96 protein-coding genes and 2 other annotated features (2 of these 98 running past the window's edge) are annotated in these 115,343 nt (G+C 42.6%); of the genes, 87 read left to right on the forward strand and 9 right to left on the reverse strand.

Annotated elements, in window-relative coordinates; all coding sequences use genetic code 11:
* From BMX69_RS21760 to BMX69_RS21800, 9 genes are all read left to right on the forward strand, one after another.
* Positions 1-557: the final stretch of a saccharopine dehydrogenase family protein gene (locus tag BMX69_RS21760; protein ID WP_054791880.1), read on the forward strand. 712 nt of this gene lie to the left of the window's left edge; the window shows 557 of its 1,269 coding nt (coding positions 713-1,269); the start codon falls outside the window, past its left edge; its stop codon occupies positions 555-557.
* 6 nt (positions 558-563) lie between these two features.
* Positions 564-1,685: a carboxynorspermidine decarboxylase gene (nspC, locus tag BMX69_RS21765; protein WP_100043502.1), complete on the forward strand. Its 1,122-nt coding sequence runs from the start codon at positions 564-566 to the stop codon at positions 1,683-1,685.
* Between the two features lie 41 nt (positions 1,686-1,726).
* Positions 1,727-2,821, forward strand: coding sequence for an agmatine deiminase (gene aguA / locus BMX69_RS21770; protein ID WP_054791881.1), 1,095 nt, complete (start codon positions 1,727-1,729; stop codon positions 2,819-2,821).
* Between the two features lie 96 nt (positions 2,822-2,917).
* Positions 2,918-3,799 (forward strand): N-carbamoylputrescine amidase, encoded by an 882-nt coding sequence (gene aguB / locus BMX69_RS21775; RefSeq protein WP_100043503.1) that lies wholly within the window; start codon positions 2,918-2,920, stop codon positions 3,797-3,799.
* Between the two features lie 86 nt (positions 3,800-3,885).
* Positions 3,886-4,746: an AraC family transcriptional regulator gene (locus BMX69_RS21780; RefSeq protein ID WP_160117895.1), complete on the forward strand. Its 861-nt coding sequence runs from the start codon at positions 3,886-3,888 to the stop codon at positions 4,744-4,746.
* A gap of 93 nt (positions 4,747-4,839) precedes the next feature.
* Positions 4,840-5,244, forward strand: coding sequence for a protease complex subunit PrcB family protein (locus BMX69_RS21785; RefSeq protein ID WP_242941449.1), 405 nt, complete (start codon positions 4,840-4,842; stop codon positions 5,242-5,244).
* A 149-nt stretch (positions 5,245-5,393) separates the two neighbouring features.
* On the forward strand, positions 5,394-6,092 hold the full coding sequence (gene cysE, locus BMX69_RS21790; protein ID WP_054791885.1) for a serine O-acetyltransferase: 699 nt from the start codon (positions 5,394-5,396) through the stop codon (positions 6,090-6,092).
* A 121-nt stretch (positions 6,093-6,213) separates the two neighbouring features.
* Positions 6,214-7,785: a DUF3794 and LysM peptidoglycan-binding domain-containing protein gene (locus BMX69_RS21795; protein WP_054791886.1), complete on the forward strand. Its 1,572-nt coding sequence runs from the start codon at positions 6,214-6,216 to the stop codon at positions 7,783-7,785.
* Positions 7,786-8,078: 293 nt separating this feature from the next.
* The gene (locus BMX69_RS21800) at positions 8,079-8,324 is read left to right on the forward strand and encodes a GIY-YIG nuclease family protein (RefSeq protein ID WP_025231128.1); all 246 of its coding nucleotides are present in this window, start codon (positions 8,079-8,081) and stop codon (positions 8,322-8,324) included.
* A 49-nt stretch (positions 8,325-8,373) separates the two neighbouring features.
* On the opposite strand, the gene trhA is transcribed toward BMX69_RS21800, so the two are convergent.
* Positions 8,374-9,021 (reverse strand): PAQR family membrane homeostasis protein TrhA, encoded by a 648-nt coding sequence (trhA, locus tag BMX69_RS21805; RefSeq protein WP_054791888.1) that lies wholly within the window; start codon positions 9,019-9,021, stop codon positions 8,374-8,376.
* Positions 9,022-9,225: 204 nt separating this feature from the next.
* On the opposite strand from trhA, the gene BMX69_RS21810 reads away from it, so the two are divergent.
* From BMX69_RS21810 to BMX69_RS21840, 7 genes are all read left to right on the forward strand, one after another.
* Positions 9,226-9,963 (forward strand): nitroreductase family protein, encoded by a 738-nt coding sequence (locus BMX69_RS21810; protein WP_100043506.1) that lies wholly within the window; start codon positions 9,226-9,228, stop codon positions 9,961-9,963.
* A 9-nt stretch (positions 9,964-9,972) separates the two neighbouring features.
* Entirely contained in the window at positions 9,973-10,674 is a 702-nt protein-coding gene (locus BMX69_RS21815; protein WP_054791889.1) for an RluA family pseudouridine synthase, read from the forward strand.
* A gap of 100 nt (positions 10,675-10,774) precedes the next feature.
* Positions 10,775-11,878 (forward strand): AI-2E family transporter, encoded by a 1,104-nt coding sequence (locus BMX69_RS21820; RefSeq protein ID WP_100043919.1) that lies wholly within the window; start codon positions 10,775-10,777, stop codon positions 11,876-11,878.
* Positions 11,879-11,970: 92 nt separating this feature from the next.
* Positions 11,971-12,179, forward strand: a binding site (T-box leader).
* 53 nt (positions 12,180-12,232) lie between these two features.
* Positions 12,233-13,666, forward strand: coding sequence for a proline--tRNA ligase (gene proS / locus BMX69_RS21825; protein ID WP_100043507.1), 1,434 nt, complete (start codon positions 12,233-12,235; stop codon positions 13,664-13,666).
* A gap of 38 nt (positions 13,667-13,704) precedes the next feature.
* On the forward strand, positions 13,705-14,922 hold the full coding sequence (locus tag BMX69_RS21830) for a CCA tRNA nucleotidyltransferase (RefSeq protein ID WP_100043920.1): 1,218 nt from the start codon (positions 13,705-13,707) through the stop codon (positions 14,920-14,922).
* A 93-nt stretch (positions 14,923-15,015) separates the two neighbouring features.
* Positions 15,016-15,996 (forward strand): protein kinase family protein, encoded by a 981-nt coding sequence (locus tag BMX69_RS21835; protein WP_100043508.1) that lies wholly within the window; start codon positions 15,016-15,018, stop codon positions 15,994-15,996.
* Positions 15,997-16,111: 115 nt separating this feature from the next.
* The gene (locus BMX69_RS21840; protein ID WP_054791890.1) at positions 16,112-17,848 is read left to right on the forward strand and encodes a phospho-sugar mutase; all 1,737 of its coding nucleotides are present in this window, start codon (positions 16,112-16,114) and stop codon (positions 17,846-17,848) included.
* Positions 17,849-17,917: 69 nt separating this feature from the next.
* Here the strand turns inward: BMX69_RS21840 and BMX69_RS21845 are convergent, their stop codons facing one another.
* On the reverse strand, positions 17,918-18,805 hold the full coding sequence (locus BMX69_RS21845) for a putative ABC transporter permease (protein WP_100043509.1): 888 nt from the start codon (positions 18,803-18,805) through the stop codon (positions 17,918-17,920).
* A 177-nt stretch (positions 18,806-18,982) separates the two neighbouring features.
* Here BMX69_RS21845 and BMX69_RS21850 point away from each other — a divergent pair, with 177 nt between their 5' ends.
* The 5 genes from BMX69_RS21850 to BMX69_RS21870 all read left to right on the forward strand — a co-directional run bounded on the left by BMX69_RS21850 (position 18,983) and on the right by BMX69_RS21870 (position 26,345).
* Positions 18,983-20,539: an ABC-F family ATP-binding cassette domain-containing protein gene (locus BMX69_RS21850; RefSeq protein ID WP_100043510.1), complete on the forward strand. Its 1,557-nt coding sequence runs from the start codon at positions 18,983-18,985 to the stop codon at positions 20,537-20,539.
* A 698-nt stretch (positions 20,540-21,237) separates the two neighbouring features.
* Positions 21,238-22,248, forward strand: coding sequence for a rod shape-determining protein (gene mreB / locus BMX69_RS21855; RefSeq protein WP_100043511.1), 1,011 nt, complete (start codon positions 21,238-21,240; stop codon positions 22,246-22,248).
* A gap of 227 nt (positions 22,249-22,475) precedes the next feature.
* Positions 22,476-24,701, forward strand: coding sequence for an SF1B family DNA helicase RecD2 (gene recD2 / locus BMX69_RS21860; protein ID WP_054791891.1), 2,226 nt, complete (start codon positions 22,476-22,478; stop codon positions 24,699-24,701).
* Between the two features lie 390 nt (positions 24,702-25,091).
* Positions 25,092-25,802 (forward strand): ComF family protein, encoded by a 711-nt coding sequence (locus BMX69_RS21865; protein WP_100043512.1) that lies wholly within the window; start codon positions 25,092-25,094, stop codon positions 25,800-25,802.
* 51 nt (positions 25,803-25,853) lie between these two features.
* Complete coding sequence (locus tag BMX69_RS21870) at positions 25,854-26,345, forward strand: GNAT family N-acetyltransferase (protein WP_100043513.1); 492 nt, start codon at positions 25,854-25,856, stop codon at positions 26,343-26,345.
* Between the two features lie 80 nt (positions 26,346-26,425).
* On the opposite strand, the gene BMX69_RS21875 is transcribed toward BMX69_RS21870, so the two are convergent.
* Both BMX69_RS21875 and BMX69_RS21880 read right to left on the reverse strand, forming a co-directional pair.
* Positions 26,426-26,776: a helix-turn-helix domain-containing protein gene (locus BMX69_RS21875; protein ID WP_054791892.1), complete on the reverse strand. Its 351-nt coding sequence runs from the start codon at positions 26,774-26,776 to the stop codon at positions 26,426-26,428.
* Positions 26,777-27,079: 303 nt separating this feature from the next.
* Entirely contained in the window at positions 27,080-28,510 is a 1,431-nt protein-coding gene (locus BMX69_RS21880; protein ID WP_100043514.1) for a sugar transferase, read from the reverse strand.
* Between the two features lie 851 nt (positions 28,511-29,361).
* Here BMX69_RS21880 and pssD point away from each other — a divergent pair.
* From pssD to BMX69_RS21925, 9 genes are read left to right on the forward strand one after another with little or no spacing between them, the layout of a single operon-like run.
* Entirely contained in the window at positions 29,362-29,826 is a 465-nt protein-coding gene (gene pssD, locus BMX69_RS21885; RefSeq protein ID WP_100043515.1) for a PssD/Cps14F family polysaccharide biosynthesis glycosyltransferase, read from the forward strand.
* A 16-nt stretch (positions 29,827-29,842) separates the two neighbouring features.
* Positions 29,843-30,340, forward strand: a complete 498-nt coding sequence (locus tag BMX69_RS21890) for a glycosyltransferase (protein ID WP_100043516.1) — start codon at positions 29,843-29,845, stop codon at positions 30,338-30,340.
* Positions 30,337-31,071 (forward strand): glycosyltransferase family 32 protein, encoded by a 735-nt coding sequence (locus BMX69_RS21895; protein WP_100043517.1) that lies wholly within the window; start codon positions 30,337-30,339, stop codon positions 31,069-31,071. Before BMX69_RS21890 ends, BMX69_RS21895 begins: the two co-directional genes overlap by 4 nt.
* A gap of 9 nt (positions 31,072-31,080) precedes the next feature.
* Positions 31,081-32,031, forward strand: coding sequence for a glycosyltransferase family 2 protein (locus tag BMX69_RS21900; protein WP_100043518.1), 951 nt, complete (start codon positions 31,081-31,083; stop codon positions 32,029-32,031).
* Between the two features lie 18 nt (positions 32,032-32,049).
* Positions 32,050-33,237 (forward strand): O-antigen ligase family protein, encoded by a 1,188-nt coding sequence (locus BMX69_RS21905; protein ID WP_100043519.1) that lies wholly within the window; start codon positions 32,050-32,052, stop codon positions 33,235-33,237.
* A gap of 22 nt (positions 33,238-33,259) precedes the next feature.
* Positions 33,260-34,324, forward strand: a complete 1,065-nt coding sequence (locus BMX69_RS21910) for a polysaccharide pyruvyl transferase family protein (protein ID WP_147297043.1) — start codon at positions 33,260-33,262, stop codon at positions 34,322-34,324.
* 2 nt (positions 34,325-34,326) lie between these two features.
* On the forward strand, positions 34,327-35,736 hold the full coding sequence (locus tag BMX69_RS21915) for an oligosaccharide flippase family protein (protein WP_100043521.1): 1,410 nt from the start codon (positions 34,327-34,329) through the stop codon (positions 35,734-35,736).
* A complete protein-coding gene (locus BMX69_RS21920; protein WP_100043522.1) occupies positions 35,733-36,725 on the forward strand; it encodes a glycosyltransferase family 2 protein in 993 nt (330 codons plus the stop codon). Before BMX69_RS21915 ends, BMX69_RS21920 begins: the two co-directional genes overlap by 4 nt.
* A gap of 6 nt (positions 36,726-36,731) precedes the next feature.
* Entirely contained in the window at positions 36,732-37,523 is a 792-nt protein-coding gene (locus BMX69_RS21925) for an SDR family NAD(P)-dependent oxidoreductase (protein ID WP_100043523.1), read from the forward strand.
* Between the two features lie 801 nt (positions 37,524-38,324).
* Here the strand turns inward: BMX69_RS21925 and istB are convergent.
* Both istB and istA read right to left on the reverse strand, forming a co-directional pair.
* Entirely contained in the window at positions 38,325-39,101 is a 777-nt protein-coding gene (gene istB / locus BMX69_RS21930; RefSeq protein WP_054792194.1) for an IS21-like element helper ATPase IstB, read from the reverse strand.
* Positions 39,098-40,576, reverse strand: a complete 1,479-nt coding sequence (gene istA, locus BMX69_RS21935; RefSeq protein ID WP_100041379.1) for an IS21 family transposase — start codon at positions 40,574-40,576, stop codon at positions 39,098-39,100. The genes istB and istA overlap by 4 nt, the downstream gene beginning before the upstream one ends.
* 395 nt (positions 40,577-40,971) lie before the next feature.
* On the opposite strand from istA, the gene BMX69_RS24850 reads away from it, so the two are divergent.
* The 51 genes from BMX69_RS24850 to BMX69_RS22175 all read left to right on the forward strand — a co-directional run bounded on the left by BMX69_RS24850 (position 40,972) and on the right by BMX69_RS22175 (position 104,399).
* Positions 40,972-41,127 (forward strand): hypothetical protein, encoded by a 156-nt coding sequence (locus BMX69_RS24850; RefSeq protein WP_242941316.1) that lies wholly within the window; start codon positions 40,972-40,974, stop codon positions 41,125-41,127.
* Positions 41,128-41,150: 23 nt separating this feature from the next.
* Positions 41,151-42,038 (forward strand): IS3 family transposase, encoded by an 888-nt coding sequence (locus BMX69_RS21945; protein ID WP_242941450.1) that lies wholly within the window; start codon positions 41,151-41,153, stop codon positions 42,036-42,038.
* 56 nt (positions 42,039-42,094) lie between these two features.
* Positions 42,095-42,226, forward strand: coding sequence for a 4Fe-4S dicluster domain-containing protein (locus BMX69_RS25160; protein WP_278280742.1), 132 nt, complete (start codon positions 42,095-42,097; stop codon positions 42,224-42,226).
* A gap of 459 nt (positions 42,227-42,685) precedes the next feature.
* Entirely contained in the window at positions 42,686-43,312 is a 627-nt protein-coding gene (locus BMX69_RS21955) for a VanZ family protein (protein WP_100043526.1), read from the forward strand.
* Positions 43,313-43,664: 352 nt separating this feature from the next.
* Positions 43,665-44,546 (forward strand): N-acetylmuramoyl-L-alanine amidase family protein, encoded by an 882-nt coding sequence (locus BMX69_RS21960; RefSeq protein ID WP_100043527.1) that lies wholly within the window; start codon positions 43,665-43,667, stop codon positions 44,544-44,546.
* Between the two features lie 70 nt (positions 44,547-44,616).
* Entirely contained in the window at positions 44,617-46,176 is a 1,560-nt protein-coding gene (locus tag BMX69_RS21965) for a hypothetical protein (protein ID WP_100043528.1), read from the forward strand.
* A gap of 1 nt (position 46,177) precedes the next feature.
* Positions 46,178-46,915 (forward strand): CpsB/CapC family capsule biosynthesis tyrosine phosphatase, encoded by a 738-nt coding sequence (locus BMX69_RS21970; RefSeq protein WP_100043529.1) that lies wholly within the window; start codon positions 46,178-46,180, stop codon positions 46,913-46,915.
* A 14-nt stretch (positions 46,916-46,929) separates the two neighbouring features.
* On the forward strand, positions 46,930-47,673 hold the full coding sequence (locus BMX69_RS21975; protein ID WP_100043530.1) for a YveK family protein: 744 nt from the start codon (positions 46,930-46,932) through the stop codon (positions 47,671-47,673).
* Positions 47,670-48,368, forward strand: coding sequence for a polysaccharide biosynthesis tyrosine autokinase (locus BMX69_RS21980; protein ID WP_025231159.1), 699 nt, complete (start codon positions 47,670-47,672; stop codon positions 48,366-48,368). The genes BMX69_RS21975 and BMX69_RS21980 overlap by 4 nt, the downstream gene beginning before the upstream one ends.
* Positions 48,369-48,569: 201 nt before the next feature.
* Positions 48,570-49,757: a MerR family transcriptional regulator gene (locus BMX69_RS21985; RefSeq protein ID WP_100043531.1), complete on the forward strand. Its 1,188-nt coding sequence runs from the start codon at positions 48,570-48,572 to the stop codon at positions 49,755-49,757.
* Positions 49,758-49,841: 84 nt separating this feature from the next.
* Positions 49,842-50,732: a glucose-1-phosphate thymidylyltransferase RfbA gene (gene rfbA / locus BMX69_RS21990; protein WP_054790765.1), complete on the forward strand. Its 891-nt coding sequence runs from the start codon at positions 49,842-49,844 to the stop codon at positions 50,730-50,732.
* Positions 50,733-50,798: 66 nt separating this feature from the next.
* The gene (rfbB, locus tag BMX69_RS21995) at positions 50,799-51,821 is read left to right on the forward strand and encodes a dTDP-glucose 4,6-dehydratase (RefSeq protein ID WP_054790766.1); all 1,023 of its coding nucleotides are present in this window, start codon (positions 50,799-50,801) and stop codon (positions 51,819-51,821) included.
* Between the two features lie 110 nt (positions 51,822-51,931).
* A complete protein-coding gene (gene rfbD / locus BMX69_RS22000) occupies positions 51,932-52,780 on the forward strand; it encodes a dTDP-4-dehydrorhamnose reductase (RefSeq protein ID WP_054790767.1) in 849 nt (282 codons plus the stop codon).
* An 18-nt stretch (positions 52,781-52,798) separates the two neighbouring features.
* Entirely contained in the window at positions 52,799-53,704 is a 906-nt protein-coding gene (locus tag BMX69_RS22005; protein ID WP_100043532.1) for a helix-turn-helix transcriptional regulator, read from the forward strand.
* Positions 53,705-53,873: 169 nt separating this feature from the next.
* A complete protein-coding gene (locus BMX69_RS22010) occupies positions 53,874-55,232 on the forward strand; it encodes an ABC transporter substrate-binding protein (RefSeq protein WP_100043533.1) in 1,359 nt (452 codons plus the stop codon).
* Positions 55,233-55,288: 56 nt separating this feature from the next.
* Positions 55,289-56,188, forward strand: coding sequence for a carbohydrate ABC transporter permease (locus tag BMX69_RS22015; RefSeq protein WP_174715192.1), 900 nt, complete (start codon positions 55,289-55,291; stop codon positions 56,186-56,188).
* The gene (locus BMX69_RS22020) at positions 56,181-57,020 is read left to right on the forward strand and encodes a carbohydrate ABC transporter permease (RefSeq protein ID WP_100043534.1); all 840 of its coding nucleotides are present in this window, start codon (positions 56,181-56,183) and stop codon (positions 57,018-57,020) included. Before BMX69_RS22015 ends, BMX69_RS22020 begins: the two co-directional genes overlap by 8 nt.
* Positions 57,021-57,054: 34 nt before the next feature.
* Positions 57,055-58,269 carry an enolase C-terminal domain-like protein gene (locus BMX69_RS22025; RefSeq protein ID WP_054790770.1) on the forward strand — a complete coding sequence of 405 codons (1,215 nt, stop codon included), beginning with the start codon at positions 57,055-57,057 and terminating at the stop codon, positions 58,267-58,269.
* Positions 58,270-58,560: 291 nt separating this feature from the next.
* Positions 58,561-58,710, forward strand: coding sequence for a 50S ribosomal protein L33 (rpmG, locus tag BMX69_RS22030; RefSeq protein ID WP_013271142.1), 150 nt, complete (start codon positions 58,561-58,563; stop codon positions 58,708-58,710).
* Positions 58,711-58,734: 24 nt separating this feature from the next.
* Positions 58,735-58,938, forward strand: a complete 204-nt coding sequence (gene secE / locus BMX69_RS22035) for a preprotein translocase subunit SecE (RefSeq protein WP_025231169.1) — start codon at positions 58,735-58,737, stop codon at positions 58,936-58,938.
* 23 nt (positions 58,939-58,961) lie between these two features.
* Positions 58,962-59,477 carry a transcription termination/antitermination protein NusG gene (nusG, locus tag BMX69_RS22040; protein ID WP_054790771.1) on the forward strand — a complete coding sequence of 172 codons (516 nt, stop codon included), beginning with the start codon at positions 58,962-58,964 and terminating at the stop codon, positions 59,475-59,477.
* Positions 59,478-59,561: 84 nt separating this feature from the next.
* Positions 59,562-59,990, forward strand: coding sequence for a 50S ribosomal protein L11 (rplK, locus tag BMX69_RS22045; RefSeq protein WP_025231171.1), 429 nt, complete (start codon positions 59,562-59,564; stop codon positions 59,988-59,990).
* Between the two features lie 174 nt (positions 59,991-60,164).
* Positions 60,165-60,860 (forward strand): 50S ribosomal protein L1, encoded by a 696-nt coding sequence (gene rplA, locus BMX69_RS22050; RefSeq protein ID WP_025231172.1) that lies wholly within the window; start codon positions 60,165-60,167, stop codon positions 60,858-60,860.
* A 40-nt stretch (positions 60,861-60,900) separates the two neighbouring features.
* Positions 60,901-61,044 (forward strand) — a sequence feature (ribosomal protein L10 leader region).
* A 59-nt stretch (positions 61,045-61,103) separates the two neighbouring features.
* The gene (rplJ, locus tag BMX69_RS22055; RefSeq protein WP_054790773.1) at positions 61,104-61,607 is read left to right on the forward strand and encodes a 50S ribosomal protein L10; all 504 of its coding nucleotides are present in this window, start codon (positions 61,104-61,106) and stop codon (positions 61,605-61,607) included.
* 115 nt (positions 61,608-61,722) lie between these two features.
* A complete protein-coding gene (gene rplL / locus BMX69_RS22060) occupies positions 61,723-62,094 on the forward strand; it encodes a 50S ribosomal protein L7/L12 (protein ID WP_025231174.1) in 372 nt (123 codons plus the stop codon).
* A gap of 258 nt (positions 62,095-62,352) precedes the next feature.
* Positions 62,353-62,556 (forward strand): cold-shock protein, encoded by a 204-nt coding sequence (locus BMX69_RS22065; RefSeq protein ID WP_013271149.1) that lies wholly within the window; start codon positions 62,353-62,355, stop codon positions 62,554-62,556.
* Between the two features lie 312 nt (positions 62,557-62,868).
* On the forward strand, positions 62,869-63,588 hold the full coding sequence (locus BMX69_RS22070; RefSeq protein WP_054790845.1) for a polysaccharide deacetylase family protein: 720 nt from the start codon (positions 62,869-62,871) through the stop codon (positions 63,586-63,588).
* 1,483 nt (positions 63,589-65,071) lie between these two features.
* Positions 65,072-67,390, forward strand: a complete 2,319-nt coding sequence (locus BMX69_RS22075) for a DUF6273 domain-containing protein (protein WP_160117896.1) — start codon at positions 65,072-65,074, stop codon at positions 67,388-67,390.
* 8 nt (positions 67,391-67,398) lie between these two features.
* On the forward strand, positions 67,399-67,557 hold the full coding sequence (locus BMX69_RS24260; RefSeq protein ID WP_157724447.1) for a hypothetical protein: 159 nt from the start codon (positions 67,399-67,401) through the stop codon (positions 67,555-67,557).
* Between the two features lie 26 nt (positions 67,558-67,583).
* Positions 67,584-71,759 carry an Ig-like domain-containing protein gene (locus BMX69_RS22080; protein WP_100043536.1) on the forward strand — a complete coding sequence of 1,392 codons (4,176 nt, stop codon included), beginning with the start codon at positions 67,584-67,586 and terminating at the stop codon, positions 71,757-71,759.
* Between the two features lie 60 nt (positions 71,760-71,819).
* A complete protein-coding gene (locus BMX69_RS22085) occupies positions 71,820-72,251 on the forward strand; it encodes a single-stranded DNA-binding protein (protein WP_100043537.1) in 432 nt (143 codons plus the stop codon).
* A gap of 166 nt (positions 72,252-72,417) precedes the next feature.
* On the forward strand, positions 72,418-72,615 hold the full coding sequence (locus tag BMX69_RS22090; RefSeq protein WP_100043538.1) for a type II toxin-antitoxin system HicA family toxin: 198 nt from the start codon (positions 72,418-72,420) through the stop codon (positions 72,613-72,615).
* 127 nt (positions 72,616-72,742) lie between these two features.
* Entirely contained in the window at positions 72,743-73,069 is a 327-nt protein-coding gene (locus BMX69_RS22095) for a type II toxin-antitoxin system HicB family antitoxin (RefSeq protein WP_408610318.1), read from the forward strand.
* Positions 73,070-73,218: 149 nt separating this feature from the next.
* Positions 73,219-74,286 (forward strand): transglutaminase-like domain-containing protein, encoded by a 1,068-nt coding sequence (locus BMX69_RS22100; RefSeq protein ID WP_054790781.1) that lies wholly within the window; start codon positions 73,219-73,221, stop codon positions 74,284-74,286.
* A 312-nt stretch (positions 74,287-74,598) separates the two neighbouring features.
* Complete coding sequence (locus tag BMX69_RS22105) at positions 74,599-88,545, forward strand: SpaA isopeptide-forming pilin-related protein (RefSeq protein ID WP_242941317.1); 13,947 nt, start codon at positions 74,599-74,601, stop codon at positions 88,543-88,545.
* Positions 88,535-89,608 (forward strand): hypothetical protein, encoded by a 1,074-nt coding sequence (locus BMX69_RS22110; RefSeq protein ID WP_100043540.1) that lies wholly within the window; start codon positions 88,535-88,537, stop codon positions 89,606-89,608. The genes BMX69_RS22105 and BMX69_RS22110 overlap by 11 nt, the downstream gene beginning before the upstream one ends.
* A 261-nt stretch (positions 89,609-89,869) precedes the next feature.
* Positions 89,870-90,844 (forward strand): Gfo/Idh/MocA family protein, encoded by a 975-nt coding sequence (locus tag BMX69_RS22115; protein WP_100043541.1) that lies wholly within the window; start codon positions 89,870-89,872, stop codon positions 90,842-90,844.
* A gap of 147 nt (positions 90,845-90,991) precedes the next feature.
* On the forward strand, positions 90,992-92,311 hold the full coding sequence (locus BMX69_RS22120) for a replication-associated recombination protein A (protein WP_100043542.1): 1,320 nt from the start codon (positions 90,992-90,994) through the stop codon (positions 92,309-92,311).
* 164 nt (positions 92,312-92,475) lie between these two features.
* Positions 92,476-94,092 (forward strand): transcription termination factor Rho, encoded by a 1,617-nt coding sequence (gene rho, locus BMX69_RS22125; protein ID WP_100043543.1) that lies wholly within the window; start codon positions 92,476-92,478, stop codon positions 94,090-94,092.
* Between the two features lie 135 nt (positions 94,093-94,227).
* Positions 94,228-94,437: a 50S ribosomal protein L31 gene (gene rpmE / locus BMX69_RS22130; protein ID WP_013271164.1), complete on the forward strand. Its 210-nt coding sequence runs from the start codon at positions 94,228-94,230 to the stop codon at positions 94,435-94,437.
* Positions 94,438-94,520: 83 nt separating this feature from the next.
* Entirely contained in the window at positions 94,521-94,646 is a 126-nt protein-coding gene (locus BMX69_RS24980; RefSeq protein ID WP_278245557.1) for a hypothetical protein, read from the forward strand.
* A 45-nt stretch (positions 94,647-94,691) separates the two neighbouring features.
* Entirely contained in the window at positions 94,692-95,636 is a 945-nt protein-coding gene (locus tag BMX69_RS22135; protein ID WP_100043544.1) for a DUF1385 domain-containing protein, read from the forward strand.
* Positions 95,633-96,508 (forward strand): peptide chain release factor N(5)-glutamine methyltransferase, encoded by an 876-nt coding sequence (gene prmC / locus BMX69_RS22140; RefSeq protein ID WP_100043545.1) that lies wholly within the window; start codon positions 95,633-95,635, stop codon positions 96,506-96,508. Before BMX69_RS22135 ends, prmC begins: the two co-directional genes overlap by 4 nt.
* An 82-nt stretch (positions 96,509-96,590) precedes the next feature.
* Positions 96,591-97,667, forward strand: a complete 1,077-nt coding sequence (gene prfA, locus BMX69_RS22145) for a peptide chain release factor 1 (RefSeq protein WP_054790796.1) — start codon at positions 96,591-96,593, stop codon at positions 97,665-97,667.
* 243 nt (positions 97,668-97,910) lie between these two features.
* Positions 97,911-99,818, forward strand: coding sequence for a BglG family transcription antiterminator (locus BMX69_RS22150; RefSeq protein WP_100043546.1), 1,908 nt, complete (start codon positions 97,911-97,913; stop codon positions 99,816-99,818).
* A 31-nt stretch (positions 99,819-99,849) separates the two neighbouring features.
* Positions 99,850-100,125, forward strand: a complete 276-nt coding sequence (locus BMX69_RS24555) for a hypothetical protein (RefSeq protein ID WP_054790800.1) — start codon at positions 99,850-99,852, stop codon at positions 100,123-100,125.
* 122 nt (positions 100,126-100,247) lie between these two features.
* Complete coding sequence (locus tag BMX69_RS22155) at positions 100,248-100,550, forward strand: PTS sugar transporter subunit IIA (protein ID WP_025231194.1); 303 nt, start codon at positions 100,248-100,250, stop codon at positions 100,548-100,550.
* Between the two features lie 25 nt (positions 100,551-100,575).
* A complete protein-coding gene (locus BMX69_RS22160; RefSeq protein WP_038278151.1) occupies positions 100,576-100,878 on the forward strand; it encodes a PTS sugar transporter subunit IIB in 303 nt (100 codons plus the stop codon).
* A gap of 30 nt (positions 100,879-100,908) precedes the next feature.
* Positions 100,909-102,183: a PTS sugar transporter subunit IIC gene (locus BMX69_RS22165; protein ID WP_100043547.1), complete on the forward strand. Its 1,275-nt coding sequence runs from the start codon at positions 100,909-100,911 to the stop codon at positions 102,181-102,183.
* A 17-nt stretch (positions 102,184-102,200) separates the two neighbouring features.
* On the forward strand, positions 102,201-103,520 hold the full coding sequence (locus BMX69_RS22170) for a 6-phospho-beta-glucosidase (protein WP_054790802.1): 1,320 nt from the start codon (positions 102,201-102,203) through the stop codon (positions 103,518-103,520).
* 42 nt (positions 103,521-103,562) lie between these two features.
* Positions 103,563-104,399 carry a chitosanase gene (locus tag BMX69_RS22175; protein ID WP_054790803.1) on the forward strand — a complete coding sequence of 279 codons (837 nt, stop codon included), beginning with the start codon at positions 103,563-103,565 and terminating at the stop codon, positions 104,397-104,399.
* A gap of 64 nt (positions 104,400-104,463) precedes the next feature.
* Here the strand turns inward: BMX69_RS22175 and BMX69_RS22180 are convergent, their stop codons facing one another.
* Positions 104,464-105,738 (reverse strand): L-cysteine desulfidase family protein, encoded by a 1,275-nt coding sequence (locus tag BMX69_RS22180; protein ID WP_100043548.1) that lies wholly within the window; start codon positions 105,736-105,738, stop codon positions 104,464-104,466.
* Between the two features lie 168 nt (positions 105,739-105,906).
* On the opposite strand from BMX69_RS22180, the gene BMX69_RS22185 reads away from it, so the two are divergent.
* The 3 genes from BMX69_RS22185 (at position 105,907) to BMX69_RS22195 (ending at position 109,219) form a co-directional block, all read left to right on the forward strand.
* Positions 105,907-106,830 carry a LysR family transcriptional regulator gene (locus tag BMX69_RS22185; RefSeq protein ID WP_100043549.1) on the forward strand — a complete coding sequence of 308 codons (924 nt, stop codon included), beginning with the start codon at positions 105,907-105,909 and terminating at the stop codon, positions 106,828-106,830.
* A 71-nt stretch (positions 106,831-106,901) separates the two neighbouring features.
* Positions 106,902-107,882 (forward strand): Gfo/Idh/MocA family protein, encoded by a 981-nt coding sequence (locus tag BMX69_RS22190; protein WP_054790804.1) that lies wholly within the window; start codon positions 106,902-106,904, stop codon positions 107,880-107,882.
* Between the two features lie 14 nt (positions 107,883-107,896).
* The gene (locus tag BMX69_RS22195; protein ID WP_100043550.1) at positions 107,897-109,219 is read left to right on the forward strand and encodes an MATE family efflux transporter; all 1,323 of its coding nucleotides are present in this window, start codon (positions 107,897-107,899) and stop codon (positions 109,217-109,219) included.
* A 22-nt stretch (positions 109,220-109,241) separates the two neighbouring features.
* Here BMX69_RS22195 and BMX69_RS22200 read toward each other — a convergent pair whose 3' ends face one another.
* On the reverse strand, positions 109,242-109,778 hold the full coding sequence (locus BMX69_RS22200) for a glucan-binding protein (protein ID WP_100043551.1): 537 nt from the start codon (positions 109,776-109,778) through the stop codon (positions 109,242-109,244).
* A 220-nt stretch (positions 109,779-109,998) separates the two neighbouring features.
* Between BMX69_RS22200 and clpB the strand changes: the two genes are divergently transcribed.
* Entirely contained in the window at positions 109,999-112,587 is a 2,589-nt protein-coding gene (gene clpB / locus BMX69_RS22205; protein ID WP_100043552.1) for an ATP-dependent chaperone ClpB, read from the forward strand.
* Between the two features lie 76 nt (positions 112,588-112,663).
* Here clpB and BMX69_RS22210 read toward each other — a convergent pair whose 3' ends face one another.
* Entirely contained in the window at positions 112,664-113,668 is a 1,005-nt protein-coding gene (locus BMX69_RS22210; protein WP_100043553.1) for an asparaginase, read from the reverse strand.
* A 164-nt stretch (positions 113,669-113,832) separates the two neighbouring features.
* Here BMX69_RS22210 and BMX69_RS22215 point away from each other — a divergent pair, with 164 nt between their 5' ends.
* Together BMX69_RS22215 and cls are read left to right on the forward strand one after the other, a co-directional pair.
* On the forward strand, positions 113,833-114,012 hold the full coding sequence (locus tag BMX69_RS22215) for a DUF4250 domain-containing protein (protein ID WP_025231206.1): 180 nt from the start codon (positions 113,833-113,835) through the stop codon (positions 114,010-114,012).
* 120 nt (positions 114,013-114,132) lie between these two features.
* A protein-coding gene (gene cls, locus BMX69_RS22220) for a cardiolipin synthase (protein ID WP_054790808.1) crosses the window boundary here: on the forward strand, positions 114,133-115,343 show its 5' portion. 301 nt of this gene lie beyond the right edge of the window; only the first 1,211 of its 1,512 coding nucleotides appear in the window; it begins with the start codon at positions 114,133-114,135; its stop codon lies beyond the right edge, outside the window.

A 115,343-nucleotide genomic window follows, 5' to 3' on the forward strand; every position in this document is an offset into this window, starting at 1 on the left:
CTGAGGTTGGGGAAAAGGACATGTACCTGCTTCACCATGAGGAGATCGAATCCCTGGCAAAGAACATTCCCGGGGTAAAGAGGATCCGTTTCTTCATGACCTTTGGACAGAGCTATTTAACTCATATGAAGTGCCTGGAAAACGTAGGTATGCTTTCCACCTCTCCTGTGGAGTTTAACGGACAGGAGATCGTGCCCATTCAGTTTTTGAAAGCCCTGCTTCCGGATCCGGCTTCCCTTGGCCCCAGAACCAAAGGAAAGACCAATATTGGATGCATCTTTACGGGTGTAAAGGATGGAAAGGAAAAGACCATTTACATCTACAACGTATGCGATCATGAGGAATGCTATAAAGAGGTGGAATCCCAGGCGATTTCCTATACCACCGGAGTTCCGGCCATGATCGGAAGCCTGATGGTGTTAACCGGCCAGTGGAAGAAGCCGGGAGTATTTAATGTGGAAGAGTTTGACCCGGATCCCTATATGGAGGCTTTAAACAAATGGGGGCTTCCGTGGGTGGTATGTGAGGACCCGGAAACTGTTACGGTATGGAGATAGGAAAAAATGAGGATCGAAGAGCTTAAAACCCCATGTTATGTGATCGATGAGGGAAGACTGGAGAAAAATTTAAAAATCCTAAGCCAGGTAAAAGAAAATACCGGGTGCAGGATCCTGTTGGCACAGAAGGCATTTTCCTGCTTTGCGGAGTACCCTCTTATCGGCAAGTATCTTGACGGAACTACGGCCAGCGGGCTTTATGAAGCCAGGCTGGGCAAAGAGGAGATGGGGCTTGAAAACCATGTTTTTGCCCCCGCGTATAAGGAAGAGGACTTTAAAGAGCTGGTGAAGATCTGCGATCACATTGTATTTAACTCGTTTTCCCAGCTGGAGAAGTATAAAAATGCTTTAGAGGGAGTAAGTGCCGGTATCAGGATCAATCCCCAGTGCTCCACCCAGGAAGGCCATGAAATCTATGACCCCTGTGCGCCCGGATCAAGGCTTGGCGTATCCATTGACAATTTTAAAGAGGAGTGGCTGCCCTGGATATCAGGGCTCCATTTCCACACCTTATGTGAGCAGAATTCAGAAGACTTAAAAAAGACCCTGGATGCCGTGGAGGAAAAATTCGGAAAGTATTTATCCCGACTCTCCTGGCTGAACATGGGCGGTGGGCATCATATTACCAGAGAGGATTACGACATCGGGCTGTTGGAAGCCTGCATTAAGAGAATGCAGGAAAAGTATGGCCTTCAGATTTATCTGGAACCTGGAGAGGCAGTGGCACTTAATGCCGGATATCTGGTGACAGAGGTTATGGATGTGGTGGAAAACGGGATAAAGACTTTGATTCTTGATGCTTCCGCAGCCTGCCATATGCCTGATGTGCTGGAGATGCCGTACCGGCCGCCTTTAAAGGACAGCGGAGAAACGGGGGAAAAGGCTTTTACCTACCGGCTCTCCTCCTGCACCTGTCTGGCAGGGGACGTGATCGGTGACTATTCCTTTGACAGGGAAATAAAGCCCGGAGATAAGCTGTATTTTATGGATATGGCCATCTATTCTATGGTGAAGAACAACACCTTTAACGGGATGCCCCTTCCTGACATCGCTATCATGGATCAGGAAGGAGACTGTCGTGTCATAAAACGGTTCGGCTATGAGGATTTTAAGAACAGGCTGGCCTAGGGGTTACAAGCATATCCCCATGATTCATTAGGAGACATACTATGGAAAAATTAAAGAGCCTCCCAATTGCAGATGGATTTTACATGCCGGGAGAATTTGAGCCTCATCGGGGCTGTATTATGATCTGGCCCAAGCGGCCCGGTTCCTGGCCCTTTGGGGCCGGGAAGGCAAGAAAAGCCTTTGCCGAAATTGCGGAGGCCATTGCAGACAGCGAGCAGGTGGTCGTGCTGGCGGAGCCTGATGTGAAGGAATGTGCCAGGGAAATGCTGTCGGACCGGATCCAGGTGGTTGTAATGGAATCTGACGACGCATGGGCAAGAGATGTGGGGCCTACGTTTGTGATCAATAAGGAACGTAAGGTCAGGGGCATCGACTGGCAGTTTAATGCCTGGGGAGGAACTTTTGACGGGTTGTATCCGGACTGGCAAAAGGATGACCTTCTTGCAGGGCGTTTCTGTGAGCATTTTGGCTATCCGGTTTATGATGCAGGGCATTTCGTACTGGAGGGAGGTTCCATCCATTCGGACGGGGAAGGTACGCTTTTGGTGACGGAAGCCTGTCTTCTGAGCGCCGGACGGAATCCCTCTCTTTCCAAGCTTCAGATTGAAGAACAGCTGAAAAATTATCTGGGGGCTTCTAAGGTCATCTGGTTAAAAGCAGGCATCTATCAGGATGAAACCAATGAGCACGTGGATAATGTCTGTACGTTTATCCGGCCGGGGGAAGTGGTGTTAGCCTGGACGGATGATGAGGATGATCCTCAGTATGACATGTCCCTTGCCGATTTAAGGATACTGGAACAGGAAACAGATGCAGCAGGAAGGCATTTTAAGATTCACAAGCTCCCCATACCTAAGGAACCGGTCTGCATTACGAAAGAGGAGCTTTCAGGCTTTTCCTTTGAACCTGGAGAGGATGAGAGGGAGGCCGGAGAGCGCCTGGCTGCCAGCTATGTAAATTTTTATATATCCAATGGAGGGGTGATTGTTCCCCAATTTGGGGATGTTCATGATTTAAAGGCAGTACGGATATTAGAGGAGTGCTTCCCTGAGAGAAGAATCTATCCGGTGTATGCAAGAGATATTATTGTAGGAGGCGGAAATATTCACTGCATTACACAACAAATTCCGCTGTAGTCCGGCCATGCCATTCATAGATCGGCGGACCTGGCTCCGCCGGATTATTCATGTCGGGCGTCCCCGCGATAGAAACCATACCGGAAGGAGAATTTCATGAGAGAGGTAACAGTAGCGGCAGTTCAGATGAGATGCTGCGATGACATTAAAAAGAATATTGCAAATGCGGAAAGACTGGTAAGGAAGGCAGCAGGGGAAGGGGCTAAGGTCATTCTCCTTCCGGAGCTGTTTGAACGGCAATACTTCTGCCAGGAGAGACGGTATGACTTTTATGAATATGCAGAACCGGCAGAGGAGAACCAGGCGGTTAAGCATTTCGCCGGGATTGCGGCTGAGCTTCAGGTGGTGCTTCCCATCAGCTTTTATGAGCGGTCAGGAAATACCATGTTTAATTCAGTGGCAGTTCTTGACGGCGATGGGACAAATCTTGGAATATACCGGAAGACCCATATTCCCGATGATCATTACTACCAGGAAAAATTTTATTTCACTCCCGGGGACACTGGCTTTCAGGTATTTAGCACCATATACGGGAAAATCGGCGTAGGGATCTGCTGGGATCAGTGGTTTCCTGAGACAGCAAGGTGCTTAGGCTTACAGGGAGCGGAGCTGATCTTATATCCTACTGCCATTGGAAGCGAACCTATCCTGGAATGCGACAGCATGGAGCACTGGAGGCGCTGCATGCAGGGACACGCTGCTTCCAATATCATTCCGGTCATAGCAGCTAACCGGATCGGAGTGGAATCCGTTGTTCCCTGTATGTCAAACGGGAATCAAAGCTCCTCTCTTAAATTTTATGGATCCTCCTTTATTACGGATAATACCGGGGCTGTCATAGCCTCTATGGGCCGGGAGGAAGAAGGCGTCATATGCGCTTCCTTTGATCTGGATCAGATGATGACTGACAGGAGAAACTGGGGGCTTTTCCGCGATCGCAGGCCGGAAATGTACGGGAAAACCACAGGAAAATCTTAAACTCACCTTTTTGTGCAGGAAAAGTTGCGATAATATTCTGAAACTATATTATGCTGAAGCTATCAAAGAGAGCGGGAGGTAAAAGAGTGGATTGGCTGGATAAAATGAACGGGGCTCTGAACTATATTGAAGATAATTTAAGCGGAGAGATTCATCTGGAGGAAGTGGCAAGACGTGCCTCCTGTTCCAGCTTTAATTTCCAGCGGATGTTTTCTTTTATGGCAGATGTTTCCCTCGCGGACTACATCAGAAGACGGCGGCTCTCCCAGGCCGCTATGGAGCTTCTGACCACAGGGGAAAAAGTCATTGACGTTGCCTTAACGTATGGATACGAGTCGCCGGTTTCCTTTGCCAGGGCATTTTATGCTGTGCACGGTATGAATCCCAGCGAGGTGAGAAAATCCGGAAGGAAGATCAAAGCTTATCCCCGCATCTCCTTTGAAATAACCATTAAAGGAGTGGAGGCTATGAATTATTACGTAAAAGAGCTGGGAGAATTCCGGCTGGTAGGAATTAAGGAAAGAATGTCCCTGGACAATGGAGAGAATTTAAAAAGGATCCCGAAATTCTGGAATGAGTTCTACAGTCAGGACAGGTGCGAGGAAATACTGAAATTTAATGACAATAAGGATCTGCTTTTCATGGGAGCATGTGCCAATCCTGATGATAATGGATTCGATTATTACATTGCGACCGGATCAGACAAGGAGATACCGGAAGATATGGCTGAATTGGTGGTACCAGCCGGCCAATATGTGATTTTTGAATGCGTGGGCAAATTGCCGGAAGGACAGCAGAATATTTGGAAACGGATCTTTACGGAGTGGTTTCCGTCAGCCGGTTATGAGATGATAGACGGACCACAGCTGGAATGGTATCCCGAGGGAGATATCACTTCAGAGGAATATAGGAGCGAAATTTGGATCCCAGTCCGTAAAAAAGAGTAAATCCCTTCATAAAATCCGTTTCTTCCCCATATATATAGTAATAATTAATAAGTTGGGGAGTGTGCTATGAAGAGACTGTTTAGCAGAAGATGGATGATTTTTTTCGGTCTGGCCATGTGGGTACTGGTAGTACGTACCTTAAGCGGGTGTACTTTAAACAAGGATAGTGGTGATAAGGTGCGGGATCTGGAATTTACCGTGGTAGCTGACGCAGATATTCCGCAGGAACTTAGTAAGATCATTGCTGAGAAGCAGCAGTCACCTTTTAAGCTGACCTACAGCGATGATCAGAACCTTTACATAGTGGTTGGTTTCGGAAAGCAGGCTGGTGGAGGATATAGCATCGCAGTCAATGATCTTTATCTGACAGATAATTCCATTGTCCTGGATACGGAGCTGATCGGCCCGGAAAAGGGAGAGAACACGGGGACGGAACCCTCTTATCCCTTCATCGTCATTAAAACGGAGATGTCAGAGCTTCCGGTAGTGTTTCAGTAGAAAAGAAGTTGAAATAGCCGTTCCGCAGATGGCAAAAGCGGGACGGCTGTTTTTGTGGCAGATAAAACGTAAATTCCCCTTTTTTCTTAAGCCGTCATATGATATACTACTTCAAATAAGAGAAGGTAGTAAGGAGAAGGAAGGGGAATATGATATTAAAGGATATATGGCTTGATGTTACGGCAGTAAAAGAGCGGGATCCGGCGGCCAGAAGCAAGCTTGAAGTGCTTTTGCTCTATCAGGGAGTTCATGCTTTGATCTGGCATCGATTTGCCCACTGGTTTTACCAGCACAAGATGTTTTTTATAGCCAGGTTTATTTCCCAGCTGGCAAGATTTTTTACACTGATCGAGATTCATCCCGGCGCGCAGCTGGGGCATGGGATTTTAATTGACCATGGCAGCGGAGTGGTGATCGGAGAAACTACGGTGGTAGGAGACAATTGTACGATATACCAGGGAGTTACTTTAGGCGGCGTGGGACTTAATAAGGGAAAGCGCCATCCAACCCTTGGTAATAATGTGACCGTAGGAGCAGGGGCTAAGATTCTAGGCTCCTTTGACGTAGGAGATAATTGTACCATAGCGGCAAATGCCGTGCTTTTAAAGCCTTTGGAGAGCAACGTAACAGCGGTCGGAATTCCCGCCCGCCCGATTAAGATCGATGGTGTGCCCCTTCCCAAGGAGGAAAGCAATCTGGTGACCATGGATCATTACTGCAAGATGGAAGAGCGGGTCAGGGAATTGGAAGATACGCTGTCTAAACTGCAGACAGAGTTGTCTTCCTATCAGGAAAAAGAGCACTCCGATCAGGCGGAGGCATCTTTGGAGGGGAAAATTGAGGAATAGAAGGGCTAAAACTCTCTTGTATTTCAGGAAGTCCGGGAATGATAACAAAAAAAGTATAATGAAACATGCACCTGCATAAACTTTCTTAAAGGAATAAAGAAGGTAAGGCAGGTGCTTTTTTATGTTGGAGCTGGTGAAGAAAAACATACATATGAATCGTTGGAAAGGATATGCCGCGTCCCAGATTACTCTTGACGATGACTTCATCGTCCCAGACAGTATGGATGATGTGGATCAGATTATTTTAAGTTCCGGCGATATTACCATTGATTCCGTAAAGGTTCAGACAGAACGGGTCGTGGTCCGGGGCAAGCTGGATTTTATGAATCTCTTCCGAGGAGTGGATGGAGGGCTTCAGACCCTTTCAGGAAGCATTAACTTTGAGGAACCCATCAATGTCCCCGGACTGGAGGAGAAGGATTACGTCCAGCTGGGGTGGGAGCTTGAGGATTTAAACGCTGGGCTCATTAATTCCAGGAAGCTGAGCGTAAAGTCGATCGTATCACTTAAGGTGAAGGTGGAAACTGCCAGCGATATAAACGCTGCTGTGGAAGTGGACACGGGAGGCCCGGTAACAGATGTGCCAATGGTGGAAACCCTTCGCCGCAATCTGGATATTGCATCCATTGCTCTCCGCCACAAGGATACGTTCCGCATCAAGGATACGGTTACTCTTTCAGGAAACAAGCCAAACATTGATCACGTTTTATGGACCGAAATGAAGTTAAGAGGCGTTTCCTTAAGGCCCATGGATGGAAAGATGATGCTTGACGGGGAACTGTTAGTCTTTGTTATTTACCAGGGAGAAGGGGAAGGCGCGCCCATCCAGTGGGTAGAGGAGAGCATTCCGTTTTCAGGGGAGCTGGCTGTTCCGGATATGACTGAGGATATGGTTCCATTGGTTACAGTCCACATAATCCATAAGGATATTGAGGCAAAACCGGATTCAGACGGTGAGATGCGGGAAATGGATATGGATTCAGTTCTTGAGCTGGATATGAAGCTTTACAAGGAAGAGAATATGGAGCTGCTCAGCGATATATATTCCACCAACAGGGAATTGACGCTGCAGACGGAGGAAGCTCTTTTTGATAAGATCCTGACGAAAAATATGAGCAGATGCAAGGTGGTAGAAAAGCTCAGCCTGGATCAGGCGGACCGGATCCTCCAGATATGCCACAGTGAAGGGACTGTTAAAATCGATGACACGGAAATCAAAGAGGACGGACTTCATGTGGAAGGCGTTTTAGAGGTTCGTATCCTTTATATGACTTCTGACGATGACCAGCCGATCCAGTCAACCGTGGAAGATATTCCATTCCATTTCCTGATTGAGGCACCGGGGATCAATGAGCAGACGGTTTGCCAGCTGAATCCGGGCTTAGAGCAGCTTAGCGCGGTTATGATGGGCGGAGGAACCGTTGAAGTGAAGTCGACCATTTCCCTTGACTTACTGGCCTTGCAGCCGATCCGCGAGCAGATCATCACAAACGCATTGGAATCGCCCATGGATTTAAACAACTTGCAGAAGCTTCCCGGAATCGTGGGATATATTGTGCAGCCTGAGGATTCCCTCTGGAATATCGCTAAAAAGTTCCATACAACCATTGATACCATTATAGCGACCAATGGATTGACGGATAAATCCGTAAGACCGGGTGACCGGCTGATTCTTGTGAAGGAATTGGCATAATTTTATTCAATAAAGTGCCAGGCAGAAGGGATCGCTTTTGCCTGGCATAATTGATTATTCCTCTGAATGATTTTTTTAAAAAAGGGTATGATAAAGATTGCTATTCACATATCAGCTTGCCCTGTTATATAATATACTATAGCTGAGCTATAGCTTCAACCATCGATGGCGCCAAAACGCATCCAGCTGGTGCTTAAGATAGATGACAGGTTACCCTGGACGGTAGTGACGTATTGCAAGGCGTTATTACCGTTTACATACCCTGAATTTCCTGATACCGGAGAAGAAAAAACATGAACTATACCTATATTTTAAGATGTGCAGATGATACCCTGTATTGCGGCTGGACAAACCACTTAGAAAAACGTTTAATAGCCCATAACCAGGGAAAAGGGGCCAAATATACAAAAGCCCGCAGACCTGTGGTCCTGGCTTACTGGGAGGAGTTTTCTACAAAAGAAGAAGCCATGCGGAGGGAAGCCGCAATTAAAAAACTTACCAGGAAGGACAAGCTAAAACTGATGGGGGAAATTGTATAAGAAAAACCGTCAAGGCCGCGAGTATGCGGGACTGACGGTTTTTCCGGTATTATGCAACAAAATGGTACATCAAAATATAATGACATAAGCTTCCGCCCATGACGAATAGGTGAAAGATCTCATGGGATCCAAAGCTTTTATGCTTCGCGTTAAAAAGAGGAAGCTTAAGAGCATAGATAATGCCGCCTATGGTATAAATGATGCCTCCTGCAAGCAGCCAGAGAAAACCGGCAGAAGAAAGGGTAGCCGTAATCTTTGAAAATGCCAGAATGCAAACCCAGCCCATGGCAATGTAGAGGCATGACGAAAACCATTTGGGGCACATTATAAAACAGGCTTTTATGATAATTCCTGAAATGGCAATGCCCCAAACCAGAGCAAGCAGGCTCCAGCCGGTCTTATCTCCAAGAACGATCAGGCAGATTGGTGTGTACGTTCCTGCTATCAGGATGAAAATCATCATATGATCTAATTTTTTCAGCAGACGGTTGATTTTCGGTGAGATATCAAGAGTATGGTAGATGGTGCTGGCTGCGTAAAGAAAAACCATACTGATGATAAAAACCGTTAAGGCGGCCAGATGGAGCCCCCCGTCGGAAGAAGCCTTAATAAGCAGTGGTGCTGCGGCTATAAGCGCCAGTATCATAGCGATAAAATGTGTGAGGGCACTGACCGGATCTTTAATTTTAAATTCCATGGAAATCCTCCTTGTAGAATACAAAAACTTTTAACGTAGTAATCAATACTATGTATTGCATTTTTATATACTATACACTTTGCGTGAGAAAAATGCAATAGTTTTTTAAAGATAAAATATAAAAATGGGTTTGCTATAATTGGAACAATAAAATATAATGAATAGATAAAATGAAAATTATAAAAAGGAAGGTATGACCGCCCTATGAATCAGACGATAAAAGAACTTATGGAAAGAAAATCTGTCCGTGTATATGAGGACCGGGCCATTGAACCGGAGAAAAAAGCGGCTATTATAGAGGCGGCCCTTCAGGCACCTACGGCAGGAAACATGACCCTGTATTCCATTATTGATGTGACGGATCAGGAGCGAAAGGAAACCCTGGCAGTAACCTGCGATAACCAGCCATTTATTGCAAAGGCACCTCTGGTGCTGGTTTTTGTAGCAGATTATCAGAGGTGGTACGAGCTGTTCTGCCACTATGAAGAAGAGGTCCGCCAGCCTGGACTCGGAGATCTTTTGCTGGCTTGTGATGATGCCCTTATAGCCGCTCAGAATGCGGTTGTGGCGGCAGAATCCATGGGCATTGGCTCTTGTTACATTGGGGATATTATGGAGCAGTATGAAACCCACAGGGATTTGTTCGGCCTTCCTAAGTATGCGGTTCCGGCGGCTATGGTGGTCTTTGGATATCCCTCCAGGCAGCAGCAGGAGAGAAAAAAGCCGGAGCGGCTTAAGCCTGAGGCTGTGGTGTCCACGAATTCCTACCGCCGTTTAAGCCCGGAGGAATTTTCCCTGGAGCTTAAAAAGACCCAGGGCAGGGAAGAGGACTTTGAGCGATGGATAAAGGCTTTTTGCAAACGCAAATGGAATTCTGATTTCAGTGCAGAGATGAGCCGGTCTGTGGAAGCTATGATGGCTGCATGGAAGAAAGAGGAGTAAAACATAGACATGGATCTTAACATACTGTACGAAGATGAAGAGATACTGGTGGTAGAAAAACCAGTGGGAATAGAATCCCAGACTGCAAGGTCCTTTGAACCGGATATGGTCAGTGAGGTGAAGAAACATATCAACACGTTATCCCCAAAGCAAGGGGAGCCTTATGTGGGAGTTATCCACAGGCTGGATAAGCCGGTTGGAGGCGTCATGGTGTATGCAAAGACCAAAGGAGCTGCAGAGTCCTTAAGCAGTCAGGTTTCTAAGCATCAAATGGAGAAAATTTATTATGCTGTGGTTTGTGGAAAACCTGTGGAAAACTTTGGAGCTTACGTGGATTATTTGTGGAAGGACGGAAAAACCAATTGTTCTAAAATTGTGGATAAGGGGATAAAAGGTGCAAAACTCGCAGAGCTCCATTATCAGGTTGTGGAAAACAAGAACATCGGGAGCGAAGAGTGCTGTCTCACAAAGGTCACATTAAAAACCGGCCGCCATCATCAGATCCGGGTACAGATGGCGGGCCACGGCACACCCCTGTGGGGCGACCGGAAGTATAATCCCAAGGTTCAAAAGAATACTGCCGCCGGTAACGTGGCATTATTTGCTTACAGCTTATCATTTTTCCATCCAGTCACAAAGAAAAGGCTGAGCTTTTCAGTGAAACCAAAGGGAGAAGTCTTTGAGATGTTTTCATTATCGGGAATTGCATAAAGAAGGAATTTTTTACTAATCAGATTTCGCATATTTTCTTACCAGACGGCTCATAATAATGATTGTACAAAAGAAGTACAAATCAGAAACAGGTGAGTCCATGGTGAAACCGAGCAGGAAACTGAAGAAAACATTATTAATATTGGGAGTTACAGGGGCAGTGTATCTGTGTTTTCGATATCTGCTGCCCCTTGTGATTCCCTTTTTGATTGCTTATGTATTTGCCCTTTCCCTACGGCCCTCTGCCCTTTGGGTTGAGAAAAAGACCCGCTTCATTGTAAAGGGGAAGGTGATTTCCATTCCCCTGGCGGTTATTGGCGGAGTAGAGATCATACTTCTTATGATCGCTTTTGGGATCCTTCTTTACGTGGGTGGAAGAAAGCTGCTTTTGGAAGCCAAGCTTTTGCTTCAAAGTCTTCCTGCAATCCTGGAAGGCGTGGATCACTGGCTCATGGATAACTGTTCCTTTGCAGAGCGTTTTTTAAAGCTGCCTGACGGATATGCGGTAGAAATAGTAAGGGATATCATAACAGGAGGGCAGACTGCCATTAAAAGCAGGATCATGCCTTTTCTCATGGTGAACTCCATGACCATTATGAAATGGATCGTTCAGGCAACCGTTATTATCATCATACTGCTTATTGCCACGGTCCTGTCCCTTCAGGAAATGGATGAGATCCGGGAAAGACGGGACAATTCCATATTCCGCTTTGAATATGCCATGCTGGGAAGACGGCTTACAACGGTGGGAAGTGCCTGGTTAAAGACCCAGGGAGCTATCATGCTGTTTACCATGGTGGTTTGTTCGTCAGGACTGTTTTTGCTGGGAAATCCCTACTTTATATTATTCGGGATCGGGATCGGGCTATTGGATGCGCTTCCAATTTTCGGGACAGGGACGGTGCTCATTCCCTGGGCCCTGTTTTCCATGATCAATAAAAACTGGAAGTACGGAATCGGACTGATCATCATTTATGTGATCTGCTATTTCCTAAGAGAGATCATGGAAGCAAAAATCATGGGAGGACAAGTTGGCCTTACGCCTTTGGAAACCCTTGCTTCCATGTACGTGGGACTTCAGCTCTTCGGGCTTTTGGGATTTATTCTTGGCCCTATCGGTTTATTGATTGTGGAAGATATTGTGGAGGTGTATGAGTGCTGGTGCTGTCATGATGGAAAGGAAAGATTGGATCCGGAGGAATGAATAAAATACTTTGGCAGACAAGTCCGGACCCACTTGACAAACATTTGCAAATAACGTAAAATCAACCATACAATCTTTTATTATAATGTAGTAATAAGACGTTGAAGAGGACCAGTAGGTGATGATGTATCCCAGAGAGAAGGCCGTTTGCTGGAAAGCCTTTATACCTCTCATAACCCAACCTACCTCGGAGTCCCGCAGCAAACTGCGGCGCAGTTCCTGCGTTAACGGATAAAAAAGTGAGTCATGGCATTGTTCATGGCTAAATTGGGTGGCACCGCCGAGCTGTTCGGTCCCTTTTTAGGGAACGGATGGCTCTTTTTATTTTTATGAGGATAGGAAAGGAGAATTGTTATGGCAAAGGAAAAGAAATTAGTAGAGGCGATTACATCCATGGAGGTGGATTTTGCGCAGTGGTATACGGATGTTGTAAAGAAAGCAGAATTAATCGACTATTCCAGCGTAAAAGGCTGTATGGCTATTAAGCCGGCGGGTTACGCCATTTGGGAAAACATCCAAAGTGAGCTTGACAGAAGGTTTAAGGAAGTAGGGGTTGAAAATGTCTACATGCCTATGTTTATTCCGGAGAGTCTTCTTCAAAAGGAAAAAGATCATGTAGAGGGCTTCGCTCCTGAGGTCGCCTGGGTAACCCATGGAGGCTTAGAACCATTACAGGAAAGGCTTTGTGTCAGACCTACTTCTGAAACCCTGTTCTGTGATTTTTATTCCAGAGAGATCCAGTCCTATCGGGACTTACCAAAGCTTTATAACCAGTGGTGTTCCGTGGTACGCTGGGAAAAGACTACCAGACCGTTTTTACGTTCCAGAGAATTCTTATGGCAGGAAGGTCACACCGCTCATGCAACAGCGGAGGAGGCTGAGGAGAGGACAGAGCAGATGCTTCATCTATATGCAGATTTCTGTGAAGAAGTTCTTGCAATGCCTGTGATCAGGGGCCAGAAGACCGACAAGGAGAAATTTGCAGGTGCAGAAGCAACCTATACCATTGAGGCTTTGATGCATGACGGCAAAGCCCTTCAGTCGGGAACCAGCCATAACTTTGGAAGCGGCTTTGCAAAGGCCTTCGATATCCAGTATTCTGATAAGGAAAATAAACTCCAGTATGTTCATCAGACCTCATGGGGCATGACTACCAGGATGATAGGTGCCATCATCATGGTTCATGGCGATGACAGCGGTCTTGTGCTTCCGCCCAGAATTGCTCCGGTCCAGGTGATCATCGTTCCGGTTCAGCAGCAGAAGGAAGGCGTTCTTGATAAGGCATATGAGTTAAAAGAAGTTCTTTCTAATTATAAAGTAAAAGTTGACGATTCCGATAAGAGCCCGGGCTGGAAATTCAGCGAATCAGAGATGCGTGGTATTCCGATTCGTGTAGAAATCGGTCCAAGAGATATTTCAGAGAACCAGGCGGTCTTGGTACGCCGTGATACCCATGAGAAGATTACCGTATCCTTAGATGAGATAAATAATAAGGTAGGAGAGCTTCTGGAGACAATCCAAAAGGATATGCTGGAACGCGCCAGAATTCACCGGGATGTTCATACCTATGAGGCAACGGATATGGAAACCTTTGTTAAAACTGTGGAGGAAAAACCGGGCTTTGTAAAGGCTATGTGGTGCGGCTCCCAGGAATGCGAGGATAAGATCAAGGAGATTACAGGAGCAACATCCCGCTGTATGCCATTTAAGCAGGAAACGCTTGCCGATACCTGTGTATGCTGCGGAAAGCCTGCAGGTAAGATGGTTTACTGGGGCAGAGCGTATTAAAAACGGCAGGGTAGGAAAATCAGGAGGTAAAAAAAGTGATAAAGATTCAGGTTCCGGAGGCGGCGAGGAAGATCATCGAACAACTGAATACCAGCGGCTTTGAAGCCTATGTGGTGGGAGGCTGCGTGAGAGACAGCCTGTTAGGCCGGTCGCCGGAAGACTGGGACATCACAACCTCAGCAAAGCCGGAACAGGTAAAGGAAATTTTTAATAGAACGGTTGATACGGGAATCCAGCACGGTACTGTTACGGTACTTATTGACCATGAAGGTTATGAAGTGACCACATACCGCATAGACGGAGAGTATGAGGATGGACGCCACCCAAAATCCGTGGAATTTACGGGAAACCTGCTGGAGGATTTGAAACGCCGGGATTTTACCATCAATGCCATGGCATACAGCGACCGTGAGGGGTTAGTGGATGCATTTGACGGAGTAAAGGATTTGGAGGGCCGGGTCATCCGCTGCGTGGGAAACCCTCTTGACAGGTTTAACGAAGATGCCTTAAGGATCCTTAGGGCCATCCGTTTTTCTGCCCAGCTGGGTTTTGACATGGAAGCTAAGACAAGGGCGGCAATTTCTGTTATAGCCCCCAACATGGCTAAGGTCAGCAAGGAACGGATCCAGGTGGAGCTTACAAAGCTCCTCCTTTCCGATCATCCAGGAAGGCTTATGGATGTATATGAAAACGGGATCGGCCCTTATATCTCAGAGCATTTTGAAGATGCGGGAAAGAAGCTTTTTGAAGCAGAGAGGCTTACCGAACTGCCACCTGAAAAGCACATGCGCTGGACCGGTTTTTTAAGGCTTGAGGAACCTGAGGATGCGGTAAGGATCCTTAAGGAACTGAAGCTTGATAATGATACCATCTATCAGACAAAGACCCTGGTCAGTCTGTGGAAAACGGAGATCCCGGCTCATAAGCCGGCTATCCGGCAGGTTATGAGCACCCTTTCCCCGGAGCTTTTTAAGGACCTGCTGTACTTTCAGAAGGTATTCTGCCATACATCCTATGAAACAAGGTTAAAAATAGTGGAGCAGTATTCAGAGGAAATCTTAAAGGATGGGGAGTGTATCCGCCTGAAGGACATGGCCGTTACCGGCAGGGAATTGATCAATGCAGGCATGAAGCCGGGGCCTGGGATGGGAATGGTGCTTAACCGTTTGTTCCAGCTGGTACTTGAAAAGCCGGAATGCAATAACAGGGAATATTTGATGAAATCAGCAGAACAATTTATTAAGGAACAAGGCTAAGGCACGTATAACTTTCTACCGTATTTTGCATATTTTTTTCCACCTCTTCATACCCTAGAAGTAGCTGATAAGCTAAGAGTTGGAGGGGTGGTTGTGAACGAGAAATACACAGAGGTGCTTTCGCAGTATGAGCTTGAAATTCTGGATGTGAAACGCGGCCGGGGCGCCTGGCTGTGTGAGTCGAATCAGGGGCTTAAACTGCTTCGGGAATATAAAGGAACCTTAAAGCGCCTGGAATTTGAAGATCAGGTATTTTCACAGATGAAAGAATCCTGCCGCTTGAAAGTGGACCGTTACGTCAGGAATAAAGATGGTGAACTCCTCTCCAGTGCCGAGGATGGATCCCGGTGGATTGTAAAAGACTGGTATGCGGATCGGGAATGCAATTTGAAGGATAGCAAAGAGGTATTATGTGCCATCGAACAAATTGCTTCTTTACATAAAGTGCTGCGGCGGATTGATTTTAAAGAGGAATGGAATTTAGGGTCCATTTTGGTACAGCAGCCGGCTGAGGAAATGGAACGCCATAACAGGGAGCTGGTACGCGCCCGCACGTTCATCCGGAATAAACGAAAAAAGTCTGAGTTTGAATTATGTGTCATGGGTAATTATGATATATTTTTCGAACAGGCCATGGAAGCCTGTAAGGGGATGGCAGGCTTTTATGAAACCCGGAGGGACAGTGAGGAGTATTTGTGTCATGGGGACTTAAACCAGCACCACGTCCTGATGTGCTTTCATGATGTGGCTATCGTGGAATTCAATCGCATGCATAAGGGCATGCAGATGGAGGACTTATATCATTTCATGCGGAAAGCCATGGAAAAGCATGACTGGAATTTGAAGCTTGGTATGGCCATGCTGGAAACTTATACTAAGGTTCTCCCTCTTTCGGATGCAGACAGGATATGCTTATACTATTTATTTTTATATCCTGAAAAATACTGGAAGCAGATTAACTTTTATTATAATGCCAATAAAGCCTGGATTCCCGCACGGAATATTGAAAAGCTAAAGGATTTAGAGATTCAGCAGCCCCTGCGGAATCTTTTCCTGTCAAGAATTCAAAATTGAATGAAACTTCCCTTGATTCAGCTTGGATACAAAATAATGGAAATACACTTTTCTTTTACCATGTTATGATTTATAATATCCATAACAGTGAAGGAGGGAAAGGAGTATTTTGCTTATGAACGATTACAGGAGTATATATAAGGAATGGCTTTTAAATCCATATTTTGACGAGGCGACAAAGGAAGAACTCCGGGGGATCGGTGACGATGAAAATGAGATTAAAGAGCGGTTCTATCAGGATTTGGAATTTGGCACCGCCGGCTTAAGAGGTATTATCGGCGCTGGAATCAACCGGATGAATATCTATGTAGTAAGAAAAGCGACCCAGGGTCTTGCTAATTATATAATAAGCCAGGGCGGCGCCGAAAAGGGTGTGGCCATTGCATATGACTCCAGGCACATGTCTCCGGAGTTTGCAGAGGAAGCTGCACTTACGCTGGCAGCCAATGGGATCAAAGCCTATAAATTCGAATCATTGCGTCCAACACCGGAGCTTTCTTTTGCTGTAAGGGAGTTAGGCTGTATTGCTGGTATCAACATTACGGCCAGCCACAACCCACCGGAATATAATGGATACAAGGTATACTGGGAGGATGGCGCCCAGTTTACTCCTCCTCATGACAAAGGGGTGACTGCAGAAGTCCTGAATATCACGGATATATCAACGGTTAAGACGACGACTGTGGAAGCTGCAAAGGAATCAGGTAAATATGAAATCATCGGAGCTGATCTGGATGATAAATATATTGCTCACGTAAAGGCTCAGGTAGTAAACCAGGATGCCATTGACCAGATGCAGAATGATATTAAAATTGTCTATTCTCCTCTTCATGGTACAGGCAATCTTCCAGCAAGAAGAGCGTTAAAGGAAATCGGCTTTACCCATGTGTATGTAGTTCCTGAACAGGAGCTGCCAGATGGTGACTTCCCCACGGTCAGCTACCCCAATCCGGAGGCAGAGGAAGCCTTTTTACTGGGCCTTGCCCTTGCAAAGGAAAAGGATGCGGATCTGGTTCTGGCAACCGATCCGGATGCTGACCGTCTTGGGGTGTATGTAAAGGATGAGAAATCCGGCGGGTACATCCCCTTGACCGGCAACATGTCCGGTTCTCTTCTGTGTGAGTATGTACTTAGCCAGAAGAAGGAAAGAGGAGCGATCCCAGCAGATGGACAGGTAGTCAAATCCATTGTTACCACCAATCTGGTGGATGCGGTAGCGAAGGCTTACAGCTGTGAGCTTATTGAGGTTTTAACCGGTTTTAAATACATCGGCCAGCAGATTTTAAAGGAAGAAGCTACCGGATACGGAACCTACATGTTTGGCCTGGAGGAAAGTTATGGTTGTCTGATCGGAACCTATGCCCGTGATAAAGATGCCATTTCCGCTACGGTCGCTTTGTGTGAGGCTGCAGCCTATTATAAGACAAAGGGCATGACCCTGTGGGATGCCATGATTGCCATGTATGAAAAATACGGCTATTATAAAGATGCGGTGAAGGCCATCGGCTTAAAAGGCATTGAGGGTCAGGAAAAGATCCGGGCGATCATGGAGACCATGCGCAGGGAAACGCCAACAGAAGTTGGCGGATATCACGTTCTTTCTGCCAGGGATTATAAGCTTGATACCGTTAAGGATATGAATACCGGAGAAACCAGACCAACCGGACTACCCCAGTCGGATGTACTTTATTACGATCTGACAGAGGATGCATGGCTATGTGTAAGGCCTTCGGGAACGGAACCCAAGATTAAATTTTACTATGGCGTTAAGGGTGATTCTATGGCGGATGCGGATGAGCGGTCTGCAAAGCTTGGAGAGGCTGTTATGGCTATGGTAGATAAGATGATGTAGGATTTTGACAGAATAAAGACGGAGCCTGGCTAAAAGCCAGACTCCGTCTTTATTCTTATGTTTTTTTTATTATGACTTTTTATATTTTTTGGAATATTCTTTTAATTCCCTTAAGGCCTCACCGAACAGCCGGGATGAAGCGGTAGGGTTCCGGCGAAGGATTCCCTTTCGATAAGAGGTCAGTCGTCCGGTCAATTTCTCTTTGGTTTCCGTTAGTGACTGAAGGCGTTCCATTAAGGCGGATTCTTTTAATGCACTGGCAGTTTCGGCCTTTAAAGAGGAAATCTTTCCCATGGTTTCTCCCTTTAAACTGGCAGCCTTCATAATAGTCTCGGTTTTTATGTCGGATACCTTTTGGGCGGTTTCCGCCTTTAACAAGGCCATCTGCACCTGCACCTCATCCAGCTCGGACTTTAGCTTTGTCATGGTTTCCAGGATGCGGCCAAGGTCTAAGGCTTCCTTGGTGGAGCGTATGGCATCAGTGACAAAAAGGAGGTCAACCATAATCACAAGGATGATGCACGCTGTCCCGTTTAAGCGAAGGACCAGCCATTCTAAGGGACGGTGAATAACTTCCGTCAGCAAAAGAGTAAGAAATCCCCAGGCGATGGAGTTGGTAAGACAGACATAACCGTTTAAATTAAAGGGATTGCTGCTGTAATCCCAATATTTCATCTTAAACAGGCGCTCCATGACATATCCGGTCATGTATTCCAGAGCGGAAGCACCCAGCATACCAAAGAGAAACACCAGGAATAAGTTGCCCTGGACAGGAATGGACAGCCACAGCATGATAATAGCCCCGCTTCCGTAGAGAGGAAGAAGGGGAAGTCTGAGAAAACCGCGGTTTACAAAATGAAGGCTTCTTACGGAAACATAAGTGGATTCGATGATCCAGCCAATAAAGCAATAGATGAAGAAAAACAGCAGCCATTGATACCAAGTATATAAATACATAAACTTAACCCTTCCATGGAAAATTCTTTTGGGTTTATCATAAACGTTTTTGACTTTTTTTGCAACCTTTGCTTGCCTTAATTGCTTCTGTCATGTAGAATTATGATGTTTCGTATTTAGAATAGTGAAAAGCCGGCGAAAAGCCAAAGTAAACCGTAATAATAAAGGAGTTTTTCAATGAGCATATTAAACGTAGAACATCTGACCCATGGATTCGGGGACCGTGCCATCTTTCAGGATGTATCCTTCCGTCTTTTAAAGGGAGAGCATATCGGCCTGATCGGAGCCAACGGGGAAGGTAAATCCACATTTATGAATATAATAACCGGAACATTACAGCCGGATGAAGGTAAGGTTGAGTGGGCGAAACGGGTCCGCGTGGGTTATCTGGACCAGCATACGGTGCTGGATAAGGGGATGACCATCCGGGATGTATTAAAAGGCGCTTTTGCGTTCCTGTTTCAGATGGAAGAACAGATGAATGAGATCTGTGACAAAATGGGAGAGGCAGATGAGGAAACCATGGCCTCCATGATGGAGGAACTTGGAACCATTCAGGACCTTCTCATGGCCCATGACTTTTATATTATTGATTCAAAGGTGGAGGAAGTGGCCAGGGCCTTGGGATTAAGCGACATGGGCCTGGATAAGGACGTGACGGAATTAAGCGGAGGCCAGAGGACTAAAATCCTTTTAGGAAAGCTTTTACTTGAGAAGCCGGATATCCTTCTCCTTGATGAGCCTACGAATTATCTGGACGTACAGCATATTGAATGGCTGAAGCGGTATCTCCAGGAGTATGAAAATGCATTTATCCTCATATCCCATGATATCCCATTCTTAAACAGCGTGGTAAACATCATCTATCATATGGAGAACCAAAGCCTGGATCGTTATGTGGGCGACTATGAAAAGTTTCAGGAAGTATATGCGGTGAAGCGGGCGCAATTAGAGGCGGCTTATAAGCGGCAGCAGCAGGAGATTGCGGAGCTGGAGGATTTTGTAGCCCGTAATAAGGCCCGGGTGTCCACCAGGAACATGGCCATGTCCAGACAAAAAAAGCTGGATAAGATGGATGTCATTGAGCTTTCAAGAGTTAAGCCAAAGCCGGAGTTTCATTTTATGGAAGCCCGCACAGCCGGAAAATATATCATTGAGACTACGGATATGGTCATAGGTTATGAGGAGCCTTTGTCAAGCCCCTTAAATCTTTCCATGGAGCGCGGGGAAAAGGTGGTGCTGGTAGGTGCAAACGGTATTGGAAAGACCACCCTGTTAAAGAGCATCCTGGGGCTTATACCGTCCTTAGGTGGAAGTGTGGAGCTTGGAGATTACCTTTCCATTGGATACTTTGAACAGGAGATGACTCCTGGCAATACCACCACCTGCATCGAAGAGATCTGGAAAGAGTTTCCTTCCTATACCCAGTACCAGGTCCGGTCGGCTCTTGCCAAATGCGGTCTGACTACTAAGCACATTGAGAGTCAGGTGCGGGTGCTGAGCGGCGGAGAGCAGGCAAAGGTAAGGTTATGCAAGCTCATTAACCGGGAAACCAATGTACTTCTTTTGGATGAGCCTACCAACCATCTGGATGTGGAGGCAAAGGAAGAACTTAAGAGAGCTTTAAAGGAGTATAAGGGAAGTATTCTCCTGATATGCCATGAACCGGAATTCTACGATGGAATTGCCACCAGAATACTGGACTGCAGGGAATGGGCGCTTAAATTATCTTAATATTATCTTAATTAAGAAAAAGTTGGGCTAGATGGCACATATTATTATTTGGATTGAATGATAAGAATGACAGTAAGAGAGGATACTGGATGGTGTCCTCTTTTGACTTTTTAGCAAGTTTATCAGTTCTTGAAAGTGATAAAATCTAAAATTTCAGAATTTTGACAGATATAGATGCGCTTGGGCCTCGCAGAGTGCTTCTTGGCTCAGATGAGTTAAAAAGAACCTAACCAAAAAGAATCTAACCAAAAAAAATCTACCAAAAAGAATCTAACCAAAAAGAATCTAACCAAAAAAACTAACCAAAATAAATCTAACCAGAATAAATCGAAATGTTGGAACATAATTGGAATAAAAAAAACGCTTCCAGTAAGAAGCGGGTAATGAATTCTTTAGGGGGGCCGGACGGCTCTCGCCGTCCGGTATGAGTATGAAAAAGCTTTGTGATTTCAAGTAAGTTACTTGAAACAAAAGGCCCGTTATCCTTTCAGATAACGTAATACTATTATACGTAGAAAATGTGACTAAAATGTGTACCATATATTAAAAAAAAATAAACATAATAAAAATTAAAAAAAACCTTTAAAATCCTAGGGTTATTGTATATAATAAGATAGAAACTGTGACTTCATTTACGAATTAGGCATAATTTTGAAGATAAAAGTAACCCTGGGAACAGGATTCAGCGAACAGGAGGAATCATAATGATGATGTCCAATGATATTGGAATTGATTTAGGTACAGCAAGCATACTGGTCTATATCAAGGGAAAGGGAGTTGTATTAAAAGAACCTTCCGTTGTAGCCATTGACCGTGATACTAATAAAATCAAAGCAATTGGAGAGGAAGCCAGACTGATGATCGGAAGAACGCCAGGCAACATTGTGGCAGTAAGGCCTCTTCGTCAAGGCGTTATTTCTGATTATACCGTAACAGAAAAGATGCTTAAATATTTTATCAACAAGGCGGTTGGTAAAAGAACGCTGAGAAAACCAAGAATCAGTGTGTGCATTCCAAGCGGAGCCACTGAGGTGGAGAAAAAAGCGGTAGAGGATGCCACCTATCAGGCAGGAGCCAGAGAGGTAGCAATCATAGAGGAGCCGGTTGCAGCAGCGATTGGTGCTGGAATCGACATTGCAAAGGCCTGCGGCAATATGATCGTTGATATAGGAGGGGGAACCTCTGATATTGCAGTTATTTCTCTTGGAGGTACGGTAGTTAGCACCTCCATAAAGGTAGCAGGAGATGATTTTGATGAAGCCCTTGTCCGTTACATGCGTAAGAAACATAACCTTTTGATCGGTGAGAGAACGGCTGAGGAAATCAAAATCAACATCGGTGCAGCATACAGAAGGCCGGAGGTCTTAACCATGGAGGTTCGCGGGCGTAACCTTGTTACCGGTCTGCCAAAGACCATTGTGGTAACTTCGGACGAGACTCTGGATGCCTTAAAAGAACCGGCCATGCAGATCGTAGACGCGGTACACAACGTGTTGGAGCGTACTCCACCGGAACTGGCAGCCGATATTTTTGACAGGGGAATCGTGCTTACCGGAGGCGGCTCTCTCTTAAGCGGTCTGGATGCCTTAATTGAGGAGAAGACCGGAATCACAACGATGATAGCAGAGGACCCGCTCACTGCTGTAGCCATTGGAACAGGAAAATTTATTGAATTCATGCATGGCGGAGATAATAAAACAGAATTTTAACCAGAAGACAGGCTGATAGAAATATCGGTCCTGCCTATGGTTGACAGGACTGCTTTAGAACGACCCTGGCGGCATCGCAAGATTCCGGCGGGGCTGGTTTTGCGGCAGTCCGCTTGTATTTGTGCGTACAACGAGCCGGGTGGAGATGTTTATTCTTCATTCGGCGTCTGACGCGATAACGATAAGAAACCTGTAAAGCGCGTTTCTTATCGTTTACGGGAGGAGCCATGGCAACAGTCTGCGGATTTGTAGAGAAAATTAAATACAGGAACGAGGACAACGGCTACACTGTACTGAGTCTTGTGGATGCTGGAGAAGAGTATACCCTTGTGGGAAGTTTCCATTACATAAGCGAGGGCGAAATGATTGAAGCCGTAGGATCCATGACCGAGCATCCGGTTTATGGGGAACAGATGACCGTAGAGAGCTATGAGATCAAGGCCCCGGAGGATACTGCGGCTATGGAACGGTACCTGGGATCAGGAGCCATCAAGGGTATCGGGGCAGCTCTGGCCTCCAGGATCGTCCGCCGCTTTAAAGCTGATACATTCCGTGTCATGGAAGAGGAGCCGGAACGGCTTTCTGAAGTAAAAGGAGTCAGCGAAAAGATGGCGATGTCTATTTCTCAGCAGGTAGAGGAGAAAAAGGAGATGCGCCAGGCCATGATGTTCCTTCAGGAGTATGGAATTACCATGAATCTGGCGGTAAAGATCTATCAGGAGTATGGACCCAGGCTTTACAGCGTGTTAAAGGAGAACCCTTACCAGCTGGCGGATGACATTCCTGGCGTAGGATTTAAAATGGCGGATGAAATTGCCAGAAAAGCAGGGATTTTCACAGATTCGGATTTCCGTATCAAATGCGGCGTGCTGTACATCCTTTTACAGGCTACGGCAAACGGTCATACCTATCTGCCAGAGGAAGAGCTTTTGTCCCAGGCCTCGGAGCTTCTTAAAATAGAGCCTTCTTTTATAGAAAAGCATCTGATGGATATGCAGCTGGATAAACGGCTTGTCATCCGGGAGCTGGAAGGAAAACGGATTGTTTACGCTTCCCTGTATTATTACATGGAACTGAATGTGGCAAAGATGCTTCATGACTTAAATATCAGGGGGCGGATGCCGGAAGAGGAGATCCAGACCCAGCTTCTTAAGCTTCAAAAGGAAGAGCAGATTGAGCTGGACGAAAAACAGGTTCAGGCAGTGGTGGAAGCAGTAAACAGCGGACTTCTTATCATCACCGGTGGTCCGGGTACCGGTAAGACGACCACCATCAACACGATCATACGGTTCTTTGAAAGCCAGGAGATGGAAATTCTCCTGGCGGCTCCTACCGGCAGGGCAGCAAAGAGGATGACGGAAGCCACCGGATATGAGGCGAGGACCATCCATCGGCTCCTGGAGCTGACTGGGGTCCCGGGAGATGACCGGTCTCTGGGGATGCATTTTGAAAGAAATGAGGAAAATCCTCTGGATGCCGACGCAGTGATCATTGATGAGACCTCCATGGTGGATATCCATTTGATGCAGTCTCTGCTAAAAGCAATTAATCCGGGGACAAGGCTAATCCTTGTAGGGGATGTGAATCAGCTTCCCAGCGTTGGCCCTGGTAACGTACTTCGGGATATGATTGATTCCGGAAGCTTTAACGTAGTTATGCTCACTAAGATTTTCCGTCAGGCAACCCAAAGCGATATTGTGGTCAATGCCCATAAGATCAACAGGGGAGAGCAGGTCCCTCTGGGAAAAAAGAGCAATGATTTTCTCTTCATAAAGAGAGAGGACCCCAATTCGATCATCAATGCCATGATCACCTTGGTTCAGGACAAACTGCCCGGTTATGTTCATGCTAAGACCTATGATATTCAGATCATGACGCCAATGAGAAAAGGCGCCATCGGTGTGGAACGGTTAAATACCATTTTACAGGAATATTTAAATCCCCCTGGAGAAGGAAAAGCTGAAAAGGAAACGACCGGAGTCACTTACCGGGTAGGCGATAAGGTCATGCAGATCAAGAATAATTATAACATTGAGTGGGAGGTCCGTAACAAGTATGGGATTCCTATGGACAAGGGCACCGGTGTTTACAATGGGGATATGGGAATTGTCCGGGAAATCAATGCCTTTGCAGAGCTGGTAACCGTGGAATTCGACGAAAGGCGCATGGTGGAATACAGCTTTAAACAGCTGGAAGAACTGGAGCTTGCCTATGCCATTACCATTCACAAGTCTCAGGGAAGCGAATACCCGGCAGTGGTCATTCCCGTTTTTTCCGGTCCAAGGATGTTAATGACCAGGAACTTAATTTACACAGCGGTGACTCGTGCAAAATCTTGTGTCTGCCTGGTGGGAATGCCGGAAATCTTCGGAGATATGGTGAATAATGAAATGGAGCAGAGGAGATATTCGGGATTAAAGGACCGGATCTGCGAAATCAGTAAGTTAAATTAAATGAGAGAAAGATGCTATGTGTGTTTTTCTCTTTATCGCAGTGGCTGCCGGGGGAATATGTATGCATGTTTGTTCGGCCTGCCACTTGCGTAAATTCTTTGGTCAGACAGGCTTTGTGCGAGGCGTCTATCTTATGATCTTTTATTTTTTTAAATTTCTGTTTTAAAATTCTGTATTTCTGTTTTTAATTTCTGTATTTCTGTTCTTAATTTTAGTTTCCAATTACTGTTTTTAATTACTGTTTTCAATTACTGTTTCCAATTGATGTTTTCAATTTCTATTTTAATTACTGTTTTCAATTTTTATTTATTTTCTAGCTTAATTTTACTTTTTAATTCTTTTCTTTAATTCAATCTTTAATTCTATTCTTTTTAAGGAGAATCTTATAATATGTACCCTTCATATTTTGTTGATCTGCTATTTCCCAGACGATGCCCAGTCTGTGACGAAATCGTTATGCCAAAAGGCGGGCTGATTTGCCCGGAATGTGTGAAAAAACTATCATTTGTCAAGAATCCAGTCTGTAAAAGATGTGGGAAGGAGGTCATAAGTACTGATATAGAGTACTGCTTTGACTGTGTCAGGCATAAGCGTACCTTTGAGTATGGCAGGGCCCTTTTGAATTATGATGAAACTGCCGGAAGCTCAATGGCGAAAATAAAATATAAGAATAAGCGGGAATACCTGGATTTTTATGAGGAAGCCATCTATGCTCGGTATGGGAAACTGATCCGCCGCATGGAGGCAGACGTCCTTGTTCCTGTTCCCGTCCATCCTTCCAGGAAAAAGGAGAGGGGGTTTAATCAAGCGGAGATTTTGGCTCGTAGGATTGGAGAACATCTTGGACTCGCTGTTTGTCCCTCAATGCTGGTAAGAAATAAAAAAACCATGCCCCAAAAGGGGCTTGATCCTGCGGGGAGGCTTAAGAATCTGGAGGAGGCATTTTCAGCAGGAAATATGATAGAAGGGGTGGAGGGGGTCATTTTAGTGGATGATATTTATACCACGGGGAGCACCATAGAAGCCTGTACACGAGCTCTGAAAAAGGCTGGAATAAAAAGGGTTTATTTTCTTGCAATTTGTATTGGACGAGGACAGTAGTTTGATGTATGATACATTTGTTAAGTCCAATCATACCCAGGAGGAAATAATATGGTGATCAGAACCGCAGAAGAAAAGGATATGCCGGAGCTTTTAAAGATTTATAATTATGAAGTGGAACATGGACTGGCTACATTTGATTTGAATCCTAAAACAATGGAGGAGCGGCTGGTCTGGTTTCGGGAACATAACGTGGGGAATCATCCATTGATCGTGGCAGAAGAAGATGGTAAAGCATTGGGGTATGCCAGCCTTTCCTCTTACCGTCCAAAAGAAGCTTATGCAGCCACAGTAGAACTGTCCGTATATATTGATAGGGATTACCGTCGCAGAGGCATAGCCGGGGAATTAGCTTATGCAATTATTGAGATGGCTAAGGAACGGGATGATATTCATACGGTTATTTCTGTAATAACCGGAGGGAACGAAGCGAGCATCCGGCTTCATGAGAGATTGGGATTTATTCATTGCGGGACTATAAGGGAAGTGGGAGTAAAGTTTGGGAAGATGTTGGATATTGAGAATTATCAGATGCTGGTTTAGAAATTATGCAATCAGATATAAAAGGAACATATTGCAATTCACCTGTAAAAGCGGGGACTGGAATATGTTCCTTTTTATCTTTATCTATTATCACTGGCTTTCATAAATAATTTTAATAAATCCAGCGCATAACGTCGTTTCTGATCACTACATTGCCCAAGGAGGCTAATAACGGCCTGCTGTTCGCCCATAAGTGCGTCGGTTTCTTTTTCTGATTCCGTTGTTCCGTAAATCAGATAATCTAAAGAAACATTCAAACTTGATGCGATGCTTAACATAGTCTCAACAGACATCCCGCATGTTCCTCGCTCAATATCCTGACAATATTTATAAGCACGACCAATTTTTTTTGCTAGTTCCTCTTGCGTCCAACCGATTAGAATTCGCCGATAACGTATTCTTTGACCTACTTCAATCTTGTTGTACTTCATTTATGACCTCTAAACTTTCCACAATTTCTTTTTTATTATTCGAATATTAAAGTGAATAAAGATATAGGTAACACCTGTTTTAAAAGTATATCACCAATGTAAATTTAAATAACTGGAAAATTTATGAAGAAGTAGAAGAATGAATTTGAGATGGTCTGCGGTGAAAGATAATGGATGCTGGTGATTATAAAAGCTATTGAAGATATAATAAGATATTATTGAAATTATGCAAATAGTAAAAGTTAAAAAAATTAGGTTATACCAGCGGTTTATTAAACCACTGGTATAACCTAATTATATAATCTATAAAGCGCCTTCCCTGTAAGCAACTACACCTACTGTCTTCAGCAATATTTTAATATCTAGCTTAAAATTCCATTCGGTTATGTATTTCTTATCCAATTTGACTACTTCCTCAAAGTCCGTAATGCTGCTTCTGCCACTGACCTGCCATAATCCGGTCAGCCCGGGTTTGATTGACAGCCTTGCCCGGTGATGCAGTTCGTATTTATTCCACTCATCTATTGTGGGAGGACGGGTTCCGACTAGGCTCATATCACCTTTTAATACGTTCCACATCTGAGGCCATTCATCAAGGGAATAATTACGCATAAAGCTTCCGATTCCCTTCTCTCCCCCTATAATACGCGGATCGTTGTCCATCTTAAACATCATGCCGTCTTTTATGCGATTCTGCTCCATCAGTTCCTTTTTGCGCTTTTCTGCGTCCATGTACATACTGCGGAACTTATATATTTTAAATCTTTTTCCATTCTTGCCGACACGGACCTGTGAAAATAGAATAGGCCCAGGTGAATGGATATAAATACAAGGAGCGAGAACCAGATACAGAAAGGCGGCTATGATACAGCCAATGGTACCGCCTGCAATGTCCATAACTCTTTTCACAAAAAGTTGCTTTGAACTTGCCATGTTAATGCTGATGGTCAATACCGTATAATCTCCTATACGCTCTACTCGCTGCTTTTGATCACTTAAAGCAGTGATATCGATAAGATTCTGATGAACTGTTATCCCCATTTCGATAAAACTATCGACAGTATTTTCTAATGGAGAAAAATCTCTTGGTAGATTTATAAACACTTCATCCACCCATTTACGGCGTACATAATTTACCACATTCCCGATATCGGAGACTACAGGTATGCCGTCTATTTCATTACCTGTCAAATCGGCATCCGCAATAACGATTCCACTAATTTGAAAACCTTCATAATTGTGATTGCATACATTATTCAAAACCGGTATAGCCATATCCTTGCTTGTGATGATCAGCAGGGAACGTTTCCCGTTATTGCCTAGTCCAGAATTTTTCAGGTGATCTTTCCAGAATATTCTGATTAGGTATGTGGAAAATGCGTAGAACATTCCGGTAAGAAGCAATATGATACGGGAATATAGTTCTCCTGTTTGTGTTAGGAAAAAATATGAGACGGTAAAAAGGATCACCATACTGGTATGCTTCAGCGTTTCAATAAGTTCTTTGTAATATCCTCTTTTTAAGACATCCTTAAAACTATCAAAGAAAAATGTAACGATTATTTGAATCATAAAAAGAAGAATAGCCATATTACGATAAAGAAAAGTCCGGTACGGTCTGAAATTTTCTTGCCGAATAAAATAGGCCAGAATAAATGATATCTGCAGACATAATGCATCTAGAATTATGAAATCGAGATATTTAAACCAGCCTTCATTTGCTTTTTTGTACATCATCTCACCCCATTTACCCATTATTAGTTGATTTGAAACTGGCGTTAATAACAGGTTGTAAACGTATGTTAAGAACCTGTATTAATTATACCTTTTATAGGGGGATTGTCAATGTTTGAACGGGAATTAGTGAGGTTTTTGGCTGATTTTCGTAGTTTTTTAATGAAGGAGTGTTACAAGGAAGTTACTGGTTACAAGATTAAAGTGAAACTTTTTATAATATGAGATTTGTAAGATAAAGTGAGATTTTAATTATTTTGATTTAATAGAATAGATTGACAACACCTTTTATCCAGGTATAATAAAAGTATGTTTTTAACAGTTATTTAATGAAAAGTATCCATTTTTATAAGAGAGTGATTCTATTCTAATTATGTTTCTCGATTTATGATAGGAATTTTGTATGAAGCGTATACGGTTATTAGTCCTATATTAGTTAATTAAAAATTTTATAATAAAAACTGACCGAATTTGTGTATGGATAAAAGAAATGATCAAGAGGTAACATTATTGTCATAAAAAGTATATGTGATATGAAATCTTACAGTATAATATGGATATGCCATAATATGAGTGCCACAGAATATGCTTATGCCATATTAAGCATGTATCATAATATGAATGCGGCATAATATGCATGCGAAATAATAGGAACAACTCCGTATTATGCTCGTTCATTGGAATTACAAATGAATAGAGTGGAAAATTAGAAAAACAGCACATAGAAAATTGTGAGAGCGATTAGGAGTGCTTGGTAAGGGCACTCCTAAAATTATATGGTTAAAATATTCAGTGATGAAAGAATATGAAAGAATTGTAATATGATATTCATTAGAAGGGTAGGGGGGACTATGAAAAACGATAAATTAAAGGTCTGTTTGGTTGGATCGTCAGGTGGGCATTTGACACACTTATATATGCTGAAACCATTTTGGGAAAATAAAGATCGGTTTTGGGTTACCTTTGACAAAGAAGATGCACGTTCTTTACTTCAGGGGGAAATATTTTATCCGGCATATTATCCTTCAAACCGATCAATTAAGGCACTTCTAATTAATACATGGCGTGCTCTAAGGATACTTAGAAAAGAAAAGCCAGATTTAATTATTTCATCTGGAGCAGCAGCTGCTGTTCCTTTTTTTTGGATAGGAAAAATATTTGGGTCAAAGACAATATATATAGAAGTGTTTGATAGAATTGATGCTTCAACACTTGCAGGTAAACTCTGTTATCCAGTCACAGATAGATTTATTGTAGAATGGGATGAGATGAAGGCAGTATATCCTAAAGCAATTAATCTAGGCAGTATATTCTAAGGATGGTGAAAATAATATGATTTTTGTTACAGTTGGAACACATGAACAGCAGTTTAATCGTTTGGTTGAGTACATGGATAAATGGGCTGAGAGACATGATGAGAAAGTGATTATTCAGTCTGGTTACAGCACATATGAGCCTAAGATTGCAACATGGTCGATACTGTTTCCATACTCAAAGATGGTAGAAATGGTTGAAGAAGCAAGAATTGTAATTACGCATGGTGGACCATCAAGCTTTATAATGCCATTGCAAATTGGTAAAACGCCAGTAGTTGTTCCGAGAAAACATAGTTTTAATGAGCATGTTAATGATCACCAAGTGAAGTTTTGTAAAGAAGTAGAAAGTAGAATGGGAACTATTTTGGTTGTTGAAGATGTGGAGAATCTGGGGACGATTCTTGAGAATTATGATAAAATTAAAAAAGATGGGAAAAATACCAGTAATAATGCCAAGTTCAATGCGGACTTAAGTGAAATTGTAAATGAGATGTTTGAGGAGAAGATATCATGATACCCAAAACGATACACTATTGTTGGTTTGGCGACAATCCTAAGAGTGAGTTAATAAAAAAATGTATTGAAAGTTGGAAAGAATTTGCACCAGATTTTGATATTGTAGAATGGAATGAAACGAATTTTGATATTAGCAAATACAAATACGCCAAACAAGCATATGAAAAAAAGAACTATGCATTTGTATCTGATGTTGCAAGGTTTGATGTGTTAAATACATATGGTGGAATATATTTAGACACGGATGTAGAACTGATAAAACCGATAGAAAGGTTATTGAATAATAACCTTTTTATGGGCTATGATCAAAAAGGTTTAATTGCAACTGGATTGATAATGGGGAGCGAGCCTAAAAAAGAAATGCTTGAAGAAATTTTGGAATATTATTCAAAAAATTCCTTTCTTTTACAAAATGGGCTTCCTGATAATACTACTGTTGTAACAATTGTAAGTGACATCTTAAAAGGTAATGGATTTATCTTAAATGGTGACTATTATGAAGATCCTTCAACATTAACACTATATCCAAGTGAGGTATTTGATCCATTTGACTATGAAAATGACAGGATGAAAATAACAGATTCAACAATTTCTATTCATCATTATGCTGCTTCTTGGAAAAGTGAAAATGATAAAAGGATTTATCGAATAGGGAAATTAATTAAAAAAATCGTGGGCAATCATGCCTACGATAAAATTGCTAGAATTAAACACAAAATTATAGGATGAGTAAATAGAATGATTTTTTCAATTATCATACCAATTTATAATGTTGAGAAATATTTAAAAAAGTGCATTACAAGTATTACCAATCAGAAATTTAATGATTATGAAATAATTATGATAGACGATTACAGTACAGATAATTCTCTTAAGATTGCTGAGGAGTATACCAACGATAAAAATATTAGATTAATAAAAAAGAAAAAGAATATGGGATTGTCTGATACTAGAAATGTGGGCATAGATAATAGCTCAGGAGACTATTTAATTTTTTTGGATTCTGATGATTATATTGAAGATGGGGCATTAGACTTATTAAGTAATGTAATAATTGACCAGGGATTTCCTGATATTATTTATACAGGATTTGTAGAAGAAAGAGAGAATGTAGCGGAGACAAAATTTGGATATGTTAGTAAAAGAGAGAGTTTGTATGATAGAGAGGGGTTTTTGAAAAGTGAACTTTCAAATAGAACGCTGTATGCGCCTGCATGTTTTGGCGTGTATAAAAGAAGTCTAATAGTTGAAAATCGTGTTTATTTTAAGATTGGATTACTTCATGAGGATGAGTTATGGACGCCAAGCATATTAATGAGGGCTCATACAATATATACAAGTGGTATTGCATTCTATCATTATGTTCGTAGAGATAATTCCATAACGAAAACTAAAGATAAAACACAAAACGGAATCGATTTGATATGTACCTGCTATGAATTGATTAGAGTATCTAATATGATTCATAATAAGCATATAAGAAAATTATTTAGAAATCATATAGCTATGCTTTATATGAAAGGTACCGCTATTGGGAAGCTGTATAAAAAAAATGATGGCGTTTGTATAGATCGATTTCTGCCATTTAAACTATCTTGTATGAAAAAAGATATAACAAAGGCTTTGCTATTTATGGTTAGTACAAGAGCTTACTGTATTTTAGACGAAAGATTAGGTGAGAAAAACTGAAATTAGAGGAGTACTTTTATGGGTAGTAAAACAATAAATAAGATGGATATGGCGATATATTGTTTATATATAGCTTTATTTAAACCGTATTTTTTACCAGAAACAATTAGAACCTTACTTAAGATAGTTCTTGTTTCAATAGTGATGATTTATTTATTCAATCATATGAAAGTAAAGGAACTAAAAAATGAGTCAGTTGTGTTCTGTGCATATGTGAGTATTTTAGGAGTTATACTATATGTATTACAAATGGCGAATATTAAAGCTGCTTTGGACGGAATATTATATGGAGTATGTTTTTTTGAGGTTTTTGCACTCATTAAGCATTGCTGTAATAGGGGCAAGAGTAGTCGTTTGCTAAAGTGCTTACTAAACATAACGTTTGTTTATTGCTTATTAACCATTGTATCTGTAGCAATATATGGAATTGAGAATAATTCAAATGATGCTTTGTATTTTTTTGGGTCTAAATTTAGCTCTAGCTACTTTTTTATATTTTATTTAGCGCTGTTTTATTCACTTTATTATGAAAAAATAAAGAAAAATTTATTGTGGAAAGCTGTTTTTGTTTCACTTATTCTAATAAGTGTAATTTTCTCGGCATACGTCATCTGTGCCACGGCTTTAGTATCAACATTTGTATTTGTTGTTTTCTTATTTTTGCCAGAGAAATTAAAGAGATTTTTGACTTCCCCAAGAATAGCAACTGTTTTTTTATTGCTGTCTGCTATTATTGTTCCTTTCTTGGGAGTACTATTAAATCTACCATTTGTAGAAAATTTTGTTGTAAATGTGCTGCATAAGACGAGCAATTTAACAAACAGGTTAAATCTGTATAATATTTATCTATTTCCTGTAATAAAGGAAAAATTGTGGTTTGGGCATGGGTATAGTAATGATGCATTGGAACTTGCGAGTGGAGTTATGTGGAATTCAAAACTTACATATTATGCCAATGCACAAAATGGTTTATTAGATTTTGTAGTTAAATTTGGTGTTGTTGGTGTTACAATTTTTTTGATATTGTTTTATAAATGTTTTCAAAAGGCAAAGAAGACTAGAAAAGTAGTAGGAATACAAACAGTAATATATGCTTTGATTTTAGCATCTATTGTCGAAGTGACAATAAATTGGATTTTTATTATAGGCATAGCATTAGTTTGTTGGCTTGATAATGATAATTTAGTAACACCAAAAAGTGTGTAAAAATAGCAAGGAGTATTATAAAGTGAAGATATGTATATTATCAATGCAAAGTATAGTAAATTATGGTTCGGTTCTACAGGCATATGCTCTCAGACGTTTACTGCAAAATCTGGGACATGAAGTTGATTTTATTGATATACAAGGAGATGGTGATAGCATACCAGAAATAGATTATAGTAACGATAATATGAGATGCAATTTGATGTATTTGTATCATAGACTTGCTAACCATTTACAACGAAAAAAGATAAAAGAATTTCAGATTGATGTGCTTGAACTTAATGAGACTAATAATTTGAAGGAGTATGATGTTTGTGTCATTGGTAGCGATGAAGTATTTAACTGTAATCAAAAATCTAGTTGGGGTTTTTCAATGCAATTGTTTGGTAAGGTTACAAATGCAAAAAAAGTCATTACATATGCTGCTTCTTGTGGGCAGACATCTTTTGAACAATTGACAGATGATAAGAAAGAAAAGATTAAATGTGCACTAAGAAATCTTAATGCAATTTCTGTACGAGATAAAAACACAATGGATTTCGTTAATGCTTTTGGATATCGACAGTGTAACTATAGTCTCGATCCAACACTAGTATATGATTTTTCGAAGGATTTATCTATTAGTTCTACTTCTAAAGGTAAATATAATAATATATGCTTGATTTATGCATATCAGGATAGAATTTCAGATCCGAGGGAGATTTCTTATATCAAAGAATTCTGCAAGAAAAAAGGATTGAGAATTGTAGCAGCAGGTGCATATCAATCATGGTTAAAGGAACAGTTGTATTTGAAGCCGTTTAAACTTTTAGAAGCATTTAGTCAAGCCGATTTTGTTATTACTGATACTTTTCATGGAGCAATTTTTTCTATAAAGTATACTGAAAGATTTGCAATACTTGTCCGAGATGGTAATAGAAATAAACTTCAAGATTTAGTTGAAAGATTAGGTGTAAAGAATCATCGGGCACAAGATATAAGTGATTTGGATAAGATTTATGGCTTAAAAAAAGAAACTGATACTATAGAAAGTGTTATTGCCATGGAAAAGGAAAAATCATACAAATACCTGAAAGAGCAAATTTAGTTATGAAAGAGAGTAGATCAAAATACTTATTGAAGAATACTGCAATTTTTACCATAGGTAATTTTGCGACGAAAATTATTTCTTTTTTTCTTATCCCATTATATACAAGTTCATTATGTACAGCTGAATATGGAATTGTCGATTTAGTTGCTACAATTCCAACTGTCACAATTCCTATCATTACACTTAATATTATAGAATCCGTGATGAGATTCAATATGGATAAAGATGCTGATAAAGATAAAATTACTAAAATAGGCATGGTAATTCTATTAGTTAGTATGGTTGTAGGATTAATTCTAATTCCCATCTGTAGATTATGGGATAAAGTTGATGGGCTTGAGACGATTATTTACCTTTATGTGATAAGTTTAGCTGCAAGTCAATTGTTTTTATGTGATTTAAGAGGGAAAGAGGAATTAGTTAAGTATTGTATTGGGAATATTGCAAATACAGCCCTTATTGCACTGTTTAATATTTGTTTTCTTGTCATTTTTAAATTGGGGATTACTGGTTATCTTCTAGCATACACATTGGCAAATACATTAATAGCGGTATATGCTTTTATAATCGGAAAAGGATACAAAGCTATTTTTGCAAAAATAGATAAAGTAAAGATGATAGAGATGATCAAGTATTCAGTTGTCCTTATACCGAATTCGTTTATGTGGTGGATAATAAATTCTTCAGATCACATTATGGTTACAAGCATGATAGGCGTGGCGGCAAATGGAGTGTACGCAATTTCGTATAAGGTGCCGACACTTATTAACACATTTACCGGTATTTTTAATCAAGCATGGGGCTATTCCGCAATCAAAGAAGAAGGATCTAAAGATGAAACGGAGTATAGCAATAAAGTGTTTGCTAACCTTATATCAGCCATTATGATTATTGGAATATGCATGATGTCGATAATTAAACCTTTTTTAAATGTATATGTTGCAGATGAGTATTTTGAAGCTTGGAAATATACTCCGTTTTTAATCGTTGGTATAGTATATATAACACTTGGCACATTTTTATCAACAAGTTATATGATACATAAAGATAGTATGGGGTTTTTGTTATCAGGCTCTTTTGGCGCAATGCTTAATATAATATTGAATTTCCTGCTAATACCATTAATCGGAGTATATGGTGCAGCGATAGCAACATGTGTAAGTTATATTGGTATATTCTCATTTAGGGTTTTCCACACAAGGAAATATTTGAAGTATAAAGTTCTTACAAGGGATTTTTGTATTGGAACAGTTGCGCTTTGGCTTTCTGGTGCTCTTATGTTTGTAGACAATTTAGTTGGGCAGATTTGTCAGATATTGATTGCATTTGTAATAATTGTACTGTTCCAAAAGACATGGAAGCCATTGCTATTTAGAATTATAGATAAAGTAAAGAAGGTAAAAAAATGAAGAAAGTATCAATTGTAATTCCATTATATAAATCAGAAAAATTTTTAACAAAACTATTGGATTCTATTATGAATCAGACATACAAAAATATTGAAATAATTCTAGTGGATGATGGTTCACCTGATACTAGCGGTGAAATAGCGGATAATTATGCAAAAAAAGATAATAGATTTTTGGTCATTCATAAAGAAAATGGTGGCTGTTGCGATGCTAGAAATAAGGGGTTAGAAAAAGCTTCTGGTGAATATTTAATGTTTGCAGATGGGGATGACTGGATGGAATTAGACTGTATTGAATATTTGGTTAGGATTGCAGAAGACAATGGATGTGAAATGTCAACAACAGATGCAATATTCACTACGAGAAATAGAGAACAGAATAATTTTGATAGTATTAGAGTGATGAATAAGTCAGATGCAGTAGCCAGTATAATTAATACTTTTTATATTCCAGTTGGTCCATGGAATAAATTATATAGTATGAAAATAGTAAAGGAAAATAATCTTTCATTTTCTGTTCCTTGGTTTGGCGAAGGACTTTATTTTTCCGCTATGGCGGCACAATATTCCAATAAGATGGCGGTTGGGCATCGAAAAGTATATAATTATAGGCTAAATAATCCTAATAGTGGATGTACACTTAAAGAAGTACAAAATGGTATTAATTCAATGAATAATATTCTCTATATCAAAAAGAGCTTGAAAGTAAACTCGAAATCAATTGAAGATGCATTAAATTGGCATATATGGACCAATTATTTTCATTTAGCTGATTATATTTATTCTGCATCTGCAGTGAAAGAATATAAAAATGAATACATAGAAGCTAAAAGTGAAATGAGAGTTTATATGCCAAAAGTAATGAAAAATAGTACTATTTCAGTTTCTGATAAAATCAAAATTTTATTAAAGACGATATTCCCTGTATTTTTCATTAAGTATGGAGATTATAAAGCAAAAAGAGCATTTCAAAACGATACAATGGAGTAAAATATTATGGGAATAAAATTGAGATTAAAAAAAATATTTTTACGAAGAGAATATCTGCCAATTTCACATCTGGTTCAAGAGAATAAAGAATTCGATGGTAAAGTAGCTTTAATCTCTGGCGGTTCTGGTGGAATTGGACTTGCAATTGCAAAGTCATTACAGGAAGCGGGGGGGACTGTTGTAATTGCAGGAACAAACGAAAAGAAACTTGAGTCTCTTAAAATGGAAACAGGATTAGATGCCATTGTTATGAATTACTATAAAACGGAATCCTTTGATACTGTTATTAAGGAAGTAGTTGCTCGACATGGGAAATTAGATGTATTTATCAGTTCGGCAGGAGTCCATACTGAAAAGGTGGATTTCTGGACAATGAATTCCGATGAATTCAATAGGGTAATGGATATTAATCTTAAAGGAGTATTTTTTGCATGCCAGTCAGTTGGTAAGTATATGAAGTCGAATAAGATAAGAGGAAGTATTTTACTAGTTTCTTCTTCAAGAGGTTCTGAACCAGCATGGTCTCCTTATGGCATTTCGAAATGGGGATTAAAAGGGTTGACAGAGGGGCTTGCAAAAATGTTTGTACCTTATGGTATTAATGTAAATTCTATTGCACCGGGATCTACAGCTACTAGTTTGATTGGTGTAAAAGAAGGAGATAGTATATCTTCAAGTGAAAATGAATTAGGTAGATTAGTCATGCCTGATGAGGTAGCTACTCTTGCTAAATTACTGGTAAGTGATGCAGGTAAGATGATAGATGGTGAGGTTGTTCATATCGCAGGTGGAAGGTGAACTTTTGACATTAGGTGATAAAATATAGTTAGTGTGATAAAGGAGAAGATACAAAGATGATGAAAATTAAATCATTTTATGAAAAGATGAGAAAAGTTCGATTAAGCAAAAAATGTAAATCGCTTAGGAATACAAATCTATCTTTGGTTTCAAATAATTGCACGGGGGGGGAATTCTTCATGATTTTGGAATGAAATTTAATACCCCGTTACACAAAAGTTTGACGAGCACAATCTTTTGATTGGTGGAATCAATAAAGTTCTTAATAAAAACATTTCATGGAAGAAATAAGAAACAAGAAACCAGCTAGCGATTGTGAACTTACAAAGTAACGTTGGTTAACAGGTAGAAAGCACAGAAGCAGCAAAAAATAAGGGGCGCTTCCAATGTAGTCAACATAGAAGATAAAAAAATGTGTCTGTCAGTGCGTCCAGATTAAGGACATATCATTGTGAATGTCAATGAAAATATTTACCACCTGACATTTTGAAAGTTTACCAGGTTGATACCGAATTAGTTTACCATTCCAACGATTTTGACATTCAAAAAGTTTACCACTCGTGACACTGAAAAAGTTTACCATTTGACAGTGAAAGAGTTTACCACTTTGCTTCTGATAAAGGGGAATACCCTGGAGCATTCCCCATATGTTATTACATTGTAACAACGACATCTGTCAATTCATCAAGTGCCTGGCAGTAATCATCGATTTCCTGTTACAGTTCTTTGATCTCCATCTGCTGATCAAAAATGGTTTCAAGCGCCTCTTGGTATTTGATATACAACTGGTTGTATGGTAGGTTATTCATGAACAGATTCCTCCTTCCCGTTTTCTGATACCACAGCGGCATGTTCTGCACGGTAAGGATTATCCGAATTCATATTTAATACATGTGACCGAAAAGTAAGCCTGTCAATTAATGCAGTTACCATGGTCTGGTTTTCAAACATGGTAGTCCATTCGGAGAACCGTAGATTTGTTGAAACGATGACACTTTTCCGCTCTGCACGGTCTGCCACGACTTTGAATAGTAGCTCTGACTGATGCCGGTTAAAGGTCAGATAGCTCAGCTCATCAATAATAAGTAATTCAGCTTTGGATATCTGTTTTTCCAATCGAACCAACCGATGATTGTCCTGAGCTTCAATGAGCTCATTGGAAAGATTAGCTGCTGTATAGAACTTTACATTCATGCCCTGCATACAGGCCTTCACGCCAAGCCCTATGGACAGGTGGGTCTTGCCGGTTCCAGGATTGCCTATCATTACGATATTCTGTTTCTTTGTAACAAAGTCGCAGGAGGCAAGTTCTTTTAAAAATGCTTCGTCCATGTGTTCGAAGCGGGAAAGATCCAGTTCATCCATGGTCTTTATATAAGGGAAAGAAGCCACTTTTATTTTTCGTTTGCGAGTGCTTTCCTGTCTGGAATCCAGTTCCAGTTTCATCAACTGTATGAGGAAATACTCATAGCCCTGATTCTTATCTAACTGTCGTATAACATCGGCGTAATTGTTGAACATCGGTGTCCGCAACTGCTTAGAATACATTTCAATGGTTTGTACCTGCAATTCTTTCAATGTATAGCCACCCCACATTTCTCATCGTATTTGGTGAGATCCATCTGAGTAACCGGAATTTCATTACTTAGATATACGATATTTGATTCTGGGTTCTCATGGAGCTGGCTCCGTATCATATCCACGGACGGCACGATGTTTTTTGGAAGCTGTTCCCTGATGGAAAGGATTCTTTCTTCGCCATAGTCAACGCATAGACGCAGGAGCTTTACCATCTCCTTATTGCCGCCCGGAAGCAGTCTTCCCCAGTCGAGCAGTTCCTTGGTCACATTTCGTCTGACAGGCTTTGCCTGAAATACAGCGCGTGGCTTTCTTTCCAGAAGGTCGATGTAATGCTCCAAACGGTATTCTATTTTACCGGATCCATAGAGCCGACAAAAGGTTGAAGCCAACTCCCCCTCATGGAAGATACATACCTCATTGGCATAGCCTTTTACAGTCATCTGTTTACGTAGATAGCGGACAGGGACCGAGTAATCATTCTTATCAAACCGGAGGGTTGAATAATCTCCAACTGTTGGAGTAGCAATACGGCTGGTATCGTAGCGGTAAGCTGGGATCTGCTTTAAATAGTACCATTCTTCCTCATAAGCTTCCTTTACGGTGCAGGAGCGTGAATCTACCTTGTGAGCGTTCCGATAATTCAGACAATCCTTGATAAGATGTTCATTCAACTCTGCAAGGTTAGCGACTCTTGGAACCGGCACCATGAAATTTCGGCGGGCATAACCCACCAGATTTTCTACCAGACCTTTTTCATTACCACTGGCAATGTTACAGAAATCTGTTTGGAAAGCATAGTGGGCGGCAAATGACCTATACCCTTTCGTAGCTCTGGCATGCAGACCAAAACCGTCACTTACAGCTACCTTGGCATTGTCAAAGATGAGCCTTTTAGGAATGCCCTTGAAATAATCAAACATTCTCTGCTGGGCTTCCAGAAAGGACTCCAGATTCTGTGAATAAAATGCCTGTACAAAAATGTCGCAGCTGTAGCAGAGCCTTCCGCAGAAGAAGTTGATTTTTGTTTTCTTACCATCCAGATAGATGGTGGCTTCACCCCAGTCGATTTGAATGGCATCGCCTGCATCGTATTCCAATGGGATATCGGCCTGGGGAGGGACAAGATGTTCAGCCCGTAGATTTCGTACTACTTCCCGAACTGTAGAGTAGGAACCAGTAAAGTTTTTTTCTACAACAAGCCGGTCATATATTCGTTTGGCAGTATGCTGTTGTTTGGACAGCTTTTCTTCCATGTCCTGCTTTATGCAGGCAATGATAAAGCTTTTGATGTCATTTGTAATGACGTTGTTTGTGCGGGTGTAAGATTTGCGCACATTTGGATGTGTACTGCCTTCGCAATACTTTTTGACGGTCTGTCTGGAAATGCCTAGACGTTTGGCAATAGACCGCTGGGATTCACCCTCCGTATGGAGAGTGCGGATTTGGGAGTATAAATCCACTTCAATAATCACCTTTCTTTCATCTCCTTGTAAGATTTTTGTACTTCTCAATCTTACAGGAATTTATTTCAAGGTGGTAAACTAATTCAGTGTCAAATAGTGTTGAAGTGGTACACTTTTATAATATCATTTACATATCATTTAGTGGGTGTGAATCCCACCCGATAAGATACTAACCAAAGTGGTGTTAGAATATAAATAGTACAAGTCAAAATGAGAAATTCCTAAATAAATAATTCGTGGTACAATAGGGGCACCAGATGAAGGAGGATCTCATTATGGCAGAACAGTACGACAAACAATTCAAACTCGATGCAGTCCAGTAATATCAGGATCATAAAGACCTTGGGCTGGTTGGCTGTGCCAGCAACTTAGGAATCAGCCAGCAGAGCTTGTCCCGTTGGAAAATGGAGCTGAAAGATTCTGGTGATATCGAATTCCGTGGTTCGGGCAATTACTCTTCTGATGAAGAAAAAGAAATCGCCAGATTAAAACGGGAACTCAGCGATACCAGGGATGCGCTTGATATCTTAAAAAAAGCCATCGGCATTCTGGGAAATTAACGGAGGCTATCTACATCGAAGTTATTCAAAAGGCAGAGAAATCAGAAGAAGATATGCGCCCTGTCTCTGTCTCCGGAATGCTCAAAATCTTAGGCATATCAAGGTCGGGATATCATGCATGGCTAAAACGTTTGCCATCGTACCAGAAAAAACGTAAGGAAGCAATTCAGGATAAAATACAAATAATCCATGATGAATCGAAGCAGAATTATGGAGCTCCTAAAATAACCATGGAACTTCGCAAAAGCGGTGAAATCATCTCCGAAAGAACCATGAGCAAGTATATGAAGGAAATGGGGATAAAAGCCAAATGGGTAAAGCCCTATACGATCACAACCAAAGATTCTGACTTTAGTCATTCCTTGAAAAATATCCTTGATGAAAACTTCAATCCTGACAGGCCCAATGCCGTATGGTGCAGCGATATCACTTATATATTGACGATAGATGGATTTGTCAATCTGACCAGCATGATAGATTTATTTTCCAGGAAAATCATTGTCTGGACGTTATCAAAAACACTGGAAGTATCCTATGTAATTGAAACTATAAATAGAGCAAAAGCAAGAAGAAGCATGGATTTACCATTGATCATGCATAGCGACCATGGAAGTCAGTATGTTTCTAAACAGTACAGGAAAGCAACTGAAAAAATGCAGTGTAGTTATTCTAAAAAGGCTTTTCTATGGGACAATGCCTGCATTGAGTCTTTCCATTCAATGATAAAAAGAGAATGGCTGAACCGGTTTGAAATACAAAGTTTCAGGCATGCCTATCAACTCGTATTCGAATATTTGGAAGCTTTCTACAATACTAAAAGGATTCACAGTCACTGTGACGACATGCCGCCAAATGACTTTGAAAGGCTGTATCAAAAGAGCCTGGCTGATGGAATTTTACTTGTAGGTTGAGATGAGAGATTAATTTCTCATTTTAACTTGTACTTAATCTTGACAGAGGACCAGACATCTGCCCAAAATCTGCTATATCTATGGTAGAAGATGAGGAGGGATTTGAGTATCCTCAGGTGGATGAAGCAAAATGCATAAGGTGTTATATGTGCTTGAAAGTATGTCCAATTAAGGCGGTAAAAAGATAAGTGCAATTTTACGCAGGTGTGATGGTCCATGAAAAGTGAGAATTGGCTGACCCGTTGAGAAAAGAATGCCCCAGCGGGGTTGAAAGCTCTGGTTCCTAGACCTCTGCCAGTAAATGAGAATTCCGAGCTGAATGAGGCGGCTGCGTAAAACTTTGCTACTCAGCTTACCATCTTATTTCCATTAATGAAAACACCCCGAAAGAATTACTGGCAATGGTCTGTAAGGTAATAAACCATGCTTAGGGAATCTACAGGATTTAAACATTTCTGTGCCTGGTGTGACTATACCGATCTCCGTAAGGAGATTGACAACTTGGCAGCTATTATAAAGAACGATTTTAAAGAAAACTGTAGTTTAGATAAATAGTACACATCCAGATTCTGAATGGACTGTCTTGATTATTAAGTTTTCCAGATTGTCAGAAGGCTGCTCTTCTTGACATACCTAGAATCTGCATTATGATACAAACAAAGGGGAAAGACCATAAAAGAACATACTTGACGGTTACGAATAAAACAATGATAAATAAAATATTATATAAAATTATAGCACAAGATATAATAGAACCGCTTTTATACTTACCAAAAGGGCTGTTATATGGTGCAATACTGATTGTGGTTCTTATACTAATAAACGAATTATGGTACCAGTTCAGAAAAAGTCTGCTCATATTTCCAATAAAGGTAATTTGCTTGGGGTTATTTATAGCATACATATATACATTGCTTCAACAGTCCTATTTTTCCCGCCTTCCAGGCTCAAGAAATACGGTTAGCTTGATTTTGGGAGAAACGTGGCAAGGTAGTGTTCGTAGTAAGGCTTATGTTATTGAAAATATTTTGATGATGATCCCATTCGGAGTTCTTCTTCCAAGCGTTCTTAAACCTGCGGAAAATATTTTTTGCTGTATTCCGTTAGGATTTTTCTTTTCGGTTAGCCTAGAGTATGCTCAATTTCTTTCCCAACGTGGTCATATGCAGGTAGACGATGTTTTAATGAATGTAATAGGAACGGTTATAGGATATCTATTCTTTGTTTCTGTGAAACTTTTACGCAGATTCAGTAAATATCTTAAAGAGAAATAGCGATGTTTATTATGAAAATAAAAGTTACAAAAAAACACATAATATATTAAAATATAAAGAAGTGTAAGGGAAAGTATAGTAAATAGTGGATTTTTTACAGATTGTTCCTTTATTTTCATTTTTAAATTGAACCTTTATTCATATTCTAGGGGTTTTTTATATAAATATACACCGAAAAAATGCAAATATAATTATATAAAATCAGCATTATCGATAAAAAATGCTTAAAACATACATTGAACAGATGTTATAGACGTATAAACCTTGCATTTTTACATAAATAGAGTTAAAATATACACATCAATTTAATTTGTAACAAAATTGAAGGTAGGATAGTGAAAGGAGAAACATTATGAAGATGAAAAAGCTAGTGGTAGCAGCATTAGCCGCAGCAATCACTGTTGGCAGTGCATTGCCAGCATCTGCTGCATGGGTTCAGTCTGGTTCCGAATGGAGATATCAGAACCAGGACGGAAGCTGGCAGGCAAACAAGTGGTTTCAGGAGGATGGCAAGTGGTATCATTTTGATGCCAATGGCAATGCACAGAAGGGCTGGTTAAAGGATACTGATGGTAAGTGGTATTTCTTTGCATACAATGGTATTATGCAGACAGGTCTGATCAAAGTTAATGACAATGTGTATTACATGAATGCTGACGGCTCACTTTTTTCTGGTAGTATGAAGATTGGGAAAGTGGAATATAACTTTACCGAGAATGGAACTACAAACGGAAAACCGTCCGTAGGTGCATCTCAGACCTTTGGAAGTAATGGAAACCAGACTAATGTAATTGTTGGTGGGGGTGGATATTCCCGTTCAGGTGGCAGCAGTAATAGTGGACCAGTCGTTGATAATGTAAAAGATAACGTACAGAAGGCTGTTGAAGATGCAGTAGCAGCTAATAAGCAGAATGAATTCGTTTCTACTACAATAACTGGACAAAAAGTTAATATTACAGTTAAAGCTGATCAAACAGAGACCACATTAAAAGAAGTATTAGGCGAAGCAGAAGACGTATTATCAGGAATTCTTGCTACAGATGGTGTGGAAGGTGTTACATTTGGAGGAACCGCAATTACCGCTAACGACAACATCAAGGATAAAATTAAGGCAGCAGCTATAAGTGCAGGCCTTACCCCTGATACTTTACTGAGTGGAGTTGAAAAATCTTACAAAGTAACAGTTACGTTAAGTGGCGGACAGCAGACAGATTACACTATTTCTGTTAAATAATAAAAAAAGTTTTATTCCTTTTTAGGGTGGCTCTCATAGGAACCGCCCTATTTTAAATATGGAGAGCGGCATGAGATTATATAAAAGATGGATAATTGGTGGAATAGCATTTATCATTAGTGCCGGCATAGCCCAGACTGCGTATGCAGGATCCGTTAATGCAAACGAGCAGTCTGTCATATCCGCAGTAAGTGGACAATTTGAGAAAGACGGAATTATTTATGCGGTCAAACCGGAATACATTAATTCGGTAACAAACTATCTGGCTCAGGATGATGTAGAATTATCTGCGGAACAAGCCCAGGCAGCAATTTCAGAAATATATGCCAATGTACAGACCGGAGTGGAAAGCGGTTATTTAGTAGAGGTAGGAAGAACTACCGCTCCGGAAGCAGAACCTTCGCAGCCTCCTTCTGAAGGTAAAGCAGGACAGCAGGAAAGCATTACGCCTACAAAGAAAGCTGAAAAACAAAAATCAGAAGAAAGTCAAAAGGAACCAGAAACTGCAGGAATACAAGAAAGCGAAGGCTCAAAGGCCGAATCGGAAGGCGAATCTGGCACATTACAACAAGAGAATAAAAAGGAGCCGGAAACGGAGAAGTCCTCCTCTGTAATATCAATTCTTGAACTTGTAGACAAGGCACCTCCCCAGACTTATGAATACTTAAATAAAGATACAGATGCAAGGATGCAGCAACTTAAGGTCCGATACGGAATCATGTGGGGCTGCGTAGCAGCAGCTGCATTTGCAATCGCGCTGGTACTTGTTGTATCATTACATAAGAAATTATTAATCAGCCACAGTCATCGTAAGCTGCGCAGGATTTTAAAATATATTCTGACAGCTGCCATTGCGGCTCTGTCTTTAATATTATGCCTAATAGGCGGAGCCTGGTTTGGAGCATTTCAGAAAAATGCCATTCTCAGTAAATTAGCGGATACAGGGTATTATACGTTTGTCCATAATGAACTTAAGAAGGATACTTCCATTTCATTTTCACTACTAAATATTCCGAATAGCGTCATGGACCAATCTCTGACCTACGAAAAGGTGGTTATAGCAGCCAGGCAGCAGGTGGAAAATGATTTGAATAAGGGAATCTATAAAGCTGATACGTCTATTTTGATTGAACCTTTGAAGGCTGATATTGAGGAATATTTAAAAGGGCAGTCTGTGACTATGACAAAAGAAGCGGAAGCTGGGCTTGTTCTTCTAATGGATCGCCTTGACGAGAAATACACGGCTTTATTGAAATGGCCGTTTGTCTCGTGGTGGTCACAGCTGAAGGTAGATTATACAAAAACAGCTGTTCTTATTTTGCCCATCTCATTACTTTTAATGGCAGCGGCACAGGGAATCCTTGTTTTTCTTCATCATTACAAATACCGGGGCTTTTCTCTGGGAGCAAAGGGGTTGATGCTCGGAAGTATTCTTGGGTTTTTGGTGTTTACTGGAAGCAATATGGTTATTTCAGCCCGTTGGGGAGAAGTCAATCCTCCCTATATGAATTCATTTTTTGAAATTTACAAAAGTGGAATATGGAGGGCCGGTGCAGTTACTTGTGGGATTGGAGTACTGTTGGCCTGGATGGTTCTAGCTGCTGTAAGAGCATGGAAGGAAGGCAGATAGCTTGGAGCAGAATTATTATTTTGATATACATTGTCATTTGATACCTGGAGTGGACGACGGTGCAAAGAATATAGAGGAAAGCCTGGCTGCTTTGAAGGAAGAGTACGATCAGAATGTCAGACGGATAATCTGTACCCCTCATGTGACGGCGAATATTACTTCGCTGAAAGCAGAAAGCATAAAAGCTACTTTTGATGAATTGAAAAGCCGATTAAAAAATACAGAATTTGGCCATGAAATGGAGCTCTATTTAGGGTGTGAGCTCATGTATTCAGAGAGCCTCGCAGAACGGCTGGAAGCTGGAGAAATTTGGACTATGTCTGGATCAAGTTATATTCTGGTCGAATTTTTGCCTACTGTTCCATATGAGGAACTATACCGTGCAGTGAGAAAATTATCTGCAAAGGGATATATTCCGATTCTGGCTCACATTGAGCGCTATCTTTGCCTGTACAAAAGGATGGAGCGGATTCGTGACCTGCAGGAATCAGGAGCATACTTCCAGGTTAATGCTTCCAGTTTAAAGGGAGACATATTAAATAAAAAAACAGCTTATATAAAGAAGCTATGCAAGTCAGGTCTGGTTCATTTCCTTGCTACAGACAGTCATGGCATGGTGTACCGGCAGCCGGATATAAAAAAGGGTGCCGAATGGGTGATACACAATTGCGATTCCCAGGTAGGGCAAAAGATATTGTACCAGAATGGAATTGCCGTGTTGAATGATATCATTATTTAACTGAGGAGAAAGTTATGGGAACCAATCAGGACGATGAGATTGAGATAGATTTAATAGAGTTATTTTATGTTTTAAAACGGAAAATATGGATTGTTCTATTGACAGGCATTTTAGGAGCAGTTTCCTTCGGCTTATTTACAGCAATGGTTTTGGAACCGGTTTTTACCTCTTCCACCATGCTCTATATAGTTAATAAAACCACTACACTGACTTCTCTGACGGATCTGCAGCTGGGGACTCAGCTTACAAAGGATTATAAGGTGCTGGTGACCAGCAGGCCGGTTACGAACCAGGTCATTTCAGATCTGGATTTAAATATGTCTCATGAACAGCTTGTGAAAAAAATTAAGGTAGAAAACCCTACAGATACCAGGATTCTTACTATATCAGTAGAGGATTCAGACCCTTATATGGCTAAAAGCATTGCGGATGATGTAGCAAAGGTAGCATCTGCCAGAATGGCACAAATCATGGATTCTGTTCCGCCGAATATCGTGGAGGAAGGATATCTGCCGACAGAAAAAACCAGGCCAAGTGTTACAAAAAGTTCTTTATTGGGCGGCTTTGCAGGTGTATTTCTGTCTGCATTAATCATACTGGTGTTATTTATTATGAATGATACGGTTAAAACTCCCGAGGATGTAGAAAAGTACCTGGGGCTGAACACGCTGGCTGCTATTCCATTGTTTGAAGAGAATGGTTCCATGCAGAAGAAAAGACGAAAGAGGAACTCTGGGAGAGGAGGTATGGTGAAATGAGAAAAGTTTCATTCCGCAGAAAGGATAAGCTTGATTTTAAAGCAAATGAAGCATTTAAAACATTAAGAACAAATATTCTTTTTTCAGGTAAGGATATAAAAGTATTGACCCTTACCAGTTCCACTCCCAATGAAGGAAAAACCTCTATTTCATTTCAGCTTGCCAGTTCTTTTGCGGCGGCGGATAACCGGGTATTATTTGTAGATGCAGATATCAGAAAATCTGTTATTGCAGGCCGCTATAAGGTAGATGGTAATACATATGGACTGACCCATTATATGACAGGCCAGAGATCGATGGAAGAGGTAATCTGCCAGACAGATATCAAGAACATGGATATAATCCTTGCAGGACCTGTTTCTCCTAACCCTACGGAACTTCTTGGAGGGCCCTTGTTTGCAAAACTTCTGGAAGAACAACGGGATAATTATGACTACATCATTGTCGATGCTCCTCCTCTTGGGAGTGTAATCGATGCGGCCCTGATTGCAAGATATGTGGATGGTGCAATCATTGTCGTGGAAAGCGCGGTGATAAGTTATAAAATGCTGCAAAGAGTAAAAGAACAGCTGGAAAAAAGTGAATGCCGTATTTTAGGAGTGGTATTAAATAAGATAGATATGGAGCATGATGCTTATTACGGAAATTATTACGGGAAATATTATGGGAAGTATTACGGAAACTATGGAGAATAATAATAGACGGGATTAATACAGAACGTGTGTAGGTCAGATTATAAGACTTACACACGTTCTGTATTTATATGTAATCAACCGCAGCAGTAGGAATTGGACAGGTTTTGAGTATTTTTACACGATCTTTAAAAATCCCCTTGACCATGACCATACGTCACCCTATATAATACATATATGATAATTTAGGAAAAAGGAGGTGGCATGCCGGTGAACCCATATTATACCTCGGGTCAGTTCGCCAAAAAGGCCAATGTTTCCATTCGCACCGTCCGGTATTACGATAAGCAGGGACTATTAAAACCTTCCGGAATGAGTGAGGGAGGATACCGGCTCTATACGGATTCTGATTTTGCTAAGCTTCAAAAAATTCTTTCCTTAAAGTACCTGGGCTTTTCCTTAGATGAAATCCGCTCCATTACCATCAATGACAATGACAATGATTATGTGGAAGGTTCTCTTCGGCTTCAATTAAATCTAATCAGAAAGAGGATCGAACACTTAAAGCTTGTGGAGCAGACCCTAACGGAGACGTCAAAACTGGTGACGGATAATCAGTCTGTGGACTGGAATAAAATTCTTCACTTAATCCATATTACCAATATGGAACGGTCCCTTGTGGAGCAATATAAGGATGCGGCCAACATAAACATTCGGATCGGGCTTCACAAAAAGTATACGAAGAATCCTACTGGGTGGTTTCAGTGGCTGTATGATCTAATGGAACCTTTGGATGGAAAAAGTGTTCTGGAGCTGGGATGCGGCAATGGGGAACTGTGGCGTGCAAACTGGAACAGGCTGCCGGCGGATACGAAGATCTGCCTGTCTGACCTTTCAGAAGGGATGATCCGGGATGTGGAAGAAAGTTTAAAAAACGTTCCCGGCTCCTTTTCCTTTGAAGTGTTTGACTGCCGTCAGATCCCAAAGCCTGATAGTAGCTTTCATATTGTGACCGCCAATCATGTACTGTTTTATTTAACGAATTTAGAGGGGGCATTGGATCAGGTGCAGAGAGTCCTAAAACCTGAGGGCGTTTTTTACTGCAGCACTTACGGCTCGGATCATATGAAGGAGATCAGCCAGCTGGTTAAAGAATTCGATTCCAGAATTGCTCTATCCGAAGTGAATCTGTATGATGTCTTTGGGCTTGAGAATGGGGAAGAGATTTTAAAAGGTCATTTTCATTCTGTGGAAAAGAGGGAGTATATGGATTATCTGGAAGTCAGTGACCCGGGCGCTCTTATGGAGTATATACTTTCCTGTCATGGAAACCAACAAGAATATTTAAGTGACCGATATGAGGAATTCCGGGAATTTTTAAAGAAAAAGATGGAAAAGAAGGGTTTTATCCATATTACAAAACGGGCCGGGGCATTTATCTGCAGAAAGTAAAGAAATATTAATGGAAAAGGACTTGACAGTAACCTTACGTCACCCTGTATGATGGTATCACAAATAGATACGGAGGAGAAAGAAATGAAGGGAATTATACTTGCCGGAGGCTCCGGCACCAGACTTTACCCGCTGACCATGGTAACTTCCAAACAGTTACTGCCTATTTATGACAAGCCGATGATATATTATCCCCTGTCCGTTCTAATGAACGCAGGTATCAGGGATATCCTGATCATCTCAACGCCTGATGACACGCCGCGTTTTGAAGCACTTTTAGGAGATGGAGGACAATTTGGCATCCGCTTATCTTATGCGGTCCAGCCTTCCCCAGATGGTCTTGCACAGGCATTTATCATTGGAGAGGAATTCATTGGAGACGACAGCGTGGCCATGATCCTTGGAGATAATATTTTCGCAGGACATGGACTTAACAAACGACTGTTAAATGCGGCTAACAAAAAGGATGGGGCTACTGTATTCGGCTATTATGTAGATGATCCGGAGCGATTTGGAATCGTGGAATTCGATTCTGACGGAAAGGCAATATCAATTGAAGAAAAGCCGGCAAAGCCAAAGAGCAATTACTGTGTGACCGGACTTTATTTCTATGATAATAAGGTTGTGGAATATGCAAAGAACTTGAAGCCATCGGCCAGGGGTGAACTGGAAATCACGGATTTAAACCGTATTTACCTGGAAGAAGGAATGCTTGATGTGGAGCTTTTAGGCCAGGGCTTTACCTGGCTTGATACAGGGACTCATGAATCTCTGGCAGATGCCACGGATTTTGTACGCACCATGGAGACACACCAGCACAGGAAGATCGCATGTCTGGAGGAAATCGCTTATTTAAATCATTGGATTACAAAGGATCAGCTGTTGGAGAACATTGAACCTTTGAAAAAGAACCAGTACGGACAATATCTGATGGATGTCCTTGCCGGTAAATACATTGACAAGTTACACGGTTAAGGAAATTTGATTTACCTGGCGACGGCTTTAGGCTGCGCTGTGCCAATAAAAAGGAGGAGCATATAAATGAAAATTATCGTTACCGGAGGAGCCGGTTTTATCGGTGGAAATTTTGTACATCACATGGTGAATAAGTACCCGGATTATCAGATCATCAATCTGGACCTTTTGACCTATGCAGGAAATTTAGAGACCTTGAAGCCTGTTGAGGATAAACCTAATTATAAATTTGTAAAAGGGGATATTGCAGACAGAAGTTTTATTTTTGATCTCTTTGAGAAGGAAAAACCCGATGTAGTGGTAAACTTTGCGGCAGAGAGCCATGTGGACCGTTCCATTACAGACCCGGAGGCATTTGTAAGAACGAATGTAATGGGAACCACGACTCTTCTTGATGCCTGCCGCACTTATGGAATCAAGCGTTATCATCAGGTTTCTACTGATGAAGTATACGGTGATCTGCCTCTTGACCGCCCGGACTTATTCTTCACAGAGGAAACCCCGCTTCATACCTCAAGCCCTTATTCCTCCTCAAAAGCCAGCGCAGACCTTTTTGTTCAGGCATACCAGAGGACGTTTGGTCTTCCAGTGACCATTTCCAGATGCTCCAATAACTATGGACCGTATCATTTCCCGGAAAAGCTGATTCCTCTTATTATCAGCCGTGCCCTGGCAGATGAAGAGCTTCCGGTATATGGAACAGGGGAAAATGTAAGAGACTGGCTCCATGTTTCCGATCACTGCGAAGCCATTGATCTGATCATTCACAAGGGAAAAGCAGGTGAGGTCTACAATGTAGGCGGACACAACGAGCGCACCAACTTAGAAGTGGTTAAGACCATACTTAAGGCTCTTGATAAACCGGAGAGCTTAATCAAGTTCGTAACCGACCGTCCTGGCCATGACAGACGTTATGCCATTGACCCGAAGAAGCTGGAAAACGAGCTTAGCTGGAAGCCTCAATATAACTTTGATTCCGGAATCCGTCAGACCATTCAGTGGTACTTAGACAATGAGGACTGGTGGAAGCATATCATCAATGGGGAATATCAGAATTATTTTGATAATATGTACGGTAAGCGTTTATAATTTCCTGAATGATTTCCTGATGGAAGGCGGATTGTGCCGCCTTCCATCAGGAAATCTATCCATTGGGAGCCGTCAGGTAAACCAAATTTCCGTTTAGAAAAGAGGCATCTATGAAAGTATTTGTTACTGGCGTAAAGGGCCAGCTTGGATTTGATGTAGTAAATGAACTGAATAAACGGGGGCATGAGGCGGTCGGTGTGGACATCGATGAGATGGACATCACAGATAAGGACAGCGTAAACCGGGTCATTAAGGCAGCCGCTCCTGATGCGGTCATCCACTGTGCCGCCTATACGGCTGTGGATGCGGCGGAAGATAATGAGGAGTTGTGCCGGAATGTAAACGCAAAGGGAACGGAGTACATTGCCGGGGTGTGCCGGGAACTGGATATTAAGATGATGTACATCAGCACGGATTATGTGTTTAACGGCCAGGGTACCCGTCCCTGGGAGCCTGATGACGAGAGGGCGCCGTTAAATGTCTACGGACAGACGAAATATGAAGGAGAACTGGCAGTAGAAGAAAACCTCGCTAAATATTTTATCGTAAGGATTGCCTGGGTATTTGGAGTGAATGGAAAGAATTTTATTAAGACCATGCTGAACCTGGGAAAGACTCATGATAAATTAACGGTGGTAGCTGACCAGACAGGTTCTCCTACCTATACTTATGATCTGGCCCGCCTTTTGGCAGACATGATAGAAACGGAGAAATACGGCCGTTATCATGCTACTAACGAAGGAGAGTGCACCTGGTATGAGTTTGCCTGTGAAATCTTTAGACAGGCAGGTATGGATGTAAAAGTGGAGCCTGTCGGCTCGGATCAGTATCCGGCAAAGGCAAAACGGCCGGCCAACAGCCGTATGAATAAGGATAAGCTGGAAGAAAACGGCTTTCTGCCCCTGCCTTCCTGGCAGGATGCCCTAAAACGGTATCTGGAGGTTGTTTTTCCCGGTTAAGCATCAGCAGGAGGGGATATGGAAATCAAGATCAATGACTACTGGGAACCGGATCATTTCCGGGCCTTAAGTGAAGATAATTATAATGTCTCCAGATCCTGTGAATACGAAAAGAATGGGATGCACCATATTCATACAGCTAGTGAGCTTTTGTTTGTGGAAGAGGGATCTGCGGAATATTACGTAGTCGGAAAGAAATATCTTCTGGAAAAGGGTGACATCATGGTCATCGGAGGACAGGAGCATCATCAGAGAAGGCTTTTGGGCCTTCCCTTCCTGCGGTATGGACTTTCGGTCCGTCCCTCCTATTATGAAAGCTTAAACCTTGGGGAAGACTTAAAAAAGGTGTTTTTTACTCCTAGCCAACAGGCGTTCCAGGAGCATTATAAGCATGTGGATGAACAGATATTCAACCGTGTGACCGGCCTTATAAAGGAATTGTATGAGGAACAGGAGATCCATCAGCCGTTCCGGTCCATGATAGAGAGGTCGATCATCACAGAAATTACTGTATTGCTGTTTCGGGCATTTGGATTGGAGCGGACGGAAAGCGAACGATCCGAAATGAATCTGAGAATGATTGCAATTAAGGAATATATCGACAGGCATTATCAGGAGAATCTGGACTTAAAGATTTTAAGTGAACTTTTTTATCTCCATCCGGCTACCATCAGCAGGGAGTTTAATAAGTATTTTGGAAAGACGCTGATAAAATATATCAACATTGTCAGGGTATGTGAGGCTGCAAAGCTGCTTGAAAACACCAATGAGAGCGTTACTGCCGTTGCTGCAAAATGTGGATATGACAGTGTGAATACATTTTTGAGGCAGTTTAAAGCGGTTATGGAAACATCTCCCCTGCAGTACAGGAAAGCGATCCATGAGTTGTTTAAAAGGAATAAAGAAGAGATTAAAAGGCTGTAAGCAATTACAGTCTTTTTTTAATGAGTGAAAAGAAGAACTGGAAGGATTTTAAAAGTGTAATTAAAAAATGGTGATTATTGACTAAAATCTATACAGAATAAACAAAGGGAATAAGATATGATGAAAGCAGCTAAAAAATAGGCAAAAATAATTTATGGAGGGATCAGTTATGAAGAAAAGAGTTCTTGCATTATTTTTTTCAGCTGTAATGGCAATGTCCCTGGTGACAGGCTGCAGCGGAAAGAGCCAGAATGAAACAATGGTGGCAAAGGAGACGGAACAAGCACAGACAAGTGCCGCAGAAAAAGGAACGGAAGGCGAGACAGTTTTACTTACCATTTTTGATGGCTATGCGGGAGAGGATCCTCACGGAAAATTCATCTATCAGTATGCAGATGAGTATATGGCCCTGCATCCCAATGTGATCATTGATGTACAGGCTGTCAGCACCAATGATATTTACACAAAGTTGTCGGCTATGGCAGCTACGCCAAAGGATGTGCCCACCATTTTCTTTACATCAGCAGATGCAGTTGCCACTCTTCATGATCTTGGACTGACAGCTGATATCAACGGACTTGTGCCAGAAGATTTAAAAGCTAAATTTGCCAACGGCGTTGTGGACTCCTGTATGCTGGGAGATGAGATGTCATATTTTCCTGTTGCTGTCCAGCCGCTGGCCGTGATCTATCGTGCAGACAGGTTTAAGGAAGCCGGATTAGAAATTCCTAAAACATGGGAAGAGTTTACATCTGCAGCAAAAGCCCTTACAAAGGATACCAATAATCATGGGCAGATGGACGAATGGGGATTTGACATGGTTGGCTCCAATAATTCCTCCGGTCAGAGCCGTTTCATGGCATACTTATGGTCAAACGGGATTGAATGTGTGAAAGAAGAGAACGGAAAATGGATCACTGATATTACAGAAGACCAGAAATTCATGGATGCATTTTCAAGATGGACCAACATGAATGCAGAGGGCATTGTACCGACAGGAATTACTGAGGTGGATTATCCGACTGCCGCCAATTATTTTGCTATGGGATATACAAGCATGTTCCTTACCGGACCCAATGCTCTTGGTGTGGCCTATGCCAATAATCCTGACTTAAAGGGAAACCTAGGATCCTTTAAAATGCCTGGTGATTATCCGGGAACCATGCTTGGAACCGAAGGCTATTCCGTCAGCGCCTATGCAACTGATGCGGAAAAGGCAGCAGCCATTGATTATCTGAAGTTTTTTGTAGAGCACGATAAGGACATGCAGTTCTGGCAGAGCAGCGGAAAGATTCCGGCCACAGCAGAGGGACAGAAAGCAGACTATATATCAGGAGAGGACTATTCAGGCTTTTTACAGCAAATCGCAGACGGCTGTCGTCCAACCGTTAAGTTCGCAGGTGTCAGCGGCTTAAAGAGTGCCCTTGGAAATGCATATGCATCTGTATTCTCCAATGAAAAGAAAAACGAAGAGGCGGTAAAAACCCTGGTAAGCGATATTGATGAATTGTTAGGGGATTATAACTAATCATTTAGAATGAGGGAGGAACCATCCTCCCTCAAAAAGATTGAGAAGGGAGTAAGATGAATTTCATGAACAAAAGTGGAATTGCTCAAATAAAAGTAAAGTCCCAAAGGCAAGGATATTACTTTACGCTTCCGATTGTCGTCATGCTGGCTGCCCTTATCATTTATCCTATGGTTTATGGGTTCTATATCAGCTTTTTCAACACGAACCTGGTGACGAAATGGAATTTTGTAGGTTTTAAATATTACATAGCGGCATTTAAAGAAGCGGCCTTTTACCAGTCGGTTATGCTGACGACCATGTTTATGATTTTGGTCGTAGCGGGACATTTCATTTTGGGGTTTATCCTGGCAACTTTGCTTAACCGGGAATTTAAAGGAAGAACTGTTTTCCGGGTGATTTTTATGCTGCCATGGTTTTTCCCGGAAGCGGTTGTGGCACTTTTATTTACCTGGATTATGAATCCCATGTATGGAATCTTAAACAGTGCGCTGAAAGGACTTGGGCTTATATCTACGAATATTTCCTGGCTGGGCAGCAAGGAGCTGGCCTTTCCGGCAGTTGTCTTTGTCTGCATCTGGAAGGGATTTCCCCTGGTCATGACCATGATCCTGGCAGGTTTGCAAAGCATATCCAAGGACTATTATGAGGCGGCAAAAATCGATGGCGCCAGCAAATTGGCTCAATTCCGGTACATTACTGTTCCGTCCTTAAAGCCTATTCTGACTACGGTTTTGATCCTGGACTGCGTATGGTGGTTCAAGCAGTATACCCTGGTTTATACCATGACAGCAGGCGGCCCGGGAACTGCCACCAATTTGATCAGCTTAAGCATCTATGGAACAGCGTTCAATGATTTAAGATTTGGAAAGGCGTCTGCCTGGGGTATCCTGGTGTTTTTCATTTGCTATTTGATCAGTCTGGTGAGTAAGGTGGTGACAAAGGAAAATGAGTAGATCAAAAAAGAAAAAATATAATTTGGCTGCTACCTATGCCGTACTAATTTTTATGGCTTCTTTTATCGTAGTCCCGGTTTTATGGATGATATCCACTGCTTTTAAAACGGAGCCCCAGACGTATTATCCTCAGCCTAAATGGATTCCGGATCCGTTTTCACTGGATTCCTTCCGGAAATTCTTCAATACTTATAATTTTGGACGCATGACCTTAAACAGCTTGGTGGTCTGCCTTTCCGCCATGGTGATCTGTGTGGCCTGTGCATGCCTGGCAGGATATGGGGTGACTAGGTTCCGGTTTAAAGGAAGAAAACAGCTGATGAGCTTTCTTCTTATTACGCAGATGTTTCCGGGAGTCATGCTGGTGGTGCCTTTTTACGCGGTGCTTTCCAGGTATAATCTTGTTAACTCCCTGCTTGGCCTGGTCGTCGTTTATGCGGCTACCAATATAGCCTTCAGTACATGGATGATTGTATCTTACTTTAAGACCATACCCCTGGAACTTGATGAGGCGGCACGGGTGGATGGGGCTTCCAGCTTCCGGATCTTTTGGAATATTATCCTTCCGCTGATCGTTCCGGGAATTGCGGCGGTAGCCATGTTTGTACTGTTTAACGGCTGGAATGAATATATGTTTTCTTCTGTCCTGGTATCCAAGGATGAATTAAAAACGCTCACTGTTGGGATCATTTCCTTAAATTCCCAATATCAAATTAAATGGAATGACCTAATGGCAGCATCCAGCATATCCAGTCTTCCTTTGGTAATTCTTTTTGTAAGTTTCCAGAAGTATTTTATTGCTGGAATGACCGGAGGAGCTGTAAAGAGCTGATATGCAGAGAATATGACTTACGGAGGTACTAAAAATGGATCAAATAAAAATCCATGACATCAAAGTTTTTGTAACAGCTCCAAGAAATATCAACCTGGTTGTGGTAAAGGTGGAAACGACGGAGCCGGAGCTGTACGGATATGGGTGCGCTACATTTACGTGGAGACATAAGGCGGTGGTGACAGCCATTGAAGAATATCTGCGTCCCATGCTCAAGGGAATGCCTGTGGATGACATCGAAGGGATCTGGCAGACCATGATGGGAAGCTCTTACTGGAGAAATGGTCCTGTTTTGAACAATGCCATTTCCGGGGTTGATGAGGCGTTGTGGGACATTAAGGCAAAACGGGCCAATATGCCGCTTTACAGCCTGCTGGGTGGAAAGTGCCGGGAAGGAATCGCAGTTTACAGGCATGCGGATGGAAGCTCCATCGAAGAGGTGGAAGAATGCATTCGCGGGTATATGGCGGAAGGATACCGTTACATCAGATGTCATATGGGTACCTATGGCGGTAACTTCGACGGAAAAATACAGAGAATCGTAAAGCCTGATCATGCACCGGAGGGAGCATATTTCCACCCGAGAATGTACATGCAAAGCGTTTATAAGCTGTTTGACCGGGTTCGCAGCGATATTGGCTGGGAAGTGGAACTTATGCATGATGTTCATGAACGCCTGAGCTTTGCGGAGTCTCTGGAATTTGCCCGGGAGATGGAGCAGTACAAGCTGTTTTTCCTGGAAGATTCTCTTGCACCGGAGCACGTGGAGTTCTTTAAGACCCTGCGGCACCATACCATACTTCCTCTGGCCATGGGAGAGTTGTTTACCAATCCCAATGAATGGAAGTCCATCGTACAAAATCAATGGATCGATTATATGAGAGTCCATTTAAGTGATATCGGAGGACTGACCCCTGCCAGAAAGCTGGCACATTTTTGTGAGGCTTACGGAGTGCGGACAGCATGGCATGGGCCAAATGACTTATCTCCGATTGGAATGGCAGTGCAAATGCATCTGGATTTAAACAGCCACAATTTCGGAATACAGGAATTTTCCGGCTTCAGTGAAGCGGAGCAGGAGGTATTCCCGGGCTGTCCGGAGATCAGAGAAGGATATGCCTATGTAAACGGCAAGCCGGGAATTGGAGTCGGTTTTGATGAAAAAGCGGCTGAAAAGTATCCTGCGGTGGATATGGACCATGGCTGGCTCTTTTCAAGACTTCCTGACGGAACACCTGTAAGGCCATAGCAAAAAAGTACAGAATATGTATTGTTATAGAAGCAGGTCCGGCTGGAACCGATTTAAAAATCCATGAAATCCTTCAAACCGGACTTGCAATTTTTTTGCCTACATGATATAATGACGAAATACCGTAAATATCATTGTTTTTCAGAAAAAAAGATTGACGAATCCTGGTCTGTATGTTATAGTAATTGGGCGAATGGAAGAGCTTAGGTCTTTTTTTTATGCTCAAAATTGCTTGCAGCAGAAAAAGGGACTTAAAACACAACAATGAAAATTTAAGTGGAGGTGGAAGTCGTGCGCACAAAAATCACACTGGCATGTACAGAATGCAAACAGCGTAATTACAACATGACCAAGGATAAGAAGACTCATCCGGACAGAATGGAAACCAAGAAGTACTGCAGATTCTGTAAGAGCCATACAATGCACAAGGAAACAAAGTAATCAGTTTGTAAAGGACGTGAAATTATGGGAGATACAGTGAACAACGAGAGTGCTCAGAAGAAAAGCTTTTTTAAGGGTTTAAAATCTGAGTTTGCAAAAATCGTTTGGCCTGACAAAGAAACCGTAACGAAACAGACGATCGCTGTCATTTCTTCAGCGATTGCTTTAGGACTGATTATCGGAATTCTTGATCTGATCATCAAGTTTGGTCTCAGTTTTATCTTATAATTCGTAAGGGTTAAGGTGAGTTTATGTCAGAAGCACATTGGTATGTAGTTCATACCTATTCAGGTTATGAGAACAAAGTAAAGGTTGACATTGAGAAAACAATCGAAAACAGAAACTTACAGGATCAGATTCTGGAAGTATCGGTTCCGCTTGAATCTGTCATTGAACTGAAGAATGGCGTTGAGAAGAAGGCGGATAAAAAGATGTTTCCCGGCTACGTACTGATTCACATGGTCATGAATGACGACACATGGTATGTGGTGCGTAATACCCGTGGAGTGACAGGCTTTGTAGGCCCTGGATCAAAACCGGTTCCTCTGACAGAAGAAGAGATGGAGAAACTTGGGTTCAAGAACGAAGAGGTCATCATTGGCTTTGAAGTGGGAGATACCGTTGTGGTAACTTCCGGTGCATGGAAAGATACGGTTGGTGCCATCAAGTCCATCAACGAAAGTAAGAAAACCATCACCATGAGCGTTGAAATGTTCGGCCGGGAGACTCCGGTAGAATTAAACTTCAGCGAAGTGAAAAAGATGTAACAAGTAAAAGCGGCTTATACCTGTGTATAAGCTCGTGGGAGGGAAATCCCCGACAATACCACATTATTTAGGAGGTGCCTTATTATGGCAAAGAAAGTAACAGGATATATCAAATTGCAGATTCCAGCAGGAAAGGCTACACCAGCTCCTCCTGTAGGTCCGGCACTTGGACAGCATGGTGTAAACATCGTACAGTTTACAAAGGAATTTAACGCAAGAACAGCTGATCAGGGAGACTTGATCATCCCGGTTGTTATCACTGTTTATGCTGACAGAAGCTTCAGCTTCATAACCAAGACTCCACCGGCTGCTGTATTATTAAAGAAGGCCTGCAAGATCAAATCCGGATCTGCGGTTCCTAATAAGACAAAGGTAGCTACAATTACTAAGGCTGAATTACAGAAGATCGCTGAACTTAAGATGCCTGATTTAAATGCTGCATCTGTTGAGGCAGCTATGAGCATGGTCTCTGGTACCGCAAGAAGTATGGGTATCACAGTAGTTGAAGCATAATTTTCTTGGCATATTTTACTTAATGAAAGCAAGCGTAAGTGCGGCTTGAAATTAGAAAATAGCCGTTCGACGAGCCGTTAGGTGAATCGAACTTCCTTATAATATCGCAGTTAATGAAGTTTTAAGAACGTGGGAGGGAAAATCCCCGACAATACCACTAGGAGGTTATTTAGAATGAAAAGAGGAAAAAGATACGCAGAGGCAGCTAAAACAGTAGATCGTTCTGTTCTCTACGATGCACCAGTAGCAATCTCTTTAGTTAAGCAGAATGCAAGTGCTAAATTTGATGAAACCATAGAAGCTCATATCAGAACCGGTTGTGACGGACGTCACGCAGACCAGCAGATCCGTGGTGCAGTTGTACTTCCCCACGGTACAGGTAAGACTGTTCGTATCTTAGTTTTCGCTAAGGGGCCAAAGGCTGATGAAGCACTGGCCGCAGGCGCAGACTTTGTTGGAGCTGAGGAACTGATTCCGAAGATCCAGAACGAAGGCTGGTTGGAATTTGATGTAGTTGTTGCTACACCAGATATGATGGGTGTTGTTGGTCGTCTGGGACGTGTCCTGGGACCAAAGGGCTTAATGCCAAACCCAAAAGCTGGTACTGTTACCATGGACGTAACAAAAGCAATCAACGATATCAAAGCTGGTAAGGTTGAGTACAGACTTGATAAGACAAATATTATCCACGTGCCAGTTGGAAAAGCTTCTTTTACAGAAGAACAGTTAGCGGACAACTTCCAGACGCTTGTTGATGCAATCGTCAAAGCAAGACCAAGTGCAGTTAAGGGTGCCTACTTAAAGAGTGTTACACTGGCTTCCACTATGGGACCTGGCGTAAAACTGAACGTAGCTAAGTTAATGAACTAATTTTGTTTTGTGGTTGACATTAATTATAAATAATGTTATACTATGCAAGTATTGACTGCCGAAGACAGCAGGTGCCGCAAGGCATAAGGTGTTAACGCCTGCCGAGGAATGTACAAGAATCATTTTATGTAAATGAATTGTAGACCTCTCCGTCCATCCGGCGGAGGGGTTTTTCTTTGCGGTTTATACGAGCGGGCCTTGCGGGAAACCGGGAGGCTCAGACTAAACAGGAGGTAAACCATAATGGCAAAAGTTGAATTAAAGCAGCCAGTTGTAAGCGAGATCAAAGAATTACTTGATGGCGCTGAGTCAGCGGTAGTTGTAGATTACCGTGGTATCTCAGTTGCTCAGGATACAGCACTTCGTAAGAAATTAAGAGAGGCTGGCGTTTCCTACAAAGTATATAAGAATACAATGATCCGTTTTGCAGCTCAGGGTACAGCATTTGAGGCTCTGGAACCTAATCTGGAAGGACCTACAGCTATCGCTGTTTCCAAGACAGATGCAACAGCTCCGGCAAGAGTCCTGGCTGAGTTTGCAAAAACAGCTCCAGCCTTAGAGATTAAGGGCGGCGTTGTAGAAGGCGCTTATTATGATGCAAAAGGTATGGAGAAGATCTCCAGCATTCCTTCCAGGGATATCCTTCTTGGAAAGTTGCTTGGAAGCATCCAGTCTCCTATCACAAACATTGCTCGCGTTCTCAAGCAGATTGCAGATGCTCAGGGCGGAGAAGCAGCAGAGGCATAAGATTTTTAATAAAGGTAAGCAAAGCATACCTGGACTTAGAAAATTAGCCGTTCGGTGAGCTATAAGGCGAATCGAACTTCCTTAAAAAACATATTAAATACGGAGGTATATTATCATGGCAAAGTTAACAACAGCTGAATTTATCGAAGCGATCAAAGAATTATCTGTATTAGAATTAAATGAATTAGTAAAGGCATGTGAGGAAGAATTTGGTGTATCTGCAGCAGCAGGCGTAGTAGTTGCAGCAGCAGGTCCTGCAGCAGCAGAAGAAGAGAAGACTGAATTCGACGTAGAATTAACCGAAGTTGGTCCTAACAAGGTTAAAGTTATCAAAGTTGTTCGTGAAGCTACTGGCTTAGGCTTAAAGGAAGCTAAAGACGTAGTTGATGGAGCTCCTAAGGTAGTAAAGGCTGGCGCTTCCAAGGAAGAGGCTGAGCAGATCAAGACTTCTTTAGAGGCTGAAGGCGCTAAAGTTACTTTAAAATAATTTTATTTTATGATTATTTTGGACAGGGTTTGTACCTTTTAAATGGGGACAAAACCCTGTCCTTTTCTAGTGTAAAATAACAGAATAGTCTTGACAATTTTGTAAATTCAGGGTAGAATGTACGTGTATTATCGAATGGAGTTATGATTTCACATATTTTTGTAAGTCATTATTTTCGGATGATGATTTACAAAAATATGTGATTTTTTGTTTCAGGCGATATATCAAATATATTTTATTTTATAGGAGGTACACGTTATGAACAACGGTACAGTAAAATGGTTTAATGGTGCTAAGGGATATGGTTTCATCGTAAATGACGCAACAGGCGAAGAAGTTTTCGTACACTTCTCTGGCATCGTTGCTGATGGTTACAAGACTCTGGAAGAAGGCCAGAAAGTAACTTATGAAACAACAGAAGGAAACCGTGGCCTGCAGGCAGTTAACGTTTGCATGGCTTAAGAAAAGCTTCGATTTCTATGTAAGCTTTAAGGGCTGTTCTCATTAAAAGATGGGAACAGTCCTTTTTTGCTGGTCTGGTGATGCTTTCCATGGCTTTGCAGATGCCAGATATCTGGGAATAGGGAAGAGGCGGAATATGGATTGATTCAATGTTTGTGAGATTGTATACAAAATCCTCTTTATTGCGGATAAGCCCTCAGGATAAGATCATATAAGGGAAAAGATAGAAAAAGGCAGAAATGTTTTGGTTTTATTTTTCTCTATTACTCCATAGGTTTATTAATAATGGCAGAAAGCTGGGCTTATGGGAAAATGAAAATGAAATGGAAAGTGGCCTGTTTACTGGTTGTTTTTATATTGGATATTATATTTATAAAAGCTATGCACCAATCATACACAGAGGCAAAGAGTACCCTGTTCCTTCCTGTGGGTGCGGATGCAGAGGCAAGAGATGAGGTCAGGAGGCAGTTTTCTGGGGATAAGCAGATTGCATTGACCTTTGATGACGGCCCTCATTCCGTTTATACGCCAAGACTTCTTGACGGGCTTCGCAAGAGAGGGGTCCATGCCACATTTTTTATTCTTGGAGAAAATGTGGAGGGGAAAGAGGCCATTTTGAAACAGATGAAAGAGGATGGACATTTAATCGGGAATCATGGATATACTCATGTGCAGATGAGCAAGGAATCTGTGTTAATTGCTTGCCAGCAAATAGAACAGAATAACCGACAGATCGAAGAGATTACCGGTACAAGACCTGAGTATCTGCGGCCGCCTTATGGTTCATGGAATGAAGAATTGGAGTGTACAACCGACATGACGGTTGTGCTCTGGAACTTAGATCCTCTAGACTGGAAGACAAAAAGCGTCAAAAAGGTAGTGCGTTATATTGTAAAGCGCGTGGAGCCTGGAGATATTATCCTTCTTCATGATGTGTACCCGACTTCAGTGGAAGCAGCCCTGGAGGTAATTGATACTTTGACAAAGCAGGGATATACCTTTGTTACGGTCGATGAACTGCTGATAGATTGACCGGAATCGGATTCTATGCCAGCCTGAGTATATTATGAGCTGTATGGTATGCCCTAATAAGGGATTACTATGAGACGTTATGAGAGGGGGATCTTGATTTAGAATATAGCTTTCATATATTCTGCTTGAGCCTGTTGATTTTCTGAACGGTTTGTTGTATACTGTCATAGTAGGCAGGAAGCAATGTTCGTAGTGTTTCGTTGCCGGGTAACAGTATGCAGTTTGGATGGAATCCTCTTACCGTTTGATATGATAAATGTACGGTTAGAAGACTCCTTGCATTGCAGGGAGTTTTTTCTTTAAATGGGGCGTCCAATTGCTAAAGGCAGATTTGCATGGCAGAAGAGTTTGTAATGGTTGGAGAATCAGGTGGTTTAGTCTCTTTAGTTGGTTCGTTATAATCTCTGATAATTGCAGGAGTAAATGCCTGGTCGTTTTTCAATTCTTGTTATATGGAAGCATGCTGTTGGGACTGTTGAAAACAGTTATACAGCAATCATTTGATTTTTCAAGTCAGTATCGACAAATATTCCCGTTTAGTATATTGTTCAATCGTATATGGTATAAGGTTTTATTTGGGTCATTTGATGATTCGTCATCGATAAATGGACTTTTTGTTTTTATATCTTTATGATCTATTTTGGAAGGAGCATCTTGAATACTTGTATTGCAATGGACTTGCAATGAATATTATTTAAACCAACTTATTCAAATATGTTTCTGGTATCATATAATTATCTGGCAGGCATCTGTTTTTCATATCTGAATTCATGTTCTATGATCCCATTCGTTTAATTCCATTGTTAAAATTGTATTTTGTAGGTTTCATTTATTTCTGTTTGTTTTTACATAGACTGGAGGAACTTATTCAGTATGTTTTAATGTTCCTGTGATGGTATATTTACCTTCTGTTATTTTCTAAGTTCTTAATCATATCTTTATATTCTGATTTCACTTAATTCCGTTATAAGCGTATTTTAAAGTTTATGCATTACATTTTTGCATATTACTTAGAGCAATTTTACTTATTTATTAGAAATTTAGTTACCAATAGGTTGGTGGCTTTGATAGCATTTAATTGATCCTGGTATTTGGAGTAACCAATGTTATGTGGATATAAAATTTATCGAAGCGTTGTCTTTACAAAAGACATGAACTTTCATGTGATATGATTATCTGTTATTCTGGCAATTCAGGTGCTACTTCTTTTGGATTATATTAACTTCTCCATTACATTTCATAGCAATAGAATTTATCTCTATAAGTCTACTTTTTTACTGGGACCAACCTGAGGGCTTAACCCCTGCAGGAGCCATATATCCCTTCTTGAGCGAACAGACTGTATGAACTGCAGTATATCTAAATCCTATTTAATACGGAAAAATTGCAGTGCTTGAAAGTTCTTTATTGAATATAAGAGTTTAATCAAAAAAGTCTGCTTGGTAGGAGAAAAATCAAATAGTAAGGAGTGATGAAATTATCAATGAATAAAAGAAAAAGTTTAGCTTTATTAAGTGCTACTCTAGCGGTAGTTTCTGTTCCAATTCCAAGCTATGGTGCTTGGATACAGAAGGATAACCATTGGATCTATGAGGATAACAAGATTTATGAGAAGAATGCCTGGAGGCTGATTGACGGGGCTTGGTATTACTTTGATGATACTGGCTATATGGTTACTGGCTGGAGACTGATTGATGGCAAATGGTATTTTTTAAGCCCTGACTCTGACGGGACGAAGGGAAAAATGCTAACCGGCTGGCAATGGATTGATGGGCGTTGCTATTACCTGTCTGACCGATCTGAGAATAATCATCCTAAAGGAGCCCTGTTCATAAATGAAAAAACGCCAGATGGGTATCCCGTAGATTACGCTGGAGCCTGGACTGATGAAGACGGTACAGTACAATATGTACCTGGAAAAGGGATACAGACTGTTTTTGCGAAAGACGCAGCTTCGAAAAGTAAACTTTCCGGAAAAAGTTCCGGGGGTGGAGGATCAGGGAGCCGGGGAAGCAGTACAAAACCAGAAAAGGACATTAAGCCGGACAGTGGCCCCAAAGATTCTATACCATGTGTAGGAGAATCAGAAGCTGTTCCAGGGACTCAGGAGGCAGAGAAACCTTCGGGGGGAACCAATGAGCCAGAGGAGGAAAGAAAGCAGTACAGATTCACGGTACGGTATATGGCTGTTAAGGATAAGACCATATTACAGGTCGTGGCAGGTGCAGGGACGGAAGGAGAGCTGATTGCTATCACGCGGCCGGTTATTGATGGCTATAAGCCTTGCGATGGTCAAAAGGACAGTTTTAAATTGACCGATGATCATATGCTATTAAATGTCTATTACGAGAAAGAAAGCGTGGCCTCCCCTTCAGAAGCACGAAGGGTTGACTGGAACCTTTATTTTGTTGAAAAGGGAAATCGCAGCAACGAGATTTTGAAAGTCCAGCAGGGTCAGACAGAAGAGAACAGGCTCCTTGTGGTTGATTTTCCAGAAATCATACTGGGATCAGATCGGTATTATTATCATTCCCTTGTTTCAAGTCCGTGGAGTGTCATTGTAAGCGGCAATGGAACTCAGAAATACTATATTGAGTATGAGAAAGGAGATTACCTCCAAGAAGAGGAGGATCCGGATTATGAGGCCAAGGCCAAGCAGGAAAAATGGCTTGGAATTGCTAAAGATGCAGATATCATGCTTAGCGGTCAGGAGCCATCAAATCAGCAGCTTATTACTAAGAGCATAGAGGAAAGCAATGAAAGGCTTCTTAATCTGGTGTCAATGGCTGATGGCACGGAACGGAAAGAAGTCTATCTCATAGCAAAGGGGCATGTGCCAAGTACTGTGCTCATAAGTCAGATATTCCAAAACATTAAGAATCTATCTGAACTGGTCATGGACGAATTCAACATTGCTGATGAAAAATATACGATTGTGAGGGTTGGGTTTGAAAAAGCTTATGATGAAAGCACCTGCAGCCACGATTTTCAGGTTACAGATAAGGTCAATACCTCATGTATAGAAAACGGTCATGAAACGGTCCGATGCCAGAAGTGCGGAAAAGAAGAAACTGTCATACTGCCAGCGACCGGCCATGTGGATTTTGATCATGACGAAATTTGTGAAGTATGTTATAGGCCAGCCTGTGAAATACCGAAAACCATGCATTACAGCATCGGAGATGTACAGGCCCGGACCATTGGTAACAAAGTCTATATGTTCCGCTGTGTCGATGAAGATTATGAGGATGTAATGGGTAACAGCCAGCGGACGGCATTATTTCTATGTGACAGTGTGATCCGGTCAGACACACCTAAAGCGGAAAATAAACTGAGTTTTGGATCTAATAACAATTATAAATACTCAGAGATCCGGAAATGGCTTCTGAATCATGCGGAAGCTGATTTTGTCCATGAAACTTATATCGGGATCACCAGGTCATATATAGGTGCCACCTGGAAGGGAAGCTATGAACAGTTCAATGATAACAGCCTAATGGCTATGAAAGAGATGTTTCAGCTTTTGCAGGATAAAGTATTCATTTTGTCAGTGGAAGAGGCACTTAAGTATCGGGAGGTTCTCTGGCGGTTTAATGGAAGTGAAACCAACAATCCGGGATCACAGGTTTCCGCTTATTCCAAAGGATATTATCTCCGTAACCCGCAGGATGGTGGACTAAATGATTTTCTTTATGGAGACGGAATTTATGCCGTCAGCCTGGTAGATGGTAATATCCAGCCGGTAAGTGTAAAAGAAACGAGCTATGGAATCCGGCCAGCCATGGCAATTCCCCAGGGATAGGAGGATCTATGGGAATCATTATTATTTTGTTAGAACTTGTAGTATTGCCACTATCTGGTTTCTTTTTTGGCCGTATTCTTGCAGTGAATCCGGAGCAGAGAGAACTGGAAGATAAAGAGCAGATAGACTGGTTGAGAAAATACCAGGAAACAAAGTATACGAGATAATAAAATATAGAGAAAGGAAAATGAATATGAAAAAAAGAATGAAAGGAGTCGCCTATTTGCTTTGTACAACTATGGTTATGAGTACATTGCCATCATGGGCAGTATATGCGGAGAATGGGCGGATTGTAGAAAAAACAGTTCAGACAGCTACTCCATCTGAGGCGTACTGGGATACGGAAGACAATGAGGAGATAGAGGAAGAGAAAGAAACCAGCGAGGATCTGGAATCCGTTTTAGAAACAGATGAAAAGATGGATGATGAGTTAAGAGAAACCACTCCTTCTGAAGCGGAAGAAAAACCAAAAGATGCTCCTACAATCCTTCCTACTAAAATAGCGGTAACGACCACAGCTTTCAGCTCCCTGGGAGATATTTGGGATGCCTGGACGGGGAAGACCAGCTTTGAATTTTTGGACGGAAGCCAGGGAGAAGGTACAAAAGAAAAACCCTTTCTTATTAAGAACAGAGAACAGCTTATGGGCCTCTCTGAGCTGACCGCCATGGGAATGATGGTTCCAGAATCAGGAGTGACGAAATATGCCGGTGACTATTCCGGATGCTATTTTGCCCTGGGAGGAAACATTGATTTACAGGGAGTGGATTGGATACCCATCGGTTTTTACAGGGATTCCTCTGAAAATGCCGGTGAGGTCCCTTATCCTTTTAGTGGTGAGTTTGACGGAAACGGATATACCATTAAGAACTTAAAGCTTAATTCCTTTGCCAATTATAACAATGTAGGGCTGTTCGGAGCAGTCTCGGATGGGGGGATTTATGACATGACTATCATACCGGACAGCAACGAGATAAAGGGAAAGGACCGGACCGGAGTTGTGGCCGGATATGCGGAGAATTCCAAGATCCGAAATGTGACTGTGAAAAATGCCTATATCCGCTCTAGCGGCATTGCCGGTGGAATCGCAGGAGAGATCAGCGGTACCGTCATTGAAAATGCTATTTGTGAAAAGATGATGATTGATGCCACCGGCGGAACAGATGTGATTTATGTTGGAGGGATCGCCGGGATTGCATCGGATTCCTATATCGTGGATTCTAATGTTTCCACAGGGGACGGAACCACGGCCAGAATCCAGGGGACTGGATATATCGGCGGGATCGTCGGATACCAGAATGCAGCCTATATCTACAATACACATGTAAGCGGAACCATCGGCGGCTACCATTCAACGGCTATCGGAGGAATCACTGGAAGATATGCGGCCGGGAAACTTAAAGTGGCACGTTTTGAGGGTATCATCGGAAACTCTCAGCTTGGCTCCTTAGCAAGAGAGGGGACCTTTATAGGAACCAGGCAGGGAGCCGCAACAAACTTTAATTACATAGAAGATGTAGCCTATTTGTTTACAGATTCTGAAAGCAAGATCAGCGCCAATGTATGCGGATCAGAGATCGGTGATGATAACGACTATACCTATGCTGCGCATGTAGGCTACTGGCATACCGGGGATATATATTATACCCTGGTGCAGGGGGGATCTAAAAAGACCATATCAGACCGGTATTTTTACGAAGAATTAGAAAACGGCATTCTGACCGTCAGGGATAAGGAAAGCGGGGATTACATTTTGGATCATTTTGCCCCAAATTCCCTGGGGCGTCCCGTGAGAGGATATCTGATAAATGTGAATCAGATCGACACGGTTGCAAATAGTCAGAACTTTTACGATGTCGCAACCCTGGAGATTAGGGGGAGTTCCCAGTACTCCAGACCTCTTGATAAGGAACATCGGGGGGCCATTGCAGCCGGGACAACGGTAAGCGTAACAACAGCTCCAAAGAATACGAATACAGAAAAGTTCCAGATGGAAGGTACCCCAACTTACGCAAACAGTAAAGGAGTAAAGAAGAGTACTACCTATTCGGATAGCAGCCATGCCTATACCTTTTCGATGCCGCAGGAGGATATATCTGTATCAGCGTTTTATAAGAAAGTGGCTGTGTCCATCAAGGTAGAACCAGAGGATTATTCTTTTGCAGTAGTACAGACCAGGACAGGTAACCGGAAAAGCCCAGTAAAGACCACAGAGATCAGGAATAAGGAAGGGAAGCTCATTGCACGTTATATCAACGGAGTGCTAGATCAGGGAACCGAAGTTCAACCAGTAAATATCAAGGCTATCATTGATGCCAATAATGACGTAGAGGACGGCCGGGTGAAATGGAGCATTGACGATCCCCAACTTATCAGCCTGGCGAAAAACGATGATGAGGGAACTGATGGCTATACGGCCAAATCAGCCAGCCTTACCGTAAACCTTTCTTCCTCCTTTTTTACAAGCATCACAGAAGAGGCAGAAAGAACGCAGGCGGAAGGGAATTATCAGTATAAGATCCCCAATACGATTTATGGAGCTGGGCACCAGAACGGCGGCGTTGCGGTCCTGACAGCACAGACCAGGCCATCCGCCTCCTTTGAAGGTAAGCCCTGTACGGCGAACAGCCGGATCAATGTCACTTTTCAAGTCCTGGATAATACCTTAGTGGCAACGGAGGGAGTAAACCTGGATAAACAGGCCCTTACATATACCGTAACTAGGACCTTAACCGGGGACCGGGCTAATCCGCAGGAAACAGTGTCGGTAACGGCTCCCCAGTCATTAACGGCTACATTTACACCGGATTTTTTCTCCAGGGCTGAAGTGACCTGGTCAAGCTCGGACCCGGCAGTGGCCCTGGTATCTCAGGATCAAGAAGCTTATCGGGAGGCATCAGTTTCTGTCCTTAAGGACTCTGCCTGGATAAGAAATATCATGGCAACGGATAACGGGATCCGGGAGAGTGATAAGTATGCAAAGATATCCGGGGCCGGAAGCCGGGAGGTGATTGTTACGGTAAAAGGGAAGGACAAGCTTGGAAATCAGGCTTTAGCCACATGCCAGGTAAGCGTAAAGTTTGTAACCAATGACCAGACAAGGATCATTCCGGAAGGGATCAGCCTGGATAAGACGACGCTTTCTTATTGTCTTGGGTATCGGAAGGCAGGGGATATCCATTCCGAAACGGTTCAAAACATCGGTTTTGAAACGAGAAAACTGTCCGCAGCCGTTTTTCCAGAGGTGGAGGATACCACGGAGCATAAGCCTTATGACCGCAGCGTTTTATGGACCTCTTCCGATCCGGAAGCAGTAACGGTGGATCAGGAAGGGAATGTAGTACCGATTGAAGGAGCATCGTGGATCAGAAAAGCACTTTCAAAGGCGCCTTATCGGGCAGAGAAGAACGTGGAGATCACGGCCGTAACAAAAGATGGCCAGAAAGCTGCTTCCTGTAAGGTTACATTAACCTTCCAGGCAGAATGCATCGAGGCAGACCGGGAGGGCGAGATATATGACCTGATACTCACAAAGACGGGAAGATCAAGCAACCCGGTTCTTTCATGGAAAGGACTTGAAAGCAAGAAATTCAATGCTTCCATTTATTCCGGAATCCAGGATATGAAGAATGTTCTATGGTGTTCCTCTGATGCCAGTATCCTTACTGTGGATCAGGATGGATACGCGACTCCTGTAGTTTTTAATGAGAAACAGGAGGTTATGGCGAACTGGATTAAGGCGGCCATGACAAAACCCCCATATACCGGAAACATAGCGGTAACGGTTTATGCTTATACAAGTGATGGAAGGATGTTTGATCCGGTAACTGTTACTCTTAATTTTAAGGTAGTAGACAATACGACCTCCAGCAGCTCTGGCGGAGGCGGTGGTTCTTCAGGCGGAAAAAGTGGTGCCCGCTCCGTGGGAGTAACGACTGCAGGGAATACTCAGGGGTCAGCAGCTCCGCCCGGAGCAGTAACGGGAACCTGGACACAGGTGGCAAATGGAAAATGGATCTTTGCGTCAAACCGGACGTATACAGATGAATGGGCATATATCAGTAACCCATACGCAACCGGAGAGCAGGAAAAAGCCTCCTGGTTCCGGTTTGACAGGGATGGGTTTATGGTAACGGGTTGGCAAACAGATTCAGATGGAAATACTTACTACTTAAAAACTGCAATGGATGGAACCCAGGGCCAAATGTTTACCGGGTGGCAGTACATACCCGGTGAAACGGGGCAAACTGTAAAGGGAGCATGGTACTTCTTTAACCCGGTTTCCAATGGAACAAGAGGTAAACTCTTAATCAGCACTGTTACACCAGATGGATATACAGTAAATGAGAAAGGCCAATGGGTACAGTAAAACGACATAATAACAATACATATCCCCTGCCCGTAGGGGCAGGGAGGAATGGAGGAAAATATGAATCGTGTAATTTTAATGGGGAGATTAACCCGTGATCCAGAAGTAAGATATTCCCAGGGAGAGCATGTTATGGCAGTTGCAAGGTATACTCTCGCAGTTGACCGCAGAGTCCGCAGGAATCCGGATGGTAATGAACAGACAGCTGATTTTATCAATTGCGTTGCATTTGACAAAGCAGGAGAGTTTACAGAAAAATATTTTCGCCAGGGTATGAGAGTACTGATCTCCGGAAGAATCCAGACTGGGAGTTATACAAATAAGGACGGAAATAAAGTATATACAACAGATATTATTGTGGATGAACAGGAATTTGCTGATAGCAAGAATGCATCTTCTGATAATTCCAGGCCAGAGCCCTCTAATGTAGTAGGGGGCAGCTTTATAAATATTCCAGATGAAGCGGGAGATCCGGACTTACCATTTAGTTAGAGGATAAAATTGTGATCTTGTACATTGACAATAGAAAATATTTAACTGATAGAAAAAAATAGAAAATAAATTTTAATATAGGCCGATTCTTGCAAACATAAAAACATGTGCTGATTGACACATATAATTATGTGTGTTACAATGACTATGTCAGAAGGGAAAATACATGAAGAGTTATTCATCACGGGAAGTCATTGCAATGCTTGAAGTTGATGGATGGTATGAGGTTGGAGTAACTGGAAGTCATCACCAATACAAACATCCAATTAAGAGGGGGCGTACAACAGTAAAACATCCTGACAAAGATATTCCGCTCCCAACTCTAAAAAGTATTGAAAGACAGTCAGGGTTAAAATTCAAATAGCCCTTATTCTCTCACGATAAAATATATATAGAGGAGGCCTTTTATCATAAAAAAATCAGAACGTTATTTTTATCCTGCTATTTTTACTTATGAATCTGGAAAGGAAATAGCAGTTATTTTTCCTGATTTGGATTGTGCTACCAGTGGAAAAGATGATGATGATGCATTTCTTTCAGCGAGGGAATTACTTGGTTGCGCCTTATATGGTTTAGAGGAAGATGAGGAGGATATACCAGATCCTACACCGCTTTCTCAGATAGAAGTACATGAAAATGAAAGAGTGGTTTTAATTGACGTTTATATGCCTTCCATTCGTATGGCACGAATCAACCGTTCTGTTAATCGTACAGTAACTCTTCCGGCATGGCTTAATGCTATTGCGATGGAGCATGATATAAACTTTTCTCAGTTGTTACAGGAAGCAATAAAATCGCAGCTACACATTAATAGATAAGTACATTTGATACCGAAAAAGTTCTATATAAATATGCATACGGGAGGAGATGATAAAATAACATATCGTTAGCTTTGTTTAAGGATACGATATAGACAATAGGGAATTGACAGAGAATTTTTAAATAAGTTTTAAGGGGGGAATTAAGTATGAAAAAGAAATTATCGACGGCTGCTATATCAGTTATATTAATAATTGGATCAGCAATAACTTCTTTTGCAGGACAGTGGAAGCAGGAAGGTGCTGTGTGGAAATACCAGAATGATACTGGCTCTTATGCTACAGGTTGGAATTGGATTGATGGAAAATCCTACTTCTTTGATGCGAACGGCAAAATGCTTGCAAACACAATCACTCCTGACGGTTATTCGGTTAATTCAGATGGAGCGTGGGTTGTGAATGGTGTTGTGCAGACACAGTATGTCAGCTCACCAATTAAGGCTAATGCAGATAATTATGATCCTCAATATCCCTTAAAAGGATATATGGAACAATGGTTTGTGACCAGTCCGGTTACTGGTACAACTGCTTGGAAAAGCGATCCGAATAACTTCTTCTATGAGTCCAATAATCATTTGCAGTATGCTTTGGATCTTACCATTAGAAACAGGGATCCTCTTTCTCTAAACTATTTTGGTGATGGAAAGGAGTTGGCTGCTATTGCAAAATTAACGGACTATCCTACTACAGGACTGGAGGGGGTGGATCAAGAAAAGATGAAACGTCTGGCAATAGAAATTCGGAACTTCTTAAGCCGTTTTGATTGGAGAAATGCAACTGATTACGAAAAAGCGATACAGATTGCAAAGAGAATTACAAAGGCTGATTATCTGAATCATGATGGTACGCAGTATTCTTACAGCTGCCTGGTAGATGGAAAAGCAGATTGTAACGGATATACAAATGCAGCGTATTTATTAGCAGCATGTGTTGGATTACCTTCTAATGGACTTGGTTTCGGCAATCATATTTATCCTGTGTTTTTGGTGGATGGAATGTGGTTAGCTTATGAGCCAACCAGTAAGGATAATTACTTTACTGTAGCAGATGTTTATTTCCCGTCTTTTTATTTAAGTGGCGAACCGCAATTATCAAAATTAGGGGAATACTGTGAAGCAACTGGCTATGAAATTCCAGTAAGTGTGGAAGGAAAGTTTCCTAATATCACTTATGGATATATTTATGGAGAACGGGCTTCGCTTATAAAATTTAATTAAATAAATATTATTATAAAAAGCTATCGGTTAATTATAATCAGTAGCTTTTTTTATTTGCTCAATACTACGTAAAACGATGAAAGATAAGGAGGATAGATGATCAGAAGTTGGAAAAGTGGTAAAAAACTAAATCAGAAATTTGCTAGGCTACTTGTAACTATTTTATTATTGACACCTATTTTTACGTATTTACCACTAGGTATTTTTAATACCTGGGGTTTTGGTTTAGTATTTGTCAGTTCCGGACAGGCTGGACATCCATACCTAATGGGAAGGGCTCCCGGTGATGATAGAGACAAATGGTTTTTATGTATGAACTCAGGTGCTTCAGCCCATAGCAATTACGATTATTCTAAAGTTAATTCAGATATTGATTATTTTAAAGGAACCATTGAGCAGAAAAGAATGTTCTGGGCTTATATTTTAGCGTTTGAAAGTTATGATTTAAATACATCTCTTAGCTCTCAGTTTGGTCGTATTACCAAAGATGAAGCAAGAGATGTCGCATGGTCGAGAGGGAAAAGCAATGGTGGGTCTGAACGGGTAGAAAACTTAGCAAATGACGGTTTTATGTCTTTGCAGAACATTCCAGATGGCTGTAAAAACCCTAAGGATATCCTTGAGTTAATCAGTAGGTATAATTCTGAGAGCAAAGCTATGTATATCAATGATTTAAGAAGTGGCCCCGGACAGATTGATACAACAAAGTTGTATGAGTTAACTGGGCTTACAGATTGGGAAACATTTAAGAAATATTGTATCATCGAAGCTGTAACGCCTGGATTGGTCATTAATACGGAAGGCCAGAATCTCTCATGGAGTTTCCCTAACGTCCCGGCTGGACAGAAACCAACCGAAGCAGTCATGAAGATTAGTTATAATCCAGCTATTTTTAGGGTATTGGAAGTTACAGGTAGCCTGGAGTATTTCCAGTGTAACATCCCAGGGTCTCAGCAGTTATATCGTGCAAAAGGAAAATTAATAGAGAATACCTGCGAGTTTTTCCTCACTACAAAATACAGCGCAAATACTCCTTCATTAACCACTGGCGGAGGAGAAGTATCCTTAAAGGTTTATCGACACAATGAAACCTTTGAATCCAATTATAAAGTTGATCTTGAAAAAAGAGACTATGAAACTGGAAATTCATTACAGGGTTCTACATGGCAGGTATTGGAGCATTTCGACGATAGCCAGTTAAGTGATGATGAATCAGATGGCGGAATCATCGAAGATAACATGAGAGAAGACCCAACAACCTGGCAGGATTGGCTGGTGTTTGACGATGACCTTGTAACTGATGCCAGTGGACGAGTTTCCCATAAAGATACACGTTTTTATGATTTTAGTCATGCCTATTGTAATGGCCATCCAATTCCCCCTGAATCGGAAATTGATGAATCGGAAGGTAGAGAAGAAGGGGAAGGAAGTGATGAAGTCGATGAGGCTGCAGAAGAGTATGAAAGATTAATGGAGGAATGGCAAGCAGCAGTAAACGAATGTGAAGCCCGTGCGGCGGCTGGTGGTGGAACATTCCATCACTGGGAATGCGGTAGAGAAGAGGAGCCATCTGAGGAAGAATCATTTGAAGCATCAGGCTGTAAAGAGGCCAGAGATAATGCTTATAAAATCTTTATTAATCTTGAGTATGACTACACTTTTAAAGAAGCAAAGCCAAGGGATGGCTACATCATTCATAATCCGGGACATCCGGATGATGTTCCGATTGAAATTATCACAACGGCAGCTTCCGAAGCTGGAAAACCTAAAAAGTGGAAAAGTGCCAGTAATGCAGATATCAGAGTTAGTGGATATGTTCGCAACATGGCAAAGAGCAGTTCAAGTGAAATCGATGCTTTTACAAGATTAGCAATGCGGAGTTTTGCTGCTAACGTGGAAAATCCTGAATTAGAGGATCCCAACTTGTTAAATGAAAGCGAATTCTTACTTGATGACAATGATACTAATGTCGCAAGTCCTTCTACATATGCTGATGCTCCTGAAGAAAATGGAGATTTAATCCTGAAAGAAACCTATGACCTCCCATTGGGAGAAAGAATCATCAACAAATTACTTGAGTTTATAGGGCTTCCCGCTGCCTTTGCAGAGGAAAAGGAAATAATCATCAAACTTACTGCCAAGGATAATGAAGAATTATATAATGAGGAGTTTGATGCGGAAGAGGAAGAAGAATATCTGGATGAGTATTTCGATGATGATGTTACTCCATCGCAAGCTAGGAAAAACTTTATGAGCCTTTCTTTAAGCTCTGCATTAGCAAGAAAAAATAATAACCTGGCTACAGAATCTGATGCCTCCCTTCCAGTAGAAGAAAAGGGGGTAAGGCAAATTAGCCTTTTTGCTGAAGATAACAATGAAGAACCAGTCATGACAACAATGCTTGGCTTAAGTGCTCTCAGCAGAGTTTCCAGTAAGGTGGCCGAAGAAGGAGAAGAGGACAGCCAACCGGAAGTAGTCAAAGGACCGAGTAATAATACAGCTCATACCTTTAAAGTATACGATCACCGTGTACCGGGACAGGTTCATTTCAATAAGAAAGATATGGAGTTAAAGGCCGGGGATTCTGTAAATTATGATTCCTATGGAGATTCCCAGGGAGATGCAACCTTAGAAGGTGCGGTATACGGTTTGTTTGCGGCAGATCCAATTTACGGGCCGGATACACAACGGGATGACAGTGGAAATGTGACATCCGGTATCGGAGTGGTATTTGATGCAAATGACCTTGTAGCAGTCGCCGCCACAGATAAAAATGGGGAAGGTTCCTTCTTAACGATAACGGAAAGACCTCATAGTATCTATAATTACAAGGCAGGAAAGATTGAATATACCGGAAAGGGATATTCGGAAAACCTGTATATCAAAAACGGTTATGACAAGGCACAGCCACAGGAAGAAAAGGGCCGTATCTACAAAGATAATAAGACCATGAATGGGGACAGCTGGATCGGAAGACCTTTGCTTCTTGGCAATTACTATATTAAAGAGCTTTCCCGTTCCGAAGGATATGAACTATCTATTACCGGAAAGGATATGGAGGTTACGAATGCAGAGAAAAGTACCCGAGAGTACTATGGTGACACCACTGATTCGAAAACCGCCCCGGTAGGATCAGCCTGGATAACGAAGCAGCTATATAATGCAGTTACCTTCCCTGAAGAAAATGCTACTTATGGAAATAAAGAAAACTTACTTCTTCTCGAAACAAAATCAAAGGATGCCACAAATGGTTATAACGTAGTCCTTGATGGAATTCCGGAAGGAGCAGATATTTATCTTAACAACGTCACATTGAATCCGGTAGTGATCCGGCAAGTGGATGGAGGAAACTGGGTTGATGCAAAGGAAGCACCATTTTATCTGACAGCAGAATCAGACTCCGTTTATAAACGTGATATCAATGGAAACATGATTGAGAAATCTGGGGTTACTGCAAGCATCAAGGTTCCTTACGAAGCCTACGGAACCGAAGCGGATAAACTACCTACAGAAGGGACTGCTACAGCCAGTGACCCGGCAAGGTTTACCAGCGCTTTTACGATTTCAGAAAGCAACATAAAGTATGTGAAAGCTGAACTGGAGCAGATGATGCGTAATTCTCTCCATATGGATACTCCGAAAGATAATGATTATTCCACGGCAGATGTCCCAGTCTATGATGAGAAACGGACAGTGCATGGGAAAATTGTCTATGGCAGGCCGGAAATGGTCCTTGAAATTGAGAATGTCACGACCAATAAATCAGTGATCGAAACAATATTAAATTATTATATCAATGAAAAAGTATTTACCTATGGCGGCCTTCAAAAAGTGGAATCTAGCGGCGGGAAAATCATTGTAACAGTCGTTGTCGGCATGAATCCGGGTAGGTCCTTGTTGTATCAAACAAATTCCAGTGGAGATATCGTTGCTGCTTACTTAACAAAACTAAATACAACCTTCGGAAGATATATTATCAGAAAGTATACAGGGAATGAGTTAAATGCCGCAGAAGTAGGAAATTCATGCAAATACATAATTAACGTAACACCAGATTATGAAGTGGACGATGATGGATTCCCAACGGATAAAACCATGTATCCTACGGATAGCGAAAGGTATCTCCGCTATGCTGCAGGAGAAACTCTATACGATTACTGGTACTTAAATGGCAGTACTTACGTTGGCCATGCTCCTGTAGCAAGGAAAGTCTGGGAGCCGAATTACAAGGAGGTCATTGTAAAAGAAGAGAATGTAAACTCTTCTAAAATCCCCCAAGTTAACTCTACGGAAGAAGTGACGAACCAGGTGGGCAGCACCTATTACTATTATGATAAGGTTTCAAAGCAATATACCATTCATGTCGGTTCAAAAGATATGGACCTAACCGGAGCAAAATCAGGTAACTTTACAATCGCACTTAATAATGGAAAGACCGTTGTAACAAATGAAGATATAAGTAAGATCGGAACAAACAATGTGTGGGGGTATACGGCTGGGGCAAGTATATCTAATGCAGAATACGTAATACGTGTTTCCGGAGCTGGAGCCGGGGCATTTACCTCCGAAGACTTTGATTCGAACAAGACTTTCATTAAGAGTCAGCATTTGATTTACAATGGATATCACGATCTGCTTGAAGACGGAAATACAAGAGAAACACCAACCCCAGTGTTGGAACGTATCATCGGACAGCAGATTAAGGTAGCGAAGGCCATAGATGAAAAAACATATGACAACACCAACTCCTATGCCGAAGTCCATGATGACTGGTTTACAAGAACCTTTGGAGGGCGTTTGGGAAGAAACACGGTGGCTAAGAAGATGGACAACTTCCGCTTTAAGGTGTACTTAAAATCAAATCTTGAACGACTTTACCGTGACAACGATGGAAATATAATCTGGCAGGACAGGCTGGGGAATGAAATTAATGTGATTGATCGAAATAAGAAATTCCCAGCCCTGGTAAACAAGGTTTTCACAAAAGTACAGCATGTCATCTCTCCTTTATATAAAGACTCAGAGGATGCAATCGTAAGTAATAATACCTTGTACAGCTATGCTAATGGTTATATGAACGGGAACCAGAATAACGGCTATACTTCCGTACTGGAAACCATATCGGCAAAGACGGATAGCAGTACTGGAGAAAGAATCGTATCTGTTTACAATTATGACAAGTTCTTCGATGCCATAAATGTGGCCAATGATGATAAATGGGATCGTACAGATAATGGAAGCACATCTTTTAAGCCCTTTCCCTTTATAAAGAAGTACCTGTTTGGAACTAGCGGTGCAGAAAGGCAGTATCCAGCGGCCCACAATAATTTAGAAATTAAGAATCACAGCAACACATCAGACATAGCTACGGATAATGCCCTATACTCTGATAACGTCCGCCAGTTTGCCATTACCTGGTATTTGGTTGACGAAGTTGCAAAGCTGGTAAAGAAGAATCCGTCTGGGGAAACGGAAAGCGCCACAGGTGAAAATGATTATTCCGATGAAGTTTACGACAAAGCCCTTTCAGAAGCTATCCGAAAGGCAGAAAACTATTTAACCCCTTTCTTTGCATATGATCTTGACCTGATTTATTCCATTGAATGGGACAGTGCAAAGGATGGCGGATCAGATAAAGATCTCACAACACTTTCAGCGGATACCCTATTTGGTGATATTGCTGGAAACAGCGATGGTTACTACTTTGCTACTTCAAAATATCTGCCATACGGAACTTATGTAGTGGTAGAACAGCAGCCGAAATTCAGTAATCTGGGGGATTTAAAGAACAAGCATTACCAGATTGACAAACCAAGAGAAGTCTCTCTCCCGTCTGTATATGCGGATTATGATGGCTCCCAGGCTACACCGGAGGTGACTAATAATTATTACAATTATTCTGCCGGCATAACACAGCCTGAGATGGAGAGGAAGTATAGGATCCGTTTCAATGAAGAGAGTGTAAACGTAATCAAGGGCAGGAATGCGGATGGTGACTTTGAAGTTTACAAGTACGGCATGGACATTGATAACATCAGAAACGGCGTGGCAGGGGCAGGATCAGGTGACTATTTTGCACTGAGCCAGAACAGATTTAAGCCATATAAGAACTACTACAATGAGCAGGATGACAGGACGAGTGGAAATGTACCATATTATTTGTCAGAAGGCTTAAGTGGTAGAGATGCCGTATCCAAATACTACCGATTCAGCTCCGTGGCAGAAAACAAAGGTATCGCAAATGATGTTCCATTTCCAGGGGGAACCAATAAAGAGATCAATGGTGCTGTAATCCAGTACAAAGATAATGTAATGACCATGCAGGGCGTACAGATTGCTTATGATGGAAAATATGCCCCTATGCTTGTGCCGTGGACGGTCGTGGCCTCTGACAGTGTAGTTACAGAGGCAGCTGACTGTATCCTTTCCCCAAATGGAGAGAGTTCATACAAAGGCTTTGGATATACGAAGTTTCGAAACAGTTTTTTTAAAGCAAAGCTGAGGATCGAAAAGCTGGATTCGGAGACAGGGGAAAATCTCCTCCATGACGGAGCCTTGTTTGCTCTTTATGCAGCGTCCAGGGAGGACGGAGAGAATACGGACGGCCTGGTGAACTTTTATGGATTGGATACCCGGATCGAAGGATCAAAGGAATTTTTAGAAGCTATGGGAGCTAAGAATATTGCCTTGGAAGGGGATGCCTGGAAGGGAACTGTTCCGGCAGGAACACCTATATGTAAGGAATCAGAACAGGTGATTCTTACCGATCAGGAAGGAAGAAGGACAGGACAGTTTGAAGCCTTTACAACCACCAGGGACGGCCTTCTGCCCGATGAAGCGGGGGACGCTGAGGCCAAGGAAGAGGATCTAAGAGAAATTTCCTATCAGGATCAGAATACCGGATATTTAATTACTCCACAGCCTCTCGGAGCCGGGACCTATGTCCTTTGTGAAATTAAGCCTCCTGCTGGATATGTAAGGACAAAGCCAGTAGCCATAGAAGTTTATTCCGACCGGACCACCTACTACCTGGACGGAAACAGAAACAACCGTGTAGCGGCAGCTATTTATGAAGATAAGACAGGAGAAGGACCACAGGGTATTACAAACATCGCTAGGATTTACGTGGGGAATACTCCAGTACGCCTGGAAATATCCAAAATCAAGGACTCTGAACAGACGATCACATACAAAACCAACACCAGATTAGAAGGAACAGAACTGGAGTTAAAACAGAAGTATGGGACTGAAAACCTGGAGTTTGCCTATAAAAACGGAACTTACTTAGGCTATGCCTGGAACAAAGGTACCCTGGAATACTTAGAATCCAGAAAGGCCGCAGGCGAAGATGCAGAGCCGGTCTATGTAGATGGTATATTTGCCGGGTATGGTCTGATATCAAGGTTCTTAGATACTGCAGGCGATAACAACCGCTATGTTGCCGGGGCGCAGATGACTCTTTATGACGCCATAGAAATCATGGAAAACGGGGGCAGCGGAGATTACGGATATGATGGTGTAGAGGTAATAAGGGACCGGAATAATAATGTTCAGTCCATTCAGGTACTAAAGGGACACGCTGGAACCACTATTGAATTTATTCGAGAGGAGGACGAGGAAGGAAGCCTAAACGGAGAGCCAGGGGAAGGAACCTGGACTTACCGGACGATAGAGCGAGGGAATACAGATATTCTTTTCTATACCCTTGGAGAGCTGAAAGTAACGGAAACCGGGGCGAATGGGAAACTTTACGGCTATGACCGAAACGGAAACCAGGTACAAGTGAAAAACCGGGAATCCATCTACGTGCTGAAAGCCGGGCAGCTTGTCTACGAGTTGACCGGAGGTGATCTGACTGCTGTGAAGTATTCTGCAACAGATAAGTGCTTTCATTTAAGTGATGGAACGATCCTTTATCACCTGGACAGCAATGGCAACCGGGACGCATTTATGGATCCGACTACCGGTATGGCCTACGCTAAAGAAGGACGAAAGGTCCTTGTATGGCCGGTAAAGATATCCCGGATACCCGATAAAGCGGGGCAGGCCCCGAAAACCGGATCGGTTATTGCCAGGGAAAAAATCAAAACGTGGAGAATTGCTACCATCAACGCCGATACGGATCAGGAATATATCACAGGGACTTATAACGGAAATCATTTTGATAAAAGCATGAATCCGGTCTTAAATGACCATGGCCTTCCAGAGTATTATAAGGGATCGGCTGAAACCTATAAAAAGGGCGATCCTGTCTATGATATTGATGGTGATTTCGTCCGCTACAAATACGGGGACCTTCTTCCTGCCTATAACAATGCTGCTTACCGGATCAATGACAAGACCGGTATGGAAAATATCGGGAAGGAAGAGGACATCACAGATGATAAGAAGCTTAATCATCGCCAGGGAGAAGCCTGGATCATGGAGAATACCTGGATTACCGGAGAGAAGTACCCCAATGATCCATTTAAGGCTGATATGACCGTAGGCCAGGCTGATATCCTAAAGCGGGTGATTCCAGGAACATACATCATGGAAGAAGTCAAAGCTCCATCAGGCTATACCAGGGGATTCCCGGAAGGAGTTATCGTTATAGAAACCAGAGAAGTCCAAAAGACCGGGCTGGAGGATGAGAGGATCAAGGTGGAGATCGTAAAGACCGATGCAACGGACCAGTACCGAATTGATGTACTCAGTGATTATCAGGAGGGTCTTACAGTCACGGAATCGAAGGGAGCTTACAGTTATGCTCAGATTTCCGGGGCGCATTTGGCGCTTTATAAAGCTAAGCGGGTTTATACTACGGACAGAGAAACCTATCCGAAAGGATACTATTTTGTAAAGACAGAAAGTAAGGCGGCAGAATGGACGATAGAAAATACAGCTGATAATGCTCCAGTGCAAATTATAGGCGAATGGATCACAGACGGGACTCCAAAATACTTTGAGGGAATCCCTGCAGGGGACTATATTCTGGAAGAGATAGATGCAGCGATTGGGTATGTCCGAAGCTCCGTGGAACTTACGGTAAAAGCTACCGGAGAAGTGCAGACTGTAAATCTAAAGAATGATCATACCAAGCTGGAGGTCTATAAATACTACGAGGACAGCACCGGAAAAAAGGTGCAGCTTCCTAACAGCCATGCGGCTGGCCTGGCCCTTTATGAAGCGAAAACAGATAAAGACGGAAATATTCTGATGGATGGAGTGAAGCCAGTATATGACGAGGAAAAGAGAGCAGCGGTATGGATGACCGATGACTTGACTGAGTATACAGATAAAACAGAAAAAAGTACTGGTTTTATGGACCGCATAAAGGATTTTCTCGGCCTGGCAGAAAATCATTCCAGTTTTATCACGGACTTTGAAGCAGCTTACCAGGAGAAAGGGGAGGACCTTACTTCCTTCATCTGGTACACGAAAGACGGGGAGCGGACGGCTGAGCGGAGCGAAATCATTCAGACCGGAAAGGGGGAGGGTACTGTCCAGACTTGGACCACTGATGCCGGAAAGACAATTCGTATCACCATATACCGGAATGTAAAAAATGGTTCCCTTGATCCAGGTGGAAAGCTTCCTTTTAACTTTGAATATCAATTCAACTACAAAGTGGAAAACGGGGTAAAGAGTTATGACACCTTAGAAGGCATGCACCGGATTGATTATTTGCCCTTCAATGCAGTAAAAGAAGGGAAGAAAGTAGGGAATTACGTCATGGTGGAAGAAAAGACACCGGCTGGCTTTGAAACAGCTGATCCAAAGGCTATTGTCCTTATAGAGACTGGAAATGTGCAGAGATTCAGCCTTGAAAATGAGGAAAAGTACATTAACGTTCTCAAAGTGGTAAAAGATGGAGCCAGAGAATATGCCGTAAGGGGCGCAGAACTGGCTCTCTATCGGGCCGATGAAGCCGGGAACTTCGTGGAAGATGAAGCCTATCTAATACAGACCTGGATTTCCGGATCAGATGGAGAGTATACAGAAAACGATAAATTTAACGGGGACATTCCGGAGGGATTTGGCCTAGGAGATTTAAAACCTCACCGGATCAATAAAATCCCTTATGGAACCTATTATATCGCAGAGCTTGCAGCCCCAGCCTACATGCAAAAGATAGATCCAATAAAGATTCTCGTAGGAACAGAAAAAGTTCCTGTTTATCGGTTCGTAAATACTCCAACCGTCGGGAAGCTGGAAATCAAAAAGAAAGCTTCTGATACCGGAGAGGGACTGGAAAATGCCCGTTTTATGGTATCTAATAAAGATACCGGGGCTGTCTGGTACATGACAACTGGAACAGATGGAAAGGCAGAAATAGTCGGACTTCCGGTGGGTATGGTGCAGACAGACGGAACTATTAAACCTTTTACTTATACTATTAAAGAGATTTCTCCACCGGATCTTTACCAGATCTCCGAGGGAATGAAGAAGTTCCAGTTTGACGGAAAAGAGGCCGGAAAAGAAGTACTTTATACCTGTGAAATAGAGAACCAGACAACAAATATTCAATTCAAAAAAATTAACTTTGATAATGGAATGGCTGTGGAAGGTGCAGAAATAGCTGTGTTTGAGGCGGTGGTCATTGATGGAGAGTATCAAAAGGATGGAGAAGCCATAGAGACTTTTGTATCTGGTCCGGACGGTTTTATCCTGACAAAGAAGCTGACAGCGAACCGGGTTTACATCATGGAAGAGCTTAAAGCCCCAGCCGGATATGCTCTTTCAAAACCGGTGATCTTTACCTTAAATAAAGCGGGAACCGGAATCAGGAATGTATCAAATGATTTTAGCATTTTAAAGCTGGCCTGTGACAATGATGCCATAGAAGCCCTAACCGTCACTTCAAGAGTTCCAGTAAAGGTATTTACCATATTAAAAGACTTAGATACAGGAACCGAACTTCCTCCCTTTATTGGGACAGGAAGCGGCCAAGTTATCACAGCGGAAGAAGGTGTCATAAACGGCCATTTATACGAAATTACCGAATACACCAATTATTCTGATGGCAGGACAGAAAAGTCCTTTAAGGAAACGAAACGGATCCATATTGACGAAAGCGGATCCTATTCCATTCCTTCCAGGACATACCTGGAAACAAGGCAGGAGCTGGCCGATGTAAATGGTAACGTCCTTGCAAGCTGGACCGTTAATGAGGACAATCATGATTATACAATCATAAACCCAGTAACAAAGGAAATCCCTATAGCACAAGTAACAAGCAGCATAGGTGCGGATCACAGTGCAGTAAATACCGGAAGTGTCATAAAATACACGGTTACCTATACCAATCCTTACAGTCATCCAGTTGATATCCGTATCAATACAGTCCTGAAAGATGGACTTGATCATTTAAGATCAACCAATTATGGAGTGGAACAAAATGGAATTATCACCTGGAATCTCACGGATATCGCTGCCCATGAAAGTGGTTCAGTGGACATGGTGGCTGTGGTAAGCGGTGAGATAGGAATGCAGGCAAATGTTTATTTTGAAACTCAGGCGGAAGCAGTTACGAAGCGTACTACGCTCATAAATCCCATTGTCCCGGAAGGTTCCATTACCATCATAAGTAAGCTGACTGGAACCGGAAAGGATCAGACAGATGAATTTACTTATCATGTAAGACTTATGGACTCTGCTGGAAAGACCTTAACTGGATATCAGGCATACGGTGGTACATCGGAGGGACGGATCAAAGGAGAAGAAAACATTACAATAACCGGTGACGGGTACCTTACCTTTGCAGGATTGCCCTATGGAACCAGATATGAGATTACACAGGAGCCAAAAGACGGTTATGACAGCATACCCCGCACTACCGGTCAGATAGAAGGGGGAATGATAACGGGAAAGGTTTCAAAGGCCATACAGAGCGCAGTATTCGAAAACAACCGGAACAATGAAACGATTCGTGAGATCTTGACTACAGGAGGAAACTACCGCCTCATAGAAACCACAACGTACAGTGACGGAAGCAGCCTGATAAGCGGAGTTTATCGTTTTCAGCTAAATGCTTCAGGAATGGTTGATAATGTGGATATGGAAGATCGGCCGGTACACTTATATTTCACGAAAGTGGATGCGAAAACTGGAGAGGAGCTTACAGGAGGCCGCTACAGCCTGATTGATGCAGAAACAGGAAAAGTTATATATGAATTTACGAAAGAAAAAGGAAGGGAGGTCCTCATTCCAGCAAAACTGATAACTCCAGGGAAAGAATACATCATCAGAGAAGAGCAGCCCCCAACTGGATATTCCTTTGAAAAAGAGATCCGCTTCACGGCGGAGAAAAGCGGCATACGGTCAACCATCATCATGCAGGATAAAAAAACAGAAATAAAGATTTTAAAAGTAGATGAAGAGACAGGAGATATTCTAACAGGTGGCCGCTTCTCTATCCGGGAAAAGGATACTGGAACATTAATTAAGGAATTCACTGCTAATGGGAGGGCGATAGTATTAACAGGACTTCTGATTGCAGGAAAAACTTATGAACTTTCAGAAGAGGAGCCTCCGGCTGGATATAGCTATAGCGAGGGCGTGACCTTTACAGTACCGGAGGAATCAGGTCTGATTACGGTAGTCATGAAGGATAAAAAAACAGAGGTCTTAATTAAGAAACAGAAAGGTTCCCTTTTTATTGGAACGCCATCAGAAGCAGCCAGTCAGTTACCGGGAAGTACGCTTCAAATCTTAAATGAAGATAAGACCCCAGCAAAGGCAATCCATAATGGAAATGGTTTTAAAGCCGGAGAGGATCTAATCTTTATCACAGGAATCCAGTTGAAGGAGTTAAAAGGCCAGCTGGAGGCTGGAAAAAAATACTGGGTTCACGAAATCAGTCCGGCAGATGGATATGCCTTTGCAGAAGATATCCCATTTACAGTCAGTATAAACGGTGATGAGGACGTTATTATTATGATTGATAATCCAACCCATCTTATCCTATCTAAAAAGGCTATCACGGGCAGTGAAGAGCTGCCAGGAAATCATATGAGCATAAAAGATAAGGATGGAAATGTTGTGGAAGAGTGGATTTCTGGGGAGCAGCCTCATGAACTCATTGCAAAATTAAAGGCGGGAGAACGGTATTGGCTCCATGAAATCCTTCCTAAAGATGGATATTCATATGCAGAAGATGTTCCTTTTACAGTAAGTAAAAATGGAGCGGTTGACATGGTTGAAATGAAAAACGAAATCACTGCGATTCGGCTTAACAAAGCAGATTCATCCGGTGTACTTCTGAAGGGAGCCATTTTACAGGTGTTGGATCATCAGAAAAATGTGGTTATTCCAGATTTTGAGACAACAGGCGAGGCTATAGATATCACTGGAAGATTAGAGGCTGGAAAAACTTATTACCTTCATGAGGTGAAAGCTCCATCAGGATATTTTATTTCCTCTGATATATCATTTACAGTGCCAAAAGGTTCCGGGCTATTGGAAGTCACAATGACCGATCTCAAACACCATAGCCCAGGTTCTGAAAAAATGTTTCTGTATAAATCAGACGCTGCTACAGGTCAGGGAATAAAAGGAGTGGAATTCTCTATTTACCGCCCTAACGGAAGTTTATACCTGACTGTATATACTGGAGAGAATGGGTATGCAAAATTTGATATGCCGGAAGACGGAGCCTATATCTACAAAGAAACAAAGGCAGCTCCTGGTTACCTTTCAACAGATCACACCTACTCCTTTACCATTCATAACGGTGAGGTATCAGGAATCAGTACAATATCAGTTGTAAATCATCCTTCTCCGGAGGTGTTTATCCAAAAGATAGACGCTGAAACCTCAGAAAAATTAGCCGGTGCAGAGCTGGAGATTAGAAATGAAACCGAAGAGCCGGTATACAAAGGAATAACAGATGAAAAGGGTGCAATTACATTCTTTCCGCTCCGCTCTGGAAAATATACCGTTCATGAAATAAATGCACCAGAGGGATATATAAAGACGGATACCTGCCTGACCATTTATGTAATGGACGATGGAGCAGTAACAGGAGAATTTATATTGTATAACAATCCGGAACACGGGAAGAAAAAGGGTTTCATCACAGCCACATATCAATCCAGCCTAAATGGTCTTGGAGTTACTAACTATAATGGAAAAGGATTCTGGGGTTGGCTGAAAAGACTGTCTAAAACAGGTGATGTAGATCTGAGAGGAGGATTGCTCATAAGTATAGGACTGGTTGGTATGGTTACTTCCATTGCAATCGTGAGGAGAAGAAGAGATAAGAAGGATGAAAAATAAGATTAATAGGATTAAGAAAGGTTTTGTTGCAATGTTCCTTGTCGCCCCACTTGTTTTAGGGGATGCTGGAATAGCATGTGCGGAAGAAACGTTCATTGAAATAACAAAGGAGTATAGGACCTCTATAAAAGAGGAAGATGGAAGGTCCCAGTTTAAAGAAGTTTATGAAAAGGACGGTATTGTCTATCGGTTAAAGTCCGTTCGTACAGACAATGTAGAGGAAATCTATCCAGGGGATATTATTACATATGACTCCGATCCCTTTGTTGGAAATCCTGAAAAATATGCACCTAACGAAGCAGTTGAGAAAGAAGGAAAAAGGTATGCTTTAAAAACCAGTGAGCTTTCAAAGGTACTCACGAAGGAAACTACGAAATATTCAGAAGCCTCCATCTTGTATGAAGGAGTAGAATACATAGATTCTCTACCGGAAGATGCCCAGGTCAAGGTTATAAATGAGGATTTAAAGCAGGAATTAAATGTAACACTTCCAGCGGTTGGTTTTAAAGAAGAAAGTGCCTGCTGGGATTATAATTTTACATTCCCTATAACCGTGAGCGGATACGATGCGGACTCTTACATGCTGGGTCAGACTGAGATTTCTAACCGTTCCCCTTTAATCGATCACGCAATATTGTTTTTAAGTTATCTTAATTTGCCATCACAGTACTATGAGATATCAAGCATTGAGTGGGACGGAGACCCTGTGTCAAAGGATGGAGAAATGATCCGAAACGCAACCGCTCGTGGGCGCAAATTTGTAAAAAATATCAGGGGAATTTATGGAGGGGATGTCACATTCCCTTCCATAGAAGCCAATGCTTATCATGGAACTTATATTGATGCAGAAGCTGAGAATCAGACAGAGCAGATCATCTATAAGAAAGAAATAACAGCAACTTATGTGAGGGATGGGCGAAAGGGATTTTGGAATTTCCTAAAATGGCTTCTGGCAAATTCCGTTACCATGTCAATCCTTGTAATCCTACTGATCATACTTTTATTACTGGTCATTGTTAAAAGAGTGCGGAAAAGAAGCAGAGAGAAGAAAAAAACGGATTAAAAGATGAAGAAAAGTGGAAGGAATACAGAATTACTGTAAAAGCTCAAGGTTCAGCCCTATTTGGCAGGCAGGCTTTATATCAAAGCAAATAGGGCTTTTTTGTATGCAAAATACAATATTGCGTTCCAAACCTTAAGACTCTGGCTGCAATACTTGACAAAGGAACAGGTACTGCCCATAATACATTATATAGAAAAAGTTTTGAAGAGGCAGAATTATATGGGCACATGAGGAAATCAAGAGCATTAAGGAGGATTGAGTATGAAAGAGTATCGCTGGGCAACATTAGGCTGTGGAGTAATTGCAAAACAGCTGGCAGAAAATTTGAAGAAGCAGGGAAGAACTTTATACGGGGTCGGCAACAGAACCTATGAAAATGCGGTTAAGTTTGCAGAAACATACGGAGTGGAGAAGGTTTACCATAATGTTTATGACATGTTTCATGACGATGATGTGGATATTATTTATATTTCAACACCCCATAATACTCATATTACTTATTTAAAAGAGGCATTAAAGAATGGAAAGCATGTACTGTGTGAGAAATCAATAACGCTGAATTCCGAGGAGCTTTCCGAGGCAGTCATTCTTGCGGAGAAAAATGACCTGGTACTTGCAGAAGCAATGACCATTTATCATATGCCTCTTTATAAAAAATTGCAGGAAGTTGCGAAAAGCGGTCAACTGGGCCCTCTGCGTTTTATCCAGATGAACTTTGGAAGCTATAAGGATTTTAATATGGAAAACAGGTTTTTTAGTCCAAGCCTTGCCGGCGGAGCACTGCTTGATATCGGGGTTTACGCCCTTTCCTTTGTAAGATGGTTTATGGCAGAGGCGCCGGACCAGATCCTGTCACAGGTAAAGCTTGCCCCCAGCGGTGTTGATGAACAGGCGGGAATCCTGCTAATGAACAATCAGCAGGAGATGGCTTCCATTTCTCTGTCCCTTCATGCAAAGCAGCCTAAGCGGGGAACAGTGGCCTTTGACAAGGGCTATATAGAAATATATGAATATCCAAGGGCTGACAAGGCGGTGATCACTTATACGGAAGATAACCGCCGGGAAGTGATTGAAGCAGGATCTGCCGACGATGCCCTGTTGTATGAAATCCTGGATATGGAAAAAGCAGTTACAGGAGAATCTGAGGAAATGCGGCTGGAATATACGGTAGATGTCATGAACATAATGACAAAAATACGAAATGACTGGAAGATGAAGTATCCGGAAGAATTATAACCAAATCTCTTATGAAGGTGCGGGAAAGCGGGATATCATTGACACTTTATCAAAGCAGGGATATACTCTTGTTACAGCCGGAAGGCTTCTTTCGGATTATCGCAAGAGGTTCTTCCTCAAGGGATTTTAGAATACGGGAGAATAATAATGGATTTGTTTGATTATATGAGAAAAAATACCATGAAAAAAGAGTCCCCCCTTGCATCAAGGCTTCGGCCGTCAACGCTTGAAGAGGTAGTGGGGCAGCAGCATATCATTGGCAGGGATAAACTGCTCTACCGGGCCATTAAGGCGGACAAGCTGGGATCTGTGATTTTCTACGGTCCTCCGGGAACCGGTAAAACCACTCTGGCAAGGGTGATTGCCAACACCACCAGCGGGGAGTTCAGACAGATCAACGCCACGGTAGCCGGAAAAAAGGACATGGAAGAGATCGTGAAGGAAGCCAAGGATTCCTTAGGAATGTATGGCAAAAAGACCATTTTGTTCGTGGATGAGATCCATCGTTTTAACAAAGGGCAGCAGGATTATCTGCTTCCATTTGTGGAGGATGGGACGCTGACTCTCATAGGGGCCACTACAGAAAATCCTTATTTTGAAGTAAATGGCGCTCTTCTTTCAAGATCCAGGGTATTTGAGTTAAAGCCCCTGGAAAAGGAGGATATCAGGAAACTGGTCCACCGGGCGGTATATGACAAGGATAAGGGAATGGGCTCCTATAACGCCGCGATTGACGAAGAGGCGGAAGAATTTCTGGCGGATGTTTCCAATGGAGATGCAAGAGCCGCTTTAAATGCGGTGGAGCTGGGAGTTATGACCACGGACCGGGATCCGTCGGACGGAAAAATCCATATCAGTCTCCAGGTGGCAGAAGAGTGCATTCAAAAGCGGGTAGTGCGCTATGATAAAACAGGAGACAATCATTATGATACCATATCGGCCTTCATAAAGAGCATGCGGGGATCGGACCCCGACGCGGCCGTGTACTATCTGGCAAGAATGCTTTATGCGGGTGAAGATATAAAGTTTATTGCCAGAAGAATCATGATTTGTGCTGCGGAGGATGTAGGAAATGCAGATCCCCAGGCTCTTATTTTGGCGGTGGCAGCAGCCCAGGCAGCGGAAAGGATCGGGCTTCCGGAGGCCCAGATCATTCTGGCGGAAGCGGTCACCTATGTGGCCTCAGCACCTAAGAGCAATGCGGCCTGCATGGCGGTGTTTGAGGCTTTGGATACAGTACAAAACCAGAAAACCATGCCTGTGCCGGTTCATCTGCAGGATTCCCATTATAAGGGAGCCGCAAAGCTGGGCCATGGGCAGGGTTATCTCTATGCCCATGATTATCCGGGCAACTATGTGAAACAGCAGTATCTTCCGGACGGGATGGAGGACATATCGTTCTATCATCCTACGGAAAATGGCTATGAGCGTAGAATCAAAGAGCATTTAAGGGAACTGAAAAAATAACTTTTCTTTTTTAATTATAAGGTATATAATAGGCGTATCGTACGACCTGGTTTATCATGATTTGGGCCGGAATAACATTTCCGGCCATCTGTTGCGATATTCTATCGTGAAGCATTCCCAAGATTACGAAACAACTGTTATAAGGAATCATGAAGGAGAATAATATGCGTGAAAAATTACAAACATTGCCGTTAGCGGAATTAAAGGAGCTTGCCAAAGCCCAGGGAATCAAGGGGTGCAGTTCCATGCGAAAAGCTGAAATTATAGATTTACTTTGCGAAAAGGGAGAGGAGGCTCCTGCTTTTCCTGCTTCGCCGGGGAATGTTTCAGTGGAAAAGGCGGAGGAAGTAAAAAAAGAGGTTTCTAAAACTGTTACGGCACAACCAGCCGCTCAGAACCAGCCTCATACGGATTCTGCAGGCCAGCAGGGACAGGCGAACGGGGATCAGCAGATGCAGTCAGCGGCCGGCAGCCAAAGAAAGACGGTTGTCCGTTCTTATCGGCCGGAAGGGCAGCAAAGGCCCGCAGGCTATCGGCCGGCACAGGGTAACAGCACTGAGCCATCCGCCAGGAATGAGGCAAGGCCCGAAACTGTTCCGGAAGAACCAAGAGGAGATTTTCAGCCAAGCCCTGAACTGCAGGAACTGGACAGCGGTATCGAGGCTCATGGAATTCTGGAGGTCATGCCAGATGGCTTTGGCTTTATCCGCTGCGAAAACTACCTTCCAGGTGAAAATGATGTCTACGTGGCACCTTCTCAGATCCGCCGGTTCAACATGAAAACAGGAGACATCATTCATGGAAGCCGCAGAGTGAAAACAGCGGCAGAAAAGTTTGCTGCCCTTCTATATGTAAAGAAAATCAACGGTTATCCCACCAGTGCGGCTGAACGCCGTCCGAATTTTGAAAATATGACCCCCATATTTCCGGATGAAAGGCTTCATATGGAAACCCAGGGAGGAAAGAATACCACTGCCATGCGTGTCCTGGATCTTTTAGCTCCTATTGGAAAGGGGCAGAGGGGTATGATCGTATCCCCGCCAAAAGCAGGTAAAACGACCCTGCTTAAGGATGTGGCAAAGGCCATAACCGTTAACCACCCGGAGATTCATCTCATGATTCTATTGATTGATGAGCGTCCTGAGGAGGTTACGGATATTAAGGAATCCATTTACGGAAATAACGTGGAAGTGCTCTACTCCACCTTTGACGAGCTTCCGGATCGCCATAAGAGAGTGTCAGAAATGGTGATCGAAAGGGCCAAGCGCCTTGTTGAGCATGGCAGGGATGTGGTGATTCTGTTAGACAGCATTACCCGTCTGGCAAGAGCCTATAACCTGACGGTTGCTCCAAGCGGACGTACCTTATCCGGCGGTCTGGATCCGGCAGCCCTTCATATGCCAAAGCGTTTCTTTGGTGCCGCCAGAAACATGAGGGAGGGAGGCAGCCTTACCGTTCTTGCCACCGCTCTTGTGGATACGGGCAGCCGTATGGATGACGTTATTTATGAGGAATTTAAGGGAACCGGCAACATGGAACTGGTTCTCGACCGGAAGCTGTCTGAAAAGAGGATCTTCCCTGCCATTGACATTCTTAAGTCTGGCACCAGAAGGGATGACCTGCTGCTTACAAGGGAAGAAGCGGAAGCGGTTGATATCGTGAGAAAGGCTACTAATACCCTGAAACCGGAAGATGCAGTGGAGAAAATACTGGACTTATTCTCGAGGACTAGAAACAACAGGGAATTCGTGGAAACCTCCAAAAAAATGCGCTTTTACTAGAGAATACGGGTTTTTTGTAGAAATAAAAGCTTGCATTAAAAAAAAATCTATGTTATACTATGTAAGCTGTTTATTAGACAAAGTCGGTTTACGGACTGCGATTTAATAGAAATCAAAGTATGTGAGGTGAAAATCATGAAAGAGGGAATCCATCCAAATTACTACCAGGCAAAAGTTGTTTGCAACTGCGGTAATGAATTTGTAACTGGTTCTACAAAGGAAGATATCCACGTAGAGGTTTGTTCTAAATGCCATTCATTCTACACCGGTCAGCAGAAGGCTGCTTCCGCTCGTGGACGTATTGATAAATTCAATCGTAAATATGGCGTTAAGGCTGAAGCATAATTTACTTATGAAGGCAAAGGTTGTACAGCCTGAATTTAGTAAATTAGCCGTTCGAGGAGCCTCGGGTGAATCGGACTTCCTTCATGAATTCAGGAAATCAGCCGTTCTATGTGCTCATTGGGCGTATGGAACTTCCTTATTATATCAGGGGCAAAGAAGAGGTTGAGTTTGGTGGAAACACTTTAGCTCAGCCTTTTTTGGGATTTTAACTAGTGAAAAGCTTCCATTTTTTAAACAGAAAGGTGGTTTGGCGTATGAAGTATTCAGGAATCGGCGGGCAAGCCGTGATTGAAGGCGTTATGATGAAAAACGGGGATGAGTATGCCACAGCTGTCCGCAAGCCGGACGGCACCATTGAAGTGAAAAAGGATACTTATGTCAGCATGGGAGAAAAGGTGAAGCTTTTTTCTCTGCCATTTATCAGAGGAATATTCAGTTTTGTGGATTCCATGGTGTTAGGTATGAGGGCTCTGACCTTTTCAGCCAGCTTTTTTGAGGATGATGAGGAAGATATGGAGCCTTCCAAATTTGAAAAGCTTTTGGAACGGCTGTTTGGGGAGAAGATGGAAAAGGCATTGATGAGTATAGTGATGGCATTTTCCGTGGTAATGGCCATCCTGATTTTCATGGTGTTGCCGATGTTTCTTGCTAATATATTCCATAGTTTTATAAAGTCCCAGACGGTTATGGCGATTCTGGAAGGTGTGATCCGGATCGGAATCTTTATCGCTTACATCGGTCTGGTTTCACGCATGGAGGATATCCGAAGGACCTTTATGTATCATGGAGCAGAGCACAAGTGCATCAACTGCCTGGAGCACGGGCTTGATCTTACTGTGGAAAATGTCAGAAACAGCTCCAAGGAACATAAGCGCTGCGGAACCAGCTTTCTCCTGATCGTCATGATCATCAGCATCCTGTTTTTCATGGTGGTGAGAGTGAATACGCTGCCCCTTCGGATCCTCAGCCGGATTGTACTGATTCCGGTCATAGCCGGAGTGTCCTATGAATTTTTACGGCTGGCAGGACGCAGCAATTCCAAACTGGTGGATTTATTAAGCCGTCCAGGAATGTGGATGCAGGGACTGACCACCAAGGAACCGGACGATGATATGATTTTAGTGGGTATTGCTTCTGTTGAGGCTGTGTTTGACTGGAGGGGATTTCTTAACAGGAATTTCCCGGAGAAGAGGGCATGAATCTGACTTTACAGCATTTATTAGAAGAAGGAACAGAAAAGCTATTAAGGGCAGGAGTGGAAGAGGCGTCTCTTGATTCCAGATACCTGCTTTTTGAGGCATTCCGCACGGATATGGTCCATTTTCTTATAGACAGAAACAGAGTGCTTCCGGATGAAGACTCCTCTCTTGATGCCGTTTCCAAATACCGGACCATGATAGAGAAACGTTCCAGGAGGATCCCCCTTCAGCAGATTACAGGAAGCCGGGAGTTCATGGGCCTTGAATTTTTTGTAAATGAGCATGTGCTGATTCCAAGGCAGGATACGGAAACTCTGGTGGAGCTGGTCTTAAAGGATTATAAAGGAAAGCAGCCGGAAGTACTGGATCTATGTACGGGAAGCGGCTGCATCGCCGTCAGCCTTGCAAAGCTTGGTGGATTTGGCCGCGTAACTGCCGTGGATATCTCCAGGGAAGCCCTTAAGGTGGCGGAAAGGAATGTGGGGAAGCTTTTAGGAGAGGGAAAGGTCACTTTGATAGAAAGCGATTTATTTGCCTCATTAAAGGAAGAAAAAAAGTTTGATGTGATCGTGTCAAATCCTCCCTATATTCCAACGAAAGTAATAGAAGGACTGCAGCCGGAAGTCCGGGACCATGAGCCGATGCTGGCCCTTGACGGGAAGGAAGACGGTTTGTATTTTTACAGAAAGCTTGTTATGGAAAGCCGCCATCATTTAACCCTGGGAGGTGCGGTTTATTTTGAAATCGGCTATGACCAGGGAGAGGCTGTCAGCGGTTTATTAAAGGATGCCGGTTTTGGAGAGATCCAGGTGGTGAAAGATGCGGCAGGACTGGACCGTGTGGTTTGTTCACGAATACCCGTGAGACCTTAAACCGCAGGTATTAAGGGCTATACTGCGGAGTCATGATACAATGTGAACAACAGTCATTTCCATGAAATTCAGGAGGTTACCAATGTTTGATAGATTAGATGATATTTTAGTTCATTATGAAGAATTGATGCAAGAGCTTAACAATCCTTCCGTAGCAGAGGATCAGAACCGGTTTCGTAAGCTGATGAAGGAGCAGGCGGATCTGGCGGATTTAGTAGAGACTTATACCCAGTATAAAAAGGCAAAACAGACCGTAGAAGACAGTCTGGCACTGCTGGAGGAAGAGAGCGACGAGGAGATGCGGGAGATGGCAAAGGAGGAATTATCCGATGCCAAGAAGCAGATCGAGGCGCTTGAGCAGGAGCTTAAGATTTTACTTTTACCTAAGGACCCTAACGACGATAAGAATATTATTCTGGAGATCCGTGCCGGAGCAGGCGGTGACGAGGCGGCTCTGTTCGCTTCCGAGCTGTACCGTATGTATGTAAATTATGCAGAGGGATATCACTGGAAGGTAGAGCTGATCAGCGTCAATGAAAATGGGATCGGCGGTTTTAAAGAAGTAGTTGCGATGATTACAGGCAAGGGCGCTTATTCCAAGATGAAATATGAAAGCGGTGTCCACCGGGTACAGCGGGTTCCGGAGACAGAGAGCGGCGGCAGAATCCACACCTCCACGGCGACTGTTGCGGTTATGCCCGAAGCAGAAGAGTTTGACGTAGTGATCGAGGATAAAGATGTGAGAATCGACGTTATGCGTGCTTCCGGAAACGGCGGACAGTGCGTAAATACTACCGACTCTGCCGTTCGTCTTACCCACATGCCTACAGGAATCGTGATTTACAGCCAGACGGAAAAATCACAGCTTCAGAATAAAGAAAAGGCCTTCCGGTTATTGCGTTCCAAGCTTTTTGATTTAGAACTTGAGAAACGGCAGAATTCGGAGGCCGAGGAAAGAAGAAGCCAGATCGGTACCGGAGACCGTTCTGAAAAGATCCGGACCTATAATTTTCCCCAGGGCCGTGTAACGGATCACAGAATCAAGCTGACTCTTTATAAGATTGATTCCATTATGAATGGGGACATTCATGAGCTTCTGGATTCTCTCATTGCTGCAGATCAGGCTGCGCGCTTAAGCAAGTTAAACGATGAGGTATAAAAATACCGGAATCGTGGTGTTTTCTGGACTTGTATAGATTAAAAATATGGACCATGTCGTCACCCCGTTCCGCAATGGAATGGGGTTTTTTATATTGTCTATCTGTGAGAAGAGATTACCACATTTAAATTGGAAAAAAGAATCATTTAGTTCCCTTGCAAATTATGGTATTATGTAAATGTGCATAAAAAATATAGCTAAAAGTATTTCGTATTTGGCATGAATAAATAGGAGTGAATAGATATGGATAGGCGAAAGAGACAGATCCTGGATATTTTGTCAGACAGTGAATACTATACGGCAGAAGATCTTGCAGGGCAGATCTGTATCGGGACAAAGACCATTCGCAATCTGCTGAAAGAGATGAATCAGGAAATAGAGCCCTATGGGGCCTCGATTCTTTCAAAATATGGTGTAGGATATTATCTGAACGTTTCGGACAAAGAAAAGTTCGGTTCTTTTATTCAGGACGCCCATCATTCCGATAAATATCTGCCTGATACGTCGGAGGAACGGATACAATACCTGCTGGAGTATCTGTTTAACAGCCCTTCCTTTGTAAAATTGGATGAATTGAGTGACAGTCTGTATATCTCGAAGCGGACATTGACAGCGGATTTAAAGGAAGTAGAACAATACTTAAATAAATTTAATATAAAAATCATCCGAAAACCTAATTACGGAATTAAGCTGGAAGGAGGAGAATTCGAAGCAAGATTGTGCATCGCGTCTTTTTCTGGAAAACGGCTTCATAAGGGCAATCAGAGTATGGATGAGATTGCGGCATGCGTATCGGATGTTCTTAAAAGGAACGATTTTCTGATCCCCGGAGCTGCCTATCAGAACCTCGTTGTTCATCTCTACATAGCGATCAGCCGGATCATGGAATGCCATTATGTGCCCATGCCTGAGGAGCCTTTGAAGAATTTGAACGGACGGTATGAGTATCAGATCGCAAAAGAAATCGCGGAACAGATAGAATCCACATTCCACATCACATTTCCTGAGGCAGAGATCGTTTACATCACCATACACTTAGCAGGGAAGAAGATGATATACCATGCCGATGGAGCGGATCAGAATATCATCATTACCCAGGAAATCAGTGATCTGGTGACCATCATGCTGGAACGGGTATACGATCTGTTCAAATTTGATTTCCGCAATGATCTGGAGCTGCGCATGCTATTGTGCCAGCATCTGGTGCCTTTAAGCATCAGGATTAAATATGATATGGACTTAAAGAATCCTCTTCTTCGGGATGTAAAGGAAAGGTTTTGCCTTTCCTATACCATGGCCTGCAATGCGGTCACAGTTATAAACGAACATTTTAATATCCTTTTGTCAGAAGATGAAATTGCATACTTTGCCTTTGCTTTCGCATTTGCTCTTGAGCGGAAAAAGACTGAAATAGAGAAAAAGAATATACTTCTGGTATGCTCTTCCGGTCGGGGAAGTGCGAAGCTTCTTCAGTATAAATACCAGAATTCGTTTAAAGAATATATAAACGATATTACTGCCTGTGATGTGGGAAGTATTTATAAGGTGGATTTTTCAAAATATGACTACATCTTTACCACCGTACCCATCACGGTTCCTGTACCTCTTCCGATTCTGGAGGTGCAGTATTTTCTTGATGACAAAGACATTGTCAATGTAAAAAAGGTTCTTACTTCCGATAAGGCATCTTCCGTGCGGAATTACTATGAACGGGAGATGTTTCTGCCTCATTTAAAGCTGCAGACAAAGGAAGAGGTCCTCCGCTGTATGTGCCAGTTTGTGATGGAAAAGAAGAATCTTCCGAAGGAATTTTATGAATCCGTGTTAAAGAGGGAGAGGCTAGCCAAGACCGCTTTTGGCAACATGGTGGCAATGCCTCACGTTTACAAGGCGATCAGTGAGGAGACATTTGTATGTGTTGGTATCCTTGATGAACCGGTGGACTGGGAAGGGCAGAAGGTACGCGCCGTTTTCCTGGTGTCCATAGCCAATAAGGATCATACCAGTGAAGAACTGCAGCGCTTTTATCAGATGACGGCGGCCTTTCTTTTAAGCCAGAAACAAATCCAGGAGCTGGTCAAAAAGCAGGATTATGATGCATTTATAGAAGCCATGAGCAGCATAGAAGCACAGATTCCAAAGGAAGTATGAGGGAAAGGCATATAGAATAAAAGTGAGACGAGTGCAAAATGATTATCATTTTGCACTCGTCTTTTTCTCTGTCGGGATCAGCCTCGCAAAGTCGTATATTCATTTGGTAAAGAGAGGAAAAAGGTACCATTACGAAAATGGAAAAAGGCATCATGGAGTTCTAAAAAGAAGTATGGTAGTATGTGAATGTGCAATAGATAAATGCATTATTTTCAATAAAGACAGGGAAGTGATGAAGAGAAAATTTATGAACGGCCTGCTTGCAGCAGCAGGAGCTTCCGTTCGTTCTGTACCAGCTGCAAATTGAGGGAGAGGTTAACAGTAGATAGAATAATTCAGATAATACAAGATCAGCATGATGTAGTTTTGAGTCACTTTATGACATTTGTGAGACTCATAATTACAGGTTAAGAGAGAGGCAGTGTGAGAATGGATATTGAAATGATTGTTATGAAGCTTGTAGTCTGCGGAGGGAACGCCAGAAGCACTGCGATTGAAGCACTGCGTTCGGCAAAAAACGGTGATTTTAAACATGCGGACCAGTTGATGGAAGATGCAGAAAAGACGATTCAGGAAGCACATGAGGTCCAGACAGAAATGATCCAGAATGAGTTAAACGGCAAAAAGGCAGAAGTCGGGCTTTTAATGGTTCATGCCCAGGATCATCTGATGAATGCCATGACGGTCATGGACCTGTGCAAAGAAATGATTGATATTTTAAGAATAAAATAATTCATTTATAGAAAGGAAGGTAGTTATGAGAAACATTGTTTTGTTTTGTGCGGCAGGAATGTCCACCAGCCTCTTGGTTCATAAGATGAAAGAGGCAGCTGAAAAAGAAAATTACGAGTGTAAGATCAATGCCTATGCACTTGCAAGCACCAAGGACAAGGGGAAGGATGCAGATATCATCCTGCTGGGGCCTCAGGTTCGTTTCAGTAAGGCAAAAGTAGAAAAGGACTGTCCAGGTAAGATCATTGAATGCATTGATATGCAGGTATATGGCACTATGAACGGTGCAAAGGTCATAGCTCAGGTCAAAAAAGCATTGGGCGATTGAATTTGAGCACACAATAAGGGGGAAATAAAGATGGATAAATTGATGAACTGGTTGCAAGACACAATTATACCGCCATTGTCAAGATTGGGGAATCAAAGACATTTGGTAGCGGTACGTAATGGTTTAACGTTAACGTTACCGGCAATCATAAGCGGAAGCATTTTTCTTATCATAGGGAATATTCCAATTGAAAGCTGGACTAATTTTTTAGCACCTTATGAAGACATGATTAATGCTGCCGTCGGTGTTTCGTTTGGCATTATTTCACTTTTAGCAGCAATTGGAATCGGTTACGAGCTAAGTAAAAGTTATGACCTTGATGCTATTTCCGGTGCGGGCTTGTCGGTAATGGCTTTTATTACCACTCAGCTTTCAGACGGCTTTGTCATTGATCCTGCAGGCTTTGATTCTACGGGACTATTTACAGCAATTATTGCGGGAATTGTTACGACTGAAATTTATCATTTCTGCATTAAAAAGAATTGGGTATTTAAACTGCCTGAGGGTGTGCCGCCGGCAGTAAGTAATTCCTTTGTATCTTTGATTCCTGCAATGCTGATTTTAGTGCTGTTCTGGACAATTCGTGTTCCGCTGCATTTTAATATTACTGAATTCATTCAAAGTATCTTTTCGCCGTTGCTTCATGCATTAAATAGTTTACCTGGTATTTTGCTCTACACATTTTTAGTAAGTTTATTGTGGTGTGCAGGAATCCATGGAGACATGACATTAGAAGGTGTTGCAGATCCAATATTTTTAGCCTTTGTTGCAGCAAATGCTTCTGCATATGCCAAAGGAGAAGCACTTCCTTATATCACTGCATCAGGTTTTTCCAGCTTATTTGTTAATGTGGGCGGAACAGGGGCTACATTAACCTTAGTTCTTCTGATGATTTTCTCAAAATCAAAAACTTATAAGGAATTGGGAAAGGTGGCTCTGCCGGGTTCGATTTTTGAAATAAATGAGCCGGTAATTTTCGGGTTTCCGATTATCATGAACCCACTGATGATGATTCCTTTCATTTTGATTCCGTTAGTATTGGCTGCCAGCAGTTATTTTCTTATGTCCATTGGATTGGTTGGCAGACCGATAATGATGGTTCCCTGGACCATGCCCCCGATTATTGGACCTTTAATGGCCACTGGCTGGGATATAAGAGCCGCAATCTGGTCTGCACTTGAAATTGTCATTGCTATTGTTATTTATATGCCATTTTTCAAGATTGCTGAAAAACAAATGTTGGAGAATGAAAATCACACACTTGAAACAACGGATATTGAAGTTAATGGAGTTGCAGAAAATTGATCATGGAGGAATTTACTATGTCAAAAAAAATTAAAGTTGTAACGATTGGCGGAGGATCCAGCTATACACCAGAATTGGTTGAGGGATTTATTAAAAGATATGATGAATTTCCAATCAGTGAATTGTGGCTGGTGGATATCGAAGAAGGCAGGCATAAGTTAGAGATTGTGGGAGAGATGGCTAAGCGGATGGTAGAAGCAGCAGGAATTGACTGCAAGGTTTACCTAACGCTGGACCGGCGGGAAGCTTTAAAAGATGCGGATTTCGTTACCACACAGCTGCGGGTTGGATTATTAGATGCTCGAATTCAGGATGAGCGTATCCCTTTAAGCCATGGGTTAATCGGTCAGGAAACCAATGGCGCCGGGGGCATCTTTAAGGCATTACGAACCATTCCTGTAATATTAGATATTGTTGAAGAAATGAAAGAGCTATGCCCTGATGCTTGGTTAATTAACTTTACCAATCCTTCCGGTATGGTTACGGAAGCCGTTTTAAGATATGGCAATTGGAACAAGGTCGTTGGTTTATGCAATATTCCAATCAATGCGGTCTATGAAGAAGCTGCAATACTTGATGAATTGCCATCAGATTTATTCTTCCAGTTTGCAGGCATTAATCATCTGCACTGGCACACAGTGGTTGATAAAAATGGAATTGACAGAACGGATGAACTTATAAATAAGATGTATGGAAGTGGAGAAACAAATTCAATTGTTGCAAATATTAAGGATAATCGTTTAATTTTTGAACAAGTTGAAAATCTTCATATGGTTCCATGCCCGTATCATAATTACTATTACTATACGGATAAAATGTTAGCCGAGGAATTAGAAGACTTTAAAAACAATGGAACCCGTGCAGAAAAAGTCAAAAAAATTGAAGCCGAATTATATGAATTATATAAGGACCCCAATTTAAATTATAAACCGAAACAGTTAGAAGAACGGGGCGGAGCCAGATATAGTGATGCTGCTTGCGAAACGATTACCTCAATCTACAATGATAAAAGAACAACCATGACCGTTAGTACCCGGAATAACGGTACGATCAAAGACCTGCCTGATGATTGCGCGGTTGAAGTTACTTGTACTTTAACAGGAAAAGGCCCGGTTCCTTATAATTTCGGAAGCTTTAAACCTCAGGAAAGAGGATTGCTGCAATTGATGAAAGCTATGGAGGAATTAACCATTGAAGCTGCTGTTACAGGGGATAGAGGCACCCTATTACAGGCCTTTATGATGAATCCTCTGATTACCAGCGGGGACGTAGCAAAACAGGTAATGGAGGAATTACTGGAAGCCCATGAAAAACATCTTCCTAATTTCTTTCAGTAGGTTTTCAGTAAACTTTTGTTTGATGAAAGGAGAAAAATTTTCTTGAATAAAAAAACAAACAAAATCATGGTTATCGTATCTCTCATAGGGTTATTGATTTTAACCGGATGTACTTCCAATCAAACCGGCGGTCAATTAAAGAAAGGGAGCGAAAGCAGCGGTTCTTTGAAAGACTCAGAAAAGAAAGAGATTGCGATGGAGTTAGTTTCCAGCGCAGAAAATTCATCGTTGGATTGGAAGGCTCAATACAGCTATATTGAAGATATTGAAGATGGGAGAGGGTATACAGCCGGAATCATCGGGTTTTGTTCTGGAACGGGAGATATGCTGCAATTAGTAAAAGGCTATACAGAAACAAAGTCGGAGAATCAGCTGGCTAAATACATAGAAGCTCTTGAAAAAGTGAATGGTTCGGATTCTCATGAAGGATTAGGGGAAGCTTTTGAAAATGACTGGAAGACTGCCAGCGAAGATGAAGAATTCCAGGAAGCACAGAACAAAATCAGAGATGAGATGTATTTTAATCCGGCAGTTGACCAGGCAGTAAAAGACGGATTATCCATTTTGGGCCAGTTCATTTACTATGATGCAATCGTAATGCATGGCCCAGGTGATGGATCTGTTCCATATGAAGAAAGTTTTCCGGGCATAAGAGAGGCTGCGATAAATAAAGCGAAGTCTCCGGCAGATGGAGGAAATGAAGCAGATTATCTTACGGCTTTTCTTGATGAAAGAGATAAGGTAATGAAACTTGAAAGTGCTCATGAAGACTTAAGCAGAACAATTGCCCAAAGGAATTTCCTAAAGGAAGAAAATTATTCCTTACAAAAGCCTCTTGAGTGGGAAATGTATGGAGATCCCTTTAAGATTGATAAATGATATAGCTATTAAGGCTAAAAGACAGCAATTCCAGGAAGCCCCTGGAATTGCTGTCTTATCTATGTTACACCTCTATCATAATCCGTATAATTTCCTTGTTGGTTTCCCTCATTCCTTCTCTCCCCAGTCTTCCGACATTCCGAAGGGTAGCCTCCACGCCTTTGGTGACGATCCCATCGCCGTCAAAGAACTGCTGTCCCTGCATGTACATATTGTAACCTAGAATTCCGGCTTCTATGGAAGATGCGATCTTTGCCGCACAGGAGGACTTTGCCCCATCGCATACGATACCGGAGACAATGGCAAGCGCATTGACTATGGTATGGATGACTTCCTCATAGCCTCCTCCGCAGAGATAGGCAATTCCAGCTCCGGCCCCGGCTCCTGCATTGACGGCTCCGCAATAGGCGGATAATCTGCCGATGGGAGTTTTCTGGTGAATGGCGGCCAGATTGGATAAGGCTAAGGCCCGGTATAATTTCTCTTCGCTGGCCTTTAAGGCCTTTGCATATACGATGACAGGTACGGAAACGGTGATCCCCTGATTTCCGCTTCCGGAATTGATAACCACCGGCAGTCCGCAGCCATTCATTCTGGCATCAGAACCTGCAGCTGCCATGGCCTTTGCCCTGGCGGATAAGTCATCTCCCGCATTTTTAAGAAGTACCTTGCCGATATTGGCTCCATAGCTTTCCTTAAGCCCCTCTTCGGCAATGGCCCAGTTGTAACGGATCTGCCGGTCCAGGATCTCCTGTATGTCAGAGATATCCACGGAATTGATAAAGTCCCAGATATCCTCCATATTGAGTAAATTCCGGTCAGTCAGCGCCTCTTCTTCCAAAGTCGCTTCCTTTTTCTCTTGTATGATCCCATCCTTTTCAATGAGGACGATGTTGGTGTGGTAACCCGCAATCCGTACCCTGCTATAGGACGATCCCTTATACAGGGTAATAAGGATGTCAAAATTAATCCCCTGATCCAGATGTTCCACCGTGATCTCTCGTTCTTTCATAAATTCTCTCATCTGTACCATCTGCTCTGGCGAGACCTCAGCTATGACCTCCAGCTCTCTTTCCGGATTCCCTGCCACAATCCCCGCCGCCACTGCCGCAGGAATGCCCTTTAAATGGCCTGTGTTGGGAACGATCACAGATTTCACATTCTTAATAATGCTTCCGCTGGCTGCCACCACCACTTGATCAGGTATCTGCCCCAGAGCTTTTCTGGCTATTGCGGCGGCATAAGCCAGGGCGATCGGTTCGGTACAGCCCATGGCGGGAAGCAGTTCTTCCTTCAGTATCTGCACATAGGCGCGGTATTTATTACATTCCCTTTCCATATGAACATTAATTCCTTTCTGAAAGTATCATTAATTTTCGTAAACAGCCTGTCAATAATCATTGATTTCTTATTAGTTATAATGTACCATATAAAAGTATGAATGTAAAATTTAACGTTTTTAAGATAACGTTTAATATTTTTAAATTACTAAGGAAGGAGTTTTAAGATGGAACTTCGGGAAATAAAGACATTTTTAGAGGTGGCAAACCGGAAAAGTTTTTGCAGGGCGGCTGAAAAGCTGGGCTATTCCCAGGCTGCTGTCACCGTACAGATCAAACAGCTGGAACGGGAACTAAAGGTTCATTTGTTTGACCGGATCGGGAAGCAGACGACCCTGACTCATGAGGGGGAAACCTTTTATGAATATGCGGCTGAGGTGGTAAAGAACTTAACCCATGTAAAAAATATTTTATCCGTATCCCCGGAGCTTACAGGAAGGCTGGTGATCGGGACCATAGAGTCCATCTGTTCTACCTTGTTTCCGCCCCTCATTCAGGAGTTCCACCGCCATTATCCCTTAGTCAACGTAAGCATTGTCGTGGACTCCCCTGATGCGCTTCTTACCATGATGAACCATAACACCATTGATCTGGTGTATTTCCTTGATAAGCGCATGTATGATTCAAAATGGGTGAAAGTGATGGAAAAGCCTGAAAACATTATTTTTGCAGCTTCAAAGGACCATCCCTTTGGAATGGAAACATGTCTCACCATAGATCAAGTCATTTCGCAGCCCATGATCCTTACGGAAAAGGATGCCAGCTACCGGCTTATGCTGGAACAGTATCTTGCTGCTTATGGAAAAAAGGTTCACCCCTTTCTGGAGATCGGCAATACAGAATTCATCATCAAGCTTCTCCGCAGCAACGCAGGGATCTCTTTTCTTCCGGAATTCACCATTTGCAGGGATATTAAGGAAGGAACCTTAATGCCTCTTAACATGAAGGATTTTCACTTGCACTCCTGGAGGCAGATGGTTTATCACAAGGATAAATGGATCAGCAGGGAGATGAAGGCATTTATTGGACTGGTTCAAAGGATGGAGCAGGAGTGCAAAGGGGAAGCCCCTCTGGACATTCCAAAAGAATAATTGTACAGACTCTTTTCATGTGCTATACTGAACAGGAAAATATATGAAATAATTGTACGGAGGTTTAAGACATGGAAGCGTTAAAAATCGGAATCATGGGAACAGGCAGGATCGCATCGGTACTGGCAAATACAATGCTTCAGATGCCTCAGGTAGTTCTGTTGGGAGCAGCCTCCAGAAGCCTGGAAAAAGCGGAAGAATTTACGGCACGTTTTTCCATTGAAAGGGCTTACGGCTCTTATGAGGAACTTGTGAAAGACCCGGATATTCAGCTGATCTACATTGCAACACCTCATTCTGAGCATTGCAGCAATGCGAAGCTATGCCTGGAAAATGGAAAGCATGTTCTCTGCGAAAAAGCCTTTGCTGCCAACTATGCTCAGGCCAAGGAGATGACCGATCTGGCGGAGGAAAAAAATCTTATGATAACGGAAGCCATGTGGGTACGTTACATGCCTATGGCAAAAACCCTGAAAGAGGTTTTAAACTCAGGCGTTATCGGTGAGCCTATGACCCTTACGGCAAATCTCTGTTATCTGGTTTCTGACAAGCCGCGCCTAATAAAGCCGGAGCTTGCAGGGGGAGCCCTTCTTGATGTAGGAGTGTACACTCTTAATTTCGCTTCCATTGTTTTTGGTGATGAGATTACAGATATCAAATCCAGTGTGATTAAGACTGACAGCGGAGTGGACGCCCAGAACAGCATAACCCTATGCTATCCTGGAGGAAAGATGGCAATCTTAAACAGTTCCCTGCGGGTGCTCTCCGACCGTATGGGAGTCATATACGGAACCAAGGGATACCTTGTAGTTGAGAATGTCAATAATTTTGAGACCATCCGGGTTTATAATGCCAGTAGGGAGCTGGTTGAAACTCACATCAGGCCGGAACAGATATCAGGATATGAATACCAGATTGAAGCCAGCGGGGAAGCCATTAGAAACGGCTGGACAGAGTGTCCCCAGATGCCTCATAAGGCAACCCTGGACGTAATGAGGGTCATGGATGAGCTAAGAAGACAGTGGGGAATCCGCTACCCGTTTGAGGCATAATAAGAGGAAGGTTCATGTTTACTAAAAAAGATTTGATGAAGCTGCTGGCCCCTTTGATCGTGGAACAGATATTGATCGTTTTTGTAGGAATGGTGAATGTCATGATGGCGGCTGCAGTGGGAGAGGCATCGGTTTCCGGAGTTTCTCTGGTGGAATCCATCAACATTCTGGTCATTCAGATGCTGTCGGCACTGGCTACAGGAGGTGCTGTCATTTCGTCCCAGTATCTTGGGAAAAAGCAGTCAGAGAATGCCTGCAAGGCAGCGGGGCAGCTCATTGGAGTCACGACTGTACTGTCAGTGCTTGTTACCCTTATTGCACTGGCAGGCAGGGGAGGCCTTCTAAAGGCTATTTTCGGCAGTGTGGATGAGTCAGTCATGAGCGCCGCCGTGGTTTATTTCTGGATTACGGCCCTGTCCTATCCCTTTGTGGCAGTCTATAATTCCTGTGCGGCCTTATTCCGCTCCATGGGAAACTCCAAGGCTTCCATGGCAGTTTCCCTTGTGATAAATACCGTGAATGTAGCGGGAAATGCAGTCTGTGTATACGGCCTTCATATGGGAGTGACCGGCCTGGCATGGCCCACCCTGTTTTGCAGGGTGGCCGCTGCGGTAGTGATGCTTTTCATGATTCAAAGTCCCGGCAATGTTGTGAGGATCAACCGTCTGGAGGATCTTAAGCCAGACATTCCGATGATTAAGAAGATACTGTCCATTGGTATCCCAAACGGCCTGGAAAACGGCATGTTCCAGTTTGGAAAGCTTGCGCTGCAAAGCCTGATCTCTTCCCTGGGAACGGCGGCGATTGCCAGCTACGCAGTGGCTTCCAACCTGGTGACCCTGCTGTATCTGCCCGGCAATGCCATAGGCCTGGGCCTGATCACCATTGTTGGACAATGTGTGGGAGCAGGAGAGAAAAAGGAGGCAAAGCGCTATACCAGACTTTTGGTCGGCGCTAATTACGGAATCCTTCTTTTGTTGTGTACGGTCATGGTCGTATTTTCAGACCAGCTTGCTTCTGTCTACAACCTTTCGGGGGAGGCTGCAAAAATATCCGTCCGGATGGTGGTGGTCCACAGCTATGCAATGATCGTGTGGCCTTTGGCCTTTACCATTCCTTATGCCCTGAGAGCTTCTATGGATGCCAAATTTACCATGGTAGTGTCCATATTCTCTATGTGGCTGTTCCGGATCGCATTTGCTTATTTCTTCGTACGTGTGATGAATACAGGTGTCATGGGCGTATGGTATGGAATGTTTATTGACTGGATTTTCCGCGCGGTTTTATTTAGCTGGAGATTCAGGGGAATAGAAAAAAGAGCGGTGTCTGTTTCTTAAGCAGCACTGCTCTTTTCTTCGTTTACCTGACTTCATTCATGCGCCCGTTTGCATCCACATAGGAACCGTCAACAAATTGGTTTACAGCCATAAGACCGAGTAGACCGTCGGAATTCGGGTTAAAATAGTACCAGAAGCCATCGATTTTATGCCAACCGGTTACCATGATTCCAATCTGGTTCATGTAAAACCAGCCGCAAAGATCAGAGTCATACACCCAGCCGGTTACCATAGAGCCTTCCTCTTTTCCCTGACAGGGATTAAAATAATACCAGTTGTCATTGATAAAACGCCAGCCGGTCGCCATGTACCCATTGTCCATGAAATAATAGGAATGGCCCTGGTATTCCGCCCATTTTCCGGCAGGATAGGAGGAATTCCATTGATTAAAAAAACGCCAGCCAACCTCATCCTTTATCCAGGCACCGGACAGATATATGGATTCATCCTTTGTGTGGGCAAAGCTGTCAAAGGGGACTGTGGCTGCAAAAAGAAACAGGGAAACAGCAGCGGCTGCTGCTCCATGGAGTATTAACCCGCGGCGGGAAATATTTTTCATGAAAGTGTCACCTCCTGAATGTAAGGGATAAGAATCACTGCTTTGATTATAGAGGAAGGTCCTGGAAAAAACAATGCAGGGCTTGAAACTGTAAGATTTTTGTTGGAATTCTGTTGGAATCCTGAAAAATTATCTTGACACAGGAAACACTATTTGTTATATTACATATAGAACAAATAAAGCAATATTTTTACATAACTGAGAAAAAGGAGGAGCTATGATGAACATCAATAAATTTACGCAAAAATCGATGGAAGCCGTCCAGAACTGCGAAAAGCTTGCATATGAATATGGAAATCAGCAGATCGAGCAAGAACACATGCTGTACAGCCTTCTTACCATTGAAGACAGCCTGATTTTAAAACTCATTACCAAGATGAATATACAAAAAGAGCAATTCTTAAATGAAACGGCTCAGGCAATAGAAAAACTTCCCAAGGTCAGGGGAGGACAGATTTACATCAGCAATGATTTAAATAAGGTCTTAATAAGCGCCGAGGATGAGGCAAAGGCCATGGGAGATGAATACGTTTCTGTAGAGCATTTATTCTTAGCCATGTTAAAGCAGCCCTCCAAAGCGGTAAAGGAACTGTTTCGGAGTTATGGCATAACAAAGGAAAACTTTTTACAGGCCCTATCCACGGTAAGAGGAAACCAGCGTGTTGTCAATGACAACCCGGAGGCAACCTACGATACCCTTACCAAATACGGCTATGATATGGTGGAGCGGGCCAGGGACCAGAAGCTGGATCCTGTCATAGGACGGGACAGCGAGATCCGGAATGTGGTGCGGATCCTTTCCAGGAAGACGAAGAACAACCCGGTTTTGATCGGTGAACCTGGAGTCGGAAAGACTGCTGTAGTAGAAGGCCTGGCTCAAAGGATTGTCCGGGGTGATATACCGGAGGGATTAAAGGACAAAAAGCTGTTTGCCCTTGACATGGGAGCATTGCTGGCAGGTGCCAAATACCGGGGAGAATTTGAGGAACGTTTAAAGGCCGTTCTTGATGAAGTGAAGAAAAGCGACGGTCAGATCATTCTGTTTATTGACGAGCTTCATACCATTGTAGGAGCAGGTAAGACAGAAGGTTCCATGGACGCGGGCAATATGTTAAAGCCTATGCTTGCCAGAGGCGAGCTTCACTGCATCGGCGCAACCACACTTGATGAATACCGCCAGTATATAGAGAAGGATCAGGCTTTAGAACGGCGGTTCCAGCCGGTCATGGTCGACGAACCTACGGTGGAAGATACCATTTCCATATTAAGGGGACTGAAAGAACGGTATGAGGTCTACCATGGGGTAAAGATCACAGACTCTGCCCTGGTATCGGCAGCCGCTTTGTCTGACCGTTATATCAGCGAGCGTTTTCTGCCGGATAAGGCCATTGACCTAGTGGATGAAGCTTGTGCCATGATAAAGACAGAACTGGACTCCATGCCGGCTGAGCTTGATGAGCTTTCCAGGCGTATTATGCAGATGGAGATTGAAGAGGCTGCCCTTAAGAAGGAAACCGACCGTTTAAGCCAGGACCGCCTTGCTGAGCTTCAGAAGGAGTTGGCGGAGCTTCATGATGAGTTTGCTTCCCAGAAGGCCCAATGGGAAAATGAAAAGGCATCCGTGGAACGGTTATCCGCCCTGCGGGAAGAAATTGAGAATATGAACCGGGAGATCCAGACAGCGCAGCAAAAGTATGATTTAAACCGCGCGGCAGAGTTGCAATACGGAAAGCTTCCCCAGCTTCAGAAGGAACTGGCGGAAGAGGAAGAGAGGGTAAGGAACCAGGATATGAGCCTGGTTCATGAAAGCGTAACAGAAGATGAGATTTCCAGAATCGTATCCAAGTGGACAGGAATCCCGGTGGCCAGACTGACGGAAGGGGAAAGGAATAAAACCCTCCACCTTGATAAGGAGCTTCATAAGAGAGTCATCGGCCAGGACGAGGCAGTAATAAAAGTGACCGAAGCCATTATCCGTTCCAAGGCAGGGATCAAGGATCCTACCAAACCCATTGGCTCCTTCCTGTTTTTAGGACCTACGGGCGTTGGGAAGACAGAACTTGCCAAGGCCTTGGCGGAAGACCTGTTTGACGATGAAAATAACATTGTCAGAATCGATATGAGCGAGTACATGGAAAAGCATTCCGTATCCAGACTGATCGGAGCACCTCCTGGATATGTGGGCTACGATGAAGGCGGCCAGCTGACTGAGGCAGTCAGGAGAAAGCCGTATTCCGTAGTGCTCTTTGATGAGGTGGAAAAGGCTCACCCTGATGTGTTTAACGTACTGCTGCAGGTTCTTGACGATGGACGGATCACAGACTCTTCCGGAAAAACCGTTGACTTTAAAAACACCATTATTATAATGACATCCAACATCGGTTCCCAGTATCTGTTAACCGGTATTGACGAAGCCGGAAGAATCCGGGAGGATGCGGAAGCAATGGTAATGAATGATTTAAGGAACCATTTCCGGCCGGAATTCTTAAACCGTCTTGACGAAATAATCCTGTTCAAGCCTCTTGAAAAGGAAAATATTGCAGGAATCGTTGACCTGCTCCTTGCGGACTTGAACAAACGGATTGAAGACCGGGAACTAAAGATAGAACTGACCGACCAGGCAAAAGAGTTTGTGGTGGAGCAGGGCTATGATCCGGTTTACGGAGCCCGTCCGCTAAAGCGGTACCTGCAAAAGCATGTGGAAACGTTAGCGGCCAGGATCATTCTTGGGGATGAGGTCCGGGCAGGAAATGTAATCGTGATCGACGTGTCGGAAGACGGCCAGAAGCTGATTGCTTATCTGGAATAAGGGAAAACCCTCACGCTTATTTTAAAGGGCGCTGCAAAAGGGATGATCGCTCATCTCCTTTGCTGCGCCCGTATTTTTAAGCCTGCCAAAGAATATCTCTGTTAATGGTACGGTAAAATAATTCACGTATCTCATTTTCGTCACTGGTCTGTCCCAGAATCCACATGAGCTTCGTCACTGTGGCTTCCAGAGTCATATCATAAGCTTCTAAAAGTCCCAGCTCCTTTTTTATGGAATGTCCGACTTCGTACACAGACATATCGCTGCCCTCATTGGTCACCTGGGTGGCCATGACCACGGTTTTACCAAGTTTGATCCACTTTTTAACGGCCTTATAAAAATCACCGGTATCATAGGAGGGGAGGCCGCCGACACCAAAGGATTCTATGATCACCGCATCATAATGCTCTGCCATAAAATCCAGAACGTCAGACCCCATGGAAGGAATCAGTTTCATTAATGCCACATGAGGATTCAGCTTTTGGAAAAACCGAACCTGCCTGGGACAGGAAGCCTTATCATCTACGTAAAACAGCACGTGTCCATCCTGGATCGCGGCAATATATGGAAAATTAATGCTGGAAAAAGCATTGTAGCTCTTGGTGCGCTCCTTTTTCCCTCTGGTGCCTGCAATCACCTTGCCATCAAACGCAATGGTAACGCCATGGGCCTTAGACTCGCTGGCAAACCGGAGACTGTCTGATAAATTCGTGCGGGCATCGGTGTTTTCCATGTCAATGGGCCTTTGGGCTCCGGTGATGACAATGGGCTTTTCCGAATCCTGTACCAGATAGGAAAGGGCTGAGGCTGTATAAGCCATGGTATCCGTGCCGTGGCAGATAACAAAACCATCGTAATCCTTATAATGAGTTTCAATAGCCTTTGCCATGGTAATCCAATGGCTTGGCTGCATATTGGTGCTGTCTATGTTTAGTATCTGCAGGCTGTCTGCCTGGCAGAATTCTGATGCTTCCGGAACATAGGAAAGGATTTCGTCTGTAGTAAGGAGAGGCTTTAAGCCATTGTCACTCCGCTTACAGGCGATGGTGCCCCCTGTTCCAAGCATTAGTATTTTTTTCATACCTTGTACCTCCTAAAGGATTTCAAATTTGATTGTAGCACTGATTACTCCATTCGTACAGGGGTACTTTGCCATGAAAATTCCGCAACTCCCGTTCTCAATGATTCACAATTGGGGATAATTATGATAGAATAAATATGTTAACAGAATAGGAGGAGGAAAAAATGTTTAATATACCTAAAGATCCGGTGATGCTGCTAAGCTATGTCAATACTCAGTTAAGAGATTATTATCCTTCTCTTGAGGAATGCTGCCATAGTCTTGGGATCCAGGAGAATGACCTGACCCTTTCTCTGGCTGCGATTGATTATCATTATAACAGGGAGAGAAATCAGTTTGTATAAAAGGGTCATCGCATCAGCGGTGGTCCTTTTCTGCAATTAAATATCCCGAAGAAAGCTATGAGGTATGCCTCATTGCCCGCATAAGGCGGATCGTGACCGCTTAGACAGGAGGGATTTGTTATGGAAACGATTTTTTTGCAGGCAGTTGATATTTGGAACTGGCTGATTGATCATCTGATTTATATCAACCTGATTCTATCAATTATTATCGTATTTTTTCAGCGCCGTGATCCCAAGGCAGTCTGGACCTGGCTCCTGGCCCTGTATTTTGTTCCCGTATTCGGTATTCTTGTTTATCTGCTTTTGGGCCAGGATATGCGAAAGGGCAAGATGTTCCGGATTAAGGAAGTGGAAGACCGGGTGCGTTATTCCGCAAAGAACCAGGAAGAATTTTTAAAAAGCCATGATATCAGCCTGGTATCGTCTTTGTCCCGTGACTATGAGGATCTTGTGCTGTACAATCTGGAGACTTCCGGATCTGTGCTGACCGTTGATAATACGGTTGAGATTTTTACGGACGGGGAAGAAAAATTTAAAGACTTGAGAATGGAGCTTTCCAATGCAGCCCATTTTATTCATTTGCAGTATTATATTATTAAGGACGATGAAGTGTTTGACTCTATAATTCCCATCCTCATAGAGCGGGCCAGAGCAGGAGTTGAAGTGCGCATTCTCTGCGACGGTATGGGAGGGCGTTTCATGCGTAAGGATAAATGGAACCAGCTCAAGGAAAACGGGGTAAAGGTAGGAATCTTTTTCCCGCCCATACTCGGCAGGCTTCAGCTTCGTGTAAACTACAGAAACCACAGAAAGATCGTGGTCATTGACAACAGGGTCGGATATGTGGGAGGCTTCAACATCGGCCGGGAATATATTTCAAAGGATACCAGGTTCGGTTATTGGAGAGATACCCATTTAAAGCTGCAGGGAGGGTCTGTGCTAAGCCTTCAGATCCGCTTTGCCCTGGACTGGAATTATGCGACAGGAGAAAACCTGTTCCGGAATATGAAATATTTTTGTGAAGATGAAGATGGAAGCTGTCTGGATTTCCTTGGCGTGGTTGACATAAATGACGAGAGAAAACATCTTGGAATCCAGATCATTGCAAGCGGCCCGGATGCAAGGAGCCGCCAGATCCGGGATAATTATATCCGGCTCTTTTCAAAGGCCAGGGATCATATCTACATCCAGACACCTTATTTTGTGCCTGATGATGCTGTGCTTACCGCTTTGTCAGTAGCTGCCCGTTCCGGTGTTGATGTAAGGCTGATGATCCCCTGTAAGCCGGATCATCCTTTTGTTTACTGGGCTTCCTATTCCTATGTGGGGGA

This window comes from Lacrimispora sphenoides JCM 1415 (assembly GCF_900105615.1).
GTDB lineage: Bacteria > Bacillota > Clostridia > Lachnospirales > Lachnospiraceae > Lacrimispora > Lacrimispora sphenoides.

Excerpts from the sequence above, each read along its gene's own strand:
- nspC (WP_100043502.1), top strand. The coding sequence starts at position 564 with ATGAGGATCGAAGAGCTTAAAACCCCATGTTATGTGATCGATGAGGGA.
- aguA (WP_054791881.1), top strand. The coding sequence starts at position 1,727 with ATGGAAAAATTAAAGAGCCTCCCAATTGCAGATGGATTTTACATGCCG.
- aguB (WP_100043503.1), top strand. The coding sequence starts at position 2,918 with ATGAGAGAGGTAACAGTAGCGGCAGTTCAGATGAGATGCTGCGATGAC.
- BMX69_RS21785 (WP_242941449.1), top strand. The coding sequence starts at position 4,840 with ATGATTTTTTTCGGTCTGGCCATGTGGGTACTGGTAGTACGTACCTTA.
- cysE (WP_054791885.1), top strand. The coding sequence starts at position 5,394 with ATGATATTAAAGGATATATGGCTTGATGTTACGGCAGTAAAAGAGCGG.
- BMX69_RS21795 (WP_054791886.1), top strand. The coding sequence starts at position 6,214 with ATGTTGGAGCTGGTGAAGAAAAACATACATATGAATCGTTGGAAAGGA.
- BMX69_RS21800 (WP_025231128.1), top strand. The coding sequence starts at position 8,079 with ATGAACTATACCTATATTTTAAGATGTGCAGATGATACCCTGTATTGC.
- trhA (WP_054791888.1), bottom strand. The coding sequence starts at position 9,021 with ATGGAATTTAAAATTAAAGATCCGGTCAGTGCCCTCACACATTTTATC.
- BMX69_RS21810 (WP_100043506.1), top strand. The coding sequence starts at position 9,226 with ATGAATCAGACGATAAAAGAACTTATGGAAAGAAAATCTGTCCGTGTA.
- BMX69_RS21815 (WP_054791889.1), top strand. The coding sequence starts at position 9,973 with ATGGATCTTAACATACTGTACGAAGATGAAGAGATACTGGTGGTAGAA.
- BMX69_RS21820 (WP_100043919.1), top strand. The coding sequence starts at position 10,775 with ATGGTGAAACCGAGCAGGAAACTGAAGAAAACATTATTAATATTGGGA.
- proS (WP_100043507.1), top strand. The coding sequence starts at position 12,233 with ATGGCAAAGGAAAAGAAATTAGTAGAGGCGATTACATCCATGGAGGTG.
- BMX69_RS21840 (WP_054791890.1), top strand. The coding sequence starts at position 16,112 with ATGAACGATTACAGGAGTATATATAAGGAATGGCTTTTAAATCCATAT.
- BMX69_RS21845 (WP_100043509.1), bottom strand. The coding sequence starts at position 18,805 with ATGTATTTATATACTTGGTATCAATGGCTGCTGTTTTTCTTCATCTAT.
- BMX69_RS21850 (WP_100043510.1), top strand. The coding sequence starts at position 18,983 with ATGAGCATATTAAACGTAGAACATCTGACCCATGGATTCGGGGACCGT.
- recD2 (WP_054791891.1), top strand. The coding sequence starts at position 22,476 with ATGGCAACAGTCTGCGGATTTGTAGAGAAAATTAAATACAGGAACGAG.
- BMX69_RS21865 (WP_100043512.1), top strand. The coding sequence starts at position 25,092 with ATGTACCCTTCATATTTTGTTGATCTGCTATTTCCCAGACGATGCCCA.
- BMX69_RS21870 (WP_100043513.1), top strand. The coding sequence starts at position 25,854 with ATGGTGATCAGAACCGCAGAAGAAAAGGATATGCCGGAGCTTTTAAAG.
- BMX69_RS21875 (WP_054791892.1), bottom strand. The coding sequence starts at position 26,776 with ATGAAGTACAACAAGATTGAAGTAGGTCAAAGAATACGTTATCGGCGA.
- BMX69_RS21880 (WP_100043514.1), bottom strand. The coding sequence starts at position 28,510 with ATGTACAAAAAAGCAAATGAAGGCTGGTTTAAATATCTCGATTTCATA.
- pssD (WP_100043515.1), top strand. The coding sequence starts at position 29,362 with ATGAAAAACGATAAATTAAAGGTCTGTTTGGTTGGATCGTCAGGTGGG.
- BMX69_RS21890 (WP_100043516.1), top strand. The coding sequence starts at position 29,843 with ATGATTTTTGTTACAGTTGGAACACATGAACAGCAGTTTAATCGTTTG.
- BMX69_RS21895 (WP_100043517.1), top strand. The coding sequence starts at position 30,337 with ATGATACCCAAAACGATACACTATTGTTGGTTTGGCGACAATCCTAAG.
- BMX69_RS21900 (WP_100043518.1), top strand. The coding sequence starts at position 31,081 with ATGATTTTTTCAATTATCATACCAATTTATAATGTTGAGAAATATTTA.
- BMX69_RS21905 (WP_100043519.1), top strand. The coding sequence starts at position 32,050 with ATGGGTAGTAAAACAATAAATAAGATGGATATGGCGATATATTGTTTA.
- BMX69_RS21915 (WP_100043521.1), top strand. The coding sequence starts at position 34,327 with ATGAAAGAGAGTAGATCAAAATACTTATTGAAGAATACTGCAATTTTT.
- BMX69_RS21920 (WP_100043522.1), top strand. The coding sequence starts at position 35,733 with ATGAAGAAAGTATCAATTGTAATTCCATTATATAAATCAGAAAAATTT.
- BMX69_RS21925 (WP_100043523.1), top strand. The coding sequence starts at position 36,732 with ATGGGAATAAAATTGAGATTAAAAAAAATATTTTTACGAAGAGAATAT.
- BMX69_RS24850 (WP_242941316.1), top strand. The coding sequence starts at position 40,972 with ATGGAGCTGAAAGATTCTGGTGATATCGAATTCCGTGGTTCGGGCAAT.
- BMX69_RS21955 (WP_100043526.1), top strand. The coding sequence starts at position 42,686 with ATGATACAAACAAAGGGGAAAGACCATAAAAGAACATACTTGACGGTT.
- BMX69_RS21960 (WP_100043527.1), top strand. The coding sequence starts at position 43,665 with ATGAAGATGAAAAAGCTAGTGGTAGCAGCATTAGCCGCAGCAATCACT.
- BMX69_RS21965 (WP_100043528.1), top strand. The coding sequence starts at position 44,617 with ATGAGATTATATAAAAGATGGATAATTGGTGGAATAGCATTTATCATT.
- BMX69_RS21975 (WP_100043530.1), top strand. The coding sequence starts at position 46,930 with ATGGGAACCAATCAGGACGATGAGATTGAGATAGATTTAATAGAGTTA.
- BMX69_RS21980 (WP_025231159.1), top strand. The coding sequence starts at position 47,670 with ATGAGAAAAGTTTCATTCCGCAGAAAGGATAAGCTTGATTTTAAAGCA.
- BMX69_RS21985 (WP_100043531.1), top strand. The coding sequence starts at position 48,570 with ATGCCGGTGAACCCATATTATACCTCGGGTCAGTTCGCCAAAAAGGCC.
- rfbA (WP_054790765.1), top strand. The coding sequence starts at position 49,842 with ATGAAGGGAATTATACTTGCCGGAGGCTCCGGCACCAGACTTTACCCG.
- rfbB (WP_054790766.1), top strand. The coding sequence starts at position 50,799 with ATGAAAATTATCGTTACCGGAGGAGCCGGTTTTATCGGTGGAAATTTT.
- rfbD (WP_054790767.1), top strand. The coding sequence starts at position 51,932 with ATGAAAGTATTTGTTACTGGCGTAAAGGGCCAGCTTGGATTTGATGTA.
- BMX69_RS22005 (WP_100043532.1), top strand. The coding sequence starts at position 52,799 with ATGGAAATCAAGATCAATGACTACTGGGAACCGGATCATTTCCGGGCC.
- BMX69_RS22010 (WP_100043533.1), top strand. The coding sequence starts at position 53,874 with ATGAAGAAAAGAGTTCTTGCATTATTTTTTTCAGCTGTAATGGCAATG.
- BMX69_RS22015 (WP_174715192.1), top strand. The coding sequence starts at position 55,289 with ATGAATTTCATGAACAAAAGTGGAATTGCTCAAATAAAAGTAAAGTCC.
- BMX69_RS22020 (WP_100043534.1), top strand. The coding sequence starts at position 56,181 with ATGAGTAGATCAAAAAAGAAAAAATATAATTTGGCTGCTACCTATGCC.
- BMX69_RS22025 (WP_054790770.1), top strand. The coding sequence starts at position 57,055 with ATGGATCAAATAAAAATCCATGACATCAAAGTTTTTGTAACAGCTCCA.
- secE (WP_025231169.1), top strand. The coding sequence starts at position 58,735 with ATGGGAGATACAGTGAACAACGAGAGTGCTCAGAAGAAAAGCTTTTTT.
- nusG (WP_054790771.1), top strand. The coding sequence starts at position 58,962 with ATGTCAGAAGCACATTGGTATGTAGTTCATACCTATTCAGGTTATGAG.
- rplK (WP_025231171.1), top strand. The coding sequence starts at position 59,562 with ATGGCAAAGAAAGTAACAGGATATATCAAATTGCAGATTCCAGCAGGA.
- rplA (WP_025231172.1), top strand. The coding sequence starts at position 60,165 with ATGAAAAGAGGAAAAAGATACGCAGAGGCAGCTAAAACAGTAGATCGT.
- rplJ (WP_054790773.1), top strand. The coding sequence starts at position 61,104 with ATGGCAAAAGTTGAATTAAAGCAGCCAGTTGTAAGCGAGATCAAAGAA.
- rplL (WP_025231174.1), top strand. The coding sequence starts at position 61,723 with ATGGCAAAGTTAACAACAGCTGAATTTATCGAAGCGATCAAAGAATTA.
- BMX69_RS22065 (WP_013271149.1), top strand. The coding sequence starts at position 62,353 with ATGAACAACGGTACAGTAAAATGGTTTAATGGTGCTAAGGGATATGGT.
- BMX69_RS22070 (WP_054790845.1), top strand. The coding sequence starts at position 62,869 with ATGAAAATGAAATGGAAAGTGGCCTGTTTACTGGTTGTTTTTATATTG.
- BMX69_RS22075 (WP_160117896.1), top strand. The coding sequence starts at position 65,072 with ATGAATAAAAGAAAAAGTTTAGCTTTATTAAGTGCTACTCTAGCGGTA.
- BMX69_RS24260 (WP_157724447.1), top strand. The coding sequence starts at position 67,399 with ATGGGAATCATTATTATTTTGTTAGAACTTGTAGTATTGCCACTATCT.
- BMX69_RS22080 (WP_100043536.1), top strand. The coding sequence starts at position 67,584 with ATGAAAAAAAGAATGAAAGGAGTCGCCTATTTGCTTTGTACAACTATG.
- BMX69_RS22085 (WP_100043537.1), top strand. The coding sequence starts at position 71,820 with ATGAATCGTGTAATTTTAATGGGGAGATTAACCCGTGATCCAGAAGTA.
- BMX69_RS22090 (WP_100043538.1), top strand. The coding sequence starts at position 72,418 with ATGAAGAGTTATTCATCACGGGAAGTCATTGCAATGCTTGAAGTTGAT.
- BMX69_RS22100 (WP_054790781.1), top strand. The coding sequence starts at position 73,219 with ATGAAAAAGAAATTATCGACGGCTGCTATATCAGTTATATTAATAATT.
- BMX69_RS22105 (WP_242941317.1), top strand. The coding sequence starts at position 74,599 with ATGAACTCAGGTGCTTCAGCCCATAGCAATTACGATTATTCTAAAGTT.
- BMX69_RS22110 (WP_100043540.1), top strand. The coding sequence starts at position 88,535 with ATGAAAAATAAGATTAATAGGATTAAGAAAGGTTTTGTTGCAATGTTC.
- BMX69_RS22115 (WP_100043541.1), top strand. The coding sequence starts at position 89,870 with ATGAAAGAGTATCGCTGGGCAACATTAGGCTGTGGAGTAATTGCAAAA.
- BMX69_RS22120 (WP_100043542.1), top strand. The coding sequence starts at position 90,992 with ATGGATTTGTTTGATTATATGAGAAAAAATACCATGAAAAAAGAGTCC.
- rho (WP_100043543.1), top strand. The coding sequence starts at position 92,476 with ATGCGTGAAAAATTACAAACATTGCCGTTAGCGGAATTAAAGGAGCTT.
- rpmE (WP_013271164.1), top strand. The coding sequence starts at position 94,228 with ATGAAAGAGGGAATCCATCCAAATTACTACCAGGCAAAAGTTGTTTGC.
- BMX69_RS24980 (WP_278245557.1), top strand. The coding sequence starts at position 94,521 with ATGAATTCAGGAAATCAGCCGTTCTATGTGCTCATTGGGCGTATGGAA.
- BMX69_RS22135 (WP_100043544.1), top strand. The coding sequence starts at position 94,692 with ATGAAGTATTCAGGAATCGGCGGGCAAGCCGTGATTGAAGGCGTTATG.
- prmC (WP_100043545.1), top strand. The coding sequence starts at position 95,633 with ATGAATCTGACTTTACAGCATTTATTAGAAGAAGGAACAGAAAAGCTA.
- prfA (WP_054790796.1), top strand. The coding sequence starts at position 96,591 with ATGTTTGATAGATTAGATGATATTTTAGTTCATTATGAAGAATTGATG.
- BMX69_RS22150 (WP_100043546.1), top strand. The coding sequence starts at position 97,911 with ATGGATAGGCGAAAGAGACAGATCCTGGATATTTTGTCAGACAGTGAA.
- BMX69_RS22155 (WP_025231194.1), top strand. The coding sequence starts at position 100,248 with ATGGATATTGAAATGATTGTTATGAAGCTTGTAGTCTGCGGAGGGAAC.
- BMX69_RS22160 (WP_038278151.1), top strand. The coding sequence starts at position 100,576 with ATGAGAAACATTGTTTTGTTTTGTGCGGCAGGAATGTCCACCAGCCTC.
- BMX69_RS22165 (WP_100043547.1), top strand. The coding sequence starts at position 100,909 with ATGGATAAATTGATGAACTGGTTGCAAGACACAATTATACCGCCATTG.
- BMX69_RS22170 (WP_054790802.1), top strand. The coding sequence starts at position 102,201 with ATGTCAAAAAAAATTAAAGTTGTAACGATTGGCGGAGGATCCAGCTAT.
- BMX69_RS22180 (WP_100043548.1), bottom strand. The coding sequence starts at position 105,738 with ATGGAAAGGGAATGTAATAAATACCGCGCCTATGTGCAGATACTGAAG.
- BMX69_RS22185 (WP_100043549.1), top strand. The coding sequence starts at position 105,907 with ATGGAACTTCGGGAAATAAAGACATTTTTAGAGGTGGCAAACCGGAAA.
- BMX69_RS22190 (WP_054790804.1), top strand. The coding sequence starts at position 106,902 with ATGGAAGCGTTAAAAATCGGAATCATGGGAACAGGCAGGATCGCATCG.
- BMX69_RS22195 (WP_100043550.1), top strand. The coding sequence starts at position 107,897 with ATGTTTACTAAAAAAGATTTGATGAAGCTGCTGGCCCCTTTGATCGTG.
- BMX69_RS22200 (WP_100043551.1), bottom strand. The coding sequence starts at position 109,778 with ATGAAAAATATTTCCCGCCGCGGGTTAATACTCCATGGAGCAGCAGCC.
- clpB (WP_100043552.1), top strand. The coding sequence starts at position 109,999 with ATGAACATCAATAAATTTACGCAAAAATCGATGGAAGCCGTCCAGAAC.
- BMX69_RS22210 (WP_100043553.1), bottom strand. The coding sequence starts at position 113,668 with ATGAAAAAAATACTAATGCTTGGAACAGGGGGCACCATCGCCTGTAAG.
- BMX69_RS22215 (WP_025231206.1), top strand. The coding sequence starts at position 113,833 with ATGTTTAATATACCTAAAGATCCGGTGATGCTGCTAAGCTATGTCAAT.